A 115,343-nucleotide genomic window follows, 5' to 3' on the forward strand; every position below is an offset into this window, starting at 1 on the left:
ATAACGAAGCATTATCGAGTAATACCTACTTGGTCAAAACGTCTATCAAAATGACCATATTTCAGTATCTCATCGCCCCTAATTACGACATCGTTCTATTTAATAAACACCATATTTTGGAAAGTGGTCAACAATTTGCTCACGCATTGACATAGTTATAAAAGGTTCACTGCTGTAAACACAACATAAGTTACGTTTTATCAGCATAAATCACTTGGACAAAAAGCGGGGCGCTGTGTCACCATCTTGCTCGACATCACGATTATTGGGCATGTCATTATTAACGCATGCCATTGTTTCACTAAATAACGGTCTCTGATAGCTATCAGGAGACCCTTAGGACATTATTATGAACAAGATTATAAAAAAAACCTCAAACCTAAAAAAATCATTAGCAGTGGCGCTGAGTGTCGCCACCCTAAGCGCGGCGGCTATTCCAGTGAGCCAAGCGGCCATGACCAACACCGCCATGACAGCAACGGTCGCAGCAGCGCAAAGTAACATCAGCTTAGCGCAAGCGATGACGCTGGCCAATAAAACAGTAGCAGGCGACATCGTCAGTGTGGGGTTCGATCAAGAAGACCGTATGGAAAATAACCATTACGAGATCAGCATCATTGCCAATAACAACGAGCAAGACATCATCGTCAATGCCAATACAGGCAAAGTCATCAAAGATGAGATGGAGCGCTTAGATAGAGAGGACATGGCAGAATACAACACCATGAAGCAGGCCAAAATCAGCCTGTCGCAAGCCATCAATAGTGCCAATCAAACGCTAAACGGTACGGTGCTCGAAGCCGAGTTTGATATGGAGGCTGGCAGCCCTGTCTATAAAGTTGAGATTGGTAGCGGTAACCAAGTCCATGATGTCATGGTCGATAGCATGACGGGTAAGGTGCTAAGCAGCCATGTGGATCATGACGCTTAATCATCGGTAGCCCATATTGCGATGCCATTGCGCCACATGATAAGGCGCTATACAACATGGCACAAAATAACAAGACCCCAAACGACTGTTAGTGGTTTGGGGCTTTTTTATAGCGATAGGTCGTAGCTTGCAATATAGATCAGGTCAATCATGTGAGCTTAAGATAATAAATATCATCTTAAATCATCGGTGTGTACTGGACACAGCATTAGTGGCCAGCGCTTGGTTTTATATCTAACCGTTTTAAACTGGTCTCCATAGGAGTAAGTCACCTTTTCACCACTTGCTAAAATCTCCCCTTTGGTATTGATTTTATAATAGTCATTGACTGGTTCATTAGGTTCTGCATGGGCAAGCAGACTCCCAGAAGTCTGGATACGCAGCCATGCCGTGTCCTTTGTTGCCTGTGATAGCGACCACGTTTGGGTATATTTTGTTACCTGCTGGCGTTTGCTGCTGTCAGAATAGACGTTCTCAGTAATATAGTTGCTAGAATCGCCGATGCTCGCCAGTTTGGGGATAGTGGCATGCTGAGTGCCAATAGAGTAAAAACCATCACTGGTCGTAAAACCATAAAAAGTTAACGGCCTTAATGTAAAATAATCGATACCGACAAATTTACTCAAAGTTTTATCGTTAGCAGCACGCGTTCGAGTAAGCTGAGCGCCCATGACCCGCTTGCCGTCAAACTCGATGTGTCCGACAGGAGTAATGACATCTCGTAATCGCAGTTTTCCTCCTTGATAACACGCATACATTTTCCTATCGGCTGGTTTGGTAAAAATATTTACCATCGCTTGCTCAACAGGAAACTGGGTAACCACCTCATCATCCGCTGTGGCTGATATGTCCGTAGTGGCTGCCTGCGCTGTCAGTGCAACACCCGATATCACTAAACCTGCTAATAACTTCATACCGCTCCCTAAAATAAAAATAAACAAATGTTACACCATCTTCGATATATCTCATAACCAAATGCGCGCCAACGCAAGATATCCATCTCAGACCCTGCTATCATTACCCCACTATAAAAATCTGTTTTTTAAAGCATTTAGGACGCATCATGCCGAGCACCCAAATCAACCAAGACGACATCAATAAAGCCGTCTGGAACGCCTGCGATACCTTTCGCGGGGTCATCAGCGCCGACACGTACAAAGACTTTATTTTGACCATGCTGTTTTTAAAATACTTATCTGACGTTTATAAGGATGAGTACACCAAGCTCGTTGAGCAGTTCGGCGGCTCAGGTAACGAGAACCCCGAGCTGATCCACGCCATGATGGCAAAGCAGCGCTTTGTGTTGCCAGCAGGGGCGAGCTTTTGGGATTTATACGAGCAGCGCCATCAGCCGGGCAACGGTCAGCGCATTGACGAGGCGCTACACGCGATTGAAGAAGCCAACGGCACCAAGCTCAAAAACGTCTTTCAAGACATCAGCTTTAATACCGACAAGCTCGGTCAAGACAAACAAAAAAACGAGCTGCTGCGCCACCTGCTAGAAGACTTTGGCAAAGACATCTTGAACCTCTCCGCCGAGCGCGTGGGCAGCTTGGACGTGATTGGTAATGCTTACGAGTACCTCATCAAGCATTTTGCCGCCAGTAGTGGCGCGACCGCAGGCGAGTTTTACACCCCGCCTGAAGTCTCGACCCTGCTCGCCACCATCCTTGCGCCCACCGAAGGCGACGCCATCTGTGACCCTGCATGCGGCTCAGGCTCGCTACTGATTAAATGCGGCGCGATGATACGCAAAACCACAGGCACCAAAAAATACGCCCTCTACGGTCAAGAAGCCATCGGCTCGACATGGGCGCTCGCCAAGATGAACATGTTCCTCCACGGTGAGGACAACCACCGTATCGAGTGGGGCGACACCATCCGCAACCCGCTACTACTGGACGCGGAGGGCAAGCAGTTATTGCAGTTCGACGTGGTGACCGCCAACCCGCCGTTTTCATTGGATAAATGGGGGCATGACGATGCCAGCGACGACCCGTACGGGCGCTTTCATCGCGGTGTACCGCCCAAGACCAAGGGCGATTATGCCTTTATCAGTCATATGATTGAAACCCTCAAGCCTGCCTCTGCATCAAAACAAGGCGGCCGCATGGGCGTGGTCGTACCGCATGGCGTGCTGTTTCGCGCCTCCAGCGAAGGCAAAATCCGTGAGCAGCTCATTAGAGAAAACCTACTCGATGCGGTGATTGGTCTGCCCGAAAAGCTGTTTTTTGGTACAGGGATTCCAGCGGCTATTTTGCTGTTCAAGAAGAATAAAACTGATCCTGTCAGTGGCAAAACTGATGACTCTGTACTGTTTATCGATGCCAGTAATGCGTTTAAATCAGGTAAAAATCAAAACCAGCTCACCGACGACAATATTGCCAAAGTCATTGAGACCTATAAGGCGCGCCAAAGCGTCGATAAATACGCCTATCTCGCGAGCTTTGATGAAATCGCAGAAAACGACTTTAACCTTAATATCCCGCGCTATGTCGATACCTTTGAAGAAGAAGCGGAGATTGATCTGGAGGCGGTACGTGTTGAGCGTCTGTCGTTACAAGCTGAATTGGATCAATTAGAGATTGAGATGGCAGGGTTTTTACAGGAGTTGGGTTATGGTGCCTAAGGGGTGGAAGTCAGGCGTTATAGAGGACATAGCACAGGTTTCTTCTGGTGGTACTCCTAGCAGAAAAAAGGATTCTTATTGGGTCAATGGAACCATTCCTTGGGTAACGACTGCTGAAGTTAAGTTCAATGTAATTGCTGATACAGAGCAAAAAATTACTGAAGAAGGTCTTCAAAATTCATCGGCAAAATTATATCCAAAAGATACTATTTTAATGGCTATGTATGGTCAAGGGAAAACTCGTGGTCAAGTAGCTAAACTTGGAATTGAGGCTTCTACAAATCAGGCATGTGCTGCGCTACAGTTGAACGCAGGATTCAACGTAGATTATTATTATCAATATTTGACTAGCCAATATGAAAATATCAGAGAGCTAGCCAATAGTGGGGGTCAGCAAAATCTAAGCGGTGGAATCGTTAAAGAAATTCGAGTTCCGATTCCACCTCTCCCAGAACAACAAAAAATCGCCACTATCCTATCCACTTGGGACAAAGCGATTAGCACCACTGAGCGTTTGATTGACAACAGCACCCAGCAGAAAAAAGCCCTGATGCAGCAGCTCCTTACAGGCAAAAAGCGCTTGCTGGATGACAATGGGGAGAGGTTTGTGGGGGAGTGGGAAGAAGTGAAACAGGGAGACGTTGCTAAATTCTTCAACGGTCGAGCATATAAACAGAGTGAATGGGAAGAAAAAGGCACTCCAGTAATCAGGCTCCAAAATTTAACTGGACGAGGGTTAAATTATTACTACTCGACACTAACGCTTCCAGAACATCAGTATTGCAATAAAGGCGATCTGCTTTATATGTGGTCGGCAACATTTGGCCCTGCTATTTGGCAGGGAAATAAAGCGATATATCACTATCATATTTGGAAAGTTGAATGTAAAGCAGAGCTACTACATAAGATTTATATGTACTATCTACTGGATTATGAAACTCAAAGATTAATGAGCAAGACCAATGGAATGGGGCTTATGCACGTTACCAAAGGCACTATGGAAAATCAGCTCATTAGTTTACCTTCCTTTAAAGAACAACAAAAAATCGCCGCCGTGTTAACCAGCGCCGATAACGAAATCGAATTGCTTGAGCAGCAACTTGCCCACTTGCAGCAAGAGAAAAAAGCACTGATGCAAGTGCTATTGACAGGGAAAAAGCGGGTGGTGACTAATTAACCACAGCGCATGGCATGGTTCACATGCGCCTATAGCGAAACCTTTAGGCGCTCTTATGCAGACTGAAAAGATGCGCTAATATCGGCAGTGATTGGTATTTAGCAATGGCATCAAGCAACCACATTATATCTAAACAGCAAAACCACCACCGCCGCGCTGATCAGCACACTCAAAAAGATGTAGAATAAAATATTATCACTCGCTAGCGTCTTCTCCACCTCAGAATGCCCCAGCTTATCAAAGGTAATCATGTCTTTATTTAGACTGGCGTAATCAATGGTTTTTACCGACTCAATAAAATGATCAACGAACCAGTGCGGCCAGTGATGGGGTTTGAATGGCGATATATCACGTAGCTGCGTATGACTGGAGAATTTTTTCCAATTGCTATCGCTTAGATTGATACTGTGCATACGCCAGTCGGTAAAGCTATAACCGCTGATTTTTTTGGAAAACACCACATCCACATCTTTATGGTTTTTGTCTTTAAAAATTCTTCGCATCAAGGAGGAGACAACCTCTTTTGTGCCTTCTAGACATTGCAAAAAGCTGTCATTGTTGTTGCACAAAAAGCCCACGATCTTATTGTCCTTATTGTAAGACTCTGAGTGACGCTGTATGTGTTCAAACACCGAGTTGTCAGTGGTATTGACACCACTAACATAGATCAGTCTGATAAGTGCGTTGTCAGGGGTATCACTCATAGAGGCTTCTAGTCCGGCGTGGCTTTGTATATTTGTTCTGGTATGCATAGTAGCGGTTACTTCTTGTTTTTATGGACATTATGAGTGCTATTATAAAAGATTTTTAGCTATTTATTGAACCCTAGCGTATGAGAAATATCATGAGACGTCCATATTTAGGGACAGGGCAAGGCAACCAGCCCCACAAGGGCTAACAATCACTCATGCGCTCAGTCACTGGTATAACATGAGGCATGATGGACGACTGTCAGTTGGTTATGATGATAGGAGATTTTAGGCCGTGCACGTCATTCCACCATTAAGGATCATTATTTTTGCAAATCAAACATAAGCCCTCAAAACTAACCGCGCTGTGGCTCTTAAAATTCTTTGTGCCGCCTTTGATGGGCGCTATTTTTTTGGTGGTCGTCTATGCTGTCGTATCCTCTGATGTGTTTTTTATGGGTTATGTGGGGCTACCCTTTAGCCTCAGCGGTACTATAAAGCGATTCACAAATACCTTATATACCTTTTATGCGTACTATTTACTGGCTTATCTCGTGTTTTTTTTGTACCTGATTATCGTAGAAAAAATAAACAAACTGAGCGTGCTGGTGGTCATGGTGAGTGGTTTTTTATATGGACTGATACCGCTCTTCTTCCCTGTGAACCAACAAGACACCGTGAGCATCATGATCTGTTTGGTGATCGCTGTCAGCGGCGTGATATGTGCAGCTTGCTACTACTATTTGGATAACAAGTTTAGACGTTTGTTTTTGGTCAAACGCTAGCGGCACCCAGCGATTGTCATTGTGTGAGATGACCGCCATGCGACGCCCTGTGGGTAACGCGTATTTTGGCGGGTTTTTGCATTGGCTCACCAGACTGGCAGATTAAGATAAGGCCAAAGTGAGTTGCTGTTATACTGGCTATCATAAAATTTACAGAGACACGTCATACAATCGTGGATGAGAAAAATGGAAATACAAAAGCTACAGCTTACCCATCTAGGACGGTTTGAGAACCTAGCGGTGGACTTTGCGCCGACTGAAGATAATCCGTCCAATGTGACGGTGTTTATTGGTAATAATGGTGCTGGTAAGACATCAATATTGAATGCATTAGCAACGTCATTAAGCTGGTTTGTTGCTCGGTTACGTACGGAAAAAGGTAGTGGTACACCCATTGATGAGTTAAATATTATCAATAACGCGCCAGCCGCGAGTATTTCATTACAGCTGTGTGATGATATTCAAGCGAACAGCAAAGCAGCGGCTTCATCGTATCAATGGACACTCGTGAAAACTCGAAAAGGGCGTAAAAGTGATCGTGCCAGTAACTTGAGCGAGCTTTCGAAGCTGGTAGATAAGTATCGTCAGCAACTTACCGAGCATGATGGGGCCAGCCTGCCTTTGATTGCGTATTATCCCGTTGAGCGCTCAGTATTGGACATTCCGTTAAAAATTAAGAACAAGCACAACTTTGAGCAGATAGATGGCTATGACAGTGCGCTCAACCAAGGCGTAGACTTTCGGCGGTTTTTTGAATGGTTTCGTGAGCGTGAAGATATTGAGAATGAGGAGCAAAGTAGACGATTTGAATTAATTTTTAATGAAGGTTTTAACGAATGGATAGATATAGATAATTTCGTCAATGGCTACGAAGATGAGACTGATAATTTAGATAAGAAGGATGTGAAATCTGTTTTGCAGGAGTTTGAACGTATAAATAAAATAGCGAGCTATCTAAAGAAAACAGAAGGTAAGTATCAAGACAAACAACTAAACGCAGTGAGAACCGCCATCACCGCGTTTATGCCTGATCTCAGCAACATTCGCGTACAGCGTAAGCCGCGTCTTCATATGGCAGTCGATAAACATGGTCAATCGCTAAACGTATTACAGCTCTCGCAAGGGGAAAAGTCGTTGATGGCGTTGGTGGGTGATATTGCTCGGCGATTGGCAATGATGAACCCTGAATTGGATGATCCGCTGCAAGGGGATGGTATTATTCTAATAGATGAAGTCGATATGCATTTGCATCCCAGTTGGCAGCGCAATCTGGTGCAGCGCTTTACCGATACGTTTCCTAAGTGCCAGATAGTGTTAACCACACATTCACCTCTAGTTATTAGCGACCAAAAAGACATTTTGGTTTATCTGCTAAGTGATGGTGAGATTGGTGCCTTGCCACCTTTATATGGTGCGGACGTTAACACTGTATTGCTAGAGGCAATGGACACGGACGTTCGTAATCCTGATATTAATGATAAGCTTAATGACTTATTAGATGCCATACAAGATAATGACATTGCTACTGCTAAGACGTTATTAGAGACTTTAGAGCAGGAGTTGCCATCAGGCAATATGGAACTTGCCAAAGCAAGATTGCTGCTTCGTAAAAAGGAGCTGCAACTTGCGAAAAATAACTAAGCAAGCAGGTGTCGAGCCACAAAGCCTGACCCGTTGGAAGCGCGCCAACCCTAAAGGCAATTATAACGATTTGACTAAAGTAGAAAGAGAAGATATTCGATCTGCTTGCACAATAGAGCAGTTTTATCTGTACGCTTATTGCTGCAAGCGCATTTCAGGAAATGGCAAAGACTGTATGAATGAGCATGTCTTAGCCAGACGAATTGCACCGAATCGAAGCTTGGATTACACCAATATTGTTGCCAGTTGCACAACACCCAAGCAGTGCGATGATGCACATGGTTCGCAGTCATTACCGCTGACCCCTTTTGATAGTGAATGTGAAACAGATATTAGGTTCAAATTAAGCGGTAGAGTTGAGGGGATGACGGCTGATGCCGAAGAAACCATTCGTGTATTAAATTTGGGCAATACCAATAAATCTTTGGTTGAACAAAGAAAACAATTTGTACTGGCTCTTTTGTTGGGACAAGGGGTTGATCCAGATGATGTTGTAGACGATAGCGATTTGATCCAAATGATCATTGATGATTTGTCTGAACCAAAAAACGGTCAGCTTGAAGCTTTCGCACCAATTGCCATCAATGTTTTGCGTCAATGGGTAGCGTGATTGCTGGAAATACCACAGCGCTAATCGTGAGCCTAAGTTGTATCTCTAAGACAATCTAAGACAAACGTAATAAGTATAAATATCTTTAATATCAAAACCATCATGTTTTTTAAACAGCATGGCGGGTTTTTATTGTCTTTTTTACGGTCGTATCCGCTACAATCAATAAAACGCAACAACCAAACAAACGCTATGTATAAGGCGGCAGATATGACCGACTCCAACCCCAGTATCAACTTCGCCGAAGAATTCAGCGCAAAAATCCCCGCCTTAACCTTGCTCACCGCGCTGGGCTATGAGTTTATCCCGCCAAGCCAATGCCATGCGATGCGTACCAAACGCGCTGCAAGTAAGACCAATCATAAAGCGAGCAATCAGGTGATGCTCCTGCCCGTTATGCGTGCGTTTTTGGCGCAGCAAACCTTTATATTTGAGGGGCAGGCGCATCATCTATCAGACAATGCCATTGACAAGATCATGCACACCCTAACCCCTGCGATGAACCTTGGGTTACAGGCGGCAAATGAGGCACTGTATAACGCCATGCTCTATGGCGTGACCGTCACCGAGTTTATCAATGGCAAAAAGACCGCGCAGACCATCGCCCTGATAGATTGGCACACTATCGACAACAACGCCTTTCACGTCACCGAAGAGCTGGTGGTACAAAACAGCGAGGGCACAGGCAACATCATTCCCGATATCGTCTGCTTTGTGAATGGTCTGCCACTGGCTATCATTGAGGCCAAGCGCCCTGATAGCAGCAAATCAGGGCAGTCCACCACTCGCCAAGCCGTCTCGCAGCACATCCGCAATCAAGATCAAAAACAGATCCCGCACCTGTTTGCCTACAGTCAGCTGCTGCTCGCGGTCAATGGTCATGATGGCTTATACGGCACCTGCGGCACGCCTGACAAGTTTTGGGCAACATGGGTGGAGGAAGACATCACCGAGCCTGAGTTTGCCCATCTTAAAAACCAGCCGCTCAGCGATGCGCAGGTTGAGCGTTTATTTGCCCATCGTCCAGCCGCGACAAAGGCATACTATCTATCATTGGTCGCAGGCGGGGCGCGGCAAGTGACCGACCAAGACCGCTTGATTATCAGCCTCTTGCAGCCTGAGCGCTTGCTGGAGATGACGCGGCTGTTTACCTTGTTTGACAAAAAGGTGGGCAAAATCGTCGCCCGTTATCAGCAAGTTTTTGGTATCAAGGCCTTGATTGAGCGCATCAGTACGGTCAATGATAAGGGCAGCCGTGAGGGCGGGGTGATCTGGCACACCACAGGCAGCGGCAAGTCCTTTACCATGGTGTTTTTTTCCAAGGCGCTGATTTGGCTAGAAGAACTGGCAAAATGCCGCGTTATTGTCGTCACCGACCGCGTGGACTTAGAAACCCAGCTTAGCCAAACCTTTGCCTCAGGCGGTGTATTGTCTGATCGTGATAAATCAGACGCCATGGCAACCTCAGGCCGCCGCTTAGCGCAGCAGATTGGGCATGGTAACGAGCGCGTTATCTTCTCGATTATTAATAAGTTTGGCTCAGCGGTGCAGTATGACGAATGCTATAACGACAGCCCAAACATCATCGTCATGGTCGATGAAGGTCACCGCAGCCAAAACGGTGAAAACAATATACGCATGGCGCAAGCGCTGCCAAACGCTGCCTTTGTCGCCTTTACGGGTACGCCGCTGCTCAAGGACGACAAGACCGAAAACAAATTTGGCAGCATCATCCACTCCTACACCATGCAGCAAGCGGTCAAAGACAAAACGGTCACGCCACTGTTATACGAGGAGCGCATCCCTGAGCTGAACACCAATGATCAGGCTATCGATGCGTGGTTTGATCGCATCACCCAACCGCTGACCTTGGAGCAAAAAAATGATCTCAAACGTAAGTTTTCCCAAAAAGGGCAAATCTATCAGGTGGAAGGGCGTATCGAGCTGATCGCTCATGATATCTCGGATCACTTTCAAAATTTCAAACAGCAGCATCTCAAAGGGCAGCTGGCGTGTGACTCCAAAGCCTCAGCCATCCGCTATAAAATGGCACTCGATAAGATCGGTAAAGTGACCTCCGTGGTTGCCATGTCCGCGCCCGATACCCGCGAAGGACACGACACCGTCGATAGCGAATCCAAAGATATGGTACAAAACTGGTGGCAAGCGCATGTTGCCAAAGACTATGGCGGTGATGAAAAAGCGTATACCAAAGCCATTGTTACCGACTTTGGCACAGATACGGGCCCCGATATCATGATCGTCGTCGATAAATTATTAACAGGCTTTGATGAACCCAAAAACACCGTCCTGTATATCGATAAGCCCTTAAAGCAGCACAATCTGATTCAGGCGATAGCGCGGGTCAACCGCCTGCATGAGCACAAACGCTTTGGTTATCTGATTGACTATCGCGGCATCCTAAAAGAGCTGGACATCACCATTGAGAAATACCAAGACTTAGCCGAGCGCACACAAGGTGGCTTTGATATTGATGATTTAAGCGGTCTGTATCATGCGATGGATACTGAGTATAAGCAGCTGCCCCGACTGCACAGCGCGCTGTGGGCGATATTTTCATCAGTGAAAAATAAGCAAGACGGACAAGCATTGCGTCAAGTGCTTACGCCCAAGATGCAGGAGATCGATGGTAGGGTCATCGATACCAACCTTAAGGCGCGGGACGACTTTTATGCCGCGTTGACGGCCTTTGCCAACGCCATGAAAGTGGCACTACAATCGGCGTCTTACTTTGAAGATACCTCTTTTGCTAACAAGCGTGACCGCTACAAGCAAGACCTCAAAGCCTTTATCAATCTACGCAAGCAAGTGCGCGAAGATGCGAGCGAAACCATCGATTATGATGAATACGAAGCGGACATTCGCAGCCTACTTGATAAGCACATTGCAGGGCTGGAAGTACGCGAGGCCAAAGGCGTGTATCTGGTCGATAATCTCGGCAAAAACGCTAAGCCTGACAAGATGAGCGACGATGAAGCGCGCAACCAAACTGATAAAATCACAGGCCGCGTCACCAGAATGATCGAACAGGACTTGGCAGATGACCCTTATGCGCAGGCATATTTTTCCAAACTGCTCAAGCAAGCGATTGCTGATGCCAAGGCGATGTTTGATGCGCCCGTCAAGCAGTACATGATGTTTGCGCACTTTGAGCAGACAGTCAAAGATCGCGTCATCAAAGATGTGCCAAATGCCTTTGTCGATGACAAGGGCGTCTTTAACAAACACGCGCAGGCGTATTTTGGCTTGTTTAAGCACTTATTTGCTGCTGATGTGTTGGCAGAAAATGGCCTCGATGAAGAGAGGCTGATTGATTATGCCTTTAAAATTGACCGCATTGTGACCAAATCTGTAGCCGAGTATTCCATCAATCCTGCGGAGATTGAAAACGATATCAACCGGCAACTGCTGCCCTTACTATTTGCCGATTTAGGCGTGGCGCGTGCGCAGCAGCTGATAGAAGCGGTGCTCAAGATTACCCGCTTGGGACTATCAAGAGCGAGCCGCACCAACACGGTCACAGGGTAGCGGGTGATGACAGAGCGCGGCGTACTGTACTACGGTCCAGACAAAATCGGCTATGACATCGTGCGGCGGGATACTGCTAGCACCAAGCAAAGCCAACCGCGCAAAGTGCTGATCAAGGTGCATCCTGACCAGCGCGTGGTGGCGACTGCGCCGATGGATGCCAGCACTGATATGATTCATGAGGCGATGACAAAGCGGGCGCGCTGGATATGGCACAACCTGCAAGCCTTTGCCAAACAAAATCATGAGGTATTGCCCAGACGCTATGTCAGCGGTGAGACTCAGTTTTATCTGGGTCGGCGCTATGTGTTAAAAGTGATAGCAGATACAAAAACCAGCGATAAAATAAACAGTACGGTGAAGCTCAGTCAAGGTAAGTTAAACGTAGAATTGTCTGAAAGTGATTCTACATTAAATCTTGAAGAACGAACTGCTCTTGTGAAAAGCCTCATTGATGAATGGTATAAAAATAAAGCCAAGCTTATACTTGCAGAACGCCTAGAAGCGGTATTACCTAAAGCAGCATGGGTAATTGATACACCAGATTTCAGGCTATTAGTTATGAAGAAGCAGTGGGGTAGCTGCTCTACTAAAGGCAATCTAATACTTAATCCGCACTTAGTAAAAGCACCTAAAGAATGCATTGATTACGTCATCCTGCATGAGCTGTGTCACATCGCCGAGCACAATCATAGCGAGCGCTTTTGGCGCTTATTGACCCAAGTTATGCCCGAGCACAAAAGCATCAAGCGGCGTCTGGACAGTATGGCAGAGCTGTATTTGAATGCATAAAATTAGTAGATAACGACTGAGTGTAGACAATTTGAGACTGTTTTTTTGGAAAACTATCCAATGAGAAGTAAAGTGAAGAAAGTACCATCAACACAAAAGATGCCCATTTATACCAAAATGGCGATGGCATTTTTGCTCATCTGCGGCGGCCTCTATCTGTTTCAGCCAGCTATGTTTCGTGACGGATTTTTCCCCCTAGCGGTGGGTGTGGTGTTACTCTTAACCAGTATGATTCATATCGTAAGCAAGCGTCACTATGACATGGTTATCTTATTGGTCGGTATATACTTTTGCATAGAGGGTATACATACTTTTTTTGCGCTTGAGATTCCCTATAGGCATGTCATCACGATAGCCCTACTGGTTCCTGTCGTCTTTTTGAGTGCGAGGTCATTCATCAGGTCATTAACAAAAATGTGACAGCTGCCGTGTGCTGTTTCATTTTTAAATGAGGATAGTTGGCGTGAAGCGATGACGTCAATACCTTAACTATAGAGCAAATCATCGAGAAAATAGCAGACATAAAAAAAACGCTAGACGCGTTATTTATAAAGGGATTAAGGGGTATTTGGGACAGGGTAGGACAAGATAGGAAAACTAGGCTTTTATAAGATTGGCGGTGAAGGAGGGATTCGAACCCTCGATACGCGATTAACGTATACACACTTTCCAGGCGTGCGGTTTCAGCCACTCACCCACTTCACCGTTTTAAGACGGCCTAGTATAGCCGATAACCAGCCAAAAGTCACGGCTTGAGCGCACGTTTTGTTTGCAAACGCACATCTTTTCTTATGGCGGGTAGGCTGCTACGATAGCCTGTGCACAGACCACCATGACCACACTGAGAGATGATATGACAAATCCCCACGCCGAGCCATCTAGGCCATTGATGGCCCCGCGCCCGCTGATCATCAAATGGGTCATCGGCGCGGCGATACTCGCGCTGTTTTCTCTTTCTGTGCCCGCGCATGCTGATACGTTAAGTGATTGCAGCGATTCCTTTTATAGCGGAGTATATCCAGAATTTACCGACAGTAAACTCAAGACAGACAGTCAAGCACTCTGCTTTGATGGCTTTGCGGTCATGTATTCAAGTACGTCACGTACCCCGCTGTGGTCAGCTGAGTATTTGACCCGCAAACGTTTGGCACAAGCCGAGCAGATCGACCGTGACGACAGCTTTCATGAAGAAAGCCGCTTGCCAAAGTCAGCCCGCGCATCGCTATCAGACTACTCAGGCTCAGGATTTGATCGCGGCCACCTAGCGCCCAACGCTGATATGGCAACGCGCAGCCAGCAATACGACAGCTTCAGCCTTGCCAATATCGCCCCGCAGTCCCCGCGTAACAACCGCTATATCTGGCGCAATATCGAGTCCGCCACCCGCCACTTGACCGAGCAATACGGTGAGGTTTATACCGTGACGGGTGTGGCTTTTACTGATGCCAAAGTAACGCAGCTGGCAGATCGTGTTCTTGTACCCAGCCATTTTTATAAAGCCGTTTATATCCCAGCGCTGGGTCAAGCGGGCGTCTATTATGCGCCCAATGACGAATCAGAGCGCATAGAGGTCATCAGCGTGGATGAGCTGACCGACAGAATAGGCGTAGACGTGCTGCCCATATTGGATTACCAAACCAAAGCTGCCGCGCTAGGATTGCCATTAAGCGCAGGCGAAGAGATAACCGCCCCTGCGCCCGATGAGACGCCAGATTGGATGTACTTTATTGCTGCGCTTATTGACTGGTTGCTTGGTCAGCTACAAGCCTAACCTTGCGCGCAAGATGCCTGACTCACCGCTCTCATAAATAACACTTTTTATATCTACCCATAAACCTGTGTTGCACCAGCGGTAACGGTTTATCAAGGAGACCCGCATGATCGACCCCTTTGCTAACAATCACCAAAGCATGCAAATCGGCGAGTTGGTGATTGAAAACCAAACCGACAAAGTCATCATTTATGGCGATATTGATCTGCAGCGCGACGCTGGCGGCTACGAGCAAGCAAAGCAGCTGCAAACTCTGATGAATAAGATCGTTACGGCCTTTGAAACCAACGCCAGCTACAACAATACCATCGCAGAGTCAAAACCAAATAATGACTCTACAGATAATAAAATAAGCAATCCATTCTTGTAACTGGTTGATATTATTTTGAATTTAGCGTAATAATACACTATCAAAAAATTACTAAGCAGGCATTATGCGTTGCTTATAATAAGATAAACCATGCGTGGTTTTGCAGTGATCAGCAGACAGCCAGCAAAGGATAAGCTGGGGCAAAACGGCGCTATTGGCCCTCATTTACGAAAGGAGTCGCTTTATGAAACTATTTACAAAAACCGCTTTGGCCGTTGTTGGTATTGGAGCGGCGAGCATGGCCTTTGCCGCAGACCCACTGGCCAACACCACATGGCAGACTTATGATGACGGACAGCCAAAAGCCGTGGTCAAGATTACCGAATCTGGTGGCGTACTAACGGGTAAAATTATCAGTACGGCGACCAGTAAAGGTAAAAAGTACGTGGGTATCACCATCATTTCAGGTCTACAATCTGACGGTAATGGCAAATACAGCGGCGGTAAAATCACTGACCCTGAAAAAAATAAATCGTACCGTATGACCGCCAGCCTCAACGGCAATACTTTAGATATCAAAGGCTACCTTGGCCCATTCTCTCGCAGTCAAACGTGGAAGAAAAAATAATCCGCGCCATGTAACGACTGTTTGATACACCAAAACCCGCATCGTCTACTGACCATGCGGGTTTTTTGATGCGTGTTGCAGTGATAAAGGGGGTGATATAGGGTGGCTCAACACAAGCGATAGGGTTAATGATAGGGGCGATGCTGGGTCAAATTCAGCTGTTTTGGTACGTTGGTAGCCAAAGACTGACAGGGAAAAAGGCAGACCATCAATGTGGTCTGCCTATAGGATAGGAACTTAGACGGCATACCGATTAGCGTACAAATTCAGGATAAGCCTCTTGACCACATTCTGAGATGTCCGCGCCCTCGTACTCTTCAGCTTCGCCAATGCGGATACCAAAGACTATTTTAAGCAATGCCCAGACGATCAAGCTGGTGACAAAGACCCAACTAAAGATCACAGCGGCGCCCAGCAGCTGACCACCAAAGCTGGCTTCAGCATCGGTAATAGGTACGATTAATAGGCCAAACAGACCACAAACCCCATGCACTGAAATGGCACCGACTGGGTCATCAAGCTTCATCTTATCAATAGCAAGGATAGAGGCGACAACCAGCACACCCGCAACCAGACCAAAGACCGTTGCTAGTAGCGGCGTTGGCGTGAGCGGTCCTGCAGTGATGGCTACCAATCCTGCGAGCGCACCGTTTAATAGCATGGTCAAATCCGCTTTGCCAAAGATTAAGCGAGCGATGACCAGCGCCCCAATCGCGCCACCAGCAGCGGCCGCATTGGTATTGAGGAAGACCATCGCCACAGCGTTGGCGCTGTTCACATCAGCCAGTTTTAATACTGAACCGCCGTTGAAACCAAACCAGCCAAGCCATAGGATAAAGGTACCAAGCGTGGCTAGTGGTAGGTTGGCACCAGGGATAGCACGGGCAACGCCTGTTGAGCTGTATTTGCCGCGGCGTGGGCCCAGCAGCATCACCCCAGTTAAGGCGGCTGTTGCACCAGCAAGATGCACAATGCCTGAACCTGCAAAGTCATAAAAGTCTAATGCACCAATAAATGGCACGTCTTTACCGCCCCACGTCCAGCTGCCCTCGATAGGGTAGATGAAGCCAGTCATGATGATGGCGAATAAAAAGAATACCCACAGCTTCATCCGCTCAGCCACCGCACCTGAAACGATAGACATACAGGTGGCGACAAAAACGACTTGGAAGAAAAAATCAGAGGCTTGGGAGTAGACGGCGTCCCCATCGAAGCCATTGGCCTCTGAGGTACTGACCGCATTAGCCACCAAGTCGCTACCGCCCGCGATACCTTGCAAAAATAGAGTGCCGTCATACATAAAGTAATAACCGCAAATCAGATACATGGTACAGGCGATGGCAAACAGACCAACGTTTTTGGTGAGGATCTCGGTGGTATTCTTAGCGCGTACCAGACCGGCCTCTAGCATGGCAAAACCTGCTGCCATCCACATGACCAAAGCACCACAGACTAAGAAATAGAACGTATTTAATGCATATTGCATCTCAAAAATTTGACTTTGCATCTAAATTCCCCCTTGAATTAACAATGCAGATATCGGTATGACCGACGGTTAGGCGTGTATCGCGTGGTAAGCCACTTGGCTATCAGATGGCGTCAGGGCCAGCTTCACCCGTACGGATACGGATAACTTGCTCAAGTGTGGTCACAAAAATCTTGCCATCGCCGATCTTACCTGTGCTAGCAATGCGCGTAATGGCTTCGATTGCAGGTTCGACCATCTCATCAATGACCGCGACCTCAACTTTTACCTTGGGTAAAAAGTCCACCACGTATTCTGCGCCGCGATATAGCTCAGTATGGCCTTTTTGACGGCCAAACCCTTTAACTTCAGTGACTGTAACGCCTTTAACACCGATATCAGACAGTGCTTCGCGCACATCGTCGAGCTTAAACGGTTTTAAAATCGCAGTGATTAGCTTCATAAGAAATTTCCTTATATGTGTGATGTCGCAGGCTGTTGCTTGCGCTCTGGTGCATCGCACCGTCGTCATGCTTGCCTTAGCTCATTCAAGAACCGTGCCAAACGTATTCAAGGGGGAGAAACGCTTGGGTATTGATTCATGAGTAAAAACAAGTAATGACAAGGCTCGCTGCCTATATGAATATAAAATTTGGTCTCAAAAAAAGTCAGCGCCGCAAAAGCTGAGGCGCACACAAAATCAATTTGCTGTTAGAGCAAATTGACGATGATTTCATTATAACCAAATTTTTGTCCTTTCGGGGCGGCTATCCTGTGATGTTTTGCTAACAAAAACACCGCAGAGCGCGCACAGAAAGCATGAGTAAACTTGAAGATATACAGTGGAGAGCCGTACGCTGAGACTTAACATAGTCGTTAAAAAAGACGGCTGAACCGTATTGCCAGTGGCAGTGACTGCCAGCCGCTATAGTAGGTACTGTAAGGGATGGCTAGGATTTTGGAAAGAGCAGGTAAGGGGTTTTGGTACTGCCCAGTAGTTTTTCAGTATCGCTGCCTTGGAGCAGCTCCCGTAAACGCGACTGACCAAAAGCACCTGTCATCAGTAAACCGATGTCATGCTCACTTTGATAATAGTTGAGCGCTGCACAAACATCGCGGCTGTCTAACAAGGCTTTTTTGCATTTAATGCCGGCCTGTCTTAAGCGTGCATACGCTTCGCGCAGGGCGTCACGATTTTCTGAGTTTTCTTTGCCGACCATCACCACATGTAGGGTCAAGGTGCGTATTAATGCTGTTTTGCATAGCCAATCGAGCATTTTGTGCGCCGTCACGCGATTGTCAAATGCGAATAAAGCCGTCGTTGGGCTCAAAAATGGTGCATGTGTCACCAAAATGGGGCAGTGACTGATGCGAACCAGCTTGCTGAGGGTCGATTTGCAAGTGACATGATGCCCAATGACCATTAATTGGGCTTGATCATCGATATAGTCGATGCTCTGACCCAAGGTCTCATGGCGATACAAGGTGTAGATGGCGCGCTTGTGACGCTGTTGGGTGCAATAAGTGGTTGCTTGGCTGAGCAAGATTTTGCCTTGCGCCTTAAGCTCACAATTACTGAGATGCTCTTGATGGGTAAACTGATCGAGCAAGTGGCTTTCGTCATCGATGTTTAAGCAGCCTGAATAGTTAATGGCTGTTTTTTGTTGCAAGTTGGGCATGGAGTGCAGCAGACCGATGGGCGCCTGCAAACGTGTTGAGGCCCACATGCTGGCATTGAGTACCGCTTGCACATGCTCAGGACAATCAAGGCAGGCAATCACACTGTTTGGCTTTAAGTTACTCATAAGGCAACCACATCGTATCTGTTGGTATTGTTAACGTCAGGCACACCTCAGGCCAGCACGAATACTGGCCTATGAGGCGTCTTAATCAAGCAGTCCGATATCGCGGCGATCATGAATAGAGAAGCGATCAATCAGCGTGCGGCTGGCTTTGTTCAGTCCAACTACTTTGACATCAATCCCTTCACGTTGCAAGCGCATCACCAGCTTATCCAGCGTGTCAACCGCGCTCACGTCCCAAAAGTGCGCGTGGGTCACATCGATATGGATGCTATCAAGTGCTTCTTTGGTATCAAAGCTGTGCAAGAAGTAGGTGGTTGAGGCAAAGAATACCTGACCGTGCACCGAGTAATAGCGTGTATTGCTGTCATCATCATATTCGCTATACACGGTAAGAAACTGCCCGATTTTATTGGCAAAAAATAGCGCTGACAGCAGCACCCCGACCAGTACGCCATATGCCAAGTTGTGAGTAAACACTGTGGTCAACACCGTTGCTAGCATTACTACGTTAAACGACATCGGATGGGTCTTAAATTCGCGTAGCGACTGCCAGTTAAAGGTACCAATAGACACCATGATCATCACCGCGACCAGTGCTGCCATAGGAATTTGACTGACCCATTCGCTCAAAAACACCACCATAATCAGCAGTACCACACCTGCCGTTAGCGTTGATAAGCGTGTGCGTCCGCCTGATTTGACATTGATCATCGACTGACCGATCATCGCACAGCCTGCCATACCACCAAAAAAGCCTGAAACCACGTTGGCAATACCCTGACCACGGCACTCTTTGTTTTTGTTGCTTGAAGTGTCGGTCAACTCATCGACAATCGTGGCGGTCATCATTGATTCGAGCAAACCGACTACGGCCAGTGCCAACGAATAAGGCGCGATAATCATCAATGTAGTGAGGTTGAGCGGAATATCAGGCAGTAAGAACATCGGTAGCGAGTCGGGCAGGTCACCCATGCTACCCACGTTGCGAATGTCCAAGTTCATATACATGGCAACCGCCGTCAGTCCTACAATACAAATCAGCGGTGAGGGAATCACGCGGCCAATCTTTGGAATCAGCGGAAACAAATAGATAACCCCCAAACCTGCGGCGGTCATGATATACACGGTCATACCGACGCGATCGGTCGCGGGGTTAAGCTCAGGCAGCTGCGCGGCAAAAATCAAGATTGCCAGCGCGTTGACAAAGCCAATGACCACCGAACGCGACACAAAGCGCATCAGGTTGCCAAGCTTAAGCACTCCCATCACAAACTGGATCACCCCGCAAAATAAGGTGGCTGCCAGTAAATACTGCAATCCATGCTCAGCCACCAAGTCGACCATCACCAGCGCCATTGCCCCTGTAGCCGCAGAAATCATGGCGGGGCGACCGCCGACAAAACTGATCACCACGGCAATACAAAACGAGGCGTATAGGCCAACTTTGGGATCCACACCTGCGATGATCGAAAACGCAATGGCTTCTGGAATCAGTGCCAGTGCCACTACCAGTCCTGATAAAATATCGCCGCGTACATTAGAAAACCACTCGTCGCGCACACTATCAAAAAATGAGGTCATAAATAAACTGCAATATGGTTAGAAGTAAAAAAGGAAGGCCGCCTTTTGGCAACGTAGTCATGCTATCTGCTGGCTCACTTTAACGTCTCGGCAGCGACAGATACGCATCGTCAACAAGTAACGCTGCCGATGCGTATAGTCATCGCCAGTGGTCAAGTAAGATGAAAAAACATAAAATGGCACACAAGTTACCGTGATAAGCATATCGCGGCAGATAGGTTGTCATGTAAGATAGGCAGACTAGGATGTCTGTCTGCGGGCATCATTAATGACGATATGAATAAGTGCTGAGTTTGACGTGACAATGGTCACAACATGCTAAACTAAAAACCTTAGTTAAAAACCTCAGTGCAGACGCCAGCAACAAAATATAAAAAACATGCGCATAATAGCACAAAGTGATAAAAAAGCAGTACCGAAACATGAACGATACCGTTATGATGCTGACACATTGCAGCCGCGTCATGACGTACTACTGCCCATTGTCACCGCGCTTTGCTGATTAATATAAGGACAAAACATCATGACTCCTGCGGCAACAGAATCCTTGATTCACAAAGGTGGTGGTCTACAAGTGGTCGTCGGGCTTGGGCAATCAGGCTTATCAGCCGCCAAGTATTTGACCAATCTCGGTTACCGTGTGGCTGTGACTGATGGTCAAGCCAACCCTGCGCTCGCTGAACAGTTACCTGCTACTATTGAGATTCACCAGTTTGGTGACATTGATGCTGAGCTGCTACAACAGGCGGCTCGAATTGTTATTAGCCCTGGCATCTCGCTTGCGCAGACAGCCATTGCTGCTGCGCGCGCGGCCCATATCCCAGTCGTCAGTGACATTCAACTGTTTTGTGATGCTTGTGAGGTGCCGATCGTGGCCATCACAGGCTCTAACGCCAAAAGCACCGTCACCACCTTGGTCGGACAAATGGCCGCCGATGCGGGTATCAACGTCGGCGTTGGCGGTAATATTGGTGTACCAGCGCTAAGCCTGCTGGCAAACTCTGATATGGAGCTGGCAGTACTTGAGCTGTCCAGTTTTCAGTTAGAGACGGTCACAGGACTAGGCGCTGCTGTTGCCACCGTTCTCAATATGTCCCCCGATCATTTGGATCGACATGGTGACATGCTGGGCTATCACCAAGCCAAACATCGTATTTTTCAGGGTGCAAAATCGGTGGTCATCAACCGCGAAGATGCGTTAACTCGCCCACTGGTGGCGGACAACCTGCCGCGTATCAGCACCGGTATCCATGCACCAGACAAAGGTCAATATGGCTTCATTACCGATGCTGATGGTCAGACCTATCTGGCGCAAGGCACCACTCGCTTACTGGCCGCAGATGAGCTGCCAGTTAAAGGCCGTCACAACTTACTCAATGCCCAAGCCGCGTTGGCGCTCGGTGAGCTGGCAGGTATACCGCTTGAGAGTATGCTGGGCACCTTGCAGCGCTTCACAGGACTTGATCACCGCTGTCAGTATGTCGGTACCGCCATGAACATTGATTATTTTAATGATTCTAAAGGCACCAATATTGGCTCAACCATGGCAGCTATTGAAGGACTTGGTGCCGTCTATGCGCCAAAAGATGGCAAGCTGCTGCTGATCTTGGGTGGTCAAGGTAAGGGTCAGCAATTTGGTGATATGACGCCACTGATCAATCGTTACGTCAGCCAGATTGTGCTTATTGGCGCAGATGCGCGACCTATTGAGTCGCATCTACGCGCTGCCAACTTAAGTGATGATGTCGGCGTGCATCAGTGCGGTACGCTGGAAAAAGCTTTTGATACCATCGCGCAAGTTACTGCCAGTAGCCTGTCACAAGTGCAAGCGGTACTGCTGTCACCAGCATGTGCCAGCTTTGATCAGTTCAGTGGTTATGCCGCGCGCGGTGAGTGTTTTAACACGCTGGTGCGTACGCTTGACGATGTGCTTACCAATGGATAAAACGTGGTCAATGCGCTTTGACTTCATTGATGCGCCATATCGTATCTGAACGAATACTGTATTGAGATTTTGCGCGCATAAATGATTGTTTTACTTATAGATTACTGCTACTGTCAGCTTTAACAGTGACTCTTTTTATATTGTTTTAACGGTTCGGCGGTGGCGTTGCATAAACGCCGTGTTTTTTTTGTTTGTTAGTGTATGTAAATATTATGGCGCTCTCTTTTCTTTCTCGATCGACGCAAACGTCTCAGCCAAATACTGGCATAGGCGACTATCCTTTTCTCCCCTCAGCGCGTGCCACATTGCTCTCTAGTGTTGGCTGCATGATGGTGCTCAGTTTATTGATGGTGGCCTCTGCCTCCATTCCCTTTGCCCTAAGCCGCGGGATGACGGAGCTGCACTTTTTTGAGCGCCAGCTGATGTATATGGTGTTTGGCCTGATTGTTGCGGCGGTACCTTATTACTTTGTATCACTAAAAACCCTTTATAAAACCGAAACACAGTTTTTATTGCTGGGCGTGACAGGGGCGCTGCTGATACTCACTTTATTTGGTACGCCAATCAATGGTTCAAAACGCTGGCTAAATTTAGGCTTTATCAATTTTCAGGTAGCAGAGCTGGCCAAATTGGTGGTGATCGTCTTTGTCGCTGATTTTGTGGTGCGCCGCTCTTTTGAGGTACGTAATGGTTGGGATGGCTTTTTGCGTATTTCTTTGGTCATCGGACTATTGACCATGCTGCTACTACTGCAGCCCGATTTTGGCTCGTTGGTAGTGATTGTGGGGACGGTGTTTGCGATCTTTTATATCGCAGGTGCGCCGTACAAGCAGTTTATTGCACTAGGCACGGTGGTTGGCGGTTTGGCGGTGTTGGCGGTGACACTGGTGCAGTATCGTTTGACACGTGTGTTGTCGTTTGTAGACCCTTTTGATGACATTCAAGACACCGATTATCAGTTGGCGCGCAGTTTGATTGCCTTTGGTCGTGGTGAGTTTACAGGTGTGGGTTACGGCGAAAGTGTGCAGAAGCTGTCTCATTTGCCTGAAGCACATACCGACTTTTTGCTGGCGATCACAGGCGAGGAGCTGGGTTTTATTGGTGTGGCGATGATTTTGGTGCTCGAAGCGCTGATTATCGGCAGTGCCATGCGCATCAGCTATAACGCGCTCAAGCGTCGCCAGATGCGTATGAGCTATACGGCATTTGGTATTGGCATCATCTTTATTGCCCAGACCATCATCAATGCGGCGATGAATATGGGCGCGATGCCCACCAAAGGCTTGACCATGCCGTTCTTTAGCTATGGTGGCTCGTCGATGGTTATCAGTATCATCATGGTGGCGCTATTGTTGAAGATTCACAAAGAAAGCCCGCAAATTGAAAAGAGCCAGTGCCGCTACTACTAACGCGTATCATGCGTCAAAGCCATACCCATAAAAAAAGCGTCGCAATCAGCTGCGCTTTTTTATGGCAACCAGATGGGCGCAATGTTATAAATTAAGGTGACGTCTGCCTTGTAGTGGCGTATGGTCCCACTGCGCAACGGCTTGTATCAGCATGCGCTCAGGTGTATCGATATCTACTGGCGGCTGGCATAGTAATCGCAGCGCGGTGGTGAGCAGGCGGCTGGGGTCACGGGTATCAATCGGCTGAGCCAGATTTTGTTTGGACAGCTTTTGTCCGTCCGCATTACAGATCAGCGGTAGGTGCGCCCACTGCGCCACAGCAGGCAAGCGCGCCGCTTGCATCACGCTGATCTGCGCGGTGGTCAATGGTAAAATATCCAGACCGCGCATCACGTGAGTGACATGCTGTAAGCCATCATCAATACTCGCAGCCAAGATATAATTGATAAGGCCGTCTTGACGGCGCACCACCATATCGCCGACCGTTTGTTGCGGGCTGTTCCACTGCGTCCCTTGAATCAAATCATCAAAGCCAATGAGATGGTCTGGCAGTTGCAAGCGCAGTTTGTGCTGCGACTTATCTAAACCCGCACCAAGACAGCAGCGCGGATAACGCTGGCGCTGCTCGTCGTCCAGTTCGTGTTTATCTGCTTGATGGTCCCAGTACGCCGCCAAATGCTTGCGCGAGCACTGACACGCGTAGGTAAGGGGGGCTAGATTGGCTGCCAGATAGTCATTATAAAGATCAATACGCTCAGACTGATAGACGACATCGCCGTCCCAGCCAAGTCCCAGCGCCTCTAAATCCATCAGTATCTGTTCGCTGAATTGACGGTCGCATCGGGTCAAGTCAGTATCTTCGATACGCAGTAGCCAGACGCCGCCTAGTGCTTTGATATGACAGTAGCTTGCAAGCGCTGTGGTCAGTGATCCCAAGTGTAGTTCACCTGTGGGTGACGGCGCAAAACGTCCGATAGGGCGCGGTGTCTCTACCGAGTTGCACGATGTGCGGGCAGCAAGATTTTGCGTATCAGCGTGAGGATTTGATAGAGTCAAGAGGTGCCGCCATGATTAAAAGTGAATGCAGAGTGAACGTATTGAGTAGACCTATAGATACTGTCACGTCACACATGTGGTGTATAAACTGTCTTTAGATAGCGATTGCTTTTGATATAGTGGCGTATAAAACGCAACAAGCGACCATCGATGTGGTCGCTCGCAAAAATAGTCAAATGCCACCGTTAGGTTGGCTTAGGTGTGACCTTGGTTTTGACGCTCTTTCATCTCTGACAAGGTTTTGCAGTCGATACACTGGGTTGCTGTTGGACGTGCTTCCAGACGGCGTAAGCCGATTTCGACACCGCAAGTTTCACAAAAGCCATAATCATCATTATCGATTTCTAAGATAGACTTATCAATTTTGCGAATCAGTTTGCGCTCACGATCACGCGTACGTAGTGCCAGCGCGAATTCTTCTTCTTGCGTGGCACGATCATTGATGTCTGGCATGGCGCTCGACTCATCTTGGATATAAGTCTTGGTGCGGTCTGCCTCACCGATCAGTTGGTCTTTCCAGTCGAGCAAAATCGACTTAAAATGCGCAAGCTGAGCGTCAGACATATACTCTTCGCCTTCCGCTGGCGAGTAAGGGGTAAACTTCACTTCACTGGGGTTTGTGGTTAGGGTGCTCATATGGGTATCCTATTTTTTCAAATTAATTCAACAAAACGACGCTGCAAGAGACAATACGTTAAAAGCTGCTACCACAATTTTTATTGTCTGTTTATAGAACGTTTTACCACTTGGTAACCCAAGTCACCCAGTCGATAAAACCGCCAATGTGATATGAGTACTACTTTTCTATTATCCATGTTAATAGTTTTTTTATGGGTATTATAAATAGTGCTAAGCTGTTCAGTTTCCGTATCTGTCCATCCACTGTATTAACGATCCATAACCGATAACTGACCGTCAAGTATCTAATCTTTTGACCCAGCTTGCAACCTGCCCATTGTTAGCTAATTGCAACCAACGATATCCGGGACGCGACTCTTTATCATAAGCAAAATCAAATGAAAATGGCTTAAATTGATAACAGGTTGACGGCGTACTGTATACGGTTACCCCATTGTGTTCATAGACTTTTTCTTGGTGCGTATGACCACTAATAATCACTTGTAACTGCGGGTAGTCGGCCATTCGTTGCCAAAAATATGCGGTACCCGCCGCAATGTGGTTATCAATCCATGCTGAGTTCATCGGCAACACGTGATGATGGAGTGCAATGAGCGCAGGCTTGTCGCATTGATCCAGTTGGTCACAGAGCCAATCCACATCAGCGGGCTTGATCTCACCTGCGATCGCGCCCGGTACGCTCGAATCAAGCAATAATAGGTGCCAGTGTTCAGTCATGATCACATGACGGCTGAGCAAACGAGCATCAGGTGTGTGGGCGATCAGCCACCGCTCATCAAAAGGCACGCTGCTGTCGAACTCTTCGGTCACGTCATGATTGCCCGCAATACAAGCAAAAGGTATTTGGGTTGCCGTGAGGACTGCAAAAATATGATCATAAACCTGTGGATTCACTTTGCTGACCAAGTCGCCTGTAATCAAAATTAAATCGCAGCGTTCGTTTTCAGCTAAGGCTTGTGTCAGTACTGCTTCAAACAGCTGACGGCAGCAGTGTAGGTCTTTTTGTGTCTGCTCAATTGCGATATCCGACAAATGCAAATCGGTCACTTGCAAGATATTGATCGATTCATCAGCGGTATAAATCATACGAGCAGGGTAGCTTGGCATAGTGTCAGCACCTCATCAGGCTATGACAGACAGTGCTGTCAAAGCGCAACAGTTCTCTTTATCCTATCATTTTATACAGCGCTGTGAGGCAAAAAGCCATCAAAATAGCGCCAAAAGATGTGTCATCGGCTTTATAACACAGATTATGAAAAAGCTCTAGCGCTATTTGCCAAATAAAGTTGGACAAAATAAATGATGACCGTCGATTTTTTCTCAAAAAAACCGAAGTCATTTAAACCTTTATAAATGGCATAGAGGGAATACGAGATAAAAATACCCAATACATCACTGCGAGCTGCGGGACTTGTAAAGCTTTGAGCCAATCAAGGCGGCAAAAAACAACATGGCGAGCACCAAAACAATAGACAGACCCGTTTGAATATCCAGCCAAATACTGCCCCACACACCCAGCGTCACGCCGAGCTGCGCGACAATCAACGCAAAAATAACCATCTGTTTGGGCGCTGTTGACCATAAGCGGGCAGTGAGGGCAGGCAAGACAAGCAAACCGCTAATGAGCAAGCTACCAACAGCTTGCAAGGCAACCGCACAAAATCCAGCAAGCACACCCATAAAAAACAGCCGCTGCCGCGTGGGGTGAATACCTTGAATGCGCGCCAATGCTTCATGAGTGGCCAGCTTTATTTGAGCTGGCCAGATATAAGCCAATACACCCAAACCAACCGCCACACTACCAGCGATGATCGGTAAATCTGACCAATCAAGCTCCAGCAAGTTGCCAAACAAAAACCCGAGCACGTTGGCCTGCTGATCGGTTAACTGAGTGAGCGTGAGCAGACCCAGACAGAGCAAGGTCACGGCAACCACTGCCAGTACCGCATCGGCAGGCAAGCGCTCATCATCAATAAGCACAAGGCCAATGACTACTGCCACACTCACCAGCGCAATCCCAATCCCCATCGGCAAATGCCACCACGCTGCCAGCGCTACCCCAAGCAGTGTGCCATGCGCCAGCGCGTCGGCAAAAAAGGCCATACGCCGCCACAATACCAAGCAGCCAAGTGGCGCTGAGAGTAGCGCCAAGATACTGCCTGCAATCCAAGCAGGGGCAATGATGGCTAACCAAGCAGTCATACTGATGTCTTCCGTTTAGGGGCTAAAAAAAGCACACATACAAAGATGGGTGTGCCCAATGTGCAGCAAAATAAAAATGATGGCAGTCTATTATAGATCACTTGGTGCATGATGCTCGCATGCGTGTGGTTGATGGACATAAGGTTGCTCATAATGATGTCCAAAGAGCTTTTGAAACTCAGCCGTAATCGCAAGCTCACTGGGTCGTCCTTCGCAGCAAATGTGCTTGTTCAAGCAAATCACGCGCCGACTGCCTTTCATCACCCAGTGCAGATCATGAGACACCACCAGCATGGCGCAGTGCAAAAACTCAGGCAATTCATCAATAAATTGATATAGCCACACCTCAGTATCAGGATCAAGGCCTTGCATTGGCTCATCCAAAATCAGTAAATTGGGCTTTTCTAACAGCGCCCTTGCCATGAGTACCCGCTGCGTCTCACCCCCTGATAAATGCTGCAGTTGCCGCGGTAACAGATGCGTGAGTGACAGTTTGTCAAAAATGAACTGACGCTGATCTTGAGTCAGGCGGCGCTGATTGGCCTGTGCCAAAATATCCTTTACCCGCAAAGGTAAAATTGGCGGTACGGCGAAGCGTTGCGGCACATAACCCAGTACCAGCGGTTGATGCGCCTTGATATGACCATGCGTGGGATTGATTAAGCCCAAGATCAGCTTGACCAGCGTTGACTTGCCCGCCCCATTAGGGCCGATGAGGCTCACCGTTTCGTTCACCGCAATATCAAGATCAACATGTGCGACCAAACGCTGCGGCCCGATATCGTAGCTCACGTCTTGCATGCTAAGCAGCTGTACTTTATTAGCAGCTGCATCTGGCGCTGGATTGGGATAGGAGGCAGAAGTGTTCATAAGCTGATAACTACTTATTCATCAAATGGGTCAAAAATAAAAACAGCCACACGAGTCTCTAGGCCGTTTGACAAGCCTGACAAAGACCGCTCAGCTCGATCACGCTACGCGCCACCACAAACCCCACGTCTTGTTCAGCAAAGCTCATCACCTCTTGTACAGGCATACTGCTGCACTCTTGCACCCGCTGGCAGCGCTCACAAATCAAAAACGCAGCGGTATGCTCAGCACGTGGGTGACAACAAGGCACATACGCATTGATCGAAGTCAATTGATGAATCAGTCCTTCAGCCAGTAAAAACTCCAGACTGCGATAAACTGTCGGTGGTGCAACATTTTTTGTACTATCAGCGCCCACGTCTTGAGCGGTGCGCGACTGCTGCAACTGAGTGATCAAATCATAGGCGCCCACTGGTTTGTCAGCCTGCAGCACCAGTGCATAGATTTGCTGACGCAGTGGCGTAAAACGTACCCCGCGCACACGACACTGAATTTTAGCAGCCTCAATGCGCTCAGCAATTGCTTGCGGCGAGAAATGCTGAACATCGTGCAGGTGGTCACAGGTAGGGGAAGCAGTAGACATGGCGCACACTCCTAGAGTCGATATCAAAACGCCAGACAGTATAGCGAAGATTCAAAACTGATGAGGGAAAAATCACATGGCGTTTTCTAATGTTATAGTATAACATATTAACGATTAAGAATGCCCTTACCATTTGCATTGTAGCGCCAGCGTATCAGTTGCGCGGCGCAATGCTAACCGCACAGTATTATGTGCGGACTGAATTTATAGGATGACTACTGCATGATCGCTCATCATCACCATGCGGCAGCTGCTTCACTGAGTCGCCGCGCCATATCATTACCCCAAAAAGCCATCACTCATTTAAATCACACCACCAAAAAATCAGCCCAGCGCGTAACAGGTCTCCTACTTATCGCTGCAGGCTTGGCAGCCACCATACCTGCGCAAGCGGCAACCGTTAGCGTCAGCAACCACCCATTATCACTGCTCAGCCAAGCGGTCACTGACGGCACGCCTGATGCCAAGCAAATTTTGCAAGCAGGGGATGTGGGTCATCATGGCAGTATCAGTCCAAGTGATATGAAGACCATCAAAGACAGCAAGTTTGTGGTTTGGTTTGGCCCTGCGTTAGAAAACAGCCTGAGTGGCAGCTTAAAAGATGCCCCCAACGCCATCAGTTTGTTTGGTTTTAATGCTTTTAATCGTCACCCCTTGCGCGATGTTAAAGGTCAGCCCATTGCAGGTACGCTTGATCCGCATATCTGGCTTGATCCCGAAAATGCCAAAGCCATCACCCGTGCGCTTGCCGCCATTCATACCCATGCCAACCCCAAATACAAAAACACCTATCAGGCCAACGTGCAAAAATTTGCACAGCGTATGGACAACGCCGTCGCGCAGGTACGACAAGACGCGCAGCGCACGCGCTCCTACTGGGCATATCATGACGCTTACCAATATATTGAGGACGCTGCCCATATCAAGCTGGCAGGCAGCCTCAGCCCCGATCACCACTTGGCCCCCAAAGCCAGTCAGTTGCGCTGGCTCACCGAGCACCGCCCTGCCAAAACAATGTGTCTGGTCAATCAAAGTACAACCGCCAAAGGGTTGCTTACCAAACTGGGCCCCCTTAATACCAGTGTCCAAATCGAAGACATGAGTGACAGCCAAGATTTCGTAGAAGGCTGGCGTCACATGGCCGAGCAGATTAACCACTGCGTGGATACACCATAAAATCAGCTAAGCGGGTCATAAAAAAGCGTTGCCATGACCAATGTTATCTGGCATTATCACTGCAAGAGTGATAAAACCTGACTTTGGTCGTGGAATTCATTTAAATAGTTGACAAACTTCATATTATGCTTGCTTAAAAGTGAGCTACTCCTTATAATAAGTGGCGTTTTATTTTGGTTCAAAGGTGATACCTGTATAGTGACTGATTCGTAGGTGCTGTTTTCGCATTGAAGCGAACAGGATCGTAACGCTATATTATAGGAGCACTGATGACCCAGCCTGCCAAACGCACGCAAAAAGATAAAATCGGTATCTGTCTTAAGCGCCAAATTTGGGTATTGTTTATCCTCATTATAGGTGCAAGCTTACTGGATTATTTATGGCTTGATGGGCATTTTGTGGCTGCAAAGAGTACTGCCATTGGTGCACTACTTAGTTTTGTTACCCAAGCCGTATTTGCAGGTTTTATCTTTTGGCATACCGGATACCGCGCGCGTCGACACATTGTCAAGCAGCTGTATCGAGGTCAGATGGTCAAATGGCTACTGACTGTGTTTGGTTTCGCACTAATTTTTATTACCATACAACCCCTGTCAGCGCCCGCGCTATTCATCGGTTTTATGGTAATGCAGATTAGTCATAGTTGGATGTTGTGGCGCATAGGGTAACGAGTACAGACAGTCATAGTGTACTGCTGACTTGTTAATTATTCTGTCATAAGGATAATGCTTGATGTGTCATCTCGCGGTCCAATTTCTCCACGGCTAGTTCGATAACGTCAATAGTAGTACCACATACAGTAATAACGTACCAATCGGCACTGAAGATCTTTCGTGTCACATGATTTTTACGCGCTGGCGAATTATTCTTTTATTCTGAATTTGACGCAGCAAATGTATACAGTAGCAGAGGCTATATCAGGTCACATAGCAACTTGCTGATACAATAGGCAAAAAAAAGATAATTGACTTTACACGAATACAGCGCTGCATTAAGATAGACAGCAAATTATACTGTTCAAGTGCCTCAAGAGATATCGCTAAAGCGTCATATCGACTGAGCGTATGCGAGCATGTACGAACATGATGACTTTATATATAAGTACCAAGGGCTGGTAATGAATACTCTAAAGCCCTTTTTTGATAGCTAAAATTTATTAGATGTTAGTAAGATCAGGTACTTACATTGGACTTATGGGTTGGATGTTGTTGGTTACATGGTAGCTTTAGCTGAATAACACGTGTGCATGACGCACCAGATACAACAGACGCGATATGCGTTTTAGACATACTGGTATGAGCGACTGCATACCTATTCACTAGCCTACTCATCAGATGACAACCGTTTTTTTTGGTAGTTGATTAAATCGTTGATTAATAAGAAGCTTACATTATGGCAGCCGAGCAACAAACATCATCAGAATATATCTCTCACCACTTAACGAATTGGACGTATGGCCACTTGCCAGGCGAAGGTTGGACAGTTGCGCATAATGCTGAAGAAGCATCGCAAATGGGCTTTTACGCCATCCATCTTGACTCTATGCTATGGTCGATCGGTCTTGGCATCTTATTTTGTGCCATTTTTTGGATGGTCGGCAAAAAAGTAACTTCAGGTGTGCCAGGTAAAACCCAAGCTTTTGTGGAAATGATTGTCGAGTTTGTCGACAACAACGTGCGTGATTCTTACAGTGGTACCTCAAAGTTGGTTGCGCCATTGGCATTGACCATCTTCGTATGGATTTTCTTAATGAACTTGATGGACTTAGTGCCTGTCGATTTCATTCCAGTATTGGCGCAAAAAATTGGCGCCGCTATGGGCTATGATCCCCATCATGTATTCATGAAAATCGTACCAAGTACTGACCCTAACGTCACCCTTGGTATGTCATTTTCTGTGTTTGCATTGATTATCTTTTATAGCATTAAAGAGAAAGGTTTGGGCGGTTTTGTTGGTGAACTGACTTTACATCCGTTTAGCGCAAAAAATCCAATCGCAAAAATCATCTTGATCCCGATTAACTTCATCTTAGAGTTTGTGACCTTGATTGCAAAGCCTATCTCATTAGGTCTGCGTCTATTCGGTAACATGTATGCAGGTGAGTTGATCTTTATCTTGATCGCCCTAATGCCATTTTGGATTCAATGGGCATTATCTGTACCGTGGGCAATTTTCCACATCTTAGTTATTACACTTCAAGCGTTCGTATTTATGATGCTCACGATAGTTTATCTGTCACTAGCATCGTCAACTGAACATTAATTAGACATTCAATAGGTAAATGAGGATACATCAATGGATCCAGTATTAGGTGGTTACACAGTTATCGCAGTAGCTCTTTTGATCGGTTTGGGCGCACTTGGCACAGGCATCGGTTTTGCTATCTTGGGCGGCAAATTCTTAGAAGGTGTTGCACGTCAGCCAGAACTTGGTTCACAGTTGCAAACTCGTATGTTTATCGTGGCAGGTCTGCTTGATGCTGTACCGATGATTGGTGTTGGTATTGCTATGCTATTGCTATTCGCTAACCCTCTAGCAGGTTAATATGAAGGCTCAGTTGTCACTGTTTGACTGTCAACTATAGTCAATGAAACTGATTTTTCATTAACAAAGAGGTGATCACGTGAATATCAATTCTACCCTCATCGGTCAAGCCATTGCTTTTGCAATATTTGTGGTTTTTTGCATGAAATTCGTGTGGCCACCACTTATCGGCGCAATAAATGAGCGTCAGCGTAAAATCGCTGACGGCTTAAATGCGGCGGAAAAAGCAAAAGCAGATCTGGCCACCGCGGAGCAAGACGTAAAGCAGGAGCTTGAACTCGCTAAGACGAAATCTGCTGCATTAATTGAGCAAGCGAACAAGAGTGCCAACCAGTTAATTGAAGACGCTAAATCGCAAGCCCAAGTGGAAGGCGAACGTATCCGTCAACAAGCACAAGCGTCTATCGATCAAGAGATCAATCAAGCACGTGAGTCACTACGTGCCCAAGTCGCTGAGTTGTCTGTAATTGGTGCTGAAAAGATTTTGCAAGAAGAAGTCGATATGCAAAAACATGCCAGCATGTTAGACCAACTGGCGGCGAAGCTGTAATTGTGAGGATATAATGGCTGACCTATCAACCTTAGCACGACCCTACGCTAAAGCCGCGTTTGACTATGCCAATGAACAAGGGGTGGTCAATGAATGGGAAGATTTCTTATTCGTTGCCAGTACGATTGTTAATGACAAATCGTTCCATACATGGCTAGAGAACCCAGCCGTGTCTGCTGAGCATAAGTCAGCCGCTTTGGTAGATATTTACAATACACAGGTGGCTGGTGAAGACGATTCTGCCTTTAAAGCTCTACTGAGCTCAAGTCAAGGTCATCATCGTGCCAACGCAGCAAGCTACCCTAAAGTATCAATAGCGCTTAGCAACTTCGTCTATCAGCTATCAGAACAAGAGCGTCTGGCGCTGCTGCCTGAAGTTTATGAGCATTATCGTCGTCATAAAGCCTTGGGCTTAAAGCAGCTTGATGCTTATGTGACCTCTGCCCACCCATTGACCGACGCGCAACGTGACTTGTTTCAAACGCGTCTTGCCGCCTCGCTAAATGCCAGTGTGGTTATTCATGAGTCGGTGGATCCCAGTCTTTTGGCAGGTGCGACTGTCAAAATTGGTGACAAAGTCATTGATGATTCGATGCGCGGCAAGTTACAACAGTTAAAAACACAGCTAACTGCTTAATGCTGATTGCGCAGGTAACACTGCGCCAATCATCAGCATTTGAGACAGTGGGCGGGTTATCATAAATTAAAGGAAACAAGGCAATGCAACAATTGAATCCAGCGGAAATCAGTAATCTGATTAAGCAGCGTATTCAAGACCTTGATGCGGGTGCAACTGCAAAGAATGAAGGCACGATTGTCAAAGTATCTGACGGTATCGTGCAGATTCATGGTCTTGAAGATGCCATGTACGGCGAAATGATTGAGTTCGAAAACGACATCTATGGCATGGCTCTCAACTTAGAGCGTGACTCTGTCGGCGCGGTAATCCTAGGCGATTACCTAAAATTGCAAGAAGGTCAAAAAGCCTATTGTACTGGCCGTATTCTTGAAGTACCCGTAGGTCCTGAGCTGCTAGGCCGTGTTGTTGATGCTTTGGGTAATCCTATTGATGGCAAAGGTCCTATCGATGCCAAAATGACTGATAAAGTCGAAAAAATTGCCCCAGGCGTTATCGACCGTCAATCAGTTGATGAGCCTGTAATGACCGGTTATAAAGCCGTTGATACCATGATCCCTATCGGTCGCGGCCAGCGTGAGCTGATCATTGGTGACCGTCAGACGGGTAAAACCGCTTTGGCAATCGATGCCATTATTGCGCAAAAAGCATCTGGCATTAAGTGTGTGTATGTGGCCGTTGGTCAAAAACGCTCTACTATTGCAAACGTTGTGCGCAAACTAGAACAAACTGGCGCTCTTGAGTACACCACCGTCGTGGTTGCTTCAGCATCAGAGCCTGCCGCACTACAGTACATCGCGCCATATTCAGGCTGTACGATGGGTGAGTACTTCCGTGACCGCGGTGAAGACGCACTGATTGTATTTGATGATCTATCAAAACAGGCGGTTGCTTATCGCCAGATCTCACTACTACTTCGTCGTCCGCCAGGTCGTGAAGCTTATCCTGGTGATGTATTCTATCTCCATTCACGTCTGCTTGAGCGTGCATCACGTGTCAATGCTGACTATGTTGAAAACTTTACCAATGGTGAAGTTAAAGGCAAAACAGGCTCATTGACCGCATTGCCAATCATCGAAACCCAAGCGGGTGACGTATCAGCATTCGTACCAACCAACGTGATCTCGATCACCGATGGTCAGATTTTCCTAGAGTCTAGCTTGTTCAACTCAGGTATCCGTCCTGCTGTGAACGCTGGTATCTCAGTATCTCGTGTTGGTGGTTCAGCACAGACCAAGATCATCAAAAAGCTATCAGGTGGTATCCGTACCGCACTAGCTCAGTATCGTGAATTGGCCGCCTTTGCCCAGTTTGCCTCAGATCTTGACGATGCAACACGTGAGCAGCTCGATCATGGTGAGCGCGTTACCGAACTCATGAAGCAAAAGCAGTATCAGCCAATGTCTATCGCTGAACAAGCCGCTGTTATCTATGCCTCAAACGAAGGTTTCTTGTCAGACGTACCTGTTGAAAAAATCGGTGCCTTTGAAGAAGCTTACTTGCGTTATATGCAAGACGAGCAAGCCGACTTGATGCGTGAAATCAACGACACTGCAAATTATAATGATGATATTTCAGGTCGTTTAAAGTCAGCCGTACAGACTTTCAAACAAAACCACAGTTATTAATTTAACGGGTTAAGCCGGTTTGGTTGGTTGTACGCTCAGTATTGCTAGAGTAGTGCGTAATCGATAATTAGATGACGTGCTGCTTTATCTGCAACCGACGGCATGTGACCGCGTAGTGCTGCAAGTCATTGCGGCATTCGCCAATGCTTTTTTAACCCTCTTATATTGGAATCATTATGGCAAGCTTAAAAGAAATACGTGCCAAAGTCACCAGTATTAAAAGCACCCAGAAGATTACTCGCGCCATGCAAATGGTAGCAGCGAGTAAGATGCGCCGTGCCCAAGAGCGCATGGAAGTGGGTCGCCCGTATGCTGATAGTATGCGCCGGGTTATCTCACATTTGGTGCATGCCTCATCAGACTACAAACATCCTTACATGGTATCTCGCCCGGTCAACAAAGTGGGCTATATCGTTATCACTTCTGACCGTGGCCTCGCGGGTGGCTTGAACATTAACTTGTTTAAAGCACTTACCCAAAGTATTCAAGACTATCAAAACCAGTCTGTACAAGCCGAATTTGCAGTCATTGGCTCAAAAGGTGTCAGCTTCTTCAAAAATTTTGGTGGTAAAGTCACATCAGCAGTCACTGATTATGGCGACAACCCAACGTTTGAGCAGCTAAACGCACCTGTCCAAGCCATGCTTGATGATTATAATACTGGCAAACTTGACCGCATCTATGTGGTTTATAACCAGTTTATTAACGCCATGACTCAAAAACCAACGGTTAATCAGTTGGTGCCATTACCAGAAGAATCACTCAGTGATGAAGAAAGTGGCATCCAGACTGAACTCAGCTGGGATTATATTTATGAGCCTGATATCAAAACACTGATTGATGGTCTGCTAGGGCGCTACATTGAATCGATTGTCTATCAAGCGGTTATGGAAAATATTGCCTCTGAGCAGTCGTCACGTATGGTCGCGATGAAAGCGGCAACAGATAATGCTGGCGATTTAATTAACGATTTACAGTTGGTTTATAACAAGCTGCGTCAAGCGGCGATTACCCGAGAAATCTCGGAAATCGTTGGCGGTGCTGCTGCTGTTTCATAATTGACTACACCTATATATAGAAGTTCAAGGAGAACGCAATGAGTAGCGGTCGTATTGTACAGATCATTGGCGCGGTTATTGACGTTGAATTTAACCGTGACGAAGTGCCTCAGATTTTTGATGCCTTACAAGTAGATGGTACTGAAACTACCCTAGAAGTACAGCAACAATTGGGTGATGGTATCGTACGTACTATTGCGATGGGCTCAACAGAAGGCCTAAAGCGTAACTTACCAGTGACCAACACTGGTGCCCCGATTTCTGTGCCTGTAGGTACGGGTACACTTGGCCGTATTATGGACGTTCTTGGTCGTCCTATTGATGAAGAAGGTCCTGTACCTACCGAAACCAAATGGTCAATCCATCGTGAAGCGCCAAGCTATGCAGAACAGTCAAACAGCACTGAACTGTTAGAGACAGGTATCAAAGTTATTGATCTGCTTTGTCCGTTCGCTAAAGGTGGTAAAGTTGGTCTGTTTGGTGGTGCTGGTGTTGGTAAAACCGTAAACATGATGGAGCTGATCAACAATATCGCTCTAAAACACTCAGGTCTATCAGTGTTTGCTGGTGTTGGTGAGCGTACTCGTGAAGGTAATGACTTCTATCATGAAATGCAAGAAGCTGGCGTTGTCAACACCGAAGACTTTAGCAAATCTAAAGTTGCGATGGTATATGGCCAGATGAATGAGCCACCGGGTAACCGTTTACGTGTTGCACTAACTGGTCTGACCATGGCGGAATATTTCCGTGATACCAAAGATCCAGAAACCGGTAAAGGTCGTGACGTTCTACTGTTCGTTGATAACATCTACCGCTACACGCTAGCAGGTACGGAAGTATCAGCACTGCTTGGCCGTATGCCATCAGCGGTTGGTTATCAGCCAACATTGGCTGAAGAGATGGGTATGCTCCAAGAGCGTATCACCTCAACGCAGTCAGGTTCTATCACTTCCGTTCAGGCCGTATATGTACCTGCGGATGATTTGACCGATCCATCACCTGCAACCACGTTTGCTCACTTGGATGCTACCGTGGTACTAAGCCGTGATATCGCATCACAAGGTATTTATCCTGCGGTTGATCCCCTCGATTCAACCTCACGTCAGCTTGATCCACAAGTGATTGGTGAAGAGCACTATAACGTGGCTCGCGGTGTTCAGGAAGTCTTGCAGCGCTATAAAGAGCTAAAAGACATCATCGCCATTTTGGGTATGGATGAGTTGTCAGAAGAAGACAAATTGGTTGTGTACCGTGCGCGTAAGATTCAGCGCTTCTTATCACAGCCTTTCCACGTTGCTGAAGTCTTTACTGGTGCGCCGGGTAAATATGTGTCACTACGTGATACCATCACAAGCTTTAAAGCCATTATCGCTGGTGAATACGACGACCTACCAGAACAAGCATTTTATATGGCTGGTAGCATTGATGAAGTCGTTGCCAAAGCAGAAAAAATGAAATCTACTGCAGCCTAAGTTGTGCTAGCATTTGCTAAAAGGCAGATAGATCATAGCCGATCTATTTGCCACTAAGTAACGCATCGCAGTTTTGATAGTGAGGAGAGAAAGATGGCAACGTTTCAATGTCGCGTCGTAAGTGCCCGCGAAGAGTTATACTCAGGTGAAGTCAGTATGTTAGTCGCTACGGGTAGCGAGGGCGAGGTTGGTGTGCTATCAGGACACACCCCGCTTATCACATTGCTAAAGCCAGGTGCCATGCGCGTACAAACTGCTGACGGTCAAGAAGAAGTCATTTACGTTTCAGGTGGTGTACTTGAAGTACAACCTAAAATCGTTACTGTGCTTGCTGATACTGCGGTACGCGCACACAACTTGGATGAAAGCAAAATTATCCAAGCGCGTAAAAAAGCTGAGCAAGAATTGGTCAATCAAACGGATTCTGTACAGGTGAATGCGGCATTGGCCTCATTAGCAGAGTCGGTAGGCCAGTTGCAGGCCATCCGTAAGTACAAAAACCGTGCCTAATACGACTTATCTGATTTGACGCTATCGTTATAAGCTAAAAACAGTCCTTTAAGGGCTGTTTTTTTATGCCTGCTCCGCTAGTATTGGTTTTATCCAGACGATGTTTTTGTCTGACCAATAAAGATAACGGTTTTATGAGGATAGCGGTATCATCATCGCTGGCAGTTCAGGCAATATTTGGTTATATTAACAGTAATCACATTTTTGTGAATGCGCGTTATTGTGATATGAGTGATGCATAACAGACTGCTATTTTTTATTAAATTGCGGGCTAAATTGGACGCAAACTAAATATTGAATGGCAGTTGTTTATAGGTTTTGTTAACGGCTATAAGCTATAGTATGGGATGTTATACGTTTGATAGTATACTGTGCTGCTATGTTGACAGCACTGATGGCCATATGCATGGTTTGAGTGAGTGATACTATTGCTTTCGCTGTTCTGACTTTTACGATTTAGAGGATATAAAAATGACAACGACTGAAGAAGACAATACCCCCCGAATTTTGATCGTTGAGGACGACGAGCGTTTGGCGATGTTGACCCAAGATTACTTGGTCAAAAACGGTTTGGAAGTCGCCATCGAAACCGATGGTAATCGTGCGATTCGCCGCATTGTAAATGAGCAACCAGATATGGTTGTTTTGGATGTGATGTTACCTGGTAGTGACGGTTTGACCGTGTGCCGTGAAGTGCGCCCACATTATCAAAATCCGATTTTGATGCTGACTGCGCGTACCGAAGATATGGATCAAGTCCTTGGTCTAGAAATGGGCGCGGATGACTATGTGGCGAAGCCTGCTCAGCCGCGTGTATTACTCGCTCGCATCCGTGCGTTGTTACGCCGCTCTGAAAATGCGCCATCAGAAGATGTACCGCAGCGCCTTGAGTTTGGCGAACTGGTCATTGATAATGGCGGCCGCTCAGTTCATCTGGGTGACGAATTGGTGGACTTTACCAGTGCCGAATATGATCTATTGTGGCTATTGGCATCAAATGCAGGCCGTATTTTATCGCGTGAAGATATTTTTGAGCGTTTGCGCGGGATTGAGTATGATGGTCAAGATCGTTCGATTGACGTGCGTATTTCGCGTATCCGTCCAAAAATTGGTGATGATCCAGAAAATCCAAAGCGTATCAAAACCGTTCGTAGTAAAGGCTATTTGTTTGTTAAAGAAGGCAACTAAGCCGCGTTTGTATGTCAGTCATGTGTAGGCGCTATCCACGACTTGATTGACAATGTATGATAAGAAACCAGCCTTGTGCTGGTTTTTTCATGCCTAGAAACAATTTTTTTAAACTTATGATGGGCGTTATGTGTTTTAATTAAGCTTATGGATACCCCAAAAGCAATGGTCACTGAATAATATCACAGTGAATATCGCAAAAAAGCTGGGTAGGTTTTAAGTGATGGATCTCGGACAGGTAGGGTATGCCATAGCCAAGTGGCAGTATCATCGTACCTGTCCGTATTCATATGTTAGCGCGAATTGGCTTGGTCAGAGATTATTCAATAGATTGGTAACGACACAATATGTCATTAGTTTCATCTTTAAAGCACAGTATCTTTATTCGAATTTATGGCGGTCTGTTGATCGTCTGCTTGTGTGTGGCTTTATTCGCACAGCTTCTGATGGGCACCATCAATAAAGAGCGCGTCCAATCTTATCGCGAGAACATGGCGACGGGTGCCTTTTACTTGGTAGGTGAGGGCATTACGCACCAAACCAGTGATACCGAGCGTGAATATTGGTTGTCTGATGCCAGCAGTTTATTTGGCTCAACCTTTCATATTGTACCCACCGACGAGATTGATTTTAGCTCTAGTGAACTGCGCCGCTTAGAGGATGGTAAAGCAGTAGTACGCTATGTGAGCCAGCCCAGTTATGCCGATGTGTATTATCGTCTGCCAGAGGGCAGCAACGTTTTGACCGTGCGGCTCTCACAAGTCAATGAGCAGCAAGTACGCGCTATGGCAGTGTTTTTGCTTGATGACTTGTCGTACCATACCACCTTATCAGATAAGCGTGCTCGTCTTGCAGAACTTGAAGAGAAGTTTTCTTTTCCGCTATCGTTGGCGTCCGTGAGCGCATTGAGTCTGGATAATGATCAGTTGGCAAGGCTACGCCGCGATGAAGTGGTGATTTTGTTTCAAGATACCAGCTCCAGCCAAACCAATTCTTCTATCCGCGTTATTGTGCCATCAGAAATTAATGATATGGTCGTGCTTATGGGGCCTGTGCCGCTCTTTAATTGGTTTCCGCTTAACTTGATTATCAGCATGGTTTTGATCAGTATGTTTTTGATCAGCTTGGGCGTTTATGCGCTCATCTTTCCACTGGAGCGCAAATTACAGTTGATCCAAGTGGGTGTTAATGAAGTCAGTAAAGGCAATTTGGACATTCAAGTACAGGTGATTGGTCAAGATGAAATTGCCAGATTGTCGGCCACTTTTAATGGAATGACTGAGCATATTAAGCGCTTGATTGAATCGCAGCGCGAACTCACTCGCGCCGTTTCTCACGAACTGCGAACGCCCGTGGCACGTATTCGCTTTGCCGTAGACATGCTGGCAGATACCGATGATGAAGACTCGCGGCACATGCAGCGCGACTTTATCGATGAAGATATCGAATCGCTTAATGGCTTGATTGATGAGATTTTAACCTATGCCAAGCTGGAGGAAGGGTCACCGAAGCTTGATTTAGAGCCAGTCAATCTCAAAGAGTTGATCGAGCAAATTGAACGCGAAACCAATGCCCTTGGCAAGCCGATTAAAATCGTTGCCAACCCGCCTGGACCTAAGGTCACGGCGGTTGCTGATAGACGCTATCTGCACCGTGTGATTCAAAACTTAGCGGGTAATGCTCTGCGTTATGCTGAAACGACCATTGTGATCAGTGGTGGTGTTAGAAAGGGCAATGCCTTTGTGACTGTTGAGGATGATGGGCATGGTATTCCAGAGGAAGATCGTGAAAAGGTATTTATTCCTTTCTCACGTCTTGATGACAGTCGCACCCGCGCCTCAGGTGGCTATGGGCTTGGTTTATCGATTGTTTCACGTATCGCTTTTTGGTTTAATGGCGGCATGAAAGTGGATGAAAGCCCTGAGCTGGGCGGCGCTCGATTTATCATGACATGGCCTGTTAAGCCGCTGGCACAAACCATCGCTGCTGACGACATCACGCAAGAGCAAAGCGATCGTACTTTTGATGTTTGAGACTTATAGTTGACTGGACGATACCAAGTAGGTGGCATGATTAGGCTGTCCATGATACCTACCATTATTATTTAACACGATAGGAGAGCAACACATGCCTTACTTGTTTGGAGGGTTGGTTGTATTAAATGCCATTACGCTTGGCTATTATCTGTTTCTCAAGCAACCAACAGCAACGCAGAGTTTACAAGCGGCCGAGGCTGAGCTGACGCAGCCCATTGAATTTACGAATAGTGCAGTGCACATTCCACCACTGATCGGCAGTAAAGACTGAATGCATCATGAAAGTTGTCAAGCGATGACCAACAAAAAAGCCACTATATGATTAGTGGCTTTTTTGTTGGTATGTGTTGAAACCTATAAAATTATTCTGCGGGAAGTTCTTTTGGCTGCTCACCAGCGATTTTGGAAATGAGTGGTATTCTGATACAGACCTGCAAACCACCATCAGGATGATTGATGGCCTCAACCGTGCCATGATGTAACCCTGCAATGCGATTGACAATGGCCAAACCAAGGCCGCTGCCTTGGGTCGTACGAGCCGTTTCACCACGCTCAAATGGCTGCATGATGCGCTCAAGCTGATCTTCAGCCACACCACTACCGCAATCGCGCACGCAAATCATCAGTTGCTCCTGTGCTTCTTGATTGACCGTATTTTCGCTGATCACTTCATCGTCATCGGTGTCTACCGTGTCAATAAAAGTGGGTACGATGGTCGCGGACAAATAAATGGGCGGCTTGCCATAGCGATTGGCGTTGTTAACCAAATTGATGATCAGGCGCTTGATAGACAATGGCCGCACTGGTACGGCTTTGTGGCATTCTGACTGATAAATAAATTCCATCGGTGCAAACTGCACCATAATTTCATTAAAAATAGTATCAAGGTTGGTCAAATGAACGGGTTCATCAGAGCCATCTTTCATAAAAGAGATGAACTGCTCCAAAATCGCATCCATATCCTCAATATCGTAAATAAGCCCTTCTCGAAAAAAGTCATCAGGGAGCATCTCAGCAGTCAAGCGCATGCGGGTTAGTGGGGTGCGCAAATCGTGTGAAATACCAGCAAGCATGATGGTACGCTCTTTTTGTGCTTGGTTAAGCGTGGTAAAAAGACGGTTAAAGGCGGTATTGACCTGCCTGATCTCAGTTGGCCCTGTTCCTGTAGGCAGCGTTGTCGCATGACCAAGACGAATATAGTTGGTCGCGGCGCGCTGCAAATGACGTAACGGACGGTTGAGTTGCCGTGCCAGCATGATGATGGTGAGCAAAGTCAAAATAGGTAAGCCCAGCAAAAACATCAATAGCAATGCAGGGCTGTACTGTGAGTAGTAGATCACAGGCTCACGTATCCAAAAGCTTTTATCCGCGCTGTCTTGCACCCACAGCTGAGGTGTGGGTTTGAACTTAAAATAGACCTGAACTGGGCGGCCGAGCTGCGCGCTAATCTCGTGCTGCAATACATTGGTAAACAGCCCCACAAATAGTTTGTCCTCAACATCAGGGAAGTCGCGCGGGTTGTCCACCACAACCACATGTGAATGCTCGTAGACCCATTGACGCATGGCTTGATTGTCACGCCAGTCTTTTTTGACGCTACTGATCAAATGCAGCTCACTGGTCAGATAACGCGCATGGGTTTTGAGCTCAGGCAAATACAAACTGCGCCAGAACAACCAAATCGACAAACCAACACTAATGACCACAATAAAGGTCACCATCAGTGTGGTCAGCCAGCTGCTAGAGTACGAGCGTGCCAACCAGCCACGGCGGCGAGGACGAGAGGATGGGGGAAGCATGAGTGGCGACTACTCCGATAAATAGAGTACAAAGTATAGTGCAATCATGAAACATACGCTATGGGCGTTCTTGAATGTACCCATTGGTTGTGGTCAAATTGTGGTCAAAAAAAAGTAAGAAGCCAAATCGATAGTGGCATTTAAATCATTGTTCTAAAATGAATTAAATAAACACAGTTTCTGTTTTCAACAAAATAATAGTATGGTATAATTATGCCCTTTTTGGTATACCTGCGAAAGAGAGAATTCACATGGTTGTTATTCGTTTAGCACGGGGCGGTGCCAAAAAACGCCCATTTTATCAAGTAGTCGTTGCTGATCAACGCCGCGCGCGTGACGGTCGCTACATCGAAAATATTGGCTTTTTTAACCCGCTCGCTAAAGAGTCAGAAGAAGCTGTACGCCTAGACATGGACGCGTACAACGCGTGGGTCGCTAAAGGTGCACAACCTTCAGACCGCGTTGCTTCATTAGCAAAGTCTTACAAAAAAGCTGCAGAGAGCACTGACGCTACCGCGTAATGTGTACTGATGTTGTACTCATACAATCATCAGTCAGCTAAAAACATATAGCGTAACTGGTTTGACCAGGCTACGCGATTCACTGTTTATAATCTTTAGTTTGATTGGTTGTTGACAATCGCTGTTTTAATTACTACTAGGTTAGCCCTTATGTCATCAAAACCCAACGCCGATACCCTGATGAAAATCGGTCAGCTCAAAAAGCCTTACGGCATTAAAGGCTGGCTTTGGGTGTTTAGCGATACCGATGAGCGTGAGGCAATATTTGACATGCAGCCATGGTGGATCAAAACCGCTGTGGGTATCAAACCGTTAACGGTAACGGCTTGGCGTCGTCAAGGTTCTGGACTTGTGGCTCAGTTTGAGCAAGTACCAGACCGTAATGTTGCTGAAACGATGAACGGTGTGGCCATTTTGGTGGCACAAGAGGTATTGCCTGAGACTGCTGAAGACGAGTATTACTGGTCAGATTTGGTCGGTATGCAGGTGGTCAATGAACAGCACGAATACTTAGGTGACATTACTGAAATGTTTGAAACGGGCGCACACGATATCATATGTGTGGCAGCCACTTCAGGCAGCTTGGATGATGAAGAGCGTTTGATTCCGTGGCACAAGCAAACCGTCATGCAGGTCGATAAGGCTGGCAAAATGGTTTATGTGGCATGGCCTAGTGACTATTAAATAGTTACTCACAGTTGTGATTGCCGATCAGCCAATACGTATCAACAAGCAAATCACGGCGCGACGCCTTGTTTTGATGAATGATGCAAGCTTAACTGGCGCAATTACGCATTGCTACTACGGTGGTTTGTTCACGCAGCAACAGAGGTCTGATGTATTTTGCCGTAATTAGTATCTTTCCTGAGATGTTCACCGCGATTCGTGATTTTGGTATCACGGCGCGAGCGGTTTCTCAGCAGCAAGTTACGATTGACTGCATCAACCCTCGTGACTATACCACTGACAACTACCGCCGCATTGATGAACGTCCTTATGGTGGTGGTCCTGGTATGGTGATGATGGCTGGACCGCTGTCACAAGCGCTAGAACAAGCGCGTACTCGTGCGCTAGCGCATGGATGCCGTATGGTTGCTGCGCACTGCCCAGTAGTCTATATGTCACCGCAAGGCAAAACGCTGAGCGAGGCAAGCGTGGTCGATATGGCCAAGTACGACGGTATGATTATTTTGTGCGGTCGTTATGAGGGTATTGATGAGCGTCTACTGACCCAGTATGTCGATATCGAAATCTCCCTTGGAGATTATGTGTTGACGGGTGGTGAGCTGCCTGCAATGGTGATGATGGATAGCGTGATACGGCGTCTACCTGATGTCATGGGTGATGACCAATCCGCTGAGCAAGACTCGTTTGTCGATGGCTTGCTGGACTGTCCGCACTATACTAAGCCGCATCACTTTGCGGATATGGCAGTACCCGAGGTATTACTCTCAGGTCATCATGCCAATATCGCCAAGTGGCGCTTTTTGCAGCAAGTATCGCGCACCAAAGCACGGCGTCCTGACTTGTGGCAAGCGTTTACGCCAAACGCGCAACAAGCCAAATGGCTCAAAGCATTGGCAAAAAAGCAGTCATGAGTGTTCAAACTGCTGCAAACTAACAGATAAACAGTGAACTGATAAATTTTGAGCAATACAAAACAGGTCATCTTATTATGGCCGTTTGCCACCCCCATTTATGTCACGTCTTGATATTAACGAGTCGTGATTATTTATTACAAATAGGTGATACGCGTGAAGCCTCTATCATCTAATGTGAGGAGATAACTCTCATGAGCAACAAGCATCCATTGGTTCAGGTCATTGAAAACGCTCAATTGCGTGAGCACCCAAGTTTCGCCCCTGGCGACACGGTTGTGGTTCAAGTAAAAGTCCGCGAAGGTGAGCGTGAGCGTCTACAGGCTTTTGAAGGCGTTGTTATTGCTAAGCGTAACCGCGGTCTAAACTCTGCGTTTACCGTTCGCAAAATTTCAAGCGGTATCGGTGTTGAGCGTGCATTCCAATTGCATTCACCATTGATCGATAGCATTGAAGTGAAACGCCGCGGTGCTGTTCGCCGTGCAAAACTGTACTACTTACGCGAGCGTTCTGGCAAATCAGCACGTATCCGCGAAAAGCTTGGTGCTCGTCCTACCGCGCAGAAAAAAACTGACGCTGGTGTACCTGATGCGGTTGAAACTGCACCTGGTATCTAAGCTCAAGCTTAACTGCTTTGATCTATCGGCGATGACGTCAATAGGTCAACTGGCGGTAGTAGATACAAGCCCTTATTCATAGGTTTATTTATAAATAAGTGGGCGTACCAAAAAAGACAAAACCCCAGTTTGTGCTGATGCCGAACTGGGGTTTTTGTATATATGGGTTGTATAAAAAACAAGGTAATCCGCCCATGGTACGCAGATACGATGCCGTCAGCTGCCTAACGGTTCTAAGCGATTGCTCTGATCTTTGGAGTTGCTGTATTTGCGCAGGCGAATGTAAAGAATTTTGGTCACGGTAGCGATGATTTTCTGCTGCTCATCGACAATATCGGTGACGTATTCACGAAATACCGCGTCGCCATCTTTTGCCAACTCTTGAATGGTGGCCACCTCACTACTGGATATCTTCATGCGTGCGGTCACCTTGCTGTGTCCCGGTGCGACAAACTCAATATGAGAGCTTTTGTCCCACACCACGTAGCTGCTACCCAGTTGATGCATCAGCATCAGCATATAAAACGGGTCAGTCATCGAATACAAGCTACCACCAAACTGTGTTCCCACGATATTTTTGTTCAGTGTGGTTAGCGGCATGCTCACCACGCACAAGCCTTGATCAAAATTAATGTGCTCAATTTTAATGCCAGCACCGAGATAAGGGGCATAAGTATTGATACGCAGTTTAAGTAAATGCGGTGTCAACAGCGGCATGATATTTTTTTTGGCGTTGCGCTTTAGAGCGTCTAGGTTTTTGGGTAGTAGACTCATTTGGTTTTCCTTTGTCCTTCGTTTCCAATCCATGATATAGCGGCCATCCATGATGCCTAGGTATCAGGTGTTCAAAAGATTTCTATCTTAATTAAAAACGGCAATGGCAACCAGTCTTAATGCGTAACGAGGCAAATAACGCTACGACATAGCGAAAACAGTACCTATAGCATAAGAGAAACTTTCAACGAACAATATTCTTTAGATAACGCTACTAAATGTTCGTTATATCGTTCTGTATATTAATTTAAGGCGCATAATAGCATACAATGAACGCAAATTTTTGTCCGGTTATTTTATTGTTGATATAGATGAAGCTATATCAGTAATGACTCAAGAAGGACATCATATCTCAGCCAACACAAGGAGAAGTGATGAGCCAGAATATCGACTCTACTGTAAACTCTGATCAACATATATCTACTAATAATGATAATCAATTGCATGAAAAAGGAAGTTATGCAGATCTGCATCGGCCCAGTAGCAGTTTTGCTAGTCGTGATGATTATTTAAACCATGAACTACAAATCATGCAGCCCAAACGCTGGCGTGCCAACCTGCCTTTTCGTGATTATCGTTTTGAATTTGAAGACGCTATCCCTGCTATGGCAGCGACTATTGGTAAGGTGGTCATGGTGGGCGCCATTGCAGCGACCTTTGCAGGCCCACTTGGTTTAGGCGACGGGTTTGTGCTTGAAAACGTACGCTATGAGCTGTTGATCGTCTCGTTTTTTATTGTACTATTTTCAGGCTTTTTTCTACCGACGGCCAACCTTGCAGGTACGCATGGCCCGTTGATTCCGCTGATTCCAATTGTGGTGGCCGCTGGTGGTCACCCGATGGCATTTGGCTTACTCATTGGTGCTTTTGGTTTGATGCTGGCGATCAGTAAAGGGGGTAGTTTGCTCGCCAACCTCACCAGTAAAGGGGTGTGCGGCGGCCTATTGCTATACTTGGGCTTTATCGGCACCACCTCGCAAGTCAAAAAGCTGTTTGCGTGGTCTGAGAGCATTGGCATGACCCACATTGCATTTACAGTGATTTTGCTCACCATTTTGCTATATGCGTTATTGGAACATTTTCAAAAGCGCTGGCTTGCCGTGCCGCTCAGCTGCTTACTTGGCGGCGGGGTAGCATTTTTGATGGGTGCACCATTTGCGTTTAAGACCGCGCCTGGCCTGCCGCATATGAGTCCCATGTATTGGTGGGGTGAGAATACTGGTTGGATGCTGGGTATGCCAACCCTTGAGAGTTTTATCGTTGTGCTGCCATTTGCCATTTTAGCGGTCGCGATGTGGTCGCCTGACTTTTTGGGTCATCAAGTGTTCCAAAAAATCAGCTACCCCAAGCGTACTGAGCGTGTGTTGATGGACATTGACGACACCATGGTCAGCGCTTCGTTTCGTCAGGTGGCAGGTTCTGTACTGGGTGGATCAAACTTTGCGTCCTCGTGGGGAACGTACATTGTACCTGCCGCGATTGCCAAGCGTCCTATCCCTGCCGGTGCGCTGCTAACGGCACTATTTTGTGTGGTTGCTGGCGTCTGGGGTTATCCGATGGATTTGGCTATTTGGGAGCCAGTACTGTGTATTGCGCTGATTGTAGGGGTATTTATTCCGCTGCTTGAGGCAGGTATGGAGATGACGCGTGAAGGCAAGACCACACAGTCTGCAGCGATTGTGGTATTCGCCTCAGCGCTGGTTAATCCTGCATTTGGCTGGTCACTCACCTTATTGTTAGACAATTTGGGCTTGATTGGCTCAAAAGAGCGTAGCGCCAGCTTATCAAAAATGAGCCGCTGGATTATTCCGGGTATCATGTTTGTGGTGTTGACTGGTGTGATGGCGGTGGTCGGTATGCTGCCTGGTATTGAAGCGTTGTTACCAAGTTTCCGCCATTAATCTAAGACACTCAATCTACCGTTCAGCCGTCAATAAAAGCCAGTCTCGTACTGGCTTTTTTGATGCTGATATTTCGAGCCATTAGCCAGTCGGCACACGGTCGATGGCTTGCAAAACCGCTACTGTCCCCCATAAATAGCAGATAATCCATCCTTTTTATGAGCACTGTTTTATGACCAACGTCTCAGCACCAAGCGCTGTCGATGATAAGCAAGCGCGCCTCAAACATTTGATTAAGCGCCTGCCCAATTTGCCTGGGGTGTATAAGATGCTGGGCAAAAATGACGATATCCTGTATGTCGGCAAAGCCAAATCGCTCAAAAGTCGTGTGAACAGCTACTTTGCCAAAACCATTGATCACCCAAAAACACGGGCGCTGGTGGCACGTATTCACGATATTGAAACCATCATTACCCGTAGCGAAACCGAGGCGCTGCTGCTTGAGCAAAACCTGATCAAAGAACATCGTCCGCCGTATAACGTGCTGCTGCGCGATGATAAGTCGTATCTGTATGTCTTTATTTCAGCGGATAAACCTTATCCGCGGCTGGCTTACGGGCGCGGTAAAGGCAACCATCAAAAGGGTCGTTTCTTTGGGCCATTTCCTTCTGCACATGCGGCAAAAGAAACGCTAATTTTGATGCAAAAGATGTTTCAGATGCGTCAATGTAGCAATACCTTTTTTCGCCAGCGTCAGCGCCCCTGCTTGGAGTACCAAATCAAGCGTTGCCGTGCGCCTTGTGTTGGGCTGGTGACCCCTGAGGAGTACGCGGAAGATGTAAACAACACCATTCGCTTTTTGAAAGGAGATTCTGGCGACATTCATAGCGCGTTGATTGAAAAAATGGAAAGCGCGGCGGAAGCCTTGGATTTTGAAAAGGCCGTGTTATACCGTGATCAGCTGTCAATGTTGCGTGAAGTACAGGCGCGGCAAGCTGTTTACACCGTACAAGGGGAGGCTGATGTCATCGCTATTGCCAGTCAGGCTGGAATGAGCGCAGTCAATGTGCTGACGGTGCGTGGCGGGCGTGTATTGGGCGGTAAGAACTATTTTCCTGATATCGACAGTAGCGAGCCTATTGAAAATAACTTATCAGCGTTTATCACCTCGTTTTACTTTCAGGTGACCGATGATCTGCCTGCCGAAATCATATTAAGTCACGAGCTGCCTGATCAGGCCGCCATAAGTGAGGCCTTGGCCACGCACTTTGGCAGCAAAGTGACCATCAAAACCAGTGTCCGTGAGCAACGCGCTGAGTGGTTGGATTTGGCGACCTTGAATGCCAAGAATGCGCTTAAAACCAAACTCGGTGATTATTTGGAGCTGCATGCCCGCTTTGCCGCGCTCAAATCGGTACTGGCTGAGGTGAGTAGCCGCGTCATTGACCGTATCGAATGCTTTGATATCTCGCATACCATGGGTGAGGCAACGATTGCCAGTTGTGTGGTCTTTGATCAAGGCGGCGCGCGCCGCCGTGACTATCGGCAATATGCCATTCATGATATCCAAGGCGGTGATGATTATGCGGCGATGAAGCAAGCCCTAACGCGCCGTTATAAAAAACAACCGCTACCTGATTTGTTATTGATTGATGGCGGCAAAGGTCAGCTGCATATGGCTGAAGAGGTGCTGACCGAGCTGGGTATCTTAGGTGATACCTTACTGATCGGTGTGGCAAAAGGGGAGAACCGTAAGGCAGGGCTTGAGGTGCTGCACTTTTTGGATCATCCACCGCTTGATTTGCCAATGGACAGCAAAGCGCTGCATCTGTTGATGCATGTTCGTGATGAGGCGCACCGCTTTGCCATCACCGCGCATCGCAAAAAACGTGATAAACGCCGCTCGTCTTCGATCTTAGAGGTGATTCCAGGGCTGGGTGAAAAGCGCCGCCGTGACTTGCTTAATCACTTTGGCGGCTTACAGCAGTTGCTGGGTGCATCTCAGCAAGAGCTGGCAGGTGTACAAGGCATCGGCCCTGTACTGGCGAAGACCATTTATAAGGTATTACATGAATAAGTAACGCTTACGATCGAACAGGCCGCTAGCGCGTGTGCCTAATTTAAACGTTTATCACCATTTTTAAAATAGGAACACGCCCTAGATTGGTTTAGCGCAAATCTAGTGGCTTTTTTTACGATAGCTCACAAAGCGAAAATCCAAATTGCTCTTATCATTATGCATGGTGTCAGATGCTTCAGCGACTTCAAAGCTCGCTGGCAGTTCAGGATAAAATGCCTCGCCGTCGGTAATGTCCGTGTCTACATGAGTCAGTTCAATACGGTCGGTATACATCAGCGCGTCGCTAAAGACTTTTTCACCACCAATGACCCACACCGTATCCAGATGTAGGCCATGGGCTAGGCTAGCGGCATGAGTGAGTGCATCATCCAAATTATGAACCACGTGCGCGTTATCATGTGCTGTTAGGCCATGCTTTTCGGCGTAGTCCAACTGGGTAGTGATGATAAAGCTGACCCGCTTTGGTAGTGGCTTGCTGCCCATAGACTCAAATGTTTTGCGGCCCATAATGACGATGCCTTGTGGCGCAGTTTCTGAGTTGTTGTCGCTCGGGTTGGTTTTTGGATCGCGAGTGGTCAGCTTTTTAAAATGCTGCAGATCTGCTGAGATATGCCACGGTAGCGCATTGTCTTTTCCGATACAGCGATTGCGACTGATGGCGGCGATTTGGGCAACTTGGGTACTGGCATAACTCATAACATATCCTTATTTATTAATTTTTTAATGTGTAGCAGCTATACCGCTACTTGAGCCTTGATGGCAGCATGTGACTCATAATTATTGACCACAATATCATCATAGGTAAAGGCAAAAATATCGTGCACGTCAGGATTGAGTGACAAACTGGGCAGCGCAAGCGGGGTTCGGACGAGTTGCAGCTCAACCTGCTCGCGGTGGTTTTGATAAATGTGGCAATCGCCGCCCGTCCACACAAATTCGCCCACCTCAAGGTCACACACCTGCGCCACCATATGGGTCAGCAGCGCGTAGCTGGCGATATTAAATGGCACGCCCAAGAATAAATCAGCTGAGCGCTGATAGAGCTGGCAAGAGAGCTTGCCATCTGCTACAAAAAATTGAAATAGCGTGTGGCAAGGCGGTAGTGCCACTTGATTGGCCTCGCGTGGATTCCAACCTGACACGATCAGGCGGCGCGAGTTGGGATTGGTCTTGATTTGTGCGACCACTTCACTGATCTGATCGACCCCATCTTCAAGATAGCGGCCATCATCATCTTGACTTGCGCCATAGTTGCGCCACTGATGACCATAGATGGGGCCCAAATCACCTTCAGCACGATCAAAACGTGCCGTTTGCGCGGCGGTCGCCCATTCGTTCCAAATCCGTACCCCATTTTTCTGCAAATAGTCCACATGGGTGCTGCCGCTCAAAAACCAAAGCAGTTCATAAACGATGGACTTAAAATGTACCTTTTTGGTGGTCAGTAGCGGAAAACCTTCCGCTAAGTCAAAACGCAGCTGCGCGCCAAAATGGCTTAGCGTGCCTGTACCAGTACGGTCGCCTTTTTCGCTGCCGTGACTGAGCACGTGTTGTAGCAAATCCAAATAGGCTTGTTCGTTGTTTGACGTTGGGTAACTATGACTCATAACACTGCTCGTTGTTTGTATAACTTGTTTCTATAATCTTGATATCTACTAAAAATGATCACTCGCTGCGACTAAACGGCAGCCTTAATATGCTGATTGCTTGCCCCAGTCATAAATACCGCGTTTATAGGCATATACCAGCATGATGATGCCAAGGATGATCATCGGCGCGGTTAATATCTGGCCTTTGGTCATCCAGCCAAACAAGATAAAGCCTTGATCCGCGTCAGGCTGACGGAAAAACTCAATGATAAAGCGGCTCAAACCATAACCGAGTAAGAATAGTGCTGACACCGCCATACGGGGGCGCGGCTTGCTGGAAAACCACCACAGTACAACAAACAGCAACAGCCCTTCAGCAAAGGCTTCGTACAACTGTGACGGATGGCGCGGCAGTAAATACTGGCCATTGACTTCGGTCATCAAACTTTGCAGTTCAGGGTTGTTTTGTAGCAGCTGCATATCAAAGCCCGCCGCTTGCGGGAAATAGGTCAGCCAGTTGTAGCCACCATCAGAGACGCGGCCCCATAGCTCGCCGTTGATATAGTTGCCCAAGCGCCCGAACAATAAGCCCGTTGGCACGCAAGGGGCGATAAAATCGAGCACTTGAAAGGGGGTTTTTTTGTATTTACGTGCAAAAAACCACATGCCCAGAACAACGCCAATAAAGCCGCCATGAAAAGACATCCCGCCTTCCCACACTTTAAATAAGTAAGCAGGATTTTGTAGCAGCGCACCAAATTGATAAAACAGCACATAACCAACACGGCCGCCAAGAATGACCCCAAGCGCCCCATAAAACACCAAGTCTGAGACCATATCGGCAGACCACGCATCGCGCTTGGTGCTGCGATACCATGCCAACCCGTAAGCGGCAGCAAATGCCAGCAAATACATCAATCCATACCAATGGACTTCGACAGGCCCAAGTGCTAAGGCAACAGGATCATACTGAGGATGAATCATCATAAAGGCGTCATAATAGTGATAATAAAGTGCCGCCTATCATAGCAAATTTCGCTCACTGGGCATACATAATTGCTGTCACGCCACTCACTGGGCATGAGTCAATGAACGTCGCTGTCTTAGATGCTGTCTTGATGTCGGTAAGTACAAGAGATGACAAATAAAATGGCGTCAGTGTCGGTGCTGGGCGTGATAGTAGAAACGCTTTTTGGCACGATAAAGGTGGTATTGATAGGTAATAATAGTAAACTATAGTTTTTAGATCAGTCATCACATCGATAATAACACCATAAAAATACCTATCATCAGCCATCATGACCTCGTGTATCCATCTCAAAGTAGAGGGCACTGATGCCATAATCTATTTTATTTAAGGACAGAGATATGAACGCACATCCAACCCAGTGGTCTGACTTAACGACTCCTGCACACACATCATCGGCGCGCCCGAAACGAGCGCGCTTTATGGTTTTGCCGATTGTACTTGGTGGCAGCGCGGTATTAGGGTTACCCGTCGCCCAAGCGGCGACCAGCAGTATCGAGCAAGTGACCGTTTATCAAGGGCTAGCAAGCGTCACACGAGCACTGCCCATTACTGGTAGCGGTGAGCAAACCGTGATATTTTCGTGTCTTTCGCCTCAGATGGATAAAGACAGTCTCAGCGTACAGGTGGCGGGGAATGTCAATATTGGTGAAATCAGTATTGAAGAGTTAACCGGAGAGCAAGCCGCCCAGTGTCAATATCAAGGTGATGCCAAGGTACAAACGCAGCAAGCAACCTTGGCGAGTATTAATGCAGAGCTAGAAGCGGCGCGTCTCGCAAAAGCCTACTTGCAAAACTTGACCAAAGCCACGCAAGTCAACACGGCGAGTACGATTGCCAGCAATGCACGCGATATAGAAGCGCAGGCGACACGTATTAACCAAAGTATTGTTGAGATGGAGCGGCGGCAGGCAAGCGCCCAAGACGCTCTGAATCAGTTGATGGCAGGTAGCGCAACGTCGTTGGCTAAGAACGTGACCCAAGTGAGTGTACGCACTGCCAGTCGCTCACCAAGTACGCTCAAACTGCATTATCAAGTGAGTGGTGCCGGCTGGGAGCCCACCTATCAGGCGCGCCTCAACACCAACAGCGATCAGCTAAATATCACCGCCTCTGCAATCATCGCCCAACAAACAGGTGAAAACTGGACCAATGTCCCTGTGACCCTCAGCACGGCCAATCCTAACCAAAGTGCGACAGGGCGACTGCCTTATGTGCCGCGCCTATCACTCTATGAGGAGAATAAAAATGTGGTCAGTGTGCCCCCTATGGAAGAGAGCATACCTGTTGTTGTGTCCGCCAGAGAGGGCTATAGCGACGATTATAGATCAGCAAATATGGCACCGCTACCGAACTTTACCGTCAGTAGCCAAAATAAAAACGGCATTATTGAATATCGCTTACCGCAGCTGGTGACCATTCCTAGTGATGGCAGGCGGGTACGTACCGTCATAGGCCAGCAGTCCGGCAGCAGTAAGTTGTGGGTACGCAGTACCCCAAGCGTCGAGACAGCAGCCTATTGGTATGCGTCAGCACCATTTCTGACCCCAGATTGGGTAGATGGCTCCTTACAGCTGTACCGTGATGACAACTATGTCGGACAATCGCGCTACAATTACCAGATGCTAAAAGAGCAAGGGATTGGTTTTGGTCGTGCCCCGAGCATGATGGTCAAAGAACTGATTAATGAAGACAAGCAAGGTGAAAAAGGCGTGCTCAACCGCACCCAAACCTTAACAACGACCCAAGCCTATCAATTTACCAACCAGTATAACCGTGCGGTACGTTTGCAAGTATTGGGTAGCGAGCCGATTAGCCGTGATGATGGTCTTAAAGTTGCCGTCACGCACACGCCGCCTGTTACGGAGCGCAATTGGAATGACAATCAAGGCATGGTAGCGTGGGAGTTTAACTTGCCCAGTAATCAGTCACAGGTGATACGCTCAACGTCGCAAATCAGTTATCCTGCCAATAAAATGTTAAGTGGTAATCGATAAATTAGGTTTTATACGATATTTTTTATTTTGGTGTATCGATGATCAGATGATAAATATAAAAGGAAGACTATGTGTATTGTCGCCATTGCTTGGCAGTTGTTTGATGAGCTGCCATTAGTGCTCTTATCCAATCGCGATGAGTTTTTGCAGCGTCCGACGGAGCCGCTGCATCAATGGTCTGACCAGCCCGTTTATGCAGGGCGTGATCGTCAAAGCGGCGGCACATGGTTGGGCATTTATCAGCAACCGCAACCAGATACAGCAGATAAGGATAGCCCTATTTATCAGCAAAATGGTCGCTGGGCGGCGGTGCTTAACTTTCGTGATGGTGTGCAGGCGAGCGCTAATGAGCGCTCACGCGGTGAATTGGTCACCCATTTTTTGACCAGTGCGCTCAGCCCGATGGACTTTGCACGACAGATTGAGCTGCGTCATTACGCAGGTTTTAACCTGATTATTGGTGATGCGGCGCAAGCGGTCATTGTCAATAATCGCGGTCATGCCCCCACGCCGCTCTTTGCAGGATTGCATGTGATTTCCAACGGTCAGCCAGAGGATAGCTGGTTTAAGACCGAGCGCTTGCGTGCGCGGCTGCGTCAAGAAGTGCTGCCATTGATCGCCGAAGACAGTACGTCTGCCTACTGGCAAGCGGCGGCATTTAATGTATTGTCAGATCATACCAAAGCACCAGCAGATCAGCTGCCAGACACGGGTATGAGCACTGCGCTTGAGCAAACCCTATCCTCTATTTATATTGAGCCTGTGACTTTTGGCAATACTGACACCGGCAAACCTACTTATGGCACGCGTACCCAAAGCATTTTAACGTTGCAGCGTCCATTCAATGATGGCATTAACCAGACCGATAGTAGCGTGCGCGCGTGTTTGATTGGCCGTGAGACCAAAGGTGTTTGAGCATTCGCTTGTATCAGCGCTCATAAAAAATGTCTGCCCTCTTATCTGATAAATTCAAATAACAGGGCAGACATTGTAAAAGACAGGTTAGGGAGATAAGTGATTGTTTTGTTCAGGGAGGATCAGCTCAGGTTTGAGTGGTAGCTCACGTGCCAACTCTTGCAAGGCGCGGCGATATACCCCGCGTTTAAAATGTATCACTTGACCCAGTGGATACCAGTAACTGACCCACTGCCAGTGATCAAATTCAGGTTTACCCGCATCAAAGCGGATATGTTGAGTGTTCGACTCATCTAAGCGCAGCAAAAACCATTTTTGTTTTTGCCCAATACATAAAGGGTGTTGTCCATGACGAACATAACGTTTTGGCAAGCGATAACGTAGCCAATCTTGGGTCACTGCCAACAAATCGACATGACGCGGATATAACCCGACCTCTTCCCAAAGTTCGCGATACATCGCATCCATCGGCGTCTCCCCGCGGTCGATACCGCCTTGAGGGAACTGCCAAGCGTTGTGACCAACACGTTTTGCCCACAGAACTTGCCCTTGTGTATTTGCCAAGATGATGCCGACATTGGCGCGAAAGCCGTCTGCATCTATCATGATTAAACCTTTAAAAATATGAAAAAATAACTCATCCGCCTAGCATAAAAACACGACAATCATAATTATTATTGGGTGATTGGCATCTGTATGCTCAAAAAATAAGTTTTATTACCGTTATTAAACCAAGAATCTACCTAAATGTGTAACAATATTTTGCTATAAAATGTTTCACGGCTTTAAATGATAAAAATCAACATTTTGTCTGATGCAGCGTGGTTGTATTGTAGGTACTGTCTCGCGCTATTTGAGATAAAAAGGCGTGGTATGGCTGATATACAAGCGGATGGGGTTGCTGAAACGATGACAATCGCTCTATAAACGCGTATTTTGGCTTATGTTACACTAGCGCTATAATATGCGAACCCATTTGAGCGGTTCATTACTCTACGACAATAAGGACAACCCCCATGGCAGAATCAAAAGCAAGCGTCACTTGGCAGGATAACAAAGCCTTTTTGGGCGTCGCGCCATCAGGGCATGAAGTGCAGATTGATGCAGATAAAGAAAAAGGCTCAAGCCCAATGGAGCTGATCTTATTGGGTCTGGGTGGCTGTGCCAGCTATGACGTGGTGTCTATTTTGCAAAAGTCGCGTCAAGACGTGACTGATGTACGCTGTGAACTGACGGCTCAGCGTGCGGACACCGTACCAGCAGTCTACACAGACATTCACATGCATTTTATAGTGACCGGTACTGACATCAAAGATAAGCAAGTGGAAAAGGCGATCAAGCTGTCGGCAGAAAAATACTGCTCAGCCAGCCGTATGTTGGTGCAGGGCGGCGTTAACGTGACCCATGATTTTAAAATCATCGCCGCTTAAGGATTTTTTGACTTATGAATGCACTGTTTGGGCTCATAAATGACACTGCAGCCACCGCCATTTGGGCAATGGTGGTTGCCAGCTTACTGCCGTTAGCCATGGCGATATTGGCAAAAGTGGCAGGCGGTTTTGGTCTGTCGGACAATGCGCATCCGCGTGATTTTTTGCAGAATACCACGGGTATGGCGGCGCGTGCCAATGCCGCGCAAAAAAACAGCTATGAAACCTTGCCAGTGTTTTTAGTCGCGGTATTGGTTGCGATGCTGTTTTTTGTCCCGCAAACCAGTATCAATAAAATAGCGTGGCTATACGTGATTATCCGTATCGGTTACTGCGCCGCTTATGTTGCCAATTTGGCTACCTTTCGCTCAGTACTGTGGCTGCTATCAATGGCGTGCTCGCTCATGCTGTTTTATTCGGCGATTCGCGTCAGCAGCTGATCACGACACTGGTGAGTTAAACCTCAGTGGTAGCAATATCTGATTGTAAGGCGGCTATGATGGCCGCCTTATTTTTTTCGCGTTTGACTTGCTCCCACAACTGCTGCGCCTCCATATAGCCCTTACTGAGCATGCCCAGCCACTGCTTATAACGCCCGACCAAGACCACATCGTTCTTGGCTTCACCCTGCAAAAATGCAATTTGATGTTCAATTAAATCTTGCCATAGCAAAGTTGTTGTCTCTTCTAAACTATCCGCAGGGCTTTTAGTGTAGCTATCGACCTGCGCGACCAAATCAGGACGCGTGACGGCACCGCGCCCAAGCATTAAGTGCTGAGTGCCTGCCTGAGTCATACAATCCTTTGCTTGCGCTGCACTCCATATCTCGCCATTGGCAATCACAGGAATATTGAGCGCATTAAAGCTTTGGATTTTATCCCAATAAGCAGGTGGCTTATAGCCTTGGGTTTTGGTGCGGGCGTGAATGGTCAGCCAGTCCGCGCCGCTGGCAGCAATCGCGCCGCGAATATCACCCATCCGCGAGGTGTCGGTATAGCCCAAGCGAATCTTGGCTGATACTGAGATATGTGCGGGCACAGCCTGACGTACCGCGCTGATAATCTGATACATGGTTTCGGGCTCATCAAGCAGCACTGAGCCGCCGCGATGGCTATTCACCGTCTTGGCAGGGCAACCAAAGTTGATATCAATCGCAGGCGCGCCAAGCTCGCAAGCATAAACGGCATTTTCTGCCATCAGCTGCGCGTCACTGCCGAGCAGCTGCACATGAATGGGCGTGCCAGAGGCGGTCTTGGCATCGTGATGCAGCTCGGGCACGTATTTATAAAAGACGTGCGCGGGCAAGACATGCTGGGTGATACGAATAAACTCGCTCACTGACCAATCATAGGGACGACCCAAATCTGAGGCAATCTGCGTTAAGATTTGGCGCATCAATGGATCGGTCAGGCCTTCCATGGGTGCGAGGAGGCGGACGGGATGGTCGAAGAATTTATTTGAAAAGGACATGGCTTTTATAAGTAAAATAAGAGAGAGGTATAATACCGTATCTGTATTTGATTTTGTAAAGTGGCGTCAATTACTACGTATTAACAGGGTATTATTTACATCTGCGGTATTATCATAACCACCTTGTTTTTATACTATAAAAACAAACAAAAATTAAGTAAAACGATAAATTTATTAACCTAAATAATGCTAGGCAATAAACAGCCAAAGGGCTAGACGAGACTACTATGAATAAGAACATAGATGATATTAAAAAAATACTTGAACCTTACAAGAAATGGGCTTGGTATCCGATAGTTAAGGTAGGCTATGACAATAGCAAACATTCAAAATTTTCTGGAACACCGCGGTTGTTAGCATCTGAAATGTGGCCGTGTTGTGGCCATTGTTCGCAACCGATGCAGCTTTTCCTTCAGCTGGACTCGAAGGAGTTACCAGCAGAAGCCAATAACCCTTTCGGGAATGGTTATCTTCAGGTATTTTACTGTACAAATGAGGTTGAAGAATGCGATATAGAGTGTGAGGCTTATTTCCCTTTTGCCAAAAGTACCTTGGTCAGGGTGCTAGGTTTTGATGAAACTCTTTCATCAGAAAGTATTGAGTCTAAAGTAAGCAATGAACTGCCACAAAAAACCATTACAGGCTGGACAGTAAAAGAAGATTATCCTAGTGGTGTAGAGCATGAGGATTTAGGCATTGTTCTCACAGAAGAACAAGGTGAGCTTATTTATGATAGCGATTTAGAAGTCTTAGCCAATGATAAGTTGTTGGGCTGGCCTCTATGGGTACAAGGTATAGAATATCCCGATTGCCTAAAGTGCGGTACGCGCATGGATTACATTTTTCAAATTGACTCTGAGGATAATTTAGACTTTATGTTTGGCGATAGCGGTTGCGCACATATCACTCAATGCAAAACGCATCATGATCAGATGGCTATTGCTTGGGCATGCTGTTAAAAATATATATATGCGTATTTGCGATTGAGTTTTGAGTAAAAATTTATCCTAATACGCGTCACAGTTAAGACCCAAAAATAACCTTTTTCCCCGTCTGTAACCCCGATATCAAGTCTTGAATATTATGTATATCTAAGTTGCTCTGTGCGCGCGTGCAAGCAACATAAAGCAAACGCAGCTCTTCAGGGCTTATCTTGACTGCATTGGTGGTCACATCGTAGTAAAAGTCATCATCTAGTTGCACTTTGCCCCATTCAAGCCCTTTGGCTTTATGCGCGGTCGAGATGACATAGTCCGCATTGTCGATACTGGTGAGACTATTGACCGCTTGGCTGAGTACATTAGTCCCGTGATCATCGACCAGTTTGACCAGTGTCTTGAGATCACTGCCTTCATTGGTTTCAGCGTACTCTTGCACATCACTCCAATTGTAGAAATAAGCCAGCTCAGGCACCCCGTAAGCCGATTTACCATTTTTTAAGTTCTCAGCTGCCTGACAGAATTTGAGCATACGGTCGGTATCGGCTTGTAGTGCCACGCGGTGTCCGTGCTTAAGTCCTGTGAGTAATTGCGACATCGCCGCGGCATTGGTACGGCAGAGAATGGCGTCTTTTTTACTGTGCATCATGCCTTTGTCGGTAGAGGACTGTTTGTTCGGATTGCCCTTTAGCGGTACGTCTTCTTGTAGGGCTTTTAGCAAGGTATTGGCTACCTCCGCAATCGGTTCACCAAAGCGAAAAGACTGTGTCAATAAGGTTTGTGGTAGCGGTAGTTTTTTCATCGCATTCACCGCACCGCGCCATTCGTAAATCTGCTGATGCGCGTCGCCCACATAGATGACCTGTTTGGACTGCTGGGTCAAGATACCCATCATCAACGGATCAGCATCTTGTGCTTCATCAAATAAGATAAAATCCGCAGGGATACTCGGCTTGGACAGCGCCCACAGCTTGAGATAAATATCATGCCCAATGCCCGCAGGATGACGCGCATCAATTGACTGTAGCCAGCGCTGCTCCACAGCAGGGTAGAGCATCTCGCGTAGTTGCTCCGCGTCTGACGCATCGAGCCAACTGGGGAACAGTAAATGGCGCGGCGCGGGATAGCTGGCATGCGTACTACAAAAATTACCAATCGCATCGCTGACAAAGCGTGCTAGGCGAGCGGGCGTCAGGGTGACGTATTTATTGACTCCTTCCATCTGCCGCCGTACTTGTACAGGCTGCAATCCCAAATCATCGCCCAGACGCTTAGGAGAGAAGCGCGGCAGTGACAGTTTGGCGGTGATATCACGCGCGACGTGACGATAGGCTAATGAATGAAAGGTACGGCAATCCACGTGCGGCGGAAACTTTGAACGCGCATCGTTAGCAATCGCTTTGTTAAACGCCAAATACAATCCGCGTCCGCGCAGTCGCTCGCCGATCAATTTGAGCGTCGTGGTTTTACCTGCACCCGCATACGCCACTACCTTAAACGACTTGTGGTCCATCGCCATATTGAGCGCGGCGAGCTGCTCATCAGTAGGGTGGCTCATATAAGCGGGCATTGATGCAGACATAAAGGGCTACCTAAACAACAAAAAAGGGGCTGAGACAAAAAAGCCACTGCATAAACAATGGCTGGTTGAGGAGCAATAGGGACAAAGCGGTAGAAACAATAACAGAAGCGTGATTGGCAATGCGGATTATACGCCAATATTAAACAGCGTGCGCAGGCGTCTTTAAGTGTTCGGCTGAACCAGTGCGTGCATCATTCAGATCGTGCAGGGGCTGTATCGGGTGTCTCTTTGATCAATACACCTGCAAGCAGCAAGCCCAGCTCAAACAGTAGCCACATCGGAATCGCTAGCATCAGCATAGACACGCCATCAGGCGGCGTCACCACTGCAGCGATAGCAAAACAGCCAACGATGATATAGCGCCGTTTGTCCTTGAGACTGTCAATGGAGACAATACCGACCAATATCAACAGCAAGGTGACCACAGGAATCTCAAAGGTTAAGCCAAAGACCATAAACAATTTCATGGCAAAGCTCAGATAGCTGTCAATATCGGTCATGGGAATGACGTTTTGCGGTGCGAACATGATAAAAAACTTCAGTACGCCTTTGAGCACGATAAAATAAGAAAACGCGACCCCTGTATAAAACAAAAAGATGGACGATACCAACACAGGTATGGCGACCTTTTTCTCTTTTTTATACAGCCCTGGTGCCACAAAAGACCAGATCTGATACAAAATAAATGGCATTGAGACAAATGCTGCGACAAACAGCGTTAAGCGAATGGGTGCCATAAAGTTGGAGGTGATGTCAGTGGCGATCATGGTGGCATTGGCAGGCAGCTGCGCCACTAATGGATCAGACAACAAATCATATAAATCACGGGCAAAGCCAACCAACAGCAAAAATACCACCAGCACCACCACACAGATTTTGACCAAATGCGTGCGCAGCTCAATCAAGTGCTCGGTAATGGGCATATCCGCCAGTGTATCAAGTACATCCTCGGTGGCTTCGCTTGGCTCAGCGGCAGCGATTTTTTCTTGGCGACTTTTTTGTCGTTTGAATAAACTCATGACTCGACCTCTGAGGTGTGGGAGGAGGAGGGCTGGGGCGCACTGTGCTGAGGTGTGGCGGTTGGGTTATTGATATATAGCAGCGTGTCTGCCTGATAATTGGGCACTCTAGGCGGCGGCGGTAAGCGGCGTGCTCGGTCGTAGTCACCCAGTCGAAACCACATATTTTCCCAAGGTTTGGTCAATATCGGCTGAATAACGGTGGCCTCACGAGTACTGGTATCATCCACTGGTGTCTGCTCATCACGACTGCCAGCTTGCTGCGCTGCCTGACCATAAGCATAATCTGGCGTGTGCGGTGCTGTCGGCGACGCATCAGATTGATGTGTTTCATCTGTACCTGCTGAATGAGAAGGCTCAGATGGCGTATCACCGCCTTTCATTGTGGCATTCTGCGCTTGTTCATAGGCTTGCATATTACCGCGCATGGCCGCAATTTCACGCTGCATATCTGCCTCGGTTTGGCGAATTTTTGCCAACTCGTCTTGCATTTGCTTGCGCGTTTCTGCCAAGTCCAGCTCGGCTTCGATCTCAGACTGCAAGGTGGTGACTGTGCGGCGCAGCTTGGCATACCATTGCCCAGCGGTACGTGCCGCCTGTGGCAGCTTTTCTGGACCCAGAACAATCAAGGCGATGACGCCAAACAAGAGAAGCTCGGAGAAGCCAATATCAAACATAATAGTCAAACATAGCGATCAAATGAGGTAGACAAGCATAGTGAAGTGTCATGCTTGAGGATGGCGATACAAGGTGTGGCGGGCAGGTTAAGCAGACGAAAGATCGGCGCGTATGCCACCATCTTGCGCTGATAATCTGTAATGCCCTTATACCTTGTGTTTATCGTCAGTGGTATGGACGTCGGTATCGTCGACTGGCGTACCCTTATTGGTCGTATTGTCTGCACGGTTCACGCTAGCGTCATGATCGAGCACGCGATGCTTGTTGGTGTGCTCGGTTTGTTCATCTTTGACCGCGTCTTTAAAGCCTTTGACCGCGCCGCCCAGATCTTTACCAGCGTTTTTGAGCTTGGACGTGCCAAACACGACCACCACCACTACCAGTAAAATTAGCCAATGCGTAATGGAAAAACTGCCCATAGTGGGTATCCTTATGTCTTGGTGAGACCAATGTCTATTTTAGCACCTTTTGTTTGTCTGCCGCATCATAACTGTCGAATGTGAAGGTTTGATGTCTTGCAGTAAAACAATGACTTAGGGTGAGTGCTACTGGGCATATTATAACGCGGCTCAGGCGCAAAAGGCTAAAACAACGGCTACTGTACTCACCAAAAGTGAGTCCAGCAGCGAATGGTCAGAAGGTTGAGTCAGGGAGTGGGACAAAACAGGGTAGGAGATAAAGAAAGTATTATTTGTCAGCGGTTGAGGTGCGCGCTGCTTTTTCATCAATACCTGATAGCCCAAAACGGCGGGCCAGCTCTGCAAGTACCTCATCGGAGCCGATATCGAACCATGCTAATCCGACCAAGGTATGAAACCAAACGTCAGCCACCTCATAAATCAGCTCATGACGCGCTGCATCAAAGGCCACTGCGTCGTTACTTGCATCACACTGCGCCAAGTCTTTGGCAGCAATGATACTCTCGACGCTTTCTTCGCCGACTTTTTCTAATATTTTATTGAGGCCGCGCGCATAAAGGCTGGCCACATAAGAGCTGTCGGCATCGGCTGCTTTGCGCGCGCTGAGTACCTGATCCAGTTGCTGCAAAATAGAGGCGCCAGCACTGCTGGTTTCTCGTTCATCATGCGCGGCCACAGTCGCATCGACGGTGTTTTCATCGCTGCTATGATCTGCTTTGTTATGATAAATCTCGCTTGGATCTTTGATAACCGCATCAACCGTTTGCCACACAGGTTCAGTACCTGATAAGTCCAAACGCTGATAAAAGCACGACTCGCGCCCTGTGTGGCAAGCGATACCGCCGATTTGGGTCACACGCAGCACAATGACATCGGCATCACAGTCTAAGCGAATGTCGTGAACCTGCTGGGTATGGCCTGAGGTCTCGCCCTTATGCCACAGCTGATTGCGTGAGCGCGAAAAATAAACCGCCGTTTTGGTATCGGCAGTCAATTGTAGCGCTTCGGCATTCATCCATGCCATCATCAAAATGCGCCCTGACTGTTCGTCTTGCGCAATTGCAGGAATCAGGCCATCGGCATTAAAGGTTATCGTCTCAAGCCAAGCAGGTACGGTCATAGTCTGTGTGCCATCTTATAAAGGAAGGTAAACCAACAAGTGGTATGAGGCCACTTATGAATGGGTGGGCACACAAAGATAGCACAGGACAGCGTTAGAGCTCAAACGGTTGTGGCTGCAACGCTTCTTTTAACAAATGGTTCATCGCAGTGGCTTTGTTTGAGCGATAATCATAGTTGATAAAAGACAGCCTTGCTTTGGCGACGATTGAATTGTCGTACATGCGGGTGACTTGGATGGCCATCTCCCCACTGTCCTCATACAACTGCTCAATACCCACCTCAAAAAGCAACTCTTCACGTGCCCGTACACGGCTAACAATCGATACCTGCAAGTTATTAATCATCAAACCCTGATACTCAGCATTGATTTCTTGAATGCCTCTTGAGTACAAAAAACGTGAGCGCGCCTCTGAGAGCAGTGCTGTTAGCGCCTCAAGTGTCAGGTAGTGAGTGCCGCCGATCTCCGTATTGCGCACCCGCATGACCGTCTCAAAGACAAACACCCGTATATCAAAATCCAGTTGTTGGTGTGTCAATGTCCTCTCCTACAATGAAATATAGTGATCGCGATAATGAATATAAATAGTAATAAAAGTGCCAACACGCAGCAGATGGCCCTATAGATGCTACGCATCAATCCAAGCCAAAGCCAATCATATATCTTAGCTTAATATCAATTAAACATAGCTTGAAGTCACTTTCAATCATTTTAGGGATAGGCGGTTAGATTATTAAGACCACCCCGCTATTACTGAATACATGATGCAGTGCGGACAACTGCTTGCTTATTTTCTTTCTTTTTATCTCTGACGTTAGGCTGCTCATTTAGCATCAATAAAAACTTTGCTTGGCAACAATAAAAACTTTGCTTGGCAACCTTTCCTCCTTTCTGCTAAAATAGCGCCTCCCACCTCAAGGCAAACGGTTATTGAGTCACCTCACAACCCTTTGACGAACAGGTTATTACTTTATCTGTCTGGCTACGATCCACATTATTTGTGGTAGTACGGCAACAAAGACAAAGAGGCAATCGACATGAAAGTGAAGATGAAAACCAAACGCGGTGCTGCCAAACGCTTTAAGAAAACAGCGACTGGCTTCAAGCACAAGCAAGCATTCAAAAGCCATATCTTGACCAAGAAATCAGCTAAGCGTATTCGTCAGTTGCGCGGTCTTAAAATGGTACATAAGTCTGACGAAGCAGCTATTCGTCGTATGTGCCCTTATATCTAAATGACTACGGTCATCTAACGATTATTTGACTTTGCAAATTGACATTTGTGTTTATAACCTTATAACACAATAAATATGTCGCTCAACCTATCTTGGAGTAAATTATGGCCCGTGTAAAACGTGGTGTACAGGCAAACCGCCGTCACAAAAAAATCCTAAAACGTGCAAAAGGCTACTATGGCGCGCGTTCACGCGTTTATCGCGTAGCGGTACAAGCCGTGACCAAAGCTGGTCAATATGCTTACCGTGACCGTCGCAACAAAAAACGTACTTTCCGTCGCCTTTGGATCGCTCGTATCAATGCTGGTGCTCGTATCAATGGTCTGAGCTATAGCCGCTTGATCAATGGCTTGAAAAAAGCAAACATCGCTATCGACCGTCGCGTACTTGCTGACATCGCTATGCATGATGCAGCTGCTTTTAGCGCTTTGGTTGAAAAAGCAAAAGCGGAATTGGCCTAAATAACCCGCCCATTTGCATGCATGATGTTGCTATTTGTCACACATGACTGCTGATGGGACTGTTATACATTAATAGCAACTATATTAATAAAAGCTACCGCTGGCCGGTGGCTTTTTTTGTTTTGGATACTTGTTTTGGGTATAGGGTAGCGACGATGCTGATATCAGCGTACTGTTGTCTATATATTCAAGCCATTTGATGACTGACTTTTCAGCACACGTCACTGCTTATTTTAAGATATGGTTGACTCACCATATTCGATAAAAGACGGTGCGGGTAAATGGTTTGCAATATATGGTCAAACCCTTACAATTAATACTCTGTTTCTATCAGGAATGATGCGTCTTATGACTACCCCTGCTGCCACCAACGATTTGTCGGCGTTACCGACTTTATCTGAAACCTTAAGTGAGGTGAATGAAACCCAGCTCAGCGACTACGCCAGTAGTGCCGAAGCGCTGATTAGCGGTGCGCCTGACGTCGCCGCGCTACAACAATTGCGCGTGCAGTTAACAGGCAAAAAAAGCGCGTTAACGGGCTGGTCAAAACAGCTTGGTAAGCTATCTAGCGATGATAAAAAAGTCTATGGCGGTATGCTGCACCAAGTGCGCAGCCGCATACAACAAGCCTTTACCGAGCAGCAGCAGCAGCTAGAGGTCAAAGCGCTCAATGCCAAGCTAGAAGCAGAGCGTATTGACATTACTTTGCCTGCGCGCGGCAGCAACAAAGGACATTTGCACCCAGTGACCATGATTACTCAGCGCATGCAGCAGTTCTTTGTGCAAGCGGGCTTTAATGTGGCAACTGGCCCTGAGGTCGAAAGCGACTATTATAACTTTGAGGCGCTCAATATTCCCTCGCACCATCCTGCGCGCGCAATGCATGATACTTTTTATTTTGACGCCCATTATTTGCTGCGTACGCACACCAGTCCTGTGCAGATTCGCACCATGGAAGCGGGTGAGCCACCGATTCGTGTCATCTGTCCAGGCCGTGTGTACCGCTGCGACTCAGATCAAACCCATTCACCGATGTTCCATCAGTTAGAAGGACTGATGGTTACCGAGTCGAGCACCTTTGCTGAGCTGAAAGGATTGATTAGTGAGTTTTTAGAAGCGTTCTTTGGTAAAGAGTTGACCGTACGTTTTCGTCCGTCGTTTTTTCCATTCACCGAGCCATCAGCAGAAGTGGATATTTTAGATGATAATGGCAAGTGGCTTGAGGTGATGGGCTGCGGTATGGTGCATCCGCAAGTGCTGACCAATTGCGGTATCGATAGCGACAAATACACGGGCTTTGCGTTTGGCATGGGTATTGAGCGCTTTGCGATGCTGTATTACGGTATCGATGATCTGCGGTTATTTTTCCAAAATGACGTGCGCTTCTTAAAGCAATTTGGCTAGTGTGTTCCTTGTTGAAATAATCTGTTTATTTGCCAAGCTTTATTCCAAAATCTTTATTACAGAATTCTGATCCGAGATATTTATGAAAATTAGCGAACAGTGGCTACGTCAATGGGTAAACCCCACAAATACTAGTGAAGCGTTGGCCGAACAGCTGACCATGGCAGGGCTTGAGATTGATGATCGCTTTGCTGTTGCCCGTGAATTTAGTGGTGTGGTTGTCGGTGAAGTCGTTAGTGTCGAGCCGCATCCAGATGCAGACAAACTGCGTGTCACTCAGGTAAACATCGGCGATGCTGAGCCGTTACAAATTGTCTGCGGTGCACCCAATGTGACCATCGGTATGAAAGCGCCCGTCGCTACGGTTGGTGCGGTCTTGCCAAGCGATGACGTCAGTAATGGTAAAGCGGGCTTTAAAATCAAAAAGAGTAAACTGCGCGGGGTTGCCTCACACGGTATGCTGTGCGGCGCCTCTGAAATCGATTTGGTTGATGATATTGATGGCTTATTAGAATTGCCAGAAAACGCACCAGTGGGTATGGACATTCGTGAGTATCTGGGACTGGACAATCAAGTCTTAGATATTTCTATCACGCCCAACCGAGGAGACTGCTTTAGTGTTCGCGGTATTGCGCGTGAGATTGCTGTCATCAATGATTTGCCCATGCAGATGCCTGACATCGTAGCGTCTAACGTGACTGACGCGCCAAAAGCGGCTGCCCCTACCGTGGCGGTAAGCGCGGTAGATGCGTGCCCGCGCTACTTATTACAAGCGGTGAGTAACATCGATCGCAGTGTAAACAGCCCAAAGTGGCTGAAAGACGCGTTGGTACACTCAGGCCTGCGCACACATAATTTCTTGGTCGATGTGACCAACTATATCTTGCTTGAGCTTGGTCAACCGCTGCATGCTTTTGATGCTGATACGATCAAAGGCGATGTGCAAGTGCGTTTGGCTCAGCCTGATGAAAAAGTCACTTTGCTCAATGATCAGACCGTGACCTTGACAGGCGATGAGCTGGTGATTGCGGATGATGAGGGTGTGTTGGCCCTTGCAGGTATTATGGGTGGCAAGCGCAGCAGTGTCACCGACACCACCACCAATATCTTATTAGAAAGTGCCTTTTTTAATCAGCTAGCCATTGCTGGTCGCGCGCGCCGTTTTGGTCTGCATACGGATGCCTCACAGCGTTTTGAACGTGGTGTTGATTTTGAGTTGCCAGTATTGGCATTGGCTCGCGCGGTGGATTTGATTACCAGTATCACAGGTGCCAGTGCCGGTCAGGTCGCGTATGCTGAGCACAGCGATCATTTGCCTGCGCGTGCACCAATCACCTTGCCGATTGCCAAAGTGGCCGAGGTGATTGGTATCGAGATTGAGCCTGCGCACATGGTTAATATTTTAACCCAGCTTGGTTTTACTGTTGATGCCCAAGCGGATGCGCTGGTTTGTACGCCGCCATCATACCGCTTTGATATGAGTATCAAAGAAGACTTGGTCGAAGAGATTGCGCGGATTTATGGCTATGACAACATTCCAAATGCCTTGCCGCGCTTGGAAGTCAGCATGGATTATGATGATACGGCAGATTTGACCCATGATATGAAGCTGGCGCTGGTGGATATTGGCTATATGGAAGCCATCAGCTTTAGCTTTAGTGATGCCAAGCTTGAAGCCTTGATTGATGATGAGGCCTTGGGTGAAGTGTTAGCGCTGGCCAACCCCATCTCTAGCGACAAGGAGGTCATGCGCCGTACATTGCTCTCAAGCCTGCTGCCTTGCGTTCAGTATAACCTCAACCGTCAACAGCCACGTATCCGCTTTTTTGAAACGGGTCTTAGCTTTGTCGGTAGCAGCATCAGTGAATTGGTACAAACACCGAGCATCGCCATGGTTGCTGTCGGTGATATTTGGGACGAGCAAGCCTATCAAAATCGTCCAACCGACTTTTTTGATTTAAAGCATGATGTTGAGCAACTGCTGCCTGCCCAAATAGCAGATGCGCGTATTCGCTATGAGCGCAGTGACTTGGACTTTTTGCATCCAGGTCAAAGTGCCAAACTGTATGTCGATGACGTTTACGTCGGTTGGCTCGGTCAGCTGCACCCCAATACAGCCAAGCACAAGCAGCTTGATCTGCCGACCACTTGGGTCGCACAGTTGTCACTTGCGCCGTTATTGACGTTGGCACGTGAGCAGCATGCGATCAATACCCCAAGCAAATTCCCACAAGTGCGCCGTGATATTGCCATCTTGGTCAACAGCGATATCAGTGTGCAAACTTTGCAGGCAAGTATCCGCGCAGCCGCTGGCCAGCTGTTGTCTGATTTGTGGCTGTTTGATGTGTATCAAGGCGAGCATGTGCCAGACGGCCAGCGCTCACTGGCATTCGCCTTAGTGTGGCAAGACAGTACCCAGACCTTATCTGATGACGCCATTAAAGCAGCAATGGACAAAGTCGTGCAAGTACTCACAGACACGCATGGCGCGCAGCTGCGTGACAGCTGATACCAACATCAGCATTGGTCAATAAAGCAGCGTCATGTTGCGTTAAATAGGCCAATCGCATGGTGAGTCTCGTTTATTAAGAGGCTCACCATGCTTTTTTTTGGGTAACAACAGCTAATTGGTTATAAATAAAGGATTTTTTAATAGATAGTGTTAAGAAATTGTGTAAAACCCTTTATAATAGTTTGGTCTGTTCGTCATATCACCACATGTGACCGTCATTTACCACCATATCTCAGGAGTCGTACTGTGAGCACTTTAACCAAATCTGACATGATTGAGCATCTAATGAGTCATCTTGACCTCACGCGCCAAGAAGGGCGATGCCTAGTTGAGAACTTTTTTGATGAATTATCAACCAGCCTTATCGAAGGTAAAGAGGTTAAGCTCTCAGGCTTTGGCAATTTTGAGCTCAAGGACAAAGAGAGTCGTCCGGGACGCAATCCAAAAACGGGTGAGCCTGTTGCGGTATCAGCGCGCCGCGTGGTGACCTTTAAAACGGGTCAAAAGTTCCGCCAAAAAGTTGATGAGCGTTTGTTTGACGCTTAGATATATCAGTTATTGATGGCCTTGTCATACAGAGGAAGCTCTACAAGGCCGTGCTGGATAACGCTTTATAGTCACAACAAGATTGTCTTCAAACCACCAGCTGCTATTTGTTAACAGCCATATCGTGGTACCCGCTACAAATACAGCGTCGCCGAATCATCAAATATTCTTCCTGCCAGCCATTATCCTTCCTATCATTGTTCTAGTGCCTTTTTATTAGCATCACCTTCTTATAGTCCCATATTCGTGATAACGCTTAGCCATTTCTGTCCTTGTCTGCGATGTCTCAGATACCACATCTTGCCATAAACGCTATTTATGGTGCTCATTGACTTGATGCGCACTCTGCTCACTGCGGTCTTTTTTTAGACCATTTCTAGCTTATTTTATGTGCTCATTTTTTTCAAAATACCATTCAGACAATGATATCGACCACTTAGTCTATCAAAACATAGTAAAGCTAACACATTGAAAATGCTGTTGCTATACTCGAATAAATCAAGAAACGCATACTCGCCATCAGCAAAATAATAATTAAAAAACTGTTTCTTTACAATAGTTTACAGTGTAGAGACGGATGGTTTTTGGCTCAAAATATAGTCATGAGCTTGGGCCGCGCACGATGGTATGAGCGTTGGCATAAGTATTTGCAAGGGAGTGAAGTCATGAATCAAGGTGATATTTTTCAAAAAAGTGAGCTTGGCCGTGAAGAGGTCAAAAATCAGCATTCAAGTTCGCTCCCAAGAGAAGCTCGAACTTTACTTATTTTCATTGATGGGAGAAAAACGTATCAGCAATATGTAGACCTGCTTGATAAAGGCAAAATGTTTGCTGACGTGGGCGGTATTGCCCCCTTTTTTGAAATGTTACGAGATTTAGAGCTCATAGAACGGTTTATTGTAGGAGATGTCGATGACTCAAACGATATTGTTAATGAGTCAGTACCTACCACACTTGAGACAAGTGATGATGGACAAAATAATGTCGAGCCTATTGATCTGATACCAGCAAAGCCCCAATCAACTGACTCTAACGCTTTAGACAATACAAACGACAGCAACTTCGACAGTTTTTTTAACAGCCGACCTGCTGAGCCAGTCACCATCGACAACACTGACAATAGTGATAACAGCGAACGGCAAACGGCAAATCTCAATTTTGAAGCGGTTAAATCAAAGCTGGCCAGTTATATTGAACGCCATGCACCAGCTCAAGACGCTTGGAGCCATATGCTCAACCTAGAGCAATGTAGCAACGCAGTGGAGCTGATTGCGTTTATACAAGAGATCCAACGTACAGATAATAGTGAACTGTCACACGGTATTAATGAGTTTTATACCATGCTCAAGCAATAGCAGATCTATGCTCAGGGCAATATATCATGGATACGATAGGTTTTAATCGATCGAAATAAGGTCAACCAACGGGAGAGTCTGATGACAATGACAGGACGTTTAGAAGATGGCAATGCAAACTTACAGCATGGTGAACATATCATCGTACGGTTGACCTATATCAGCCGTTATAACAATCACAACCCAAATGATGAGGTAAAAAAAATTCTTGCTCAAGCCCAGCAAAACAATGCACGCAATGGCATCACGGGCGCATTGGTTTTTAATCATAACTATTTTTTGCAAACCATTGAGGGCTCACGACCTGCCATCAACAATTTACTAAGAAAACTGATCAAAGATGATCGCCATTTTTCACTACAAATCATTGAGTGCCGAGAGGTGGACTATCGGCGCTGGACTAAATGGTCGATGAACTATTTGACACCCAGTGATGACAATAAAAAACACCTGATTAAGTTTTCTGCTGGTACCACATTCAATCCTTACCTGATGAATGCTGCCCAGATCATCATGCTGATTGATACCCTAGCCGCATTGCAAGAGCAAGCAGCGCGTACCGAGCAAGACATGCTTAATAGGCAGTTGTATCAGCAACCACCTCAAGAAGCGCAGCTGCCGCCATCAAAAGGTTTCTTCTCTCGTGCTTTTGGGTTCACGCAATAGACTTTATAGAAGGGGTAAAATATGGAACAAGTACCGTCCGACGCACACATATTAGTCAGTATGACTTACGTCAGTCGAGCCAATCCAGATGTATCGGCCAATGACTTTAATGAAATTCTACAGCAAGCGCAAAAAAACAATGCTACAAATGGTATTACTGGTATGCTGACGTTTAACAAAGCGTACTTTTTACAGACCATTGAAGGTCCACGCGCACAGATTAACTATCTATTGTCTGGATTGCTTGCAGATAGGCGGCATCATGATTTGCAAGTGATAGAGACTCGCGAGATAAAACATCGGGAGTGGTCACAATGGTCAATGAACTATGCTTCTCCCACACAGGAGAATGCGGCAATATATCTCAAATATTCTACGACCGTAGAATTTAATCCGTATTTACTCAATGCCGAATCAGCACGAGCATTGATGCAAGAGTTAAGCACTCAGTAATGGAGGCTCGTTCATAGTGATTATAGGTCTTGATCGTTACTGAAATAGTAAATACAGAAAACAGGGACAAAAAAAGAGAGCATAGGCTCTCTTTTTTATGACAATAATCTATGCTTACAAAGCAAGAATGATTATTGAGCAGCTGGCTCTTCAACAACAACGTCGTCAGCAACAGCAACAGCATCAGTGTCAGGTGTTTCAGCGTCCATCATGTCAGTACCGCCATCGATGTCAACAGTTGCGCCGCCATCAGCAGGAACTTCAGCGTCCATTTCGGTAGTCGCAGTAGCGTCTTGTGCTTCAGCGATACTTTCTTCAACGTCAGCAACAGCATTTTCAGCTTCAGCGGTAACTTCGCCATCAGCAGCGCCATCAGCGATTTCTTCTTGTGCGTCTTGCGCTTCTTCTTGCGCGTCAGATAAATCTTCAGCAGCGTTTTCTGTGTTGCTGTCACAAGCAGTTAGGCCCATAGCAGCAGTCATAACACCAGCAAGAGCAAGTAATTTAAGGTTCATCGGGTTTCTCCAAAAAAATGAAATGAGCAGCAGCCGTGACAAAAGGTCGAATATTCAGGATATCCCGAACCTCAACTGTCCTCAGTCACAGCTCCTCAGCTTTCACGCATTCTATAGTCTTTTTTATGAAAAGAAAAGTAGGTTGTACAATAGAGTAACAATAAACTGCATGCCTACTGCGCATGGCCACACTTTATTATTGTTTTTAATACAACATCATTTGTGGTTTTCCGTATAATCAATTCAAGTACTGGTTTTATAACGATATTATCTAAGCTGTATATCTCCTGTAGCCCTTTTATAGTAAGGGCTACAGAAACAACCAGTTCTCTATATATTTTCAACAACAAAAAAAACAACAGTAAATACACTAAACAATAACAACTTTAAAAAACGGCAATCAGGCAAATGAGAAGCCATATTAAATGATAGATATTATTACAATGAAAGCAGTCAGTATCCGATAAACGGTATGACTACAGATAAAAAGTCGGTATCTACAAAGTCGGTATTTGTAAATGGATGACACATGATGACGCACAGCGATGTTTAAGGAGGCAGATTATGAAGTGGCGAGGTAGGCAGGGCAGTTCAAACGTACGCACGAGCAAAGGTGGCGGTAAGATGATTGGCGGCGGTATCGGTGGTATCATTATCGCAGGCATATTGTGGCTGGTGTTTGGGGTCAATCCGATGACCGCATTGCAGACCGGTCAGGTTGTTGCCGGTGGTGGCAATAGCAATGAAACAGTGCCTGCAACAGCAGATGACCGCGATACACAGTTTGTTAAAGTGGTGTTGGCAGATACCGAAGCCGTGTGGCAACAAATTTTTAGCGAAGGTGGACAAACTTATAAAGACCCGCAGCTGGTGTTATTCAATGGTCAAGTCAGTTCAGCTTGCGGCAGCGCCACCGCAGCAACAGGACCCTTCTACTGTCTAGGAGATCAGACGGTCTATTTGGATACCTCATTTTTTAAGGAAATGCGTCAAAACTTAGGTATTAGTGGCGACCAGCAAGGTTCAGGTGGGGCTGATAATCAAGGCAAAGCAGGTGACTTTGCGCAAGCTTATGTGATTGCACACGAAGTTGGTCACCATGTTCAAACCTTACTTGGCATTTCGCAGCAGGTGAATGAAGCGCGCCAGCAGGTCACTCAAGCTCAGGCCAATAAGCTGTCTGTACTGCAAGAGCTACAAGCAGACTGCTTTGCTGGGGTATGGGCGAACCGCAACGAACAACGTATTCAGTTTTTAGAGGCAGGTGATATTGATGAGGCCATCAATGCCGCTGGTCAAATCGGTGATGACCGCTTAGCACAGGCCAGTGGCCGTACGGTTGCGCCTGATAACTTTACGCATGGTACCAGTCAACAGCGGGTTAACTGGTTTACCCGTGGGTTAGAGAGCGGTAGTGTGCAATCATGTGATACGTTTAGCGGTGCACTATAAATGTGACATTAGCAAGCGCGATATCAGTGTTCAAAAAAATATTCAGCATAAAAAAGCCTGCATATGATATGCAGGCTTTTTTATATCAATCTGACTTGCTGATATCAATCAGTTGGTCTGATCGATCACGTAGCCACCAGCGCCGCCAACGGCTGCACCAGCGAGCGCACCACGAGCGATGTCTTTGCTATCGCCCTTACTTCTGATTAAAGCACCAGCGGCAGCGCCCGCCGCCGCCCCTTTGGCAGTGTTGCTCAGGCCGCTGTTGTAGCCAGCTGTATTACAACCAGTCATGATAACCGCTGAGCTGGCAATGGCAGTCATTGCGATGGTTTTAGCAAATTTCATAATATCACCTATTACGTTGTCGGTAGCCAATAGAGTCTAGAACGGATGTTTGACAACCGCATTTTGATAAATGCTGATGAGACAGAACCATGTTGATAAGCAAACCGATTGAATCTTTATCAAAATGCGGTCATCCTATGAGATATAGTAACGGCTTTTTGAGCAGCAACGCGTAGTAAAAGCGCTAATCTTTGCAAATGTGATGTAATCGATGTTACCCCCATGTGTCACGACATCGCTTTTATCGGGTAAGCTAAAGGCGATATTTCTTGCTTGAGGAATGATAACGCCTAAAAAAAGACTGCACGGTGGCAGTCTTTTTTTAGGTGCGGTTTTGATATTTAGTTTTGTGATTTGCGCTTCATTTGCTCAAAAAAGTCATCATTGGTTTTGGCTTCTTTTAGGCGATCCAGCAAGAACTCAGTCGCTTGGACACCGTCCATAGGCTGCAAGAGTTTGCGCAAAATCCAAACCTTACGCAGCGTGTCTTCATCAAGTAAGCGCTCTTCGCGGCGAGTGCCTGATTTTTTGATATTGATTGCAGGGAAGACCCGTTTTTCTGCCAAGTCACGCTCAAGCGTGATCTCTTGGTTACCAGTACCTTTGAACTCTTCAAAGATAACGCTGTCCATCTTGCTGCCTGTATCGATCAGCGCAGTTGAGATGATGCTCAAGCTGCCGCCTTCTTCGACATTACGGGCGGCACCAAAAAAGCGTTTTGGACGCTCTAGGGCATTGGCATCCAGACCACCAGTCAGCACTTTACCTGAAGACGGAATCACGGTGTTATAGGCACGGGCCAGACGAGTGATAGAGTCAAGAAGGATAACCACGTCTTGTTTGTGTTCGACCAAGCGTTTGGCTTTTTCGATGACCATCTCGGCCACTTGGACGTGACGCTGTGGCGGCTCATCAAAGGTAGACGCCACTACTTCACCGCGTACGGTGCGCACCATTTCGGTCACTTCCTCTGGACGCTCGTCGATCAAGAGTACGATCAGATAGCATTCAGGGTTGTTGCGGGTGATGGACTGGGCAATGGTTTGGAGCAGGACGGTTTTACCAGCCTTTGGCGGCGCAACGATGATAGAGCGTTGACCTTTACCAATCGGTGCGATCAAGTCAATAATACGGCCCGTCAAATCTTCAGTCGTCCCATTACCCAGCTCAAGCTTCAATTGCTCAGTTGGGAAAAGAGGCGTTAGGTTTTCAAAAATCAGCTTGTGACGTGAGCGATCAGGGGTATCGAAGTTGATTTCGCCGACTTTTAGTAGCGCAAAATAACGCTCTGAGTCTTTTGGTGGGCGGATGGTGCCTGCGATACTGTCGCCTGTTTTTAAATTAAACCGACGAATCTGGCTCGGGCTGACATAGATGTCATCAGGACCTGCCAAATATGACCCTTCTGATGAGCGCAAAAAGCCAAAGCCATCTGGAAGCACCTCAAGCACGCCGTCACCGTAGATGGCTTCGCCGTTACGGGCGTGGGTTTTCAAGATAGCAAAAATAATGTCCTGTTTACGGCTACGCGCCATATTATCAAGACCCATTTCTTTGGCGATAGCCAATAGCTCAGCGATTGATTTTTTCTTTAGTTCAGTTAAATTCATAGATAAGTCATTAGCAATTTATCGGGCGAGAGATGCCATTAGCAGCACAGCCCACGACATTGGTTAAACAACGATAGTAGTGAAGGGTGTGTGCACAGAGTTGATAGTGATGTAGCATACTGATACCCGCTGCACGGTTATGTGGCAGGGTGATGACAGATAATAAGACAGGCTACATAAGAACTTTTGATAAAAGCTCAGTATCAGTAATTGTGTTTATTACATTGTGTTTTGTGTTGATAAACACGAGGAGAATAGCGACTGGGCGCTCAGGAAAACATTTATGCTTCTCTTGTCAGCAGACTATACGGTTTTCACGCAAGTCTTGTCAATTATTTTTATTAAAAAAAATATATAATTCGCTTTTTTATCGTAAAAAAATAAAAATGGTCATTATCTTGTGCAGATAATGACCATTTATTCGTTATTTAGGCCACTCAGATTGCTGTCAATAACAGCATTGAATGTCCCTTTTAACAGGGTACGATTTAGATGTGCTTGTCGAGTACTTTGGCAAGCTCAGCTTTTGGTTGTAGACCCATTACCGAGTCTACTTTCTCGCCGTCTTTGAAGACAAACAAGGTTGGGATATTACGGATACCAAAACGACTGGCTGCTTGTGGGTTGCTATCCACATCGACTTTGACGATTTTAACTTTACCTTGGTACTCAGTGGCCAAATCTTCTAAAATAGGCGCGATGGCTTTACAAGGACCACACCATGCTGCCCAAAAATCGACGAGTACAGGAACATCTGCTTGCAGTACGTCTTGGTCAAAATCGGCGTCGGTAGTGTTTACAATTAAATCTGACATAATTTTTCTCTCTTATTTTATGGTCTCTTTTACTGGCAGTCGTCGTGGTTAGTAAGCGTAGAAATAACGCGCTAGGCGTTGGTTAATCAGCTATCAAACGAGGGTGACGCGCCGTACAAAGAAAATACGCATGGGTGAAAATGTGTGATCATACTAGCATGTTTCGGCCTATTTCGCTGGCGCTGCCGCGTTAAAATACTCAACAATTAACATTAGTAAAATAAATTGAAACACAGCAGGGTCACGCCGCCGCGCATATGTGCGAACGGTAGGTGCTTTATTGCTATGTGCCATTCTGTTTTTATTCACCTGAGATAAGTAGCTATTTTATGCCCTTTACCGATGAAGAAGTCGACACCCTCAACAGACAAGAAAATGCCTATCCGCTTGAGTTTTTTCAGGACTTTGCGCGTGATATCACTGTTTATGAAGACGACGATATTTGGGTGGTCGATAAGCCTGCAGGGCTGCTCAGTGTCGATGGCAAGACGCTCAAAGTGAGCTTACTTGGGCGACTGTTTCGTGCCAATCCTGCGGTTAAGCTGATTCACCGATTGGATATGGATACGTCAGGTCTGATGATCTTTGCCAAAAACGCCGCCGCGCAGAGCAATATTAGCAAGCAGTTTATTGATCGCTTGCCACAAAAGCAGTATCAAGCGCGGGTGTTTGGCATGTGGGGCAAGGTTGGCGCGACAGGTAAGGTGTCAGTACCTGTGCGTTATGAGCCTGCAACCAAGCCGCGCCATATCGTTGATCCTGAGTGGAAAAAGCATGCTTTAACGCTGTATGAGGTGCTGGGGCATGAGGACTGCGCAGGACAAGCGGTGACGCGTGTGGCGCTGAAGCCGGTCACAGGACGCAGTCACCAACTGCGGGTACATATGGTGCATTGCGGCCATGTGATCATCGGTGATCCGATTTATGCTGAAGGGGAGGCGCTGAGCTGCGCGCCGCGCCTCAACCTACATGCACACCAGCTACGCTTAAAGCATCCTGTGCTAGGCGCATGGATGGATTGGGAAAGCGATATGCCTTTTTGATGGGTGCTAAAGCAGTGTGGCCGCTTTTGACATAAAGCCTTTTATAGGGTGGATTTTAACCACTAACAACAGCAAAATCGGCTGACTATTGACTATTATTGCGTCTGACTATTGCTGCTGAATAAAGTCGCTGACTTGTTCACTGAGCATATTCCAAAGGGTGGACTGCGCCGCCTCGCTGCCCCATGCGTTGTGCGGACTGAATATCACCCGAGGGTGGTTGCCGATACGGTGTAGTGGGTCATCACTGCTGATCGGCTCTTGCTCGAACACGTCGCTGGCATAACCCATCAGCTGCCCACCCAGTATCGCATCGCTCAGCGCTTGACTGTCGACGATGCCGCCGCGCGCCACATTGACCAGTAGCGGTTTTTTGCTCATTTTGGCGATGGTGTCTTGGTTGATCAGATGCTGGGTGGCCTCGGTTAGCGGACAGTGCAAGCTGATGACATCGGCTTGGGCAAGGACACTATCAAAGGCGGTATAGTCAGCACTGCGCGGCTCGCAATCTTGATGCTCTGCCCACAAGACAGTCATGCCAAAGGCGCGGGCTATCTCGGTGACGCGTTTGCCAATGGTGCCAACTCCAATGATACCCAAGGTCTTACCTTCTAAATCGATGAGCGGAATATCGAGTAAGCAAAAATTGCCATCTTTGGCCCAAGAGCCATCGACGACTTTTTGATGATAATGGATAGCTGCGCGCATGGCGGTGAGCATCAACATAAAGGTATGCTCAGGCACGCTTTTGACCGCATAACCTGCCACATTATAAAGGGTGACATCGTTTGCGGCGCAGGCATCGGCATCGACATTGTTCATGCCAGTGGCCGTCAGCTGAATCAGGCGCAGCTTGGGCAAGCTTTTAATGACTTCGGCACTGATTTGTACCTTGTTGGTAATGATGATGTCGGCATCTTGGCAACGCTCGATGATGACCGTATTATCTTGGGGCGTTTCCTCATAGGTTACATAATCCTCAATGCCGTGCGGTGCTGGCAACGATAAGGTGTCTGAAAAAGTACCTCTGTCTAAAAATACCGCGTGCATAAAATCTCCCTAAAATGGCTGGTAGTGTGCTGGTCATTGACTGATTCGGTGTATGAGACGCTCATAAAGAGTCGATTTAATGTAGCATGCTTTTAGTCTGCGGATAAAGCAGCAGACGATAGTGTGGCGGTGTTGCAGATTCAAGATGATGGTCTGGTTGTCAATATCGCTGACCATCAGGATGATATTCGCTCAGCGTCGCCGCCTTGCCAGTAAAGACGCCCTTGAAAAGTGAACTTATCGTACGCATCTAGCCGCTAACGTTATATAATGGTTAAACTTATCTGCCAATACGATCCGCTGTGATTATTATTGCACATAACCGCCGTTTGCATCGTCCTATGGATGATACGCACTTGCTATGGTGATATTGCTCTAATCACTGATGATGCTGATCAGTATTGCCGTCTATCTTTTCATTTGAGTACAAAAAGACATCGCCCTATGACTATCTCTGCCGCTTCATTGCACAGTACCGAATTCGCTGTTGGTCAACGCTACTTATCTGATACTGAGTCTGAGCTTGGCTTAGGCGTGGTGATCGATGTAGACGACCGCTGCGTTCACATCTTATTTCCCCAAAGTGAGGAAACACGCGTTTACGCCAAAAACTCTGCGCCGCTATCACGCGTGGTGTTTAAGGAGGGTGACAGCATCAGCGATCAAGATGGCAACAGCCATACGGTCACCCATGTCGAAGCGGTGATGGGCGTTATCAAGTACAGCGTTGAAGGCAGTGAAAAAGGCATTATGGAGACGCGCCTTGCGGCCAATATTACTTTAGCCAAACCGCTTGAGCGCTTGCTGGCGGGTCGTATTGAACGTGGCGACTGGTACGAGCTGCGCCAAGATATCTTGCGTATGCAGTCAGCGCTGGCAGGACATCCGTTAAAAGGCTTGATGGGTGCGCGTGTTGATATTATTGAGCATCAGCTGTATATCGCCCATGAAGTGGGCAAGCGCATTGCGCCGCGTGTATTGTTGGCCGATGAAGTGGGTTTGGGCAAAACCATTGAAGCGGGTTTGATCATCCATCAGCAGCTCCTCACGGGCAAGGCTGAGCGTGTACTGATCTTGGTACCTGATAGCTTGCAATATCAATGGATGATTGAGCTGCGTCGCCGTTTTAACCTCAATTTTGCGCTGTTTGATTTGGTACGTACGGCTGCTATCAAAGAGCATGACCCTGAGCAAAACGTCTTTTTGACTGAGCAATGTATCATCGCGGGTATGGACTTACTGCTCGATCACCATGATTTGTACGATCAGGCGATGGACGCAGGCTTTGATCTGTTGGTTGTCGATGAGGCGCACCATCTGCATTGGGATGAAGCGCAAGGCGGCAATGACAAATACGACTTGGTGGCGGATTTTGCCGAAGAAACCCCAGGCGTGATGCTATTGACGGCAACGCCAGAGCAGCTGGGTGAGCAAAGCCATTTTGCCCGTCTGCGCCTGCTTGATGCGGATCGCTTTGATGATTTAGATGAGTTCATCGCGGGTCAAGAGGCCTTTGCTGATACTGCAGCAGTGGCGAGTATGCTGATCGAGGACAAACCGTTAAATGAGGCACAAATTAACGCTTTAACGGGGCTACTTGATATCAGCGCCGATGAGCTTGCCCATATTAATGACGATGAAAAACTGCGCACGTATGCCTTAAATGAGCTGCTCGATCGTCACGGTACGGGTCGTATCTTGTACCGTAACACGCGCGAGAGCGTTAAAGGCTTTTATGGTCGTAGTCGCCATCCGCATCCATTGCCGCTGCCTGAAGCGTGGGTAGGCAGCTATCAGACCACAGGCAAGTTGCGTGAGCAGCTGTGGGGCGAAGAAAATCAGCCTGACGGCGGCTGGCTGGAAGACGACCCACGCGTACCGTGGCTGATCGATATCCTAAAAGGCGAGCTAAAACACGATAAGGTGTTATTGATTGCGCGTAGTGGGGCTACGGTTGAGAGCTTGGAGGCGGTACTGCGCCTGCATGCCGGTATCAAAACAGCCATCTTTACCGAGCAGATGACCTTGCTTGAGCGTGACCAAGCGGCGGCGTTCTTTGCTGATAGCGAAGGGGCGCAGATTTTGCTGTGTTCGGAGATTGGCTCTGAGGGGCGCAATTTTCAGTTTGCCAGTCAGTTGATCCTTTGGGATTTGCCTGCCAACCCTGATACGTTAGAGCAGCGTATTGGTCGCCTCGACCGTATCGGTCAGACGCAGCAAATCACCTTGCATGTGCCGTATGTCGAGAGCACGGCGCAAGAGCGCTTGTACCAATGGTACGATCAGGCGCTCAATATGTTCAGTCAAATCTCCCCAACCGCGCAAAGCGTGCAAGAGCAATATATCCAAACCCTTAAACCGTTGTTAGAGGGCGCGGATGATGTTGATAGCCGCGCCAACCTGCAAGCGTTGGTTGATGACGCGCGCGCAACCCGCTTGGCATTAGAAGCGCAGTTGCAAGCTGGCCGTGATCGTCTGCTAGAGTACAACTCGTGCCGCCCGCGCGTCGCAGGTCGTATTGCCGATGCGATGCACGACTTTGACAGTCATAATGTGTTGCCGCAGTTTATCGAGCGCTTTTTGGCGTCTGCTAATATTGATCACAGCATCCAGCGCGATGGCTCATGGGTACTTGCTCCCATTGATAGCAACGAAATCAGCGAGTACATCGACGGCTTGCCACTGGATGAAGATGGCATGACCTTGACCTTCGATCGTAAGCAGGCCTTGCTGCGCGAAGACATGGACTTTATCACCCATGAGCATCCGCTGATGCGGGCGATTTATGAGCTGGCGAGCAGCAGCACCTTTGGCAATACCACCGTTGCCATGCTCAAAAGCGCTGCCGTGCCGCAAGGTATGGTACTACTAGAAGCCAACTTTAGAGTTGAGGTGATTGCGCCAAAAGTACTTAACTTGGCAGCGACCCTACCGATCCAAAACATTCGCGTCTTTATGAGTGAGCAGGGTAGTGATCTGTCTGAGCGCATCAGCAGCGAGATGATCATGCCGCATGTCGAACGCTTGGACAAAAGTCGCGCTCGCCAAGTAATCAAGGTACGTGCCGATGTGATTGAAAGCCGCTACCATGAATCAGAAACAATCGCCCGAGCTAAGCTGAGCGAGATCGGTGAGCAGGCCAGCGCGCGCTTTAGCCAGCAGTGGTCACGCGAGATCAAACGCCTAAAGCATTTGCAGCAGATCAACCCCAATGTCCGCCCAGAAGAAATCGAGCGCCTAGAGCAGCTGCAAGTACAAGGCGAACAGGCCTTGGCCAACTTGTCACTGGTGCCTGACTCTATCCGCGTATTGGTGGCAGTAAAACCATAGCTGATGGAACATTGTGCATGAAAGATGTATTAACCATCACATTCGTTTAGTATGACTTCACGACATAAAAAACGAGATACTGCGGTGTCTCGTTTTTTTTGTGGCGGGATTAAGGGATCTGGCACAGTGCCAGTTGTGCGCTGACAAGTCAGACTAATACAGCAGGTGCCCCCATGCGCAACTGGTCAAGGGCGCTAATATTGGGTAAGATGATTATTTTTATCATCATTCCCCTAAACTTTGAGAGTTTACACGACATCTACACGACACTACACCACATACAAGCCACATGATAGGGACGTTATTCGGCAACCGTGGTCACGATAACCGATAAGGAGACTTACCTATCATGTCTGATTATACCCAGCTGATCGATCAGCTGCTCAATACCGTGGCGCTGATTGAAGTCAGCCCTGATGTGTTCGAAGGCAAAAGCCATGACTATGTTGGTAGCCGTATTTTTGGCGGGCAGGTGCTCGCACAAGCGGTGATGGCCGCTGCTCATACCTTAACCGAAGACAAGCCCTGCCATTCGCTGCATGGGTATTTTTTGCGGGGCGGCGATATCAACCAGCCCGTGATTTATCAAGTGCGCCGCTTGCGCGATGGTCGCAGCTTGTCCGCGCGTGAAGTGACTGCGATTCAGTACAAGCAAGTCCGCGGTAAGCCGCCTGTTGAGCAAGTGATTTTTTCGATGATTGCGTCGTTTTCGCCGATGGAAGAGGGGCTTGAGTATCAAGAGAGCATGCCCGTGTATCCGCCGCCTGATGATTTATTGGCGGAGCAAGACTTAAAAGAAGAGTATGTGGGCAAAGTGCCTGATGCGCTCAAAGCTCGTTTTATGCGCCGCCGCCATGTCGAGATCAAGCCCGTACAGCCGCGTGATCCGATCCAACCTGAACCGATGAAACCCAAGCAGGCCAACTGGCTACGCATTCGTGAGCTGGGCTCGCAACCTGTCGCCATTCAGCAAGCGCTACTGGCATTTTCGTCAGATTTTTATCTCGTGGGTACAGGGCTGATGTCACATGGCGTCAGCTTTATGACCAGCGGTTTGCAGGCCGCCAGTATTGACCACTCTATGCATTTTCACCGTGATTTTGATCTGAATGACTGGCTGCTCTATGACATGTGGAGTGACACCACCTCAAATGCTAAAGGGTTGAACCATGGTCAGTTTTGGCAAGATGGCAAACTGGTTGCCACCGTGCAGCAAGAAGGTTTGATGCGTTTACGCGTACCAAAGTCTTAGACAATCAGGCGGCAATAATCTTTTCCATCGCGCGTGGCAACCCTAAGTTGTCTTGCCGCGCTACTGTCTAAAATTTTGACCATCGCGTGTGGTAGGCTAAGCGCGGCTACTAGAATCTTAAATTACATATTTTATGCTATAGAGAAGACTGCCTCAGTTGGTGGTAAAGATAATACTCTTACGATAGTTTTTTATCTCGTAAATAAACTAGAAAGCTACTTTAAGATATAAAGCCTCAGCTATCTTTTTTGTTCTTTCTATGATTTTTTTCTCATTCCACAGAGGGTCATCTAAAAAGAATGTATTTAAAGGATATCCTCTGTTGTCCAACAAATATATTTTTTCAGAAATACTCTTGTCTTTTAAGTCATTACTATTAGTGCTGGAATCAGTCAATATTAGATTTCCAACGCTTCCAATAATATCAGAATCATATCCACCTTTAATCTTAGCTTCAGGGATCAAATGTTCTATAGTCAAATTGTTATGATCAATATCTAAGCCATTACTATTGTTCCCCAGTAGCCTTCTTAAAGAATATTTTATAGTTGATTTGTTTCTAGTTCTGTTTGATAGGTATGTTAGCTCTAAGAATTTGACTTCAAACTCTTCATACGAAGGAAGTTTTTCTTTCAACTTTCTACTCAAACTGGCTAGTACCTTTTGCGTCTCGTCAGAGCTGATACTATTTGTTAGTTCAATAGCATGCTGTGAGTACATTGTAGCAATGCTTCCAGATGATCTTTGTTGCGTAATAGCATTGAATACAAAGTGGAAATGTTCAATCTTATTCAACATGCTTTTTAATTGTTTTAGTGTTATTTTTTTTACTTTATACGCTGTAAGGAGCGACAGTACTAAGGAAGATTGCTGCTTAACCTTGAAGCTATTTAGTGCTTCTAAAGAGAGTTTTACTTCGAATTGTTCCTTATTCCATACTGAACTTTCGGGACTGATCATTTCACAGTAATCTACAGCAGAAGAACTTATACTTTCTAAAAGTTTTTTAGCATTATTAGGAGAGTCTAACACATAGCTTTTGATGCAAGAAAATAACTTCTTATCAGTTGTATATTCCTGCCGTGAAATCCAAAAATGTAACAAGAATGTATCTATTACATCATTTTCAGAAATATCGTCAAAACTCTTTATAATTTTATTCCAAGCTTGCTTTGGGCTGTCATAAGTTGTATTTGTTGATTTTATTGTTTTTAAAAGTAAATTTTTTACTAAGTCAGAAGTTTTTAGATCACGACCTCGTGCATTTAGAGTTTCAAATATTAAATAAGCATCATCTTCATTATCAAGCTGTATAAATACAAGCTTTAAAGAAAGAAATTTATCTCGCAATGCTTTCAGCTCTGCAACAGAATTGTCATTCGCAAAAAGATCGTTCTGATGACTTTCTATAGATGCTTTTGGGATATGTTTTTCTAGTTTTTCTGAAAGCAAATCATAAGCCAGTTTTAGATTAGCCTCTTCTGCACCAACATCACAGTCGAAATTTATTTTTGAAGGTGATTCATAAAAAGATTGAATATGTGTCTGTAAGTAGGGAAACGAAGTTTCTGTATCCAAAACAAATTCATCAATAAAATCGTTGTTAGGTCTTTCTATGTACCTATGGATTCCCTTAGCTAAATTAGTCTCCTTTAGCTTGATAAAGGCATCTCTAATAACAGATAAAACTATGGTTATAGTTGTTAGACGTTGTTGTCCATCTACAATTCCAAAGTATGGTTTTTTTGTCTGGTAAACAACCATAGAGCCAATGAAGTAGCTATCAGTAGAATCTTTTATAATGTCATTCCAAAAGTTCTCTACTTCATTTTTACCCCAAGAGTATGGCCTTTGAAATCTAGGAATCTTAAATATTCCTAAAGAAAAAATATCTTGAATTTCCTTATCATCTGCTTCAATTTTCACAGTTGTCTTATTCCTATAGCAGGTCGTATTGAATAGTTTGTTGTACAGTAGTTTCCAGTTTAGAATAAGATAATCTTTTCCATCGCGCGCGGCAACCCTAAGTTGTCTTGCGCGTTTTTTTTGCTTAACCATTTAAAGTCAATCTTAGCATCAGTCAGGGCGCTACTGAGGACGCGCGCTTGCTTGGCCGTGATAGATACAGTTTGCGGCGTCAGATACCAGTGAAAATGGGTCAATGAGTGTTTGATGGGCGCATCATCAAGTAGTGTGTTACTAACGGGTTTGGCGACCAGTTCATTTTTTATTAGCCATTGATTGATGATCTGCTCAGCAGTGGTAAATTCGGCTTCGTATGTCTTATCTTCAGAGGCGCGGGTCAATACCTTTTTGCCTTGCACTTTTTCTTGGAACTGTAATGGCAAGCTCCATAGGCCGCCCCAAATGCCATTATCAGGACGCTGTAGCCAGAGTGTCTCGCCTGCGCCATTGTTTATCAGCAATGCATCGCTAAACTTGCTCGGCTTGGGCTGTTTTTTTGCTTTGACGGGATAATCAGTTTCGCGTCCCTCGGCATGTGCTAAGCAGTCGGCTTGTAGCGGGCAGAGCAGGCAGGCAGGCTTGCGGCGAATACATAGCGTTGCGCCCATATCCATCATCGCCTGCGCGAACAGTCCTGAGTTCTCTTTTGGGGTTAAACGCTCTGCTAGTGCCCACAATTCTTTGGTGGTGGCAGATTTGGTAATATCGCCGTCGATGGCGGCCCAGCGCGTCAATACGCGTTTGACATTGCCATCGCAGATGACGCCATAGCGGTGCAAGCCCATCGCCATAATCGCCCCAGCAGTCGATGGGCCAACGCCAGAAATTGCCTCCCAACCTGCGAGCGTCTGCGGGAATTCGCCAGTCTCCTCGATCACGGCGACCAGCTGCTTCGCACCTTTATGCAAATTACGGGCGCGCGCATAGTAGCCAAGTCCTGCCCAATGCTCAGCGACCACATCCCAGTCGGCAGCGGCTAAATCTTGCACCGTGGGAAAAGTGTCCATAAAGCGCGCAAAGTAGGGCAAGACGGTGGTCACCTGCGTTTGCTGCAGCATGACTTCAGACAGCCACACGATATAAGGATTGGGCGTATCGGTCTGGTGCTGCTGCCACGGCAGATCATGGCGGCCGTTGTCAGCGAACCAAGCCAGTAAGCGGGGGGCGAAGCTGTTTAATGCGTCAGTGGGCTGGGTAAAGGCGGTATCGGGTAGGGCAGTTGGTTGGGTCATAGGTTGGCAAATCAATAGGCTGTAAAAGGCAACATTATACCTGACACAGCTTATAACAACGACCTAGCAATAGTGGAATAAGTGAATGAAAATAGTTAGTTATAAGAGTTAAAGAGTAATAAGTTTTCTGTTGTATGAGCAATGTATATAGATAGGGGGTGGTCAGGACGAAGAGTACTATCTTGTATTGATAAGCCTTGAATATGTAGTTGTTCTTTTAGCACTTCCAGTAATAGATGTAAATTAGAGAGTCTATTAATGTAATCAATTCTGATTATATTGTCTATGATCAAACTATCTATAATAGTTATTAAAAAAAATAATACTCCGTCTTTTCGGACAATATCTCTATCATATACGAGATTTGGAATTTCATCTCTTATACAGATTTTAAAGTCTTCGCATGAAATCCTTCTTTTTATTAGACTAATAAATACTTCATAATCAATTATATATATGAAGCAGAAAAAAGTTATTAATATTTGTTCGGATACGACATATTTACTCTTTTCTTTATTCTCAAAAATTATTAAAGTTTCAATACAACGTACAACTTGTTCTATTTTTCTTAATGATAGCTGATCTATCTTTAAGAGTTTAGAAACATCGTAAATAAGGTTATTATCTTTAAAATCTTCTGGAATAACTTTGCTATTTTTTACAACTTTTCTAAAGTACGTCACATTATTGTCAACTGACTGATTTACTTCGTTCTTACTGGTCGTTGGTAAGTTGATTTGATACTTAAAAAATTTATATAAGTAGTCGTGTGAGTTGGTCTCGTTACCATAGCTGTGCTTAATAGTCGCCTTTAGCTGCTCTGCATTAGTAACAAGAAGAATTTGCACATTTTCAACATCAAAGACGTGCTTAATGGTCTCAAGCATCGCCACGGCAAAATCTGGTCGGCAGCGGTCTAGCTCATCAATGAGTAAAATGATAGGGTTTGTAGAAGCAATATCTGATAGAGCATCACGCAATGTCGATAAATTCTTTTCCGCTTCTGCTTGATCTTTAATCATAGACTCAAGTGACTGGTCGATAAGAGATTTTGACCCATCCTTTATTTCTGCCATTCCATCTGCTAGTGCATCAGGAATATCTCCCGTGTATCTACCGAATGCAAATCCCAATCCTGCTTTGAGACCTATACCAGAAATAAGCCTTAGGTAAGGCACTGCATTTTTTATAAAATTCTTTCGCTTGTCGTCTTTTTCATCGTAGAAACTAGCCACCTCAGCTATAAGTGTTAAGAGCGGCTCATTGGCATGATCAGCTTGAAAAGCATTTACATAACCAGTTTTATAATTATTAGGATTATTCGCTTCAATTAAGTTTTTAAGTTTGAAACAAAATTCGGTCTTGCCTGTGCCCCATTTACCGTCAATAATCATTGGAGAAACATTAATTTCAGAGTCTAATAGCTTGATAATTTTTTCAGCGATAGGCTGACGAATAAATTCGTCCCTTTCACCAAATGTAAAATTTTGCATCACATTACTGCTCATAATTTCCCCTTATCGTTCGTCAATGATTATACATTCTATAGACTTACTTCCGATTCTGCCGTGTACGCTTTTTACGTAGACGTTTTTCTTCTTCCTTAGCTTTGCGCTTCTCTTCAGCCGCGAGACGCTGCTCGGCAACGATGATTTCTTCTGCATCCATCATGGCAGGGGTTTCAAGGGTGATGCGGCCAAGTTTGCTACTACGCAGCTCATTGATCAAAATCTCAGACATGCGGTAGGTATCGACCTGGTTGCCCGCGCGTACACAGCCACGATTGCGGCCCGCCACTTCAAAAAACTCCCAATCTGTCTTGGGTAGTTCTTCAATTTTATAGCGGCTTTTTAGCAGCTCAGGGTAGGCGTGCAGCAGATATTCAGCGGTATAGCTTGCCACATCGGCGAAATCAAACGCGGTATCACGAATGCCGCCCGTTGCGGCTAGGCGATAGCCTGAGTTTTCGTTCTCAACCTTGGGCCACAGCATACCAGGGGTATCATAGAGCATAATGTCATCATCGAGCTTAATCAGCTGCTGCGACTTAGTGACCGCTGGCTCATCGCCCGTTTTGGCGACCGAGCGTCCTGCTAGGGTGTTAATCAGGGTCGATTTGCCGACATTGGGAATGCCCATAATCATGGCTTTGATTTGGCGGCCTGTGCCGACTTTGTTGGGCACCAGTTTTTTGCACAGCTGCAAGATGCGCTGCACGTCCGCTGCTTTGTTGGTATCGCAAGCGATGGCCTTGACTTGGTGCTGCTGTTCGAGATGATCCATCCAGATTTGGGTCAGCTCAGGGTCAGCAAGATCGGCTTTGTTTAGGATTTTAATGACGGGTTTTTCACCGCGTAGGGCGGCGACCATGGGGTTTTCGCTGCTATAAGGAATGCGCGCGTCAATCACTTCGATGATGACGTCCATTTGCGGCATGATTTCTTTGATTTCGTTGCGGGCTTTGTTCATGTGCCCGGGGAACCATTGAATACTTGCTCTCTTATCCATCTGTTGTCTAACCTTTTTATTCATAAATGGGGTGCTAAAGCCGAGGGTGGTATCGGTTTTAGTCATGATGCCCAGTTTACTACAGAACGAAAATGATAACGGCGCAATTTCATATCATGGGTAAATCAACGCCGTTTGCATGATGGTTTAACCATCGGTTGAGTCGTCGGCTGAATCCTCGGCTGGCGGCAACGGCGCAAGGTAGCCAATCAATAGTATCAAGCTACCTGCGCCAATAAAGGACACCACGCGCCATATCGCGTCGGTCTGGGACAGATCAATCAACACCAGCTTAAGCACCACCACCCCAAGTAGCCCAACACCCATAAACCACAGCACCCGCTGCCAGTAACGACTGGCCAAGATGGTGGCGACTAGAGCAATCAGCGTCCACAAAATGGTCAGTCCTGTTTGTACTTGGTCGCTGTCCCAAGCGCCAACCGTATCGTCCCACAGCGGGGTGCCAATAAAGATGTGCAGCGAGCGCACTAGGATACTTGAGAGCCACCAAAAGGCAATCAGTGCCAATATGAGCAGCACATGACGGTAGCGCTCGACAAAGGTGGTAGTGGGCGCACGTACCTGTTTAAGCACCAGCAATAACAGTAGGGACGCGGTAATGATCAGTCCCATGCTGATATCCAAAATACTCAGCACAGGCAAATACGGCAGCTGCCAGATGTTGCCATCACTATAAATGTTACTGATAACGACCCATGCCAAGGCAATGGGCAGCAGTGCTTTACCTGTACCGATCAGCGCGTGTGGCAGACTCAGCCAAGCAGGGGCGCGGCTGATGAGCGTCTGTCTGCGCGCAGGTTCTGGAGCGTTGATGTGCTGCCAGTATGAATACAGCGCGATGCCATAGAGCAGGGTCACCAGCAGCAGTGACGGCGCAATATGCTCAGCATCTGAGCTTAAGATCAGGGTATATAGCAGTACAGACAAAGTAGTGATCAGTAGGCTGGTGGCATCCACATGGTGCTGCTCGCCCGCCTCATACCAGCGTTTGAGCCACAGTAGCGCCGTACCCAGCGCGGCAAGGGAACTCATAATAAACAGCAGCCAATCGGCGCTCTGCCATGGCCCGTTAATCATGATACTCACAGGTTGTATCGTGAGCATGTACACATAAAAGAGCAGCAACAGCACACGGTTACTGCGCCGCGCCTGCCGCCATGATGCTTTGCTGTCCACCAGCCAGTAGCCAACGCTATGGGCGACAACCGCCGCTATCATTAGCGTGAATTCGTTTGCATCCCACCATAGCTTAAAGGCAGCATACGTCGCCCAAACACTCCAGCCCGTTGCTAATAGCAAAAATATAAAGCTGAGCCCGTACGGCTGGCTGGTGGCGGCTGACTGGTACCAGTAGTTGTCTTTATCCGACGCTGAAAAGTGACGCAGCAAGAAAGCGCTGATCAGCGGTAACCATGCGGTGAGCAGCCAGATCAGCATCAGTGAGCCATCTCCCGCTGCCAGCTGGTGCGGAATGTCCCAAAGCCACAGCCAAAATAGGCTAAACCCGTGCAGCGCAAGGCCAAAGTATAGGGGCCAAATCCGCTTGGAGCGCTGTCCGAGCCACACCAGTACCAGCGCCTGTATCGACCAGCCACCGCTAATCCAGTCGGCATCGAGTGCCAAGGCCACCATAATCGCCAAAAACCCAGTACCCACTGCCATCATGCTCTCGGTCACCAGCAAATAACGCGCGCTTTTTTTGGCTAAAATATAGCCCGCGCCTAAGTACAATAGCGCCAAAATACCTGCAGTGATGGTCAAGCCATGGTTGACGGCATCCAGTAGCGCTGCAAAAACCCCAAATGCCAAGACGGGCGCAGAAAACAGCAAGCTGGTATCTATCGGAAAGAGTGACTGCGGCTTTGATTTGCTTGACGGTGCGGTGTTTGTTGCTAGATTGGAGGATGCGTCTTTACGATAGGTCTGCTCGTTATAATCAATGACATGTTGCGCGTAGCGAATCACCACAAACAAATACAGCAGTACATGCAAGGCAGTGAGCAGCACCAGCGCCCAGCGCTGCGTCTCAATGATCGTGGTCAACTCTTGGGTCACGCCCCAATAATAAGCCAGCCCAAACGTCACGGTGACGCCAAGCACGTTCAGCACCTTCCACGGGCGATAATGAGCGATGATCGCGATGGTGACATTGAGCAGCAGATAATAGCTAAAGAGCGCCGTCAAACTGCCCGTATCTTCACTGGTCAATAACGGCGCAAAAAAGCCGCCAGATAAAGCCAGTAATGCCAACGGAAAGGCGTTTTGCCGTACTGCTAATAATATCGTTAGCGCGGACAATGTCCCCAATGCGATAAAGCTCGGTAAGCTGGATATGACGTGATAAACGCTATAGGCAAAAAAGGTGCTCAAATAGGCGATGGACAGCCCCGTTCCTTGCAGCGAAATACCATAGGCAAAGCGTTTTTTGGCCAGCTTAAGCCCCAATCCTGCAAGACCCAAACCAGCAACGACCACGGCGGCAAGCTTGATATGAATGGGGATTTCGATATAGTCGCTGAGCAAGCGCAGTAGTAGAATAACCCCTACCAGCAACACCAACACCCCGACGCGCACCACCAAATTGCCACCAAAAAACCACTGCTTGATTGATTGGAATAGCGAGGTGACAATCGGCAAAGAGTGCTCATCAGGTTCCATTTGATCAATGTGCTGATGTGGCTGATGTTGGGTGCTTTGATTGGTATGAGCGGAAGCATCAGCCGATGGCACCTGATTTGTCGTATCGGTTGTGCCATGCTGGTGATCCTCATGATGGACCATATAAGGATATATATCCGCGTAGAGCGTTTGATAAAATGCCGCAGTGGATACAAAAGGTATAGTGATCGCCACGTTACGTGCCGATACAAACAGCGGATAGCTGTCATTCGGTGTTGGCGGCTGCGCTGAAATAGGGGCGTTGGGTAGTGGCGGCGGTGCTGCGCGTTCCTGTGCGGTCGGTGCATTTGAGGCGTTGGATGCCTTGGGCAGGTCTGTTGACATAGGCACATTTTGCGCTGCCAGCAAGGTTTTGATCTGTGCCTCTAAGCGAGCAATGCGCCGACTGGTGCGTATGTACAGCACGATCACCACCACCAGTAAGGCCATAAATACCCACCAGCCAAACGCCTCGAACAAAAAATACCACATCGCTATTTTTATCCATCACCCAGTTAATACGCTGATGATGCCGTTATTTTTGATGAAGTACAACCAAATATCCGTACAATTACCAACAATTGATGATCAAAAAGAGATGTAAGCAGCGCCAGTAACCATGAGCCATAAAAAAAGCCGCCAGAGAATCGTCTCTGCCGGCTTACTATAAAGGTGCAAAGGGACTATGCAGCGAAGTGCGATAATCCCTGATGCAAAATAGTCTTATGCAAGGTTGTCTTGCATAAATGCAATCATATTTTCCCAGCTTTGTTTGGCGGCAGCTTCGTTATAGCCAAGATCCACATCATTGTTCGCCGCGCGCTCGTCAGCGTTTGGATTGGTAAAGCCATGCTTGGCATTGTCATACACATCAATGGTGTAATCGACATCGGCAGCATCCAGCTCTTTTTTCAAGTCTTCAATCGCGTCCATACTGACCATCGAGTCGTCTCGGCCATGGGCAACCAATACTTTTGCGTTAAAGTTTTTGTCAGCGGGCTGTTTTGGTGCTGGGTTACCATGGAATGTGGCAACCGCTTTTAGTGGCATACCTTCGCGTGCCATATCGAGAACGATTTTACCGCCAAAGCAAAAACCAATCGCACCCAGTTTGTCGCCATTGACCGCAAGCTGGTCGCTGAAGTCATTAACGATCAATTGGCAACGCGCCATCAGCATGTCTTGATCGGCAAGGACTTGCTCCATCCACATATTGGCTTGCGCCGCATCGGTGGTCAATTTGCCTTCGCCATAAACGTCCATCGCCACGGCTGCATAACCCGCTTCTGCCAAGCGCTCAGTCACAGCTTTAGGATGTTCGACCACGCCCCACCACTCTGGTGCGACCAAGATACCTGCTGCTGGGTTATCGCTTGAGGCGTTTTCTGGTAGCGCCACGTAGCTGATCAACTCAACGCCGTTTTCGGTGGTACTGATAAGCTCAAAAGTCTTAATTGACATAATAGTGTCCTTTTTATAGTGTGTTTTGTTTTTATTGAAAATTGCTTGTACTGATGAAAAGTGAGGGCAGGACGCCGCTATAACACCGAGTCATAGATTGCGTGATTGGCTGCGCCTATCTAACCGCTACCACCTTAACGCCCATGTCTAGCAAAAACAGCTATAATACTGTAACGCTATTTATCAAAATGCTACCGCGACCTTATGAGGCTTAATTTGTTACCACTTGACCATACGCCGAGCCAGCAAGACCTACCCACTTCGATCGATGATGGGCCAAACGTGCCAGCCACCCCATCGTTACGGCCGCAGTTTTGGACACGATTTGCGCTCACAGAGCTGACCCACAATGAATGGGAAGCGCTGTGTGATGGCTGCGGCACTTGTTGTTTGATTAAGTATATCGATGAATACGATGAGGATCTGGTTGAGTATACTGATGTGGCTTGCCAACTGATGGATTGCAGCACAGGCTATTGCCAGCATTATGAGACACGCCAGCAGTATGTGCCAGACTGTATCCAGCTCACCGCAGACAAACTGCCCAATATGATGTGGCTGCCTGAGCACTGCGCTTACAAAAAGGTTTATAAAAACCAGCCGCTGCCCAGCTGGCACTTACTATTGACCAAAGACGCTGCGGTCACTCAGCAGCAAATGCTCGCCGCCAATGTCGGGGTTGCTGGGCGCTGCATCTCTGAAGCTGGTATCAGTGAGGAAGAAATGGAAACCCGCGTGGTACAGTGGGTGACACCGTAACCGATCATCAAAGCCTTTATGGTTGACCCACCGCTTATCAGTAAGCCGCGATCAATCAGTGGTGATGACGGTTTGATTGACCAGTGGCGGTATCGGAATGTCTTTGCGAATGCGCGTAGAAAAAGCGTCAGGGTCAGTATTGGCTTGCTCGCTAAAGCTGGCAACCTTGGGGTTGATATGCGCGCGCTCATACCACGTATCCATCGACCAGCGCGGTTGCTTAGGTGCTGTCGTGGTTACGTTATCAATATCCGAGTCGCTATTTTGCGGCAGGCGCGCATCCAGCATCCCCAAATCATACAAATAGTTGGGCAACCAACCTGATACCCAAATGCGATAATCCCACGGCAGACGTTCACCACTGACCACCCGCGCCATATAAAAAATCAGATTGGTACAGTTGCTGGTTAACGTGTTGTACCACGCTGGTTTGGCATTTAGCTCATCGGTCACGCGCAAATAAGACTCAAACAAGCCCCTGACTTCATGTTGGCGCAAATGACTGACAGGAAAGACATAGACCTGTTCACCGCGTACATTGCTGCGGGTATAAATGATATCGCGCTCTTCTGCAGCGATTAGGCTCAGCTCAAAGCGCTTAAAAAACCCACCCAGTGCCGAAAACGACTCACCATTTTCTTTACGGATCTCAAGCGAGAATGCCAATGGCCGATCATCTTCAAAGCGAAAGCTGACCAAGGTATGGGCGATCAGTGGTCCCATCCAATAGGAGTTAACCACATCGGCTCCTGAGAGTTTGCTCAAGTCAATGGTGCGTGTCTCCCAGCGCGGCGTGGCATCGTCTTCACTGTGCCAATCAAAGTTGCGCACGTTCGATAGCGTGATCAGGTTGGGGTGTACAGGGTCACGCTCATACGACAGCATTTGGCTGACTTCAGGCTGCCAATCGCGCGTCTGCTGCGGCGTGATCGAGACAAACCAGCCCAGCCCAAGCAGCCACACGGCTGTATAGGCAGCGGTCAGTCGTTTGACAGGTGCGGAAAACAGGCGCGGCGTGCGCAGCAGCTCAGATGATAACGCGCCGCCACCCTCTACTAAGTGGGTATCGTCATCATGACCATGCTGTCTATGTTGTCCATGCTGTTGATACAACGCGGTAGAGATGGCCATCACCAAACCTACAAAGAGCGCCGCTGCAAGCCATGTCACCGCACTTTTTATACCAAACTGAAACCAAAGCGCCGTCAACAGCCAAAGCGTAGAAAGCAGCATTGCCGCCAGTAGAAAAAACCGCAGCAGATAGTAGCGCCATGAGTATGCGCGTGTATGAGCAACGCCAGATGTTACCGCCTTGGGACGTGGGCGACAATAGGACAACAGGCGAGACAGCAATGGGCGGCGCGACATAGGCATGATCGTGATAGAGGTAGGATTTGACCATAGCAAAGTTGTTACCAAGCTGACAACACAATCTGGATAAATTTGTCGTTGAATGTGGATGAGGCTTGCGCTAAAGTGAAGTTGACGACGCAAGATTTGGCACGGTTTGTCATATTTTTTGCTTTATCATCCCTGCCCGATAGTGCTATTGTATTTGTTATGGTCTTGCCCCATCTGATTGATTCCTGATTACTAACTAAAGAGGTTAACTCACATCACCATGTCTGACGACACGCCCAGCCCGAGTAGCTGGTCGATGCGCGGCCTAAAACGCTGGCTATCGACTGCTCCTGAAACCCGTGATGAACTGATTCGCTTGGTACAAGATTCGCGCCAATTTTTAGAACCCGATACAGTGGATATGCTAGAGGGGGTGCTCGATTTGCCCGCCACCCAAGTGCGCGAGATCATGACCCCGCGTCCGCAAGTGGTCGGCTTTCATGAAAGCACGAGCATCGCTGAGGTGATGGATATCATTCTTGATGCCACCCACTCTCGCTATCCAGTATTTGACAGCCAAGACGATGATGCCGTTATCGGCATTTTGCTGGCAAAAGACTTGATTCCCATTTTGGTGCACATGGTACGCAACCAAGAGGACAAAATTGACAGCAAACGTCTCAAAGATTTGGTGCGTCAGCCCTTGTATATTAGTGAGACTGCACGTTCTGATACCCTGCTGCGTTCATTACAGCGTACTCAGGTGCACATGGCGATTGTCGTTGATGAGTTTGGCAACTTCGGCGGTATTGTGACCATGGAGGATTTATTAGAGGAAATCGTTGGTGATATCGTTGATGAGCACGATGACTTTGAGGAAGACAGCGATATAAATAATATTATCGCCGATCCTGAAAAGCCAAACACGTGGCGCGTACAAGCGTCGACGGTGATCGAAGACTGTAACGACGAGCTGGGTAGCCAGTTTGATGATACTGATGTCGATACCATGGGCGGCCTTGTCATGCAGGCGCTTGGTTACGTCAGTGACCTCGAAGGCGAGAGCGTACAGATTGATGATTGGCAAATTACAGTCATCGATGTCGAAGGGCGCTTTATCCATAATTTGGAGCTGACCAAAACCGTTATTGACAATCAACTATTGATCGGCAGCCATTAATAACGTGCGGCTCTACACATAGAACGCTGAGTCAGTAAGCTCAATTAAAAAACACGATTACGGTCGTGTTTTTTTTTGGTTCTTGATTTTTGACAGGATTGGTCGGCAAATTTCCCCATTTATTGGTACAGACTGGTATCATGTGGGCGGATTGTTAATGAGTCAAAAAATGGCGGTCAAATGAAGGCGATGCTGGCGCCTGTTGGACGGCTGGCAGCCACGCTTGCTGGCTGATCCTGATTTATTTTCAATCAACCGTTTGTCTGTTGTTTTACCTCTTGTCATTTTGGATCATCGATATGCGCATGTCTACGGTTGACGTACAAAAGCGTCTGAATGCTAACAAGTCTAAAGGGATGCCACTGGCGCTGAGCTTGCTGCTGGCATGGCTGGCAGGGGCGATGTTTTTGTTGGCGCTGGCACCTTATGGTGTTTGGCCGCTGGCGGTGGTGTCTCCAGCGATATTGTATGCGCTGCTCTTGCCTGCGATGAGCGGCAAACGCGCGTTTGTCATTGGTGAAGCCTACGGCATGGGTCTGTGGTGCTTCGGTGCTTTTTGGCTGTATACGTCGATTCATGATTATGGCGACACGCCAGCGTGGCTTGGGCTGATTATGATTGCGCTGATGGGTCTGGGCATGGGCTTGTTTCATGGCTTTTTGGCGCTTTTGTTTAACCGTGTGGTGGGCAAGCAGCCTTTTGCGTTTGCGGCGTTGTGGGTACTACAAGAGTGGCTAAAAACATGGCTGTTTACAGGGTTTCCGTGGCTGTTTGTCGGTTATGCGTTTATCGAGCAGCGCTGGCTGTCGTCGCTTGCCCCCGTGATGGGTGTGTTTGCCGTGTCTTTTGTGGCGGTGTTGCTTGCGGCAAGCATGATCGAGCTGCTGCGTCGCCGCGGCGGTTTTATCGTCGCCTCAGCCGTACTGATTGCCATCAGTACGGTGTTGTGGCTGGTTAACCCGCAGTGGACCAAGCCCAAAGGTACGCCTGATTTGACCGTGTCGTTGATTCAGGGCAACATCCCGCAAGATCTCAAATGGCTGACCGATTTTCAGGTTGAGACGCTCAATATCTATGCGGAGCTGACCGCGAACGAATGGGATCAAGACATCGTGCTATGGCCTGAATCTTCGATCCCGATGTTTCAGACTGAGGCCGTTGGCTTTATCAGTGAGATAGTCAAAATAGCCAAAGCCACTGATACCACATGGATCACGGGTATTCCTTACAAAGACGAAGCTGCGTTTGATGCCACTACTGATAAATACCCACCGTTTTATAACAGTGTCATTGCGCTGGGTGCCGAGGGCGAGGGGCTATATAAAAAGCAGCGCTTAGTGCCCTTTGGTGAGTATATTCCGTTTGAAGGACTGCTCGATATTTTGCCCAATTTGGCAGGCAGTCAAGAGATCATGAGCTATAGTCGTGGTAGCGATCATCAAGCACCACTACAAGTGCGCGGTCACAATTTAGGGGCTGCGATTTGCTATGAAGTGGCGTATCCTGATACCACGCGCAAAAACGCAATCGGAACGGACTTTTTATTGACCATCTCTAATGATGCATGGTTTGGCACATCAGCAGGCCCGCTACAGCATTTGCAGATGGTACAGATGCGCGCGCTTGAAAATGGTCGTTGGTTTATGCGTGCAACCAATACAGGCGTCACTGCCATCATCGATCACGAAGGCCGTATTGTTAAACGTGCGCCGCAGTTTAAGCGTACGGTATTGCGCGGTAGTGTGCAGGCGCGTGTGGGCAATACGCCTTTTATGAATTTTGGTAATTATCCAATCTTAGCGATTATTGCCTTATTACTGCTGCTCAGCTATTTGGGAAAACGTGCTACCATGCGCGCAAAGGTTGGCAGATAACACGCCGATAATAATTCCTTTAAATAGTTAAGGGTTTTAACAAATCGGTATAAATTGCGATATAATAGACTAAAATTTTAAATGTTTTTTTGTGCAAGGTGGATAAGATATGTCAGAAGGTATCAGCAAAAACAACCCCATGAAAGAGTTTACTTTTGCCATTGGTGGTATCGTTTTATTCTTGGGCATTGTATTGCTCATCGGCGTGTCAGCATATTTGCGTCCAGCAGGTGAGCACATCACGGTTGAGCCTACGGTAACCGAAGCGGAAGCAGAAGCGGCTGACGAGCCTGCCGCAGACGCTGCTGTAAGCGAGGCGACTACTGAAGCATCAGCTGATGAGCCAGCTGCGGACACGACTGCTGAAGCACCTGCTGCGGATGATACCGTCGTGACTGCACAAGCAGGAACGGCTACAGCAGAAGGCACTGTCAGCCAAGCCGCTGTGGCGGACACCGACTTGACTGCAGAGCAAGCCGATGGCGATTTGGAGGCGGGTGATACTGCACAAGCTGCTGCTCAGTAAGCACCAGTTGGTTTTAAGCGGTCAGCCAACCTTTACTATATAGGTAGACTTAACCGAAAAGCAGACTTATAGAAATGTGAATCCCTACTTACCTCTATTGTAAGTAGGGATTTTTTTGTTACAGAAATCTGTGCTGTCGAGTCATTCTTTATATCTTTACTTCATATGTTGATAAAGCACCGATTCGGCGTTATAACCATACACCTAACGTGCTGACTAACCATAGCTGCACGCAGACAGTATAGGCATCATTTTCACAACAGGCACGCTGCCCGCCACTTTAGGCAGCGTGTTACTATAGAGCACAGTAACCAAACTATAGACACATTCATACTAATAATATTTTAGATCAACACAAGAGGGCTTATGACGACTCAGATGGCAATCCCAAAAACCACTATCCAGCAGCGTATCAAGGCGTTACGCACCGAGCTGGCTACGCAAGACTTAACCGCAATTATCGTACCTTCTGCCGATCCGCATTTGTCCGAATATCTGCCCGAATACTGGCAAACCCGCGAATGGCTATCGAGCTTTACGGGCTCCATGGGGACACTGGTCGTGACTGCAGATTTTGCTGGCCTGTGGACGGACAGCCGTTACTGGGTACAGGCTGCCGATGAGCTGGCCGAGACAGGGATTCAGTTACAAAAACTGGCTGCTGGTCAGCCAAACCATGTCGATTGGTTGGCGGCGCAGTTGACAGAAGGTGACAGCGTGGCAGTCGATGGGCAGGTGCTATCAATCACGGAGCAAGACCGCTTGCTGGATGCCTTTGAAGACAATGACATCACGTTGATCACTGAGCGCGATGTGCTCAATGCGGTATGGACGGATCGTCCGTCACTCCCTGCAGCAGCATTATATCAACATGATGCGCAGTTTGTGGCGCAGTCGAGCGCAGATAAACTGGCTGCCGTACGCACCAAAATGCTCGAGGCAGGGGCGAGCCATCATTTATTATCCAGCCTTGATGATATCGCATGGCTGACCAACCTGCGCGGCGCGGACGTCGATTACAATCCTGTTTTTTTGGCGCACATGCTGATCAGCAATGATGGCGCGGTGTTGTTTGTCGATCAAAGCAAGGTCAGTGATGAGATTGCCGCCAAACTTGCAAGTGGCGGTATCATGCTTGCCGATTACTCAGACGTGCAAGTCGCACTTGGTGCGCTAAGCGCAGATGATATCTTGCTGCTAGACCCAAGCAAAGTGGCGGTCGGTACGCTATCTGATGTGGTCGATGACTTGGGTTTTATCGAAAAAATCGCGCCCAGTAGCTTGTTAAAATCGATCAAGTCGGATGCGGATATCGCACACATTCGTGAGGCCATGCGTCAGGACGGTGCAGCGCTTTGTGAGTTTTTCTCACGCTTTGAGCAGCGCTTGGCAGGTGGCGAGCGGCTGAGTGAGCTGGATGTGGATAGCATGCTGATCGAGGCACGCAGTCGCCAGCCGCACTATGTGTCGCCCAGTTTTCCGACCATTGCAGGTTTTAAAGACAATGGCGCGCTGCCGCATTACCGCGCCACGCCTGAGAATTTTAGCTATTTAGAGGTGGCGGACGGTGAAGGCAGCTTGCTGTTGATCGACTCAGGCGCACAATACCAAAACGGCACCACTGATATCACGCGTGTGGTCGGTATCGGTAAAGTCAACGCTGAGCAGCAACGTGACTTCACTATTGTGCTCAAGTCTCACATCGCTCTTGCGCGCGCCCATTTCCCAGATGGTATTGCTTCGCCGCTGATCGATGCCATTTGCCGCGCCCCGCTGTGGCAAGAAAATATGGATTATGGTCATGGTACCGGTCATGGCGTAGGGTATTTTTTAAATGTCCACGAAGGCCCGCAAGCGATTTCTTACAACAGCAGTACGCCAAAAGAGCGGGCAATGCGCGCTGGAATGATAACCAGCAATGAGCCGGGATTATACCGTGAGGGTCAGTGGGGCATTCGTATCGAAAACTTGGTGGTCAATATGCCTGTGGTGAATTCGCGCGAGACTGAGTTTGGCACGTTCTTACACTTTGAGACCGTGACTTATTGTCCGATTGACACGCGCCTGATTGACAAGGCGTTGCTGAGCGAAATTGAGATTGCTTGGCTCAATGACTATCATCGCCAAGTGTATGATGAGCTGCAGCCTCGCGTGACAGGGGCAGCACTTGAGTGGCTCACTGAGCGCACGCAAGCGTTATAAATTTTTAGGCATAAAAAAAGCGCCCAGCAAACTATTTGCTGGGCGCTTTTTTGTGCGAGGGGTTAGGGCGTGTAATAAGGTTAGTCAGATTTATTGGCCAATTGGCGGCTGATCTCAGCGCGTAGCCACGATTTTAGGTCTTCGGACAGCTGGGCCATTTGCTCACTCAGATAGTCGTCAATATGTGCGCCCAGTTCTTGGATCAAGTCTTCATGTCGCTCGCTGAGTACGGTAGTTGCTTTTGGCGCGTCAGTGTCTTTGCTACCGCGGCTTGCAGGGGCTGATTTTTTGGGTAGGGCGGCTTGTCCTGCGTTGTCGTTTGCAGCGCTACGACGGTTGTCAGTATTGTGATCAGTGGTGGGTTGCTCGGTGCTCGTCGGTTCTGAAGCAGGTTCTGACGCTGGCTCTGCGACCGCTGCTTTTACTGTGTGCTGTTTTTCGGTTTGTTCTTTTGGTTCTATCGCTTTTGTTTGTTGTTCTTCTGCCTTTGCCTTGGTCGCTTTTTCTTGCTCTGCTTTAACGGCCTGCGCTTTTTCAGCTTGTTCTTGTTGTGCTTTCGCGTCTGCCTGTTCTTTTTCTGCTTTTGCCTTAGCTACTTTATCTTGCTCTGCTTTGGTGGCTTGCGCTTTGTCCATTTGTTCTTTTTCAAGCCGTGCTTGTTCTGCTTGCGTTTTATCGGCACGTGCTTTATCAGCAGCCTGCTGGGCGCGATGCGCGTGATACAACTCATCGACATGGGTGTCGAGGTCAGGAATGCTAAAGGCAAAGGCTTGATTTGAGGTGTCGGTCTTAAGCAGGGTTGTGATATCGGTCAGTTCTTGAACAATGGCCGAGCGTACTGTCTCTGGTGTGTTTGTCCAGTGCCGATAAAATTGATGCGAGAAGGAGTAGCTGGGCATGAGGTTATCCATAGAAATTCCAAAAGTGACCCCTTATCATACGCAAGTATAATAAGGGGCTGCAAGGGGACAAACGTAGTAAATCTGAGACTGACGTCACAAAGCAATCAGGGCGCAAAAAGTCAGTCGTCATGCGCCGCTCGATGGCTTATTGGTATTTATGACCAGCGTGAGAAGATGAGCGTACCATTGGTACCGCCAAAGCCAAAGCTGTTGGATACCGCGTAGTTTAGGTTGTCTACTTTGCGTGACTGGTTGGCCACATAATCCAAGTTGCAGTTGTCTTCGACGGCATCTAGGTTGATGGTGGGCGGCACGTGCTGCTCTTGTAAGGCCAGCACGGTAAAGATGGCTTCAACACCACCTGCTGCGCCAAGTAAATGCCCCGTCATAGATTTGGTCGAGCTGACCAAAATACTGTCTTTAACAGGAGCAAACACACTTTCTATTGCCATGGACTCTGCCACATCACCTGCTGGGGTACTGGTACCATGCGCGTTGACATAGCCGACCACATCAGGGGCAATACCTGCGTCTCTAAGCGCATTTTGCATCGCGCGCGCGGCGCCATTGCCATCTTCAGGTGGTGCAGTGATATGACTGGCATCATCACTCATACCAAAGCCTGCAACTTCAGCCAAGATGGTCGCGCCACGTGCTTTGGCGTGGGCGAGGCTCTCGAGTACCATCACCCCAGCACCATCACCGAGTACAAAACCGTCACGGCCTTTATCGAAAGGGCGTGAGGCTTTGGTTGGCTCGTCATTGCGCGTTGACAGCGCGTGCATCGCACCAAAGCCTGCCATACCCAGCGGGCTTGAACCTTTTTCGCTACCACCAGCGAGCATCACATCAGCGTCACCATAGGCAATAAGACGCGCGGCAAGGCCGATGGCGTGCGTCGCGGTAGTACACGCCGTAGCGGTCGCAAGGTTTGGCCCTTTAATTTGATGTTTAATCGCGACCAAGCCTGCGGCCATATTGGCAATAGAGCCTGGAATGATAAAGGGCGATACCTTTTTGGCACCTTTGGCATTGAGCGTGGCGCAGCTCTCTTCAATAGTCTGAATACCGCCAATCCCTGAGCCCAAAATCACCCCGAATCGCTCTTGATCGACGCCTTGTACTGGCGCATCGTCAGCACTGACGGTATCGATAAAGCCCGCCTGCTGTAGCGCCATAGCGGTCGCTGCCACACCATAATGCATAAAGGTGTCATAACGGCGCGCGTCTTTGGCACTCATGTATTGCTTGGCATCAAAGTCTTTGACCGTGCCAGCGATTTGGGCGCGGTAATCTTCAGCATCAAAATGCTCAATGAGTGAGATACCACTGTCACCTGCCAGTAGTCGCGACCACGTACTGGCAACGTCCAAGCCAAGCGGGGTGATAGCCCCCATACCAGTGACCACCACACGCATTTCATCGGATCGTTGATGGTGCGGCGTCTTGGAGCGCGGCAAGGTTGCAGCGCTGGCTTGGGGCGTAGATAAACTACTTTGTTGGCTCATTCGATATATCCTTTACTTACGGTCCTAAAGGGATGTACTGGCTGAAATGGTAGAGCGCTGACGCCGCTCACGCTAGGGTATTTATAGCGTTATCTTGGTATTATATCAACCATTATAAAACACATTAGTTTACGCCTGTAAACTTAAACAGCTATAGTATAACGCTGCCCGCGCGATATAAAAGGGTTGAAGTGAGATAAAAGCGTAAAATGACTATTAAGTTCTATCATGATGATGGACGAAAACGCCAGATGAACAGTGATTATGACCCCAGATAATGGCTCAGCTTATAATACGATACATCAGCGCCATCACCATGCGGCGCAAATCACCTCATAAGCGAGGGCGTGTCATCAATTGGCTCGATACCTCATTTTAAGCCTCGCTCTCTAAATGATGAGACGCCCTAGGCTGTTGGCAATATCTCAATCTTAGAGCGTTCTGGGTCAAAACTGCTCACGGTATTGCCCATCCATGCTGGCGGCGCAAACACATCGTGCTTATCGATATAGTAATGCTGCCAAAAATCCATGCCTGTTGACGGATCTTTGAATGCTTTTGCACCGTGATAAAAAGCATGTACTAACGCATCAAGCTGGTCTTGAGCCAATGATGTCATCACTTTTTTATAGACCAAAGGATAAATGGCAAAGCCAAAAGGATGTCTGGTATGTCGATACGGTACAATAAACTGCAATGCGAGGCTGGGCTCACCGTAGACCCGTATATCAACCGTAATGCCATCCGTACGGCCTGTCGGTAGGTTGACATACGTGTCGTAACTTAAAAAACCAAATGCATCACTTAGCGTAGGGCTGTCCAACTGCTCAATCAAATCGCTCACTGCGGTATCCATATGACTGACAAAGGTGATCGGTTTGGTACCATCACGATAATCAATAGATCTTGGCGGTGTATCGCTGCCTGTACTGACGTGCAAGATATTAAACGCCATCAGCATGCCAGCAAGTGAGGCGGCCGTGTGCCATGATTCTGGTATTGGATAAGTGCCTGTCGTTGATGGTGAAAAACTGTCTAACGTATAAATGCCGTCTTTTGATACGGTATCTGCAAAATCTGCCGCTCCCATACTACTGTCAGGATCCAGATGAAACAGATAATTGGTTACTGCCAAAAGAGGTAGGCGCAATCTGCCATTTTCAAGCATCATGACCGTATTGTTTTCAAGACAGAGCGGGATATCAGGGTCGTCCAATAAGTCTACCATTTGCTCATGGTTCAGCCACCTGACAGTGGTTTTTGCCAGCTGTGCGGATACCGCGCCGATATAACAGCCAAGCAAATAAATAAAACGTTGGCGGTTTGCGTCATTGACAAAGCGATCATAAGACGATGCGCCAAAACGTTTTTTGGGGCCTAGACGTTCTGTGGTCTTGATATAGTCGAGTACCTTATCGATTTTTTGCAAGCTTTGATAAGAGTAATCAAAGTTCACCCGTTCTAGCAGATGCGTATAGGCCATCGTATTATCCAAAATCTTGCCGGTACGCACTTTTTTAAGAAACAGATTACACACATCACTGGCAGGCTCCAACAGATTGACCTGACTTTTGGATAAGATATGATTTGCCGTCTCTTCAATGTAGGTACTAAGCGAAAAATCGTGTGACAAGGCTTCTTTTATCGCGCCAAATGGCAAGCTGATACCATAGGAAAATTCTGCAACCAAGCTGAAGGCAAACGTTCTATCAGTAGAGGCGTTATCAGAAAACCCAGTAAAATCATCGTAAGCAAACCAAGACGGGACTTCGCCAAGGCGATTGCCAATACCGTTGCCGATCAGCACCGCCACCGTTAATAAAAAATTTTTATGTTCAGGGTGGGTTTTTATTTTTTCTATACTGAGTCCTTTTTGCCTGATCTTAGCAAATAGGATATCGAGACCTTGAATGCCTTTTGGGGTATCGCCGACACCATAATGGATCATGGCATCAAAAAACAATATGCCCCCAATTGGCACCTGCTTACTTTTGAGTTGTTGTGACAGGTACAAGGCTTGTTCCTGCGTTGTATTCAGCACCATAAATCACCCTTTACCAAACATAATTTGACAGCAGTATTATGATATCAATAAAGGGCTGATGACGCGCTAAATTTGCCACTTTTTTTTAGTGTTTATGCAAAACATACTTGCCCTAAGATAACCGCTCGACGCGCGCCTGTCACCGCTGGCAAGTTGCCTGCGCCGCCCATCAGGTTTTGCCGCGCAAGCCACGCAAATGCCGCTGCCTCTACCCATGTTGGGTTTAGTCCTAAGCGATCCGTGGTGGTTACCTGACAATGAGGCAGATGTGCTTGCAGGCGGGTAAGCAAGTAATCATTGAGTGCACCGCCGCCGCAGACATAGACGCCGCTGATTGCTTCAGTCTGCACAAACTGTGCAATTTGCGCGCTGACACTGATGGCTGTCAACTCGGTCAAGGTTGCTTGCACATCGGCAGACGAGTAGCGAATATTGGCCGCACGTTGATCGAAGCGCTCCAGCGCTGCTTTGAGCCACGTTAAATTAAAATCCTCGCGTCCTGTACTTTTGGGATAAGACTTGGCAAAAAACGGATGCTCAAGCAGTTGTGTGAGCAAAGGCTCAATGATTTGTCCTGACTGCGCCCATGAGCCGCCTGCGTCGTAGTCTTGGTTGGTATGCAGCGCTGACCACGCATCGAGCAATAAGTTGGCAGGCCCTGTATCATAACCAATCACTTGCGGCGCGGTTAACGCATCAGTCGCCGCTGGCAGGACAGTGATATTGGCAATACCGCCCAAGTTGAGCAAAATGCGCGTCGTCTCAGTATCAGCAAACAGCGCTTGATGAAAAGCAGGCACCAGCGGCGCACCTTGGCCGCCGACCGCCATATCACGGCGACGAAAATCATGAACGACACTGATACCGGTGCGCTCAGCGATGATATTGGCATCGACCAGTTGCAGGCTAAAGCCCCATTCTGGGCGATGGCGTACCGTTTGCCCATGGCAACCGATGGCCAGTACCGCCTTGGCATCTGTTTCTGATTGCTGCAATAACGTGTTGACCACCTCACTGGCAAACTCTGCATAAGCGCGGCTCGCCCAGCCAAACCAGTCCAGCTCGTTACAAGGCTCGCCGTCATCTGTGCTTAGGGCATCGACGCCATTTGGTTGGCACAGCGCCAGCAGCACATCCCGCAAACGCGGCGGAAAATCTTGGCTATAGGTCGCCAGTAGGCGCATCGGCGGCGCGTCATCCGCAGGATCATGAAACTGGCACAACACCGCATCCATACCATCCAAGCTGGTGCCTGACATCATACCGATATATAAGCCCTCGTCGAAGTTTTCAAATACCGTTTCTCCCAGCACCTCACTCAGCGTCGCAAAATCCATCTCTTGCTCTATATCATGCCAATCAGCATCGTGTTGAGGGTTGTTATCGGTCGTAGGGGCGGGCTTGGTCATGGTAATTTACCTTAAAAAACGCTAGTATATCTGGCAAATTCTAACATTTTTTGACCGCCATCGACGTCTGCTGATGTTCAAAGCGGTCATCATCATGTCCAAATAACACATAGAGACCGTTATGACCGATCAAGCACTCAGTTTAGAAGACCAATTGGCTATCATTGAGCGCGGCACGCAAGAGATATTGTCAAGAGAAGACCTTGTTGCCAAACTCAAGCTCAATCGTCCCCTGCGTATCAAAGCAGGCTTTGATCCCACCGCACCCGATTTGCATTTGGGTCATACCGTGCTCATCAACAAACTGAAGCATTTTCAAGATTTGGGCCATGAGATTTATTTCTTGATCGGTGATTATACCGCCAGAATTGGTGATCCTTCGGGCAAAAACGCCACCCGTCCGCCGCTGACTAATGAGCAAATCCGTGCCAACGCTGCCACCTACGCCGAGCAGGTCTTTAAGATTTTGGATAAAGAAAAAACGCGTGTGGTTTTTAACTCAGAGTGGTTCAATGCAATGACCGCGGCTGACATGATCCAATTGGCCAGTCAGCAAACCGTCTCACGTATGCTTGAGCGTGATGATTTCTCCAAGCGCTATGCGGCGCAAACGCCCATCTCTATCCATGAGTTCCTCTATCCGCTGGTACAGGGCTACGATTCTATCGCCCTAAAAGCCGATGTTGAGCTTGGCGGTACGGATCAGACCTTTAACCTCTTGATGGGTCGCACCTTACAAGGTCGCTACGACCAAGAGTCGCAAGTGTGCATCACCGTACCGATTTTAGAAGGCTTGGACGGTGTGAACAAAATGTCTAAGTCACTCGGCAACTATGTGGCCATCTACGACACCCCAGGCACCATGTATCAAAAAATTCTCTCCATGCCGGATACCTTGATTCGCCGCTACTTTGAGTTTTTAAGCTTCAAACCGATGGACGATGTCGAAGCCCTAATGGCAGAGATGGAAGCGGGACGTAATCCGCAAGAGATCAAACGCATTTTAGCCGAAGAGCTGATTGAGCGTTTCCACGATGCAGAAGCCGCGGCAAATGCGCACAAATCAGCGGGTAACGTGCTGGCTGATGGCGAATTGCCAGTAGATTTGCCAGAAGTCACGTTAGAGCTTGACGGTCAAGAGGCGTTGTTTATCGCGCAAATCTTAAACCAAGCTGGGCTTGCCAAAAATGGTGCAGCGGCAAAAGACATGGTCAAGCGAGGCGCGGTCAAGGTCGATGGCGAAGTGGTCAATGCTGGCTTTAGCCTCACCTCAGGTCAAACGGTTGTGATTCAAGCGGGCAAAAAAGCCTATGCAAAAGTGACGGTTGGTTAGATAACGAAATAGCCCTATTGTGTAGCAGAATAGGGCTATACATTTAAAGTTTAAAAAATAGATCTCTTGCAAAAGTACCAATTTACTGAACTTTGCCAACGAAGCAGTGGGGGCTAGCGACGACTTATGCAAGAGGTCTAATATGTATTAATTATCGCTATCTTTTTTTTCAGTTAAATGCGATATTTCTTTATCGATATATCTTTTAGGTTCATTACCGTTAAAAAACACCCTATGTGTATATCTAGAGTTGCTTGAATTTTGCTCTTTATGTCTGGCTGCCTTAGCTACAATGTTATTGGCTTCACTATACATATCTATAAATTTGAATTTATTGCTAGGAATGAGTTCTATTTCCCTAGAGTTGGCTAATTCAGCTATTGTATACATAATGTAGTAGTTAGCATGTAAGATATAGTCTTTTGTTTTTTCACCGTTAGCAATTTCTTTTTTAGCTAATATTTTTTGTTCATCAATATAGCTTAATACTTCATAGGAAAGAATTATATCTTCGGAATTTAGTTCGTCGTGAAATATATTTTCATATTCTTCGCCGAAAACCTTTCTTTTAAGGTTTTTTGCCTCACCAGGTTTTAGGTGAAAGAAAGACCATAAGGCTTGCCCAGCTTTTTCAGCATCAATTCTTTTAGTTTTTTCTTCGTTTTGATACTGATTTTTCTTTCTTTCGTAAAAATAGCCTTGAGTTAGTAGGTCTCTTTCTAGTTTTCTCTGTAAGTAGTCATTAGATCGAATGTCTCTTGAAGAAACTGGGTTTTGGCTATTTGTATACTCAGCAATTTCTGTACCTAGTTTTTCATTCTTTGTCTCATAGATACGACATAAAACATCCATATCACCAAAATTATCGTTATCCTCTCTAAATGCTTCGTATAGACTATGTATTGTTTGTCCGCCATTAACAACTTGAAAATTTTCAAGCTCGATGATTGGTGATCTTTGCTGTTTGGGATAATTAAAGGATGAACAAGTTATCGTTATACCATTATTATAATAAAAAAATCTATGAGCATCACTTGATAAGGCTGTTTCTTTAATTCCTTTGTTTATTTTTGAACGCTGCTTAAGATATATTCTTACATTATCTTCAAAAACTGACTCTTCAATATTATAACCAATCATTTCATTATAATCGTTGATGCTAACGTTATTTCTTACATCTTCATCGTCTAAGCAAATTCTTAATAAGTCACGAACATCCACATCTGCAATTAAAGCTTTAATATCTCCATCTGATTTGTCAAAAACATTTCTATCAATAGCTTTAATTTTTGCATTAATTATTTTTTTGTTTTCATGCATTGCACTGTTTATTAGGGTGTTGATTGTTTCATATGATGGTTTTATATTTCCATACTTTTCGATAGATTTTTCAAATAATATCTTTTCATTATTTTCAAGGGAGTTGTTTTGGTTTGATGTTAGATGGATTATAAAGCTAACATTGACATCCTCCATGAGTTGCCATATTTCTTTTATCTTAATGCCTAAGATGTAATTTACATGATGAATAATATCTTCTTCTCTATACATAATTTTATTAATTAAAGTAGATATTTTATCTACTTCATTGCTAGGGAAGTAGCCATCTATTTTTTCATATTTTTCCGTGTATTTAAAATTGAATAGGTGGATGATTGGCTTTTTTGGGTTTTGCTCATCAATGTATACTGCATCTATACCTTTATCATGTTTTCTTTCAGTATTGTTAAGGGTTGCAATGTAATAGCTGTCAGTAATACTATCTTCAGCTTCTTCTGTACTTATATTTAGTAACATTTCTACTACTAATGGCATGAATGCTAATGAATTTTTGTCAGTGCCGATTTCTTTTCCTTTTGCTATTACTAATCTGTTCAATAGGTTAAAATCTTGAAAAGTAGCCGAAGTTTGCATTTTTTTAATCCATTTTTGTTGAGTTAATAGAAACTATTATGACACAAGAGAATAGAGTTCCCCAAGGCATTTACCGCCATTACAAAGGTAACCTTTATCAAGTGCTGCATACCGCGCAGCACTCAGAGACCGAAGAGGCACTGGTCATTTATCGCTGCCTGTACGGTGAGTATGGCGTATGGGCGCGTCCGCTATCCATGTTTACCGAGTCGGTGACGGTTGATGGTAAGACGCAGCCGCGCTTTGCCTTGGTACAAGAACTTGCTAGCTAAAACGCAGTGTTTTACCCTTTAAAACATAAAAAAAGCGACCTATATAAGGTCGCTTTTTGCGCATTGGGAACAATGGCTTTTATGTGAGACTATCCATTATGCTTCATTCAAAAACGCAATCAATGCGCGGTTAAACTCATCGGCATGAGTGGCGTTGATACCATGTGGGCCACCTGCCACCACGTGTAGCGTGCTGTCAGCAATCATCTCGTGCGAGCGCTGACCACTGGCTTCAAACGGCACAACTTGATCCGAATCCCCATGAATGACCAACGTTGGCACATCAAATGCTTTTAAGTCGTCGCGAAAATCGTCATAGCTGAATGACTTAACGCAGTCATAGGTGGCTTTTGGTGACGCAAAGGCAGCAATATCGCGATGGTACAAGCGCAGTGGCTTGCTGACGAGCAGCTTGCCACCTGCTGGGGTAAAGAAGTTTTTGGTAAAGTCATTTAAAAAGGCGATACGATCACCGCTGACACCATCCAAAAACCCTTGAATATCTGACTCTTCAAGACCGCCATCAGGGTTGTCATCGGCTTTAAACAGATAAGGCGGTACGGCAGAGGCGAGTACCGCTTTGCTGACACGCTCTGAGCCATAGTTACCGAGATAGCGTGCCACTTCACCGCCGCCCATCGAAAAGCCCACGATGGTCGCATCTTGCAAATCAAGCTCATCCATCAACGCTTTTAGATCTTGCGCCAGTGTGTCATAGTCGTAGCCGTCCCATGGCTTTGAGGAGTCACCAAAGCCGCGGCGGTCATAAGTGATGACCTGATAGCCCGCATCGACCAGAGCGGGAACTTGTTTTTCCCACGAGCGGCCACTGAGTGGCCAACCGTGGATCAGCACCACAGGCTTACCCGTACCTTGTACTTCGTAATACAGATCGACTGGCTGTTCTGCTTGGGTTGCAACCGTAACGTATGGCATGGTGTTATCCTTATTCTTTATTATCATTGATAGTCCGCTATATTCATAAGTGGCGATGGGTGACCATGCCACTTTTTAGCGTAGAACCATAAGTATAAAAGATGCCAAAAGACTTTGTGCTAACGTGCTGTACAGCGAACGTGTCAAGCGTGATGTTTTGCTATCAAATTGTAAGATGAGCCTTATGATTGCATTTATCGTGCACAAAGCTGCCGATCAAAACACAGGTGCAGAGCTCGGCTGGAGAAATTGCTTTAACGCCTGATAAAAGCGTATGGGCGCATCGATGGGGATGGCGTGCCCTGCATTTGGTAATATGTGGGCGTGTCCATCGGGCAGCATCTCGGCCAGTTGCTGCTGCCAGCTGGCCGCATACAGCTCGGAGCGTGCGCCAATCAGCATGGTCACTGGAATATCGACATGATTCAGCACCTCGCGGTAGTCATAAGGCAAGGTCACATAAGCCTGTAAACAGCACAGCTTGTGCTGCCAAGTGCCATGCTCGTATAACGCGACTTGATGCGGGGCGCGGTGACTGGTGGTTTTTATCAGCCATTTTGAGCGTTTGCGGCCAACAGACATTACCGAAAATGCTTGCTCGACCGCCAGCAAATTATCCTTAACGCCATAAGGCAAATGCCGAAAATCCTCAACCTGCATGTAGGGTGCGCTTTTTTCAATCAGCGCCGTAAACTTGGCAAATATCTCCTCTTGGCGCGCCCCAAATACGCCGCCTTGGCAATCTGGCTGATTGTGAATCATAGGTGCTTGATCGATATTCAAATAGCGACAAACATCACCCGTACCAAAGCGCCCAAAATACGCCCACATCACCAGCGCCCCCATCGATATCGCCGCCACAGGAATGGCATCTGTCTGGGCTTGGGTTTTGATATGAGCAATCACTTGCGCCGTATCCTCAGCATACTGGCTGATAAAATCAAAACGCGGTAACACCAAGTCCGCCGCCATGCCAAAGCCGCGAAAATGCGGCAGATAAAAGCGATACTCAGACAACAGCGGCAGCACAAAAGGCAAAAACTGGCGCGCATCCATGCCAAAAGCATGCAGCAACAGCACAGGTTTGCCGTGACCGATAACCGATACTGGCAACGCCGTACCGTCAAGAGCTGACACCCACTGCGTCTGCATTTGATACTGCGGTGCTACGTTTTCTACTTGATGTCGTACAAGGTTAGCTAACACGATCGACCACCATTATTGCCACAGTCTGGCATAATCTGCATCCGTCATTTGGGCAATCTCAAGCGTCGCCAGCATCTCACGCAAATTGTGCCAACGCGCCGCATCGGCAGCAATCGGCATTACCAAGCGCATAAGGGTATCATTGATGATGTCATCCGTCAGCGCCGACGGCAACTCACCACTATAATCATAATAAATCGCCCGCGCCTGTTTGGGATCATCGATACACAGTTGCGCCATGTCACTGCTTACCGTCACAAAGCGCGCCAAAGCCTCAGGCTTGTCTTGCCAAATACGGTGCGTGGTCATCAGCTCCAGCGCTGAGAAGTTGGGATAAGGAGATAAATGCTGATCGATAAGGGTATAGTCGAGCCCCAAATGGTTGGCCTCAATGCCTTCAAAGTTATAAAAGCACAGCCACGCGCCATCAAATTCGCCGTGTGTATCTCCTTGCTGCAAATTGATTAAATGCTGAAAGTCTGTTTCGACAAAATGAACGTTTTCTGGATCTAACACAAAGCTATGTTGCTCAGCATAGCGGCGCAGTATCTCAAAACCGATTTTATTGGTAGTCGGGTTGGCCGCTGGGGTAGTGATACGAATAGGCTGATTTTGGTGCAACTTATCAAGGCTGCTTTGCTTAATCAGCACGCCGCCATCAGTAACAAAAAAACAGCCCAGCGACTTTAAATCATCAAAATAATGCTCAAACAAATGAATCGGCTCATTGACATGCAAGTCAATGTTGCCTGCTTGCAGTTCAGC

The 115,343-nt window shown here is 47.2% G+C and carries 101 protein-coding genes and 1 tRNA gene (1 of these 102 running past the window's edge); 56 read left to right on the top strand and 46 right to left on the bottom strand.

The genetic code is table 11. The features are described from left to right. Positions 1-349: 349 nt before the first annotated feature. Complete coding sequence (locus ACFI32_RS08835) at positions 350-931, top strand: PepSY domain-containing protein (RefSeq protein ID WP_462626173.1); 582 nt, start codon at positions 350-352, stop codon at positions 929-931. 173 nt (positions 932-1,104) lie between these two features. Here the strand turns inward: ACFI32_RS08835 and ACFI32_RS08840 are convergent, their stop codons facing one another. Continuing rightward, positions 1,105-1,845: a hypothetical protein gene (locus ACFI32_RS08840; protein ID WP_462626174.1), complete on the bottom strand. Its 741-nt coding sequence runs from the start codon at positions 1,843-1,845 to the stop codon at positions 1,105-1,107. Between the two features lie 149 nt (positions 1,846-1,994). On the opposite strand from ACFI32_RS08840, the gene ACFI32_RS08845 reads away from it, so the two are divergent. Continuing rightward, complete coding sequence (locus ACFI32_RS08845; protein ID WP_462626175.1) at positions 1,995-3,560, top strand: type I restriction-modification system subunit M; 1,566 nt, start codon at positions 1,995-1,997, stop codon at positions 3,558-3,560. Next, positions 3,550-4,737, top strand: coding sequence for a restriction endonuclease subunit S (locus tag ACFI32_RS08850; RefSeq protein ID WP_462626176.1), 1,188 nt, complete (start codon positions 3,550-3,552; stop codon positions 4,735-4,737). The genes ACFI32_RS08845 and ACFI32_RS08850 overlap by 11 nt, the downstream gene beginning before the upstream one ends. Positions 4,738-4,847: 110 nt before the next feature. On the opposite strand, the gene ACFI32_RS08855 is transcribed toward ACFI32_RS08850, so the two are convergent. Next, a complete protein-coding gene (locus ACFI32_RS08855) occupies positions 4,848-5,441 on the bottom strand; it encodes a BLUF domain-containing protein (protein WP_462626177.1) in 594 nt (197 codons plus the stop codon). Between the two features lie 314 nt (positions 5,442-5,755). Between ACFI32_RS08855 and ACFI32_RS08860 the strand changes: the two genes are divergently transcribed. The 5 genes from ACFI32_RS08860 to ACFI32_RS08880 all read left to right on the top strand — a co-directional run bounded on the left by ACFI32_RS08860 (position 5,756) and on the right by ACFI32_RS08880 (position 12,803). Continuing rightward, a complete protein-coding gene (locus tag ACFI32_RS08860) occupies positions 5,756-6,211 on the top strand; it encodes a hypothetical protein (protein WP_462626178.1) in 456 nt (151 codons plus the stop codon). A gap of 186 nt (positions 6,212-6,397) precedes the next feature. Beyond that, positions 6,398-7,852, top strand: a complete 1,455-nt coding sequence (locus ACFI32_RS08865) for an AAA family ATPase (RefSeq protein ID WP_462626179.1) — start codon at positions 6,398-6,400, stop codon at positions 7,850-7,852. Continuing rightward, positions 7,836-8,462, top strand: coding sequence for an HNH endonuclease family protein (locus tag ACFI32_RS08870; protein WP_462626181.1), 627 nt, complete (start codon positions 7,836-7,838; stop codon positions 8,460-8,462). Before ACFI32_RS08865 ends, ACFI32_RS08870 begins: the two co-directional genes overlap by 17 nt. 210 nt (positions 8,463-8,672) lie before the next feature. After that, complete coding sequence (locus ACFI32_RS08875) at positions 8,673-12,011, top strand: type I restriction endonuclease subunit R (protein WP_462626182.1); 3,339 nt, start codon at positions 8,673-8,675, stop codon at positions 12,009-12,011. Positions 12,012-12,017: 6 nt separating this feature from the next. Continuing rightward, positions 12,018-12,803, top strand: coding sequence for a M48 family metallopeptidase (locus ACFI32_RS08880; RefSeq protein ID WP_462626183.1), 786 nt, complete (start codon positions 12,018-12,020; stop codon positions 12,801-12,803). Between the two features lie 614 nt (positions 12,804-13,417). Here the strand turns inward: ACFI32_RS08880 and ACFI32_RS08885 are convergent. After that, positions 13,418-13,508, bottom strand: a tRNA-Ser gene (locus tag ACFI32_RS08885). A 148-nt stretch (positions 13,509-13,656) separates the two neighbouring features. Between ACFI32_RS08885 and ACFI32_RS08890 the strand changes: the two genes are divergently transcribed. The 3 genes from ACFI32_RS08890 (at position 13,657) to ACFI32_RS08900 (ending at position 15,512) form a co-directional block, all read left to right on the top strand. Beyond that, a complete protein-coding gene (locus ACFI32_RS08890; RefSeq protein ID WP_462626184.1) occupies positions 13,657-14,574 on the top strand; it encodes a DNA/RNA non-specific endonuclease in 918 nt (305 codons plus the stop codon). Positions 14,575-14,680: 106 nt separating this feature from the next. Then, the gene (locus ACFI32_RS08895; protein WP_462626185.1) at positions 14,681-14,944 is read left to right on the top strand and encodes a hypothetical protein; all 264 of its coding nucleotides are present in this window, start codon (positions 14,681-14,683) and stop codon (positions 14,942-14,944) included. 184 nt (positions 14,945-15,128) lie between these two features. Further along, the gene (locus ACFI32_RS08900) at positions 15,129-15,512 is read left to right on the top strand and encodes a DUF2147 domain-containing protein (RefSeq protein WP_462626186.1); all 384 of its coding nucleotides are present in this window, start codon (positions 15,129-15,131) and stop codon (positions 15,510-15,512) included. Positions 15,513-15,765: 253 nt separating this feature from the next. On the opposite strand, the gene ACFI32_RS08905 is transcribed toward ACFI32_RS08900, so the two are convergent. The 4 genes from ACFI32_RS08905 to ACFI32_RS08920 form a co-directional block, all read right to left on the bottom strand. Further along, positions 15,766-17,019: an ammonium transporter gene (locus tag ACFI32_RS08905; protein WP_462626187.1), complete on the bottom strand. Its 1,254-nt coding sequence runs from the start codon at positions 17,017-17,019 to the stop codon at positions 15,766-15,768. An 82-nt stretch (positions 17,020-17,101) separates the two neighbouring features. After that, the gene (locus tag ACFI32_RS08910) at positions 17,102-17,440 is read right to left on the bottom strand and encodes a P-II family nitrogen regulator (RefSeq protein ID WP_462626188.1); all 339 of its coding nucleotides are present in this window, start codon (positions 17,438-17,440) and stop codon (positions 17,102-17,104) included. 487 nt (positions 17,441-17,927) lie between these two features. After that, positions 17,928-18,782, bottom strand: a complete 855-nt coding sequence (locus ACFI32_RS08915) for a universal stress protein (RefSeq protein WP_462626189.1) — start codon at positions 18,780-18,782, stop codon at positions 17,928-17,930. An 81-nt stretch (positions 18,783-18,863) separates the two neighbouring features. Further along, on the bottom strand, positions 18,864-20,363 hold the full coding sequence (locus ACFI32_RS08920; RefSeq protein WP_462626190.1) for a SulP family inorganic anion transporter: 1,500 nt from the start codon (positions 20,361-20,363) through the stop codon (positions 18,864-18,866). 523 nt (positions 20,364-20,886) lie between these two features. Here ACFI32_RS08920 and murD point away from each other — a divergent pair. Next, on the top strand, positions 20,887-22,308 hold the full coding sequence (murD, locus tag ACFI32_RS08925) for a UDP-N-acetylmuramoyl-L-alanine--D-glutamate ligase (RefSeq protein ID WP_462626191.1): 1,422 nt from the start codon (positions 20,887-20,889) through the stop codon (positions 22,306-22,308). A gap of 212 nt (positions 22,309-22,520) precedes the next feature. Beyond that, positions 22,521-23,717: a putative lipid II flippase FtsW gene (gene ftsW / locus ACFI32_RS08930; RefSeq protein ID WP_462626192.1), complete on the top strand. Its 1,197-nt coding sequence runs from the start codon at positions 22,521-22,523 to the stop codon at positions 23,715-23,717. An 84-nt stretch (positions 23,718-23,801) separates the two neighbouring features. On the opposite strand, the gene gluQRS is transcribed toward ftsW, so the two are convergent. The 6 genes from gluQRS to ACFI32_RS08960 form a co-directional block, all read right to left on the bottom strand. Next, a complete protein-coding gene (gene gluQRS, locus ACFI32_RS08935) occupies positions 23,802-24,692 on the bottom strand; it encodes a tRNA glutamyl-Q(34) synthetase GluQRS (RefSeq protein WP_462626281.1) in 891 nt (296 codons plus the stop codon). A gap of 276 nt (positions 24,693-24,968) precedes the next feature. Continuing rightward, entirely contained in the window at positions 24,969-25,409 is a 441-nt protein-coding gene (gene dksA, locus ACFI32_RS08940) for an RNA polymerase-binding protein DksA (RefSeq protein WP_462626194.1), read from the bottom strand. A 279-nt stretch (positions 25,410-25,688) separates the two neighbouring features. Next, positions 25,689-26,519, bottom strand: coding sequence for a metallophosphoesterase (locus tag ACFI32_RS08945; RefSeq protein ID WP_462626195.1), 831 nt, complete (start codon positions 26,517-26,519; stop codon positions 25,689-25,691). A 285-nt stretch (positions 26,520-26,804) separates the two neighbouring features. Next, entirely contained in the window at positions 26,805-27,614 is an 810-nt protein-coding gene (locus ACFI32_RS08950; RefSeq protein WP_462626196.1) for a metal ABC transporter permease, read from the bottom strand. A 90-nt stretch (positions 27,615-27,704) separates the two neighbouring features. Then, a complete protein-coding gene (locus ACFI32_RS08955; RefSeq protein WP_462626282.1) occupies positions 27,705-28,415 on the bottom strand; it encodes a metal ABC transporter ATP-binding protein in 711 nt (236 codons plus the stop codon). Positions 28,416-28,542: 127 nt separating this feature from the next. Then, positions 28,543-29,067, bottom strand: coding sequence for a transcriptional repressor (locus ACFI32_RS08960; protein ID WP_462626198.1), 525 nt, complete (start codon positions 29,065-29,067; stop codon positions 28,543-28,545). Between the two features lie 222 nt (positions 29,068-29,289). On the opposite strand from ACFI32_RS08960, the gene ACFI32_RS08965 reads away from it, so the two are divergent. The 13 genes from ACFI32_RS08965 to ACFI32_RS09025 all read left to right on the top strand — a co-directional run bounded on the left by ACFI32_RS08965 (position 29,290) and on the right by ACFI32_RS09025 (position 42,137). After that, entirely contained in the window at positions 29,290-30,243 is a 954-nt protein-coding gene (locus tag ACFI32_RS08965; protein ID WP_462626199.1) for a metal ABC transporter solute-binding protein, Zn/Mn family, read from the top strand. 269 nt (positions 30,244-30,512) lie between these two features. Then, a complete protein-coding gene (locus ACFI32_RS08970; protein ID WP_462626200.1) occupies positions 30,513-30,911 on the top strand; it encodes an ATP synthase subunit I in 399 nt (132 codons plus the stop codon). 724 nt (positions 30,912-31,635) lie between these two features. Then, positions 31,636-32,505, top strand: coding sequence for a F0F1 ATP synthase subunit A (atpB, locus tag ACFI32_RS08975; protein WP_462626201.1), 870 nt, complete (start codon positions 31,636-31,638; stop codon positions 32,503-32,505). A gap of 33 nt (positions 32,506-32,538) precedes the next feature. Next, entirely contained in the window at positions 32,539-32,787 is a 249-nt protein-coding gene (gene atpE / locus ACFI32_RS08980; protein WP_025651437.1) for a F0F1 ATP synthase subunit C, read from the top strand. A 79-nt stretch (positions 32,788-32,866) separates the two neighbouring features. Next, complete coding sequence (locus tag ACFI32_RS08985) at positions 32,867-33,337, top strand: F0F1 ATP synthase subunit B (RefSeq protein ID WP_462626202.1); 471 nt, start codon at positions 32,867-32,869, stop codon at positions 33,335-33,337. Between the two features lie 13 nt (positions 33,338-33,350). After that, positions 33,351-33,974: a F0F1 ATP synthase subunit delta gene (locus tag ACFI32_RS08990; RefSeq protein ID WP_462626203.1), complete on the top strand. Its 624-nt coding sequence runs from the start codon at positions 33,351-33,353 to the stop codon at positions 33,972-33,974. An 83-nt stretch (positions 33,975-34,057) separates the two neighbouring features. Continuing rightward, on the top strand, positions 34,058-35,602 hold the full coding sequence (gene atpA / locus ACFI32_RS08995; RefSeq protein ID WP_462626204.1) for a F0F1 ATP synthase subunit alpha: 1,545 nt from the start codon (positions 34,058-34,060) through the stop codon (positions 35,600-35,602). Positions 35,603-35,778: 176 nt separating this feature from the next. After that, positions 35,779-36,660, top strand: coding sequence for a F0F1 ATP synthase subunit gamma (gene atpG / locus ACFI32_RS09000; RefSeq protein ID WP_462626205.1), 882 nt, complete (start codon positions 35,779-35,781; stop codon positions 36,658-36,660). 38 nt (positions 36,661-36,698) lie between these two features. Beyond that, positions 36,699-38,132, top strand: coding sequence for a F0F1 ATP synthase subunit beta (gene atpD, locus ACFI32_RS09005; RefSeq protein WP_462626206.1), 1,434 nt, complete (start codon positions 36,699-36,701; stop codon positions 38,130-38,132). 93 nt (positions 38,133-38,225) lie between these two features. Beyond that, the gene (locus ACFI32_RS09010; protein ID WP_462626207.1) at positions 38,226-38,642 is read left to right on the top strand and encodes a F0F1 ATP synthase subunit epsilon; all 417 of its coding nucleotides are present in this window, start codon (positions 38,226-38,228) and stop codon (positions 38,640-38,642) included. 471 nt (positions 38,643-39,113) lie between these two features. Beyond that, positions 39,114-39,830, top strand: a complete 717-nt coding sequence (locus ACFI32_RS09015; RefSeq protein ID WP_462626208.1) for a response regulator — start codon at positions 39,114-39,116, stop codon at positions 39,828-39,830. 347 nt (positions 39,831-40,177) lie between these two features. Beyond that, positions 40,178-41,863 (top strand): ATP-binding protein, encoded by a 1,686-nt coding sequence (locus ACFI32_RS09020; RefSeq protein ID WP_462626209.1) that lies wholly within the window; start codon positions 40,178-40,180, stop codon positions 41,861-41,863. Between the two features lie 94 nt (positions 41,864-41,957). Then, positions 41,958-42,137: a hypothetical protein gene (locus tag ACFI32_RS09025; protein WP_462626210.1), complete on the top strand. Its 180-nt coding sequence runs from the start codon at positions 41,958-41,960 to the stop codon at positions 42,135-42,137. Positions 42,138-42,228: 91 nt separating this feature from the next. On the opposite strand, the gene ACFI32_RS09030 is transcribed toward ACFI32_RS09025, so the two are convergent. Further along, complete coding sequence (locus ACFI32_RS09030) at positions 42,229-43,665, bottom strand: ATP-binding protein (RefSeq protein ID WP_462626212.1); 1,437 nt, start codon at positions 43,663-43,665, stop codon at positions 42,229-42,231. A gap of 251 nt (positions 43,666-43,916) precedes the next feature. Here ACFI32_RS09030 and rpsP point away from each other — a divergent pair, with 251 nt between their 5' ends. From rpsP to rplS, 4 genes are all read left to right on the top strand, one after another. Then, the gene (gene rpsP / locus ACFI32_RS09035) at positions 43,917-44,186 is read left to right on the top strand and encodes a 30S ribosomal protein S16 (protein ID WP_462626213.1); all 270 of its coding nucleotides are present in this window, start codon (positions 43,917-43,919) and stop codon (positions 44,184-44,186) included. A 150-nt stretch (positions 44,187-44,336) separates the two neighbouring features. Further along, on the top strand, positions 44,337-44,870 hold the full coding sequence (gene rimM / locus ACFI32_RS09040; protein WP_462626215.1) for a ribosome maturation factor RimM: 534 nt from the start codon (positions 44,337-44,339) through the stop codon (positions 44,868-44,870). Between the two features lie 152 nt (positions 44,871-45,022). Beyond that, positions 45,023-45,784: a tRNA (guanosine(37)-N1)-methyltransferase TrmD gene (gene trmD / locus ACFI32_RS09045; protein WP_462626216.1), complete on the top strand. Its 762-nt coding sequence runs from the start codon at positions 45,023-45,025 to the stop codon at positions 45,782-45,784. A gap of 194 nt (positions 45,785-45,978) precedes the next feature. Beyond that, entirely contained in the window at positions 45,979-46,401 is a 423-nt protein-coding gene (gene rplS / locus ACFI32_RS09050; protein WP_462626217.1) for a 50S ribosomal protein L19, read from the top strand. Positions 46,402-46,617: 216 nt separating this feature from the next. Here rplS and ACFI32_RS09055 read toward each other — a convergent pair whose 3' ends face one another. Beyond that, on the bottom strand, positions 46,618-47,175 hold the full coding sequence (locus ACFI32_RS09055) for a DUF4442 domain-containing protein (protein WP_462626218.1): 558 nt from the start codon (positions 47,173-47,175) through the stop codon (positions 46,618-46,620). A 374-nt stretch (positions 47,176-47,549) separates the two neighbouring features. Between ACFI32_RS09055 and ACFI32_RS09060 the strand changes: the two genes are divergently transcribed. Together ACFI32_RS09060 and uvrC are read left to right on the top strand one after the other, a co-directional pair. Continuing rightward, a complete protein-coding gene (locus ACFI32_RS09060; protein ID WP_462626219.1) occupies positions 47,550-49,076 on the top strand; it encodes a DUF3360 family protein in 1,527 nt (508 codons plus the stop codon). Positions 49,077-49,248: 172 nt separating this feature from the next. Then, the gene (gene uvrC / locus ACFI32_RS09065; RefSeq protein WP_462626220.1) at positions 49,249-51,093 is read left to right on the top strand and encodes an excinuclease ABC subunit UvrC; all 1,845 of its coding nucleotides are present in this window, start codon (positions 49,249-49,251) and stop codon (positions 51,091-51,093) included. Positions 51,094-51,195: 102 nt separating this feature from the next. Here uvrC and ACFI32_RS09070 read toward each other — a convergent pair whose 3' ends face one another. The 3 genes from ACFI32_RS09070 to lgt form a co-directional block, all read right to left on the bottom strand. Next, on the bottom strand, positions 51,196-51,792 hold the full coding sequence (locus ACFI32_RS09070; protein ID WP_462626221.1) for a dihydrofolate reductase: 597 nt from the start codon (positions 51,790-51,792) through the stop codon (positions 51,196-51,198). A gap of 38 nt (positions 51,793-51,830) precedes the next feature. After that, positions 51,831-52,703 (bottom strand): thymidylate synthase, encoded by an 873-nt coding sequence (locus tag ACFI32_RS09075; protein ID WP_462626222.1) that lies wholly within the window; start codon positions 52,701-52,703, stop codon positions 51,831-51,833. An 84-nt stretch (positions 52,704-52,787) separates the two neighbouring features. Then, positions 52,788-53,672 (bottom strand): prolipoprotein diacylglyceryl transferase, encoded by an 885-nt coding sequence (gene lgt / locus ACFI32_RS09080; protein ID WP_462626223.1) that lies wholly within the window; start codon positions 53,670-53,672, stop codon positions 52,788-52,790. A gap of 381 nt (positions 53,673-54,053) precedes the next feature. On the opposite strand from lgt, the gene ACFI32_RS09085 reads away from it, so the two are divergent. After that, positions 54,054-55,709: a DUF4139 domain-containing protein gene (locus tag ACFI32_RS09085; RefSeq protein WP_462626224.1), complete on the top strand. Its 1,656-nt coding sequence runs from the start codon at positions 54,054-54,056 to the stop codon at positions 55,707-55,709. 69 nt (positions 55,710-55,778) lie between these two features. Next, positions 55,779-56,624 carry an NRDE family protein gene (locus ACFI32_RS09090; protein WP_462626225.1) on the top strand — a complete coding sequence of 282 codons (846 nt, stop codon included), beginning with the start codon at positions 55,779-55,781 and terminating at the stop codon, positions 56,622-56,624. 87 nt (positions 56,625-56,711) lie between these two features. Here ACFI32_RS09090 and ACFI32_RS09095 read toward each other — a convergent pair whose 3' ends face one another. Further along, entirely contained in the window at positions 56,712-57,230 is a 519-nt protein-coding gene (locus ACFI32_RS09095) for an RNA pyrophosphohydrolase (protein WP_462626226.1), read from the bottom strand. 410 nt (positions 57,231-57,640) lie between these two features. Here ACFI32_RS09095 and ACFI32_RS09100 point away from each other — a divergent pair, with 410 nt between their 5' ends. Together ACFI32_RS09100 and ACFI32_RS09105 are read left to right on the top strand one after the other, a co-directional pair. After that, on the top strand, positions 57,641-58,054 hold the full coding sequence (locus tag ACFI32_RS09100; RefSeq protein WP_462626227.1) for an OsmC family protein: 414 nt from the start codon (positions 57,641-57,643) through the stop codon (positions 58,052-58,054). A gap of 14 nt (positions 58,055-58,068) precedes the next feature. After that, entirely contained in the window at positions 58,069-58,494 is a 426-nt protein-coding gene (locus ACFI32_RS09105) for an MAPEG family protein (RefSeq protein ID WP_462626228.1), read from the top strand. A gap of 16 nt (positions 58,495-58,510) precedes the next feature. On the opposite strand, the gene ACFI32_RS09110 is transcribed toward ACFI32_RS09105, so the two are convergent. Continuing rightward, positions 58,511-59,524, bottom strand: coding sequence for a tRNA dihydrouridine synthase (locus ACFI32_RS09110; protein ID WP_462626229.1), 1,014 nt, complete (start codon positions 59,522-59,524; stop codon positions 58,511-58,513). A gap of 227 nt (positions 59,525-59,751) precedes the next feature. Between ACFI32_RS09110 and ACFI32_RS09115 the strand changes: the two genes are divergently transcribed. Further along, positions 59,752-60,483, top strand: a complete 732-nt coding sequence (locus tag ACFI32_RS09115; RefSeq protein WP_462626230.1) for a DUF1963 domain-containing protein — start codon at positions 59,752-59,754, stop codon at positions 60,481-60,483. Positions 60,484-60,547: 64 nt separating this feature from the next. Here the strand turns inward: ACFI32_RS09115 and ACFI32_RS09120 are convergent, their stop codons facing one another. From ACFI32_RS09120 to ACFI32_RS09145, 6 genes are all read right to left on the bottom strand, one after another. Further along, the gene (locus tag ACFI32_RS09120) at positions 60,548-62,044 is read right to left on the bottom strand and encodes a UvrD-helicase domain-containing protein (RefSeq protein ID WP_462626231.1); all 1,497 of its coding nucleotides are present in this window, start codon (positions 62,042-62,044) and stop codon (positions 60,548-60,550) included. Positions 62,045-62,235: 191 nt separating this feature from the next. Continuing rightward, the gene (gene tatC, locus ACFI32_RS09125; RefSeq protein ID WP_462626232.1) at positions 62,236-63,063 is read right to left on the bottom strand and encodes a twin-arginine translocase subunit TatC; all 828 of its coding nucleotides are present in this window, start codon (positions 63,061-63,063) and stop codon (positions 62,236-62,238) included. Next, complete coding sequence (tatB, locus tag ACFI32_RS09130) at positions 63,060-63,740, bottom strand: Sec-independent protein translocase protein TatB (RefSeq protein WP_462626233.1); 681 nt, start codon at positions 63,738-63,740, stop codon at positions 63,060-63,062. Before tatB ends, tatC begins: the two co-directional genes overlap by 4 nt. 147 nt (positions 63,741-63,887) lie before the next feature. Then, positions 63,888-64,160 carry a Sec-independent protein translocase subunit TatA gene (tatA, locus tag ACFI32_RS09135; RefSeq protein WP_462626234.1) on the bottom strand — a complete coding sequence of 91 codons (273 nt, stop codon included), beginning with the start codon at positions 64,158-64,160 and terminating at the stop codon, positions 63,888-63,890. Between the two features lie 268 nt (positions 64,161-64,428). Further along, complete coding sequence (gene hisIE / locus ACFI32_RS09140; RefSeq protein WP_462626235.1) at positions 64,429-65,280, bottom strand: bifunctional phosphoribosyl-AMP cyclohydrolase/phosphoribosyl-ATP diphosphatase HisIE; 852 nt, start codon at positions 65,278-65,280, stop codon at positions 64,429-64,431. A 94-nt stretch (positions 65,281-65,374) separates the two neighbouring features. After that, the gene (locus tag ACFI32_RS09145) at positions 65,375-65,818 is read right to left on the bottom strand and encodes an acyl-CoA thioesterase family protein (RefSeq protein ID WP_462626236.1); all 444 of its coding nucleotides are present in this window, start codon (positions 65,816-65,818) and stop codon (positions 65,375-65,377) included. Positions 65,819-66,317: 499 nt separating this feature from the next. Between ACFI32_RS09145 and rpmI the strand changes: the two genes are divergently transcribed. From rpmI to ACFI32_RS09185, 8 genes are all read left to right on the top strand, one after another. Further along, positions 66,318-66,515 carry a 50S ribosomal protein L35 gene (gene rpmI / locus ACFI32_RS09150; RefSeq protein WP_199507532.1) on the top strand — a complete coding sequence of 66 codons (198 nt, stop codon included), beginning with the start codon at positions 66,318-66,320 and terminating at the stop codon, positions 66,513-66,515. A 104-nt stretch (positions 66,516-66,619) separates the two neighbouring features. After that, the gene (gene rplT, locus ACFI32_RS09155) at positions 66,620-66,976 is read left to right on the top strand and encodes a 50S ribosomal protein L20 (protein ID WP_462626237.1); all 357 of its coding nucleotides are present in this window, start codon (positions 66,620-66,622) and stop codon (positions 66,974-66,976) included. A 348-nt stretch (positions 66,977-67,324) separates the two neighbouring features. Beyond that, a complete protein-coding gene (gene pheS, locus ACFI32_RS09160; RefSeq protein ID WP_462626238.1) occupies positions 67,325-68,380 on the top strand; it encodes a phenylalanine--tRNA ligase subunit alpha in 1,056 nt (351 codons plus the stop codon). Positions 68,381-68,462: 82 nt separating this feature from the next. Beyond that, entirely contained in the window at positions 68,463-70,889 is a 2,427-nt protein-coding gene (gene pheT / locus ACFI32_RS09165; RefSeq protein WP_462626239.1) for a phenylalanine--tRNA ligase subunit beta, read from the top strand. Positions 70,890-71,090: 201 nt separating this feature from the next. Beyond that, positions 71,091-71,438 carry an integration host factor subunit alpha gene (locus ACFI32_RS09170; RefSeq protein ID WP_462626283.1) on the top strand — a complete coding sequence of 116 codons (348 nt, stop codon included), beginning with the start codon at positions 71,091-71,093 and terminating at the stop codon, positions 71,436-71,438. A 665-nt stretch (positions 71,439-72,103) separates the two neighbouring features. Then, positions 72,104-72,793, top strand: coding sequence for a hypothetical protein (locus ACFI32_RS09175; RefSeq protein ID WP_462626240.1), 690 nt, complete (start codon positions 72,104-72,106; stop codon positions 72,791-72,793). An 81-nt stretch (positions 72,794-72,874) separates the two neighbouring features. Further along, on the top strand, positions 72,875-73,459 hold the full coding sequence (locus ACFI32_RS09180) for a BLUF domain-containing protein (RefSeq protein WP_462626241.1): 585 nt from the start codon (positions 72,875-72,877) through the stop codon (positions 73,457-73,459). Between the two features lie 21 nt (positions 73,460-73,480). Then, positions 73,481-73,912 (top strand): BLUF domain-containing protein, encoded by a 432-nt coding sequence (locus ACFI32_RS09185; protein WP_462626243.1) that lies wholly within the window; start codon positions 73,481-73,483, stop codon positions 73,910-73,912. Positions 73,913-74,043: 131 nt separating this feature from the next. Here the strand turns inward: ACFI32_RS09185 and ACFI32_RS09190 are convergent, their stop codons facing one another. Continuing rightward, entirely contained in the window at positions 74,044-74,427 is a 384-nt protein-coding gene (locus tag ACFI32_RS09190; RefSeq protein ID WP_462626244.1) for a hypothetical protein, read from the bottom strand. Positions 74,428-74,991: 564 nt separating this feature from the next. Here ACFI32_RS09190 and ypfJ point away from each other — a divergent pair. Continuing rightward, entirely contained in the window at positions 74,992-75,879 is an 888-nt protein-coding gene (gene ypfJ, locus ACFI32_RS09195) for a KPN_02809 family neutral zinc metallopeptidase (RefSeq protein ID WP_462626245.1), read from the top strand. Positions 75,880-75,987: 108 nt separating this feature from the next. Here ypfJ and ACFI32_RS09200 read toward each other — a convergent pair whose 3' ends face one another. From ACFI32_RS09200 to trxA, 3 genes are all read right to left on the bottom strand, one after another. Further along, entirely contained in the window at positions 75,988-76,227 is a 240-nt protein-coding gene (locus ACFI32_RS09200) for a hypothetical protein (RefSeq protein WP_462626246.1), read from the bottom strand. A 341-nt stretch (positions 76,228-76,568) separates the two neighbouring features. Then, entirely contained in the window at positions 76,569-77,837 is a 1,269-nt protein-coding gene (rho, locus tag ACFI32_RS09205) for a transcription termination factor Rho (RefSeq protein WP_462626247.1), read from the bottom strand. 488 nt (positions 77,838-78,325) lie between these two features. Further along, positions 78,326-78,652: a thioredoxin gene (trxA, locus tag ACFI32_RS09210; protein WP_462626248.1), complete on the bottom strand. Its 327-nt coding sequence runs from the start codon at positions 78,650-78,652 to the stop codon at positions 78,326-78,328. 329 nt (positions 78,653-78,981) lie between these two features. Between trxA and ACFI32_RS09215 the strand changes: the two genes are divergently transcribed. Next, positions 78,982-79,695: an RluA family pseudouridine synthase gene (locus ACFI32_RS09215; protein WP_462626249.1), complete on the top strand. Its 714-nt coding sequence runs from the start codon at positions 78,982-78,984 to the stop codon at positions 79,693-79,695. 108 nt (positions 79,696-79,803) lie between these two features. Here the strand turns inward: ACFI32_RS09215 and ACFI32_RS09220 are convergent, their stop codons facing one another. Next, entirely contained in the window at positions 79,804-80,745 is a 942-nt protein-coding gene (locus tag ACFI32_RS09220) for a D-2-hydroxyacid dehydrogenase (protein WP_462626250.1), read from the bottom strand. 444 nt (positions 80,746-81,189) lie between these two features. Here ACFI32_RS09220 and rapA point away from each other — a divergent pair, with 444 nt between their 5' ends. Continuing rightward, positions 81,190-84,075, top strand: a complete 2,886-nt coding sequence (rapA, locus tag ACFI32_RS09225; protein ID WP_462626251.1) for an RNA polymerase-associated protein RapA — start codon at positions 81,190-81,192, stop codon at positions 84,073-84,075. Between the two features lie 349 nt (positions 84,076-84,424). Next, the gene (locus tag ACFI32_RS09230; RefSeq protein WP_462626253.1) at positions 84,425-85,327 is read left to right on the top strand and encodes an acyl-CoA thioesterase; all 903 of its coding nucleotides are present in this window, start codon (positions 84,425-84,427) and stop codon (positions 85,325-85,327) included. Positions 85,328-85,534: 207 nt separating this feature from the next. On the opposite strand, the gene ACFI32_RS09235 is transcribed toward ACFI32_RS09230, so the two are convergent. The 6 genes from ACFI32_RS09235 to ACFI32_RS09260 all read right to left on the bottom strand — a co-directional run bounded on the left by ACFI32_RS09235 (position 85,535) and on the right by ACFI32_RS09260 (position 95,172). Further along, on the bottom strand, positions 85,535-87,253 hold the full coding sequence (locus ACFI32_RS09235) for a DUF262 domain-containing protein (RefSeq protein ID WP_462626255.1): 1,719 nt from the start codon (positions 87,251-87,253) through the stop codon (positions 85,535-85,537). 59 nt (positions 87,254-87,312) lie between these two features. Beyond that, complete coding sequence (mutY, locus tag ACFI32_RS09240; protein WP_462626256.1) at positions 87,313-88,524, bottom strand: A/G-specific adenine glycosylase; 1,212 nt, start codon at positions 88,522-88,524, stop codon at positions 87,313-87,315. Positions 88,525-88,619: 95 nt separating this feature from the next. Then, positions 88,620-90,032 (bottom strand): KAP family P-loop NTPase fold protein, encoded by a 1,413-nt coding sequence (locus tag ACFI32_RS09245; protein ID WP_462626257.1) that lies wholly within the window; start codon positions 90,030-90,032, stop codon positions 88,620-88,622. Positions 90,033-90,075: 43 nt separating this feature from the next. Continuing rightward, positions 90,076-91,032, bottom strand: coding sequence for a ribosome biogenesis GTPase YlqF (gene ylqF, locus ACFI32_RS09250; protein ID WP_462626285.1), 957 nt, complete (start codon positions 91,030-91,032; stop codon positions 90,076-90,078). Between the two features lie 147 nt (positions 91,033-91,179). Continuing rightward, on the bottom strand, positions 91,180-94,203 hold the full coding sequence (locus ACFI32_RS09255; protein WP_462626258.1) for a DUF2339 domain-containing protein: 3,024 nt from the start codon (positions 94,201-94,203) through the stop codon (positions 91,180-91,182). 231 nt (positions 94,204-94,434) lie between these two features. Next, positions 94,435-95,172, bottom strand: coding sequence for a dienelactone hydrolase family protein (locus tag ACFI32_RS09260; protein WP_462626259.1), 738 nt, complete (start codon positions 95,170-95,172; stop codon positions 94,435-94,437). Between the two features lie 282 nt (positions 95,173-95,454). Here ACFI32_RS09260 and ACFI32_RS09265 point away from each other — a divergent pair, with 282 nt between their 5' ends. Continuing rightward, positions 95,455-95,931, top strand: a complete 477-nt coding sequence (locus tag ACFI32_RS09265) for a YcgN family cysteine cluster protein (protein ID WP_462626287.1) — start codon at positions 95,455-95,457, stop codon at positions 95,929-95,931. Between the two features lie 51 nt (positions 95,932-95,982). Here the strand turns inward: ACFI32_RS09265 and ACFI32_RS09270 are convergent, their stop codons facing one another. Beyond that, on the bottom strand, positions 95,983-97,299 hold the full coding sequence (locus ACFI32_RS09270) for an Lnb N-terminal periplasmic domain-containing protein (protein ID WP_462626260.1): 1,317 nt from the start codon (positions 97,297-97,299) through the stop codon (positions 95,983-95,985). A 253-nt stretch (positions 97,300-97,552) separates the two neighbouring features. Between ACFI32_RS09270 and ACFI32_RS09275 the strand changes: the two genes are divergently transcribed. From ACFI32_RS09275 to ACFI32_RS09290, 4 genes are all read left to right on the top strand, one after another. After that, a complete protein-coding gene (locus ACFI32_RS09275; protein WP_462626262.1) occupies positions 97,553-98,452 on the top strand; it encodes a transporter associated domain-containing protein in 900 nt (299 codons plus the stop codon). A gap of 299 nt (positions 98,453-98,751) precedes the next feature. After that, positions 98,752-100,326 (top strand): apolipoprotein N-acyltransferase, encoded by a 1,575-nt coding sequence (gene lnt, locus ACFI32_RS09280; protein WP_462626263.1) that lies wholly within the window; start codon positions 98,752-98,754, stop codon positions 100,324-100,326. 109 nt (positions 100,327-100,435) lie between these two features. Further along, complete coding sequence (locus tag ACFI32_RS09285) at positions 100,436-100,852, top strand: hypothetical protein (protein WP_462626264.1); 417 nt, start codon at positions 100,436-100,438, stop codon at positions 100,850-100,852. Between the two features lie 366 nt (positions 100,853-101,218). Further along, positions 101,219-103,054, top strand: coding sequence for an aminopeptidase P family protein (locus ACFI32_RS09290; RefSeq protein WP_462626265.1), 1,836 nt, complete (start codon positions 101,219-101,221; stop codon positions 103,052-103,054). An 80-nt stretch (positions 103,055-103,134) separates the two neighbouring features. Here ACFI32_RS09290 and ACFI32_RS09295 read toward each other — a convergent pair whose 3' ends face one another. The 4 genes from ACFI32_RS09295 to ACFI32_RS09310 all read right to left on the bottom strand — a co-directional run bounded on the left by ACFI32_RS09295 (position 103,135) and on the right by ACFI32_RS09310 (position 108,917). After that, entirely contained in the window at positions 103,135-103,953 is an 819-nt protein-coding gene (locus ACFI32_RS09295; RefSeq protein ID WP_462626266.1) for a hypothetical protein, read from the bottom strand. A 158-nt stretch (positions 103,954-104,111) separates the two neighbouring features. After that, positions 104,112-105,464 (bottom strand): beta-ketoacyl-ACP synthase II, encoded by a 1,353-nt coding sequence (gene fabF, locus ACFI32_RS09300; RefSeq protein WP_462626267.1) that lies wholly within the window; start codon positions 105,462-105,464, stop codon positions 104,112-104,114. A gap of 406 nt (positions 105,465-105,870) precedes the next feature. Beyond that, a complete protein-coding gene (locus ACFI32_RS09305; RefSeq protein WP_462626268.1) occupies positions 105,871-107,508 on the bottom strand; it encodes a hypothetical protein in 1,638 nt (545 codons plus the stop codon). A gap of 92 nt (positions 107,509-107,600) precedes the next feature. Further along, positions 107,601-108,917, bottom strand: coding sequence for an anhydro-N-acetylmuramic acid kinase (locus ACFI32_RS09310; protein WP_462626269.1), 1,317 nt, complete (start codon positions 108,915-108,917; stop codon positions 107,601-107,603). 121 nt (positions 108,918-109,038) lie between these two features. On the opposite strand from ACFI32_RS09310, the gene tyrS reads away from it, so the two are divergent. Then, positions 109,039-110,250, top strand: a complete 1,212-nt coding sequence (gene tyrS / locus ACFI32_RS09315) for a tyrosine--tRNA ligase (protein WP_462626271.1) — start codon at positions 109,039-109,041, stop codon at positions 110,248-110,250. A 147-nt stretch (positions 110,251-110,397) separates the two neighbouring features. On the opposite strand, the gene ACFI32_RS09320 is transcribed toward tyrS, so the two are convergent. Then, a complete protein-coding gene (locus ACFI32_RS09320) occupies positions 110,398-112,164 on the bottom strand; it encodes an AIPR family protein (protein ID WP_462626272.1) in 1,767 nt (588 codons plus the stop codon). 38 nt (positions 112,165-112,202) lie between these two features. On the opposite strand from ACFI32_RS09320, the gene ACFI32_RS09325 reads away from it, so the two are divergent. After that, the gene (locus ACFI32_RS09325; protein ID WP_462626273.1) at positions 112,203-112,436 is read left to right on the top strand and encodes a DUF1653 domain-containing protein; all 234 of its coding nucleotides are present in this window, start codon (positions 112,203-112,205) and stop codon (positions 112,434-112,436) included. Between the two features lie 96 nt (positions 112,437-112,532). Here ACFI32_RS09325 and ACFI32_RS09330 read toward each other — a convergent pair whose 3' ends face one another. The 3 genes from ACFI32_RS09330 to ACFI32_RS09340 all read right to left on the bottom strand — a co-directional run. After that, a complete protein-coding gene (locus tag ACFI32_RS09330; protein WP_462626274.1) occupies positions 112,533-113,372 on the bottom strand; it encodes an alpha/beta fold hydrolase in 840 nt (279 codons plus the stop codon). A gap of 216 nt (positions 113,373-113,588) precedes the next feature. Continuing rightward, positions 113,589-114,578: an alpha/beta fold hydrolase gene (locus ACFI32_RS09335; RefSeq protein ID WP_462626275.1), complete on the bottom strand. Its 990-nt coding sequence runs from the start codon at positions 114,576-114,578 to the stop codon at positions 113,589-113,591. A 12-nt stretch (positions 114,579-114,590) separates the two neighbouring features. Beyond that, positions 114,591-115,343, bottom strand: the 3' portion of a protein-coding gene (locus ACFI32_RS09340; protein ID WP_462626277.1) for an ABC transporter substrate-binding protein. It continues 147 nt past the right edge of the window; 753 of the gene's 900 nt are visible here — the last part of the coding sequence; the start codon falls outside the window, past its right edge; its stop codon occupies positions 114,591-114,593.

The organism is Psychrobacter sp. PSi21, from assembly GCF_054960615.1.

What these genes read in the sequence shown, in the direction of transcription:
- lnt (WP_462626263.1), top strand. Translation starts at nt 98,752, where the DNA reads ATGCGCATGTCTACGGTTGACGTACAAAAGCGTCTGAATGCTAACAAG.
- ACFI32_RS09255 (WP_462626258.1), bottom strand. Translation starts at nt 94,203, where the DNA reads ATGTGGTATTTTTTGTTCGAGGCGTTTGGCTGGTGGGTATTTATGGCC.
- ACFI32_RS09180 (WP_462626241.1), top strand. Translation starts at nt 72,875, where the DNA reads ATGACAATGACAGGACGTTTAGAAGATGGCAATGCAAACTTACAGCAT.
- tatC (WP_462626232.1), bottom strand. Translation starts at nt 63,063, where the DNA reads ATGAGTTTATTCAAACGACAAAAAAGTCGCCAAGAAAAAATCGCTGCC.
- ACFI32_RS09230 (WP_462626253.1), top strand. Translation starts at nt 84,425, where the DNA reads ATGTCTGATTATACCCAGCTGATCGATCAGCTGCTCAATACCGTGGCG.
- trxA (WP_462626248.1), bottom strand. Translation starts at nt 78,652, where the DNA reads ATGTCAGATTTAATTGTAAACACTACCGACGCCGATTTTGACCAAGAC.
- ylqF (WP_462626285.1), bottom strand. Translation starts at nt 91,032, where the DNA reads ATGGATAAGAGAGCAAGTATTCAATGGTTCCCCGGGCACATGAACAAA.
- hisIE (WP_462626235.1), bottom strand. Translation starts at nt 65,280, where the DNA reads ATGACCGTACCTGCTTGGCTTGAGACGATAACCTTTAATGCCGATGGC.
- ACFI32_RS09025 (WP_462626210.1), top strand. Translation starts at nt 41,958, where the DNA reads ATGCCTTACTTGTTTGGAGGGTTGGTTGTATTAAATGCCATTACGCTT.
- ACFI32_RS08950 (WP_462626196.1), bottom strand. Translation starts at nt 27,614, where the DNA reads ATGACTGCTTGGTTAGCCATCATTGCCCCTGCTTGGATTGCAGGCAGT.
- murD (WP_462626191.1), top strand. Translation starts at nt 20,887, where the DNA reads ATGACTCCTGCGGCAACAGAATCCTTGATTCACAAAGGTGGTGGTCTA.
- ACFI32_RS08840 (WP_462626174.1), bottom strand. Translation starts at nt 1,845, where the DNA reads ATGAAGTTATTAGCAGGTTTAGTGATATCGGGTGTTGCACTGACAGCG.
- ACFI32_RS09215 (WP_462626249.1), top strand. Translation starts at nt 78,982, where the DNA reads ATGCCCTTTACCGATGAAGAAGTCGACACCCTCAACAGACAAGAAAAT.
- trmD (WP_462626216.1), top strand. Translation starts at nt 45,023, where the DNA reads ATGTATTTTGCCGTAATTAGTATCTTTCCTGAGATGTTCACCGCGATT.
- ACFI32_RS08945 (WP_462626195.1), bottom strand. Translation starts at nt 26,519, where the DNA reads ATGCCAAGCTACCCTGCTCGTATGATTTATACCGCTGATGAATCGATC.
- ACFI32_RS09310 (WP_462626269.1), bottom strand. Translation starts at nt 108,917, where the DNA reads ATGACCAAGCCCGCCCCTACGACCGATAACAACCCTCAACACGATGCT.
- ACFI32_RS08990 (WP_462626203.1), top strand. Translation starts at nt 33,351, where the DNA reads ATGGCTGACCTATCAACCTTAGCACGACCCTACGCTAAAGCCGCGTTT.
- ACFI32_RS09020 (WP_462626209.1), top strand. Translation starts at nt 40,178, where the DNA reads ATGTCATTAGTTTCATCTTTAAAGCACAGTATCTTTATTCGAATTTAT.
- ACFI32_RS08910 (WP_462626188.1), bottom strand. Translation starts at nt 17,440, where the DNA reads ATGAAGCTAATCACTGCGATTTTAAAACCGTTTAAGCTCGACGATGTG.
- ACFI32_RS09115 (WP_462626230.1), top strand. Translation starts at nt 59,752, where the DNA reads ATGAATAAGAACATAGATGATATTAAAAAAATACTTGAACCTTACAAG.
- ACFI32_RS08845 (WP_462626175.1), top strand. Translation starts at nt 1,995, where the DNA reads ATGCCGAGCACCCAAATCAACCAAGACGACATCAATAAAGCCGTCTGG.
- uvrC (WP_462626220.1), top strand. Translation starts at nt 49,249, where the DNA reads ATGACCAACGTCTCAGCACCAAGCGCTGTCGATGATAAGCAAGCGCGC.
- ACFI32_RS09090 (WP_462626225.1), top strand. Translation starts at nt 55,779, where the DNA reads ATGTGTATTGTCGCCATTGCTTGGCAGTTGTTTGATGAGCTGCCATTA.
- ACFI32_RS09330 (WP_462626274.1), bottom strand. Translation starts at nt 113,372, where the DNA reads ATGCCATACGTTACGGTTGCAACCCAAGCAGAACAGCCAGTCGATCTG.
- ACFI32_RS09185 (WP_462626243.1), top strand. Translation starts at nt 73,481, where the DNA reads ATGGAACAAGTACCGTCCGACGCACACATATTAGTCAGTATGACTTAC.
- ACFI32_RS09220 (WP_462626250.1), bottom strand. Translation starts at nt 80,745, where the DNA reads ATGCACGCGGTATTTTTAGACAGAGGTACTTTTTCAGACACCTTATCG.
- ACFI32_RS09075 (WP_462626222.1), bottom strand. Translation starts at nt 52,703, where the DNA reads ATGAGTCATAGTTACCCAACGTCAAACAACGAACAAGCCTATTTGGAT.
- ACFI32_RS09275 (WP_462626262.1), top strand. Translation starts at nt 97,553, where the DNA reads ATGTCTGACGACACGCCCAGCCCGAGTAGCTGGTCGATGCGCGGCCTA.
- ACFI32_RS08900 (WP_462626186.1), top strand. Translation starts at nt 15,129, where the DNA reads ATGAAACTATTTACAAAAACCGCTTTGGCCGTTGTTGGTATTGGAGCG.
- ACFI32_RS08915 (WP_462626189.1), bottom strand. Translation starts at nt 18,782, where the DNA reads ATGAGTAACTTAAAGCCAAACAGTGTGATTGCCTGCCTTGATTGTCCT.
- tatB (WP_462626233.1), bottom strand. Translation starts at nt 63,740, where the DNA reads ATGTTTGATATTGGCTTCTCCGAGCTTCTCTTGTTTGGCGTCATCGCC.
- ACFI32_RS09295 (WP_462626266.1), bottom strand. Translation starts at nt 103,953, where the DNA reads ATGCCCAGCTACTCCTTCTCGCATCAATTTTATCGGCACTGGACAAAC.
- ACFI32_RS09200 (WP_462626246.1), bottom strand. Translation starts at nt 76,227, where the DNA reads ATGAAATTTGCTAAAACCATCGCAATGACTGCCATTGCCAGCTCAGCG.
- ACFI32_RS08850 (WP_462626176.1), top strand. Translation starts at nt 3,550, where the DNA reads ATGGTGCCTAAGGGGTGGAAGTCAGGCGTTATAGAGGACATAGCACAG.
- ACFI32_RS08875 (WP_462626182.1), top strand. Translation starts at nt 8,673, where the DNA reads ATGACCGACTCCAACCCCAGTATCAACTTCGCCGAAGAATTCAGCGCA.
- ACFI32_RS09175 (WP_462626240.1), top strand. Translation starts at nt 72,104, where the DNA reads ATGAATCAAGGTGATATTTTTCAAAAAAGTGAGCTTGGCCGTGAAGAG.
- lgt (WP_462626223.1), bottom strand. Translation starts at nt 53,672, where the DNA reads ATGATGATTCATCCTCAGTATGATCCTGTTGCCTTAGCACTTGGGCCT.
- atpD (WP_462626206.1), top strand. Translation starts at nt 36,699, where the DNA reads ATGAGTAGCGGTCGTATTGTACAGATCATTGGCGCGGTTATTGACGTT.
- ACFI32_RS08835 (WP_462626173.1), top strand. Translation starts at nt 350, where the DNA reads ATGAACAAGATTATAAAAAAAACCTCAAACCTAAAAAAATCATTAGCA.
- ACFI32_RS09120 (WP_462626231.1), bottom strand. Translation starts at nt 62,044, where the DNA reads ATGTCTGCATCAATGCCCGCTTATATGAGCCACCCTACTGATGAGCAG.
- ACFI32_RS08865 (WP_462626179.1), top strand. Translation starts at nt 6,398, where the DNA reads ATGGAAATACAAAAGCTACAGCTTACCCATCTAGGACGGTTTGAGAAC.
- ACFI32_RS08855 (WP_462626177.1), bottom strand. Translation starts at nt 5,441, where the DNA reads ATGAGTGATACCCCTGACAACGCACTTATCAGACTGATCTATGTTAGT.
- ACFI32_RS09270 (WP_462626260.1), bottom strand. Translation starts at nt 97,299, where the DNA reads ATGTCGCGCCGCCCATTGCTGTCTCGCCTGTTGTCCTATTGTCGCCCA.
- ACFI32_RS08960 (WP_462626198.1), bottom strand. Translation starts at nt 29,067, where the DNA reads ATGTCTACTGCTTCCCCTACCTGTGACCACCTGCACGATGTTCAGCAT.
- rplT (WP_462626237.1), top strand. Translation starts at nt 66,620, where the DNA reads ATGGCCCGTGTAAAACGTGGTGTACAGGCAAACCGCCGTCACAAAAAA.
- rpmI (WP_199507532.1), top strand. Translation starts at nt 66,318, where the DNA reads ATGAAAGTGAAGATGAAAACCAAACGCGGTGCTGCCAAACGCTTTAAG.
- ACFI32_RS08905 (WP_462626187.1), bottom strand. Translation starts at nt 17,019, where the DNA reads ATGCAAAGTCAAATTTTTGAGATGCAATATGCATTAAATACGTTCTAT.
- rimM (WP_462626215.1), top strand. Translation starts at nt 44,337, where the DNA reads ATGTCATCAAAACCCAACGCCGATACCCTGATGAAAATCGGTCAGCTC.
- atpE (WP_025651437.1), top strand. Translation starts at nt 32,539, where the DNA reads ATGGATCCAGTATTAGGTGGTTACACAGTTATCGCAGTAGCTCTTTTG.
- rho (WP_462626247.1), bottom strand. Translation starts at nt 77,837, where the DNA reads ATGAATTTAACTGAACTAAAGAAAAAATCAATCGCTGAGCTATTGGCT.
- rapA (WP_462626251.1), top strand. Translation starts at nt 81,190, where the DNA reads ATGACTATCTCTGCCGCTTCATTGCACAGTACCGAATTCGCTGTTGGT.
- ACFI32_RS09260 (WP_462626259.1), bottom strand. Translation starts at nt 95,172, where the DNA reads ATGTCAATTAAGACTTTTGAGCTTATCAGTACCACCGAAAACGGCGTT.
- rpsP (WP_462626213.1), top strand. Translation starts at nt 43,917, where the DNA reads ATGGTTGTTATTCGTTTAGCACGGGGCGGTGCCAAAAAACGCCCATTT.
- ACFI32_RS08880 (WP_462626183.1), top strand. Translation starts at nt 12,018, where the DNA reads ATGACAGAGCGCGGCGTACTGTACTACGGTCCAGACAAAATCGGCTAT.
- ACFI32_RS09085 (WP_462626224.1), top strand. Translation starts at nt 54,054, where the DNA reads ATGAACGCACATCCAACCCAGTGGTCTGACTTAACGACTCCTGCACAC.
- tyrS (WP_462626271.1), top strand. Translation starts at nt 109,039, where the DNA reads ATGACCGATCAAGCACTCAGTTTAGAAGACCAATTGGCTATCATTGAG.
- fabF (WP_462626267.1), bottom strand. Translation starts at nt 105,464, where the DNA reads ATGAGCCAACAAAGTAGTTTATCTACGCCCCAAGCCAGCGCTGCAACC.
- ACFI32_RS09095 (WP_462626226.1), bottom strand. Translation starts at nt 57,230, where the DNA reads ATGATAGATGCAGACGGCTTTCGCGCCAATGTCGGCATCATCTTGGCA.
- ypfJ (WP_462626245.1), top strand. Translation starts at nt 74,992, where the DNA reads ATGAAGTGGCGAGGTAGGCAGGGCAGTTCAAACGTACGCACGAGCAAA.
- ACFI32_RS09060 (WP_462626219.1), top strand. Translation starts at nt 47,550, where the DNA reads ATGAGCCAGAATATCGACTCTACTGTAAACTCTGATCAACATATATCT.
- mutY (WP_462626256.1), bottom strand. Translation starts at nt 88,524, where the DNA reads ATGACCCAACCAACTGCCCTACCCGATACCGCCTTTACCCAGCCCACT.
- ACFI32_RS09015 (WP_462626208.1), top strand. Translation starts at nt 39,114, where the DNA reads ATGACAACGACTGAAGAAGACAATACCCCCCGAATTTTGATCGTTGAG.
- dksA (WP_462626194.1), bottom strand. Translation starts at nt 25,409, where the DNA reads ATGAGCACCCTAACCACAAACCCCAGTGAAGTGAAGTTTACCCCTTAC.
- atpB (WP_462626201.1), top strand. Translation starts at nt 31,636, where the DNA reads ATGGCAGCCGAGCAACAAACATCATCAGAATATATCTCTCACCACTTA.
- ACFI32_RS09030 (WP_462626212.1), bottom strand. Translation starts at nt 43,665, where the DNA reads ATGCTTCCCCCATCCTCTCGTCCTCGCCGCCGTGGCTGGTTGGCACGC.
- ACFI32_RS09290 (WP_462626265.1), top strand. Translation starts at nt 101,219, where the DNA reads ATGACGACTCAGATGGCAATCCCAAAAACCACTATCCAGCAGCGTATC.
- ACFI32_RS08895 (WP_462626185.1), top strand. Translation starts at nt 14,681, where the DNA reads ATGATCGACCCCTTTGCTAACAATCACCAAAGCATGCAAATCGGCGAG.
- ACFI32_RS09070 (WP_462626221.1), bottom strand. Translation starts at nt 51,792, where the DNA reads ATGAGTTATGCCAGTACCCAAGTTGCCCAAATCGCCGCCATCAGTCGC.
- pheS (WP_462626238.1), top strand. Translation starts at nt 67,325, where the DNA reads ATGACTACCCCTGCTGCCACCAACGATTTGTCGGCGTTACCGACTTTA.
- ACFI32_RS08970 (WP_462626200.1), top strand. Translation starts at nt 30,513, where the DNA reads ATGACCCAGCCTGCCAAACGCACGCAAAAAGATAAAATCGGTATCTGT.
- pheT (WP_462626239.1), top strand. Translation starts at nt 68,463, where the DNA reads ATGAAAATTAGCGAACAGTGGCTACGTCAATGGGTAAACCCCACAAAT.
- rplS (WP_462626217.1), top strand. Translation starts at nt 45,979, where the DNA reads ATGAGCAACAAGCATCCATTGGTTCAGGTCATTGAAAACGCTCAATTG.
- ACFI32_RS09055 (WP_462626218.1), bottom strand. Translation starts at nt 47,175, where the DNA reads ATGAGTCTACTACCCAAAAACCTAGACGCTCTAAAGCGCAACGCCAAA.
- ACFI32_RS08890 (WP_462626184.1), top strand. Translation starts at nt 13,657, where the DNA reads ATGACAAATCCCCACGCCGAGCCATCTAGGCCATTGATGGCCCCGCGC.
- ACFI32_RS09190 (WP_462626244.1), bottom strand. Translation starts at nt 74,427, where the DNA reads ATGAACCTTAAATTACTTGCTCTTGCTGGTGTTATGACTGCTGCTATG.
- ACFI32_RS09325 (WP_462626273.1), top strand. Translation starts at nt 112,203, where the DNA reads ATGACACAAGAGAATAGAGTTCCCCAAGGCATTTACCGCCATTACAAA.
- ACFI32_RS09245 (WP_462626257.1), bottom strand. Translation starts at nt 90,032, where the DNA reads ATGAGCAGTAATGTGATGCAAAATTTTACATTTGGTGAAAGGGACGAA.
- atpA (WP_462626204.1), top strand. Translation starts at nt 34,058, where the DNA reads ATGCAACAATTGAATCCAGCGGAAATCAGTAATCTGATTAAGCAGCGT.
- ftsW (WP_462626192.1), top strand. Translation starts at nt 22,521, where the DNA reads ATGGCGCTCTCTTTTCTTTCTCGATCGACGCAAACGTCTCAGCCAAAT.
- ACFI32_RS09305 (WP_462626268.1), bottom strand. Translation starts at nt 107,508, where the DNA reads ATGGTGCTGAATACAACGCAGGAACAAGCCTTGTACCTGTCACAACAA.
- ACFI32_RS08965 (WP_462626199.1), top strand. Translation starts at nt 29,290, where the DNA reads ATGATCGCTCATCATCACCATGCGGCAGCTGCTTCACTGAGTCGCCGC.
- ACFI32_RS08955 (WP_462626282.1), bottom strand. Translation starts at nt 28,415, where the DNA reads ATGCAAGACGTGAGCTACGATATCGGGCCGCAGCGTTTGGTCGCACAT.
- ACFI32_RS09320 (WP_462626272.1), bottom strand. Translation starts at nt 112,164, where the DNA reads ATGCAAACTTCGGCTACTTTTCAAGATTTTAACCTATTGAACAGATTA.
- ACFI32_RS09010 (WP_462626207.1), top strand. Translation starts at nt 38,226, where the DNA reads ATGGCAACGTTTCAATGTCGCGTCGTAAGTGCCCGCGAAGAGTTATAC.
- atpG (WP_462626205.1), top strand. Translation starts at nt 35,779, where the DNA reads ATGGCAAGCTTAAAAGAAATACGTGCCAAAGTCACCAGTATTAAAAGC.
- tatA (WP_462626234.1), bottom strand. Translation starts at nt 64,160, where the DNA reads ATGGGCAGTTTTTCCATTACGCATTGGCTAATTTTACTGGTAGTGGTG.
- ACFI32_RS09110 (WP_462626229.1), bottom strand. Translation starts at nt 59,524, where the DNA reads ATGTCCTTTTCAAATAAATTCTTCGACCATCCCGTCCGCCTCCTCGCA.
- ACFI32_RS09105 (WP_462626228.1), top strand. Translation starts at nt 58,069, where the DNA reads ATGAATGCACTGTTTGGGCTCATAAATGACACTGCAGCCACCGCCATT.
- ACFI32_RS09100 (WP_462626227.1), top strand. Translation starts at nt 57,641, where the DNA reads ATGGCAGAATCAAAAGCAAGCGTCACTTGGCAGGATAACAAAGCCTTT.
- ACFI32_RS08920 (WP_462626190.1), bottom strand. Translation starts at nt 20,363, where the DNA reads ATGACCTCATTTTTTGATAGTGTGCGCGACGAGTGGTTTTCTAATGTA.
- ACFI32_RS09285 (WP_462626264.1), top strand. Translation starts at nt 100,436, where the DNA reads ATGTCAGAAGGTATCAGCAAAAACAACCCCATGAAAGAGTTTACTTTT.